The sequence below is a fragment of the uncultured Brevundimonas sp. genome, assembly GCF_963977465.1.
In the GTDB taxonomy this organism is placed as follows: domain Bacteria; phylum Pseudomonadota; class Alphaproteobacteria; order Caulobacterales; family Caulobacteraceae; genus Brevundimonas.
Map to the genome: position 1 here is coordinate 225903 of NZ_CAXBOQ010000003.1, position 112861 is coordinate 338763.

Here is a 112861-nt window from a genome sequence, read left to right on the forward strand (position 1 = left end):
CGCCAGACGCGTAGGCCAATTAGTCTCCAGCTAGCTGCGCCGAGCTTTTTTCCACGCGGCTTAACTCGTCCTTATTGTTGTAAGCGCTGGGTCGATGTGTCCGGCGAAGGCCCGGTAGAGAAATAGCATGACCGTGAAAACGACACTCATCGTTCTGTCCGCAGCTCTGACGCTCGCTGCGACTCCAGCCCTTTCCCAATCATGGGAAACCATCACGTTGGCAAAAGACGATGGAATCGGCGCGAACACCACAAACTCAGAGGGCGCAGACATTCTCATATCGTGCTCTGCGGACGAAATTCCGGCGATCACAGTCGGGCTACCAGTAATGGACTTAACGAGTAACGTTGCCCAAGACTTAGCCTTGTTCGTCGACGGTGAAGAGCTTCAAGGCGTCGCGTGGGGGTTTGAGTTAAATCCCGCCGGATCCGGCATCTGGTTGAACGGCGACGCCAACGCCCAGTGGCACATAGTCCGCGCCATATCCGAGGAGATCATCCAGGGCGGGCAGTTAACAGTAATGATGCCGTCGATTGGATTTGCGACGAATTTCGATCTCGCTGGTGCTCGGCTTGCCATGGCCCCAGTCATAGCGAGCTGCGGGCTGGCATAACTTTCATCGCCTGCGCCTGAGACGTCAGCTTAGCCATGCAGCTCGTAAGGTATCCTACTCTTCCCGGCTGATAGGGTGTCAGCGCCTATAGCCAAAAGCTACCCTGAGAGCGTTCGGCGGCCTAGCCCAGGTCGCAGGGGGCGCTTAGGACCAGGCCGCCTTACAGCGCACGTTACACTGCCGTTCAAAAAGAAACAGGAACGCGGTCCCCGTCAACCCGCGATGCTAGTTCACAGATCAATATATGACCCGTGGAATTTGCTGGGCCAGAGGTTGTGGGTCTGACCAGTTATAGGTGCCTGGAGCTCCGACTACTTTAGCCGGCGTTCGCGTAGGCTGGTGGGCCACTCAAAATTTGTGATCCTCGATATTCCTAGGTCATGATTGGCTGGCAGCAGCCACGCATCCCAGCAGGCGCTATGTATCCTCGATCAGTGCTGAAGTTCAGGCTGTCGTCGGCTTTTACGGCGGGGGGCGGATTCTTTGTGACTCGGTCAGATGGCGTTTGCCGCCTGGTTCCTCAGTTGACACGGCGGGTTTGCCAGTTGGTATCCGGCCAGCCGATTGTTCGTACTTGACGGACTTTTGCCGACATCCTCTAGCAAGCTCCCCAGCGCATATGATTGGCTGACAAAGCAACCGCCACTTTATGGGGGAATTCATTTCGCGTTTATGGTGAGGTGCTGACTGTAATCCACCTTAGGCAAGCGACTCACGGGGTGAGGACAAAAACCTAATGGCCACGCTAAGCGCCGCTGATTTCGAAGGGATCGATTATGGATCAACAAATTTGTCCGCGCTGCGGAGCGCACGTGGCGGAAGCGAAGTGGCAGGCCGACTGGACTTGCACGCTGTGCGGCTACAAATCCCAACCCGTTCTCAGTGATGTCACAAGCGTAGAAGAAAATGCCCGCGCCGCGCTCGCAAAAGGTGACGCGGGACGCGCGATGCAGCTTGTTCAAGCCGGGCTCGAAAACAATCCCGATGACGTCGCATTATCGGCGCTAAAATCACAAATAGATTCACACCTTTCTGCACTACGCGTCGGTAACTCAATATCTTCCGACAGCCCCGAAGCGCTGGCCGAAGCTGAGAACTATGCAATGCAAGCAATGTTTGTGCTGCACCAGGTGCAAGCTAACATTCAGGTGTATGGTAGTAACTCGATGCTAACCGGTGCGAGCCCGGCAAACGTAGATTTGGGCCTTCAGTATATAAATCGGAGCCTCGAACTATTCCCTGACAATCCGATTTATCTAAACACGAAGGCGCTTCTTCTTTCGGACGGGCAGGGGAATAAAGCGGATGCGAAAGTTCTGCTAGAGCGCGCCGCTTCCATTGCTCCGCGCGACATAAACATTCAGAATAATCTAAAGGCCGTTTCTGGGGGTGGATGCTTTATAGCCACGGCTGCTTTTGGCACGCCGTTCTCTGAAGAATTGAATGTGTTGCGGGACTGGCGGGATCAATCACTTAACCAAAGTTCCTACGGCAGGCTGTTTATTCAAGCATATTACGCTACTTCGCCTCGAATTGCTGACTTCATTAGGCGGCACGCAGGAGCGCGGGCGGCGACCCGCATTCTGCTGCGCCCATTGGTCGATTACCTGAAAGGGCGCTCCTCATAGTTTTGTTGACCTGCTCGTCCCTCACTGCCGAGGCCCCTGGGCTGGCAGCAATGCCGGCGATTAAACTAAGTCAGGTCTCGGCGCGGAAAGGGGTTAGTTACCGCAAGGGCTCTAGAGCCCACTCCTAGTTACCGATGTAATAAGCCCCGCATGACCTATTCAGGTCTGCCACCGTAATTCCTGTCTTCATTTGGTTCTGGAACGGTGATGCCCGCACTGGTCGCTACAGCTTCGAAGTAAGATGAACCGATAATCTTATCGCATCGGGGTGGTGCCTAGAGTGCGGCTCGTCGGGCCGGTGGCTCTATCCCTTCGAAGGGGTTGGGGATACGTCCGGTTTTGACGTGCCGGAAGGGCGGTCCGTCTCCGAACGCTCCAGGCCTACAGAGGGTCGAGGCCGTCCATGACGGCGGTCAGGGCGATGACGGTCTGGGCTTCGAGGGCGCTGTGTCCGGCATTGGTCTTGATGAAGGTCCGGGCCGGCGACCCGGCCGCCTCGAGCGCCGCGACCAGCGCGGAGGCCTGCGCCAGCGGTGTGACCTGATCGAAGCGACCGTGGACGATGTGCACGGCGATGCCGGCCAGCCGGCTGACATTCGCCAGGATGTAGCCCGGCTCGATGAAGAGGTCGTTGGCGAAATAGTGGGCCTCGATCTGGGCGAAGCTCAGGGCGAAATCCGCCTCGGCATTCTGACCGGGATCGGCGGCCGGAGGGATCGTGTAGGAGATGGTGCCCTCCCAGACCGACCAGGCCACCGCCGCAGCCTGTTGCGCCGCGCGATCAGCCTCGCCGGTGGCGCGCCGGTCGAAGATCGCCTTGTAGGCCGCCATCATGTCCGAACGATCCCGGGGCGGGATGATTTCCACGAAGGCCTTCCACTCGTCCGGATAGGCGACATAGCTTCCCGGCCGCGTGAGGGCGTACGGATGGTCCGCCCAGGTCCCGGCATTGCCCTGATACATGTAGAGCAGGTCCTCGCGTTCGCCGAGGAAGATGCCCCTGAGGACCAGGGAGGCCACGGCGTCGGGGTGCCGGATGGCGTAGACGAGCGCCAGGGTGCTGCCCCAGCTGCCGCCGAAGAGATGCATCTTGCCGGTGATGTTCAGGGCCTGTCGCAGGCGATTGATGTCGGCGACGAGGTCGTCGGTCGTGTTCTTCAGCAGGGCGACGTCAGGGCCGGTGCCGGCGACGGTCGGACGGCTCTTGCCGCATCCGCGCTGGTCGAACAGGATCACACGGTATCGCGCCGGATCGAAAAATCGCGACAGAACGGGCGAGCAGGTGCCGCCCGGCCCCCCGTGCAGAAACATCACGGGCTCGCCGTCCGGATTGCCGGATTCCTCCCAGTACAGCGTGTGATCCGGCTCGCGATCGACGGGCAGCAGCCCCGAGGCGCGCGCGTCCTGCTGGGGGTAGGACCATTCGTCAGAGACCTTGCTGATCGTCTGAAGTCTGGAGAAATCCATGGCGTCGTCCTCTGAATGGGCGGTCAGACTTCCACGTTATCACCCGTGCGCAGCCTTCGGTATTGATCCTCAAGCGTCGCCATGCGTTGAGGGGCCATGACCAAAACAGCCAAACCTGCCGTCCTCACCATCCGCAACGCCCGCCTGACGGATGTGGCGGCCATCAATGACCTTGTGATCAAGGTCTACAAGGATATTCCGCCCTACACCCAGGGCATGTTGCGTGGCCAGATCGCGGCCTTTCACGACGGCCAGTTCGTGGTCGAGTACGAAGGCGAGATCGTCGGCTATGCGGCCGGGTTCCGCATCGACGAGAAGACGGCGATGGCACCGCACACCTGGAACGAGATTACCGGCGGCGGCTATGCGGCGCGTCACGACCCGGTCGGGGACTGGTTCTATGGCATGGAGGTCTGTGTCGACCCGGACCGGCGGCGGCTGCGCATCGGCCAGCGCCTGTACGACGCGCGGCGTGACCTTTGCGAGGCCCAGAACCTGAAGGGGATCGTGTTCGGCGGGCGGATGCCGGGCCGGTTGCGGCGCAAGGCGACCTATCCGACGGCGGTTGAGTATCTGGACGCGGTGACGGCGCGCAAGCTGAACGACCCGGTGATCGGCTTTCATCTGCGCTCGGGCTTCGAGCCGATCGGGATTCTGGAGGGCTATCTGAAGTCCGACGCCGCCTCGATGGGCACGGCGGCCCACATGGTCTGGCGAAACCCCTATTATACCGAGGCCACCGGCCGGGGTGCGGCCTTTGCCACCAAGGAGACGGTACGGGTGGCCACGGTCCAGCTTCAGGCGCGCAAGGTGACGAGTTTTGAGGAGTTCATTTCCAACGTCGAATATTTCGTCGACGTGACCTCGGACTATCGCTCCGACTTCGTGGTGTTCCCGGAGCTGTTCACCCTGCAACTGCTGTCGCTGGAGCCCAAGAAGCTGACGCCGGCGGAGTCGATCGAACACCTGACCCGCTATACGCCGCGCTTCATCGAGGCGATGCAGAAGTTGGCGGTGGAGTACAACATCAACATCATCGGCGGTTCGCATCCGACCCGGGCCGATGACGACGACATCCAGAACGTCGCCTATGTCTTCCTGCGCGACGGTTCGGTCCACGCGCAGGAGAAGATCCACCCGACCCCGAACGAGCGGCACTGGTGGAACATCAAGGGCGGCGACATGGTGCACGCCATCCCGACCGACTGCGGGCCGATCGGGGTGTTGATCTGCTACGATTCCGAATTCCCGGAACTGGCGCGGCGGCTGGTCGACGAGGGCGCGCGGATGTTGTTCGTGCCGTTCTGCACCGACAACCGGCAGGGCTATCTGCGGGTGCGCTATTGCAGCCAGGCGCGGGCCATCGAGAACCAGTGCTACGTCATCCTGTCGGGCAATGTCGGCAATCTGCCGAACGTCGAGAACATGGACATCCAGTATGCCCAGTCCTGCATCCTGACACCGTGCGACTTCCCGTTCGCGCGGGACGGGGTGGCGGCCGAGGCGAGCGAGAACGTCGAGACGGTGACGGTGGCCGACCTCGACCTGTCGGATCTGGCCTGGGCCAAGTCGCAGGGCACGGTGCGCAACCTGCGCGACCGCCGTTTCGACCTGTACAAGACCGTCTGGACCGACGGCGGCTGAGGCGGCTTCAGGCGTCGGCGGTGCGGGATGCAATCTTGGCCGCCGGTTCAGCCCAGCGTGCCGCCGCCGACAGGCCGCTGGCGATCAGCAGACAGGTCACTGCCGCGATCAGCACCGGCCTGACCATGCCCGCCGTCGGCGCCAGGGGGCGGATCAGCATCAGGACCAGCAGGCCGATCAGGGCCATGGCCGCCGGCAGGTCGATGCCGACGCCGAGGAAGACGAAATGCGCCATGCCGAACAACCAGGCTCCGCCGAGTACGCCGGCCACGGCTGACGCGGCGAGTGCGGCGGGTCGGTCGAGTCCGGGCCCGGAGAAGGCGGTGATCGCCGCCGCCGCTGCCGCCAGCAGACCGGGCCAGACGAAGATCAGCGCCGCCTCGGGGGCGAGGATCTGAACGATCAGGCCGAGGCCGAGCGTCAGGGCTATCAGGCCCAGCCAGCCGCCCCAGACCGTGCGGGAGGCCAGGCCGGGCACCAGGGTGAGGCCGACGGACAGCAGGGCCAGCGCCAGGATCACGATATTGAAGCCGCCGACAACCAGGGTCCCGACCGTGGCCACGGCGACGACCGCCGCCATCACGCGCCGGTCGATCCGGTCGCGGCCCGCCAGCAGTAGCAGACCGACAGCAAGGACGGTCAGGGCTGTGGCGGCCTCCATCCACGGTAGCCGGGCCAGCAGGGTGTAGTAGACATCGGCCGAAGCGGCCCGGGCGGTCATCGGACCGGCGAGAAGACGAACGGCCTGGGCCAGGACGGCGGCGGTGGCCAGGAACCACAGTCCGTCGAGTGCGCCGCGCCCGATGTCAGCGGGGCTGAGGACGCTGCGGCGACTGACACGCCAGGCGGCGAGGCCGCCGAGGCCCGCAGTCAGCAGCAGCAGGAGCCAGCCGGTGGCCGCGCTGTGCATCAGAACAAACCAGCCGAGAATGTCCGAATAGACGACATTGCTGCCGGCGACCGGCAGGGCCGGGGCACGCAGCAGGGCGTCGGCGGTTTCGAGGGCCTGGGAGCCGATGTGCTGGACGCTGCCCTGGTCAAGGGCGGCCGGAACGGAGGCGGCGGAGTGATACTGTTCGGGTCGTCCGATGAAGGCAAAATTGACGCCGGGGATTCCGCGTGCACGCGGGATGGTGAAATCGGTGCCATTGGGCATCTGTTCGTAGACGAAGACCCCAAGCGAACTGCTGGCCGGACCGCCGGTGGCACGGCCGGCGGTGCGGGCGAACAGGGCGATGGTTTCGGCATTGCCGGGTCCGGTCTCGAACATCATGGCCCGGCCGCCACCGCCCCGGGCCTCGAGGTTGACGATCGCACCGATGCGGTCGCGCAGGGGGTGGCCGCCGAAGAAGACGCGAGCTCCGTCCAGACCCAGTTCCTCGGCGTCGGTGAACAGGACCACCAGGGTCCGTTCCGCACCGCCGCGGGCGCGGATGGCGCGGACGGCTTCAAGCACCGAAGCGACCCCGGCGCTGTCGTCGGCCGCTCCCGGCGAACCGGGCACGGTGTCATAGTGGGCCATGATCAGAACGGCCGGAGCGTCCGCGTCGCGGCCGGGCAGGACCCCGACCAGATTGACGACGGTGTAGCCGACACCGGCCGGGTTCTGGCCCTGACGTTCGGAGCGACGAATCGACTGGGGAGACAGCGGCCCCTCGAACGGGGCGGGGGCCAGACCCAGGGCCGTCATGCGATCGAACAGATAGTCACGTACCCGGGCGTGGTCGGTCGAGCCGAGCGGGTGGGGGCGTTGGGCGATCTCGCGCACATCGACCATGGCCCGGGCCGCGGAAAAGTCCGTGGCGGGGGCGTCCGCGCCGACCGGGCGCGGCGTCTGCAGGGTGATGACGGCAAGCAGAAGGGCCAAAGCCAGTGAGCCGGATAGCCAGACGAGGCGCATGGTGGTCCCTCCCGATCGATGGGTCGCACTAGGGCGCAACCGTCCTGTTAGTTCAAGGTCGGGTGCCGTCAGGCGGCGCGGCGCAGGCTGGCCGGGGATTTGACAAACAGACCCTTGCGGCCGTGAACCGGGCGGAAAGCGAGGCTGTCGCCGTCGAGGGTTTCGTCCGGTCCGAGAAACAGGCAGCCGTCGTCGACAAGCTGGCGCTCGAGACCGTCAATGACCTGCCCTCGCCGGGCGGGTTCGATATCGGTCAGGACGTGGCGGCAGACAATGACGTCGAACCGGGCGTCGCCGACCGGTTCGTCCAGCAGGTTGGCGCGGGAGAATTGGACTGCGTTGCGTAGCTCCAGCCGGGCGACCCAGGCCTCGTCGATCAGTTCGAACCAGCGCAGCATGGTGTGGGCCCGCAGGCCCCGCTGGATTTCGAAGCCGGTGTAGGCCCCGCTTCGGGCCTTTTCGAGCGCCTTCTGCGACAGGTCGGTGGCGACGATCTCGACTGAGGCACCGCCCTCGAGGGCGGCCATGGCGAGGGAGTAGGGCTCCTGACCGCTGGCGCAGCCGGCTGACCATAGGCGCACGTGACCACCGGGACGGGCCTTGGTCAGGGCCGGCAGCAACTCGTCGGCGAAGATGTCGAAGGTGGTGCGATCGCGCCGGAACCAGGTCTCGGAATTGAGCAGGGCCTCGATCACGGCCCAGCCGAGCGAGGCCACCGGCTTCTCCCACAGGGCGGCCAGCATGAGAGCCACCGAATCGAAGCCCTCGCGACGAGCGACCGGGCCGAGACGATGCTCGGCCAGATGCAACCGGTCACGGGACAGCCGGAAGCCGGCCCGTGAGGCCATCAGCGACTGCAGGCGTTCGAAGTCGTCCGACGTCATCGCTTCAAACGGCCCCCACCTCGGCGAATTTGGACTGGAGGATCTCGCCATCGAACGGCTTCATCACATAGTCGTCGGCCCCGGCGGACAGCGCTTCGGCGATGCGGGCGGCGCGGGTCTCGATGGTGCAGAACAGCACCTTGGGCGCGGCTCCGCCGGCCATGGCGCGCAGGCGGCGCAGGAATGTCAGCCCGTCCATCACCGGCATGCTCCAGTCCAGCAGGATGACGTCCGGCAGGATGCTGTTGCAGAAGGCGAGGGCCTCGGACCCGTCAGCGGCTTCGTCGACCTCGAAGCCGAGGCCTTCGACGATCCGACGGGCCACCTTGCGGATGATCCGGCTGTCATCGACGATGAGGCAGGTTTTGAGGGGCAAGGCTGGTTTCCAATTGGCGAGACAAGCACCCGCGGTTCGGCTGCATGATCGCCGATGGGCGGTTAACGAGGTGTTGGGAAAGCCCGTTAAGCTTTCTTAGCCATGTGGGTCAGACGGGCATGCGGGCAAGCAGGTGGACACGGCCTTCCTCGAGCTCGACGGCGAGGCTGCCGCCGGCCCCTGTGACAGTCAGCCACAGCCAGTAGGGCTGAATCCACTGGCCGGCCAGACCCTCGCTGAGCCGTTCGCCGGCGAGACCGGTGGTGGCCTCCGGCTTGAGGCGGGCCCGGGTCCCGACGGCGGTGCCGTCCATGATGATGACCTCGCCCTCGCGCCGGACGGTGATCGTGGCCACGCCGCCCGAAGGCAGCGCCCCGACGGTCAGATAGGCAAGGTTGACCAGCGCCCGGGCCTCCGGCTTGCCGAAGTCGCCGTCATCGACCCGCCAGTCCATCGTCGCCCGTCCCCCCTCGATCATTCCGGCCACGAGTTTGTGCAATTCAGGCTCGGAGAAGCGTTCGCTGGTGGTGGCGGCCCCGAAGGCGACGCGCGCAAAATGGACCAGATTGACCAGCTTCTTCGCACTCTGGGCGATCAGGCCCATGGCGTCGTCGCGCATATCCTGGGCCGAGGGGTCGGCCAGCAGATCAAGACCGGAGGCGATGGCCCCCGCCGGGCTGATGAAATCGTGGCACAGCTTGGCCGCAATATAGGTGGCCAGTTCCTGGCCATCGACAGGAAGGTCAGCGGCGGTGTCGTTCACGGTCATCGGTATTCTGCACCAGCAAGGGAAGCGTCGGGACAGGCTGACGTGATTTGCCGGTTCGTGAAACCGGCCGGATCGGCTATCGAGGCCGCACATGACCAAAACACTGCAAGCCGACCTCGCCTCCGGTGCCCTGGCCGAGGCGATCGCTGACATCGCCGAGGACGCGGCCCGTCTGATCCTGCCCTACTGGCGCGCAGACACGGCGGTCGAGACCAAGGCGGACGCCAGTCCGGTGACCGAGGCCGACCGCGCGGCGGAAGCCCTGATCGTCACCCGGCTGGCGGCGCTCTATCCCGGAATCCAGACCGTGGCCGAGGAGGCCGTCGCGACAGCCGGTGCGCCGGATCAGGCCGAGGCGTGGTTCTGGCTGATTGATCCGCTGGACGGGACGCGTGGGTTCGTCGAGGGCCGCGAGAGCTATACCGTCAACATCGCCCTGATCCATGACGGCGCTCCGGTTGCCGGTGTGGTGGTGGCTCCGGCCACGGCGACGACCTGGGTTTCGGCCGCGGGCGAGGGGGCGGGCGTCCTGCGCCGGCGCTTCGGCGAGCCGTGGCAGACCGTGCGGGTGCGCGACCGGCCGACGACGCCGGTGGCGCTGCTGAGCCACAGCATGACCGATGACGAGGCCGGGCGGCTGGCGGCGCGGCACGGCTGCGCGCAATGGCAGGGCATGGATTCGTCCCTGAAATTCTGCCTGATCGCCGAAGGCCGGTTCGACGCCTATCCGCGGACCGGGCCGACCTCGGAATGGGACACGGCGGCGGGGCAGGCGGTGCTGGAGGCGGCCGGCGGACGGGTGCTGGGCGGGGATGGCCAGCCGCTGCGCTACGGCAAGCCGAGTTTTCTCAACGGTCCGTTCGTCGCCCTGGGCGGCTGAGGCGTCGTCAGACCCGGACGGCGCGGCCCGCGATCAGGGCTTCGGCCCGGGCGGCCAGGACGGTCACGCCCAGTTCGCGGGCCGTGGCGGCGGCCTCGACCAGGGACATGTCCAGACCGGCGGTTTCGCGACCGGTCAGGCGACCGAGCGCCAGATTGATCCGGGCGATGGCGATCTGGTCGGCGGCCCAGTCCAGCGGCGAATGTCGGCCGGAATCGTTGCCGAGGCGGCCGCACAGACGGATCCGCAGGTCTGACAGGGTCTTGAGGTCGCCCCCGGCCTCCGCCGCGAGCGTCTCGCGGGCGAACCGGGCTTCCCGCGCCAGGGCCCCGAGGATCAGGCCGCCGCCTTCAGTCAGGGCCTGGGCCTGGGCCAGGGCGATCAGGGGTGAACGGTCGTCGGCCTGGACGATCTGGATCGCGACCCAGTCCAGCGGGCTGTGATCGACGGTGAACTGGTCGGCCGCGGCCTCGAACATGGCCTGGCCCTGGCGCATGATGACGGTATCGCCGGCCATGGTCGCCAGCAGCTTCATGCCCGCCCCGCACAGGGACAGGGCGCGGGCCCGGGTCAGGGGGCGATATTCGGGTGTGGCGTGCTCAACCAGATCGCGCAGGTCGCGGCCGGCCTGATCCAGAAGGCGGGGATCGCACCGGGCAACACCGGCCTCGAGGGCGAGGGCCGCCCGGTCGAGGCGAACCTCGTCAGCGACCGGTCCGGTATCTGGTCCCAGGTCATGCAGGGCCGCGTCGAGCAGGGCGGCGGCATCAAGCAGGGCGGTGGTGTCGGTGGACAGCCGGGCCTGCCGGGCCTTCAGCCGGGCATGGATGACCGCTGCGGCCCGCGCCGTCTCGGGACGGTTGACGCGGCCGAGGGCGTCGATAGCGGCCATGGCGCGGTCCAGTCCGGCTGTGCCACCGCACAGGTCGAATTCCAGCATAAGCACGTGGGCGGTCTCGATCGCCGCCTGCGCAGCCTGATCCCCGCCGGTGGCGGTGCGGACCGCTTCAGCCGCAGCCTTGTGGGCGCGCTCAAGGCTGTCACTGAAACCAGTGCGTCGGGCGTGTTCACGCCACAGGGCCGATGATCGCAGACCGGCCTGGAAGGGATGGGTGCAGGACACACGACCGGCGTCGATCGACTGCTGGCGTGCCTCGGCGCGGACCAGATCAGCCCCGATCAGCTCGACCCAACCCAGATCGTCGCTTTCACGCGCCTGGGCGAACAGCTTTCTCAGATCTCTGCCGAACTCGAACATGCGGCCAATCGCTCCGTCGTCCCGCTTCGGGACTGACACCGGTCCCTCTCGCGTCCTTTGCAAACGCGACGCCGCGAGAGTGGTTCGGCGTGGCCATACCGGTTTCGCTACACAGGACGAGGCGGCGATCTATGGCGGTCGGGCCAGGGCTGCACGCAACGCCTTTGTCAGGGGCTGCCCGGGGTCATATTTGACTTGTATATCGGCGCAGGCTTGGTCTTTGTGCGATGCACCATGCTCATCCGCCGTTTGATCCAGCTCCACCTCGGCCTTGCCCTGTTCGGTGTCTCCCTCGCCCTGATGGTGCGCGCGACCCTGGGTCTTGATCCGTGGAACGTCTTCCAGCAGGGCCTGACGGACCTGACCGGCCTGACGCTGGGACAGGTCTCCATCGCCATCGGCGTGGTGGTCATGCTGGCCTGGATCCCCCTGCGTCAGAAGCCGGGCTATGGCACCATCGCCAACATCTTCGTCATCGGTCTGGTGATCGACGCCGCGCTGGCGGTGCTGCCGGTGTTTGAGGGGCTGGGGCTACGGGCCGCGATGATGGTTTCAGGCGTGGTGCTGAATGCCGTCGCCAGTGCCGCCTATATCGGCGCGGGCATGGGGCCGGGGCCACGCGATGGGCTGATGACCGGCCTGCACCAGCGGCTCGGCTGGTCGATCCGCGTCTCCCGTCTCAGCATCGAGGCCTCGGTGCTGGCCGCCGGATGGCTGCTGGGTGGTGTGGTCGGCGTCGGCACCGTGCTCTACGCCGTGGCGCTGGGGCCGCTGGTGCAGCTGTTCCTGCCGATGTTCACCGTGACGCCGCCGCTGAAGGTCAGCCCCGCTCCTTCGTCTTCGTGAAGGCGACCTTGGGGAATCGCTCACTGACATAGCCGGTTTCCCAGCTCGACTTGGCCAGGAAGACGGGATCGTCGTCGATGTCGCGGGCCATCTGGCCGCGGTATTTGCCCATGAAGTCCTCGAGGTCGGTACTGGTCCCGCCGATCCAGCGGGCCTCGGCCCAGGGCGAGGGTTCGAAGACGACATCGAGGCCGTATTCCTCGCCCAGACGGTCGGCCATGACCTCGAACTGCAGCTGACCGACAGCGCCGACGATGAAGTCTGCGCCCATCTCGGGGCGGAACAGCTGGGTCACGCCCTCCTCGGCCAGACCGTCCAGCGCCTTACGCAGGTGTTTGGCCTTGAGCGGATCCTTGACCCGCACCCGCTGCAGGATCTCGGGGGCGAAATTGGGCAGGCCGGCGAAGCGGATCAGGCCGCTTTCCGACAGGCTGTCGCCGACGCGCAGCACGCCGTGGTTGGGAATGCCGATCACGTCGCCGGCGAAGGCTTCATCGGCCAGCTCGCGGTCCGAGGCGAAGAACATGATCGGGGCGTTGACCGACAGCTGTTTGGCGGTGTTCTGGACCTTCAGCTTCATGCCGCGCTGGAATTTGCCCGAGGCCATGCGGAACATGGCGATGCGGTCGCGGTGGTTGGGGTCCATATTGGCCTGGACCTTGAAGACGAAGCCGGTGACCTCGGGCGCGCCGGGCTCGACGATGGTCTCGACCGGCTCGGGCGCGTTGCGGGCCCCGGCCAGGGCCCCGTATTTGCGGGCCTTCATCGTCTTCGGCGGCGGGGCCCATTCGCCGATGGCGGCGAGCAGCTCGTCGATGCCGAAATGGCGCAAGGCCGAGCCCCACAGCACCGGGGTCATATGGCCCTCGAGGAAGGACTGGCGGTTGAAGGCCGGATAGCCACCGGTGACCAGTTCGGCGGCGTCCAGCATGTCCTGATGCTCGCCGTCCTCGAAATACCGGGCGGCTTCGGTTAGCGGCAGGGCGTCGGGGTGGGGCTCGTCGACCACGGCGCCGGGCACCTTGCGCGCATAGGGCTGGAAACGACCCGTGCCGATCTCGACCATGCCGCGCAACCGGTTGCCGCTCTGAGCCGGCCACCAGATCGGGGCCGGGTCCAGCTGAAGCTTGGAGGCGATCTCGTCCAGCAGGGCCATCGGGTCCTGGGCCTCGCGGTCCAGCTTGTTGATGAAGGTGATGATCGGGATGTCGCGCAGGCGACAGACCTCAAACAGCTTCAAGGTCTGGGGCTCGATGCCCTTGGCGGCGTCCAGCACCATGATGGCGCAGTCGGCGGCGGTCAGCGTGCGGTAGGTATCTTCGGAGAAGTCCTCGTGCCCGGGGGTGTCGAGCAGGTTGAACATCTTGCCATCATGTTCGAACGTCATGACCGAGGCCGAGACGGAAATGCCGCGTTCCTTTTCGATCTTCATCCAGTCGGACTGGGTGCGCCGGTTCTCGCCGCGCGCACGCACGGCACCGGCCGCGCGGATAGCTCCGCCCGCGAGCAGGATATGCTCGGTCAGGGTGGTCTTGCCCGCATCGGGGTGGGCGATGATGGCGAAGGTCCGGCGACGGCCGGCCTCCTCGGCGAGCGTGAATTTCGACATGGCGGCGGGAGGTAGCGCGTCAGGCGACAGAAGTCACTCGCCGGTGTCACGCATCGCTGTCATCGCTCGTCGGGTCAGGTTGATCCGACTCCGGCTCGATCTCGTCGGGATCACCCAGGCTGACGGCCTCGATATCGGACACGTCCAGGGTCCTGTCTCCCGCCCGAATTCTTTCGAGCAAATGCTGGGCAGCGTCGGCAGCACCCCCGCCGTGCGGGGCGTTGGCCAGCGGAACCAGCAGAGCTTCTGCCCGATCCGGATGGCCGGACATTAGCAGGACCTGGGCATAGCCCAGTCGGGTCTGGGCCAGTTGAGGGGCGATCTGGAAGGCGAGTTGCCAGGTCGCCACGTCGTTCTCCGTCGGGCCGTCCGGTCCATAGGACTGCATCTCGCCCAGCATGATGTAGGTCAGGAAATGGGTTTCGTCGGCCCGGAAGGCGCGTCCCAGATAATGGCGGGCGGCATTTTCAAAGGGCAGCGGATCAGCGTCGGTGTCGCGCGCCTTTTGCTTTTCGCGGGACGCCAGCAGGTGGAGCGCCTCGACGTTGTCGGGTTCCCGCTCAAGCAGGCGGGTCAATATGGCCTCGCCCACCTCGGGATCGCCAAAATGCAGCTCGGCGTGACCCAGCTGCAGCTGGGCGAAACTGTCGTCCGGATAGTCCGCTGCGGCACGACGAACGGCCTCGGCGGTGGCGGCCCGCTCGTCCTCGGGGACGCCGACTTTCAGGCGCTGACCCAGCAGGAGCAGGTCGTCGCTGGATCGGGGGAGTACGGTGACGGAAATCTCCGCCCGGGGGAACGCCTGCCGGTATCGCGTCATGGGCACCCGCCCGTTCAAATAGTTCCTCAGGGTCCGGCGTAGCTCCGCCAGGGACTTGCCGGTCGCCCGCTCCATCGCCTCGACCGGATCGCCGCCGTCGCCGACGTCAGCGAGATAGGCGGACAGCATGACGCGGTTCTCGGCGGTACCCATGAACCAGTGGGTCAACAGCCAGGCGACCGGATAGTAGGTGTCCCGGTTATTGCCGCGGCGAACCTCAAAAGGCCGTCTGGACAGCAGTTCTTCCAGCGGAATCCAGTTCGGCGAGGACTGAAGCCAGTACAGGCGGTCTGTATTGTAACCGCCGATGACGACCTGGTCAGGCTTGATCTCCGCCGTCGAAAAATATTCGGCGAAGCCCTCGACCAGCCAGCCCGGATAGCTGCCGGTGGAATACTGGAACATGAAGTGGTGGGCATATTCGTGGAGCAGGACGTCGTCGCCGTCACCCCGGATGGCGACCGCAAAAATATCCTCCTGCGACGGAAAATAGGTGCCGACGACATTCTGCTGGCTGGCGGGATGAACCTTCAGTAGCTCGCGACGGCTGCCAACCAGATAGATTGAGAGCTTGCGGTCCGGCAACCCGTCGGTCGGCAGACCCAGCCGTGTCCTGAGGATGTAGTCGTAGGTTTCCAGTTTCTGGACGTATTCGAGCAGCGCCGCTTCACGGCCTTCCGAATAGACTATGAATTTCGGGCTTTCGGCCCGGCGCCATTCCGCCAGAGCCGATGATCCGCCCGAAAGGGCCAGAATCACGGCGAGCGCAACACGCACGAAAAGGCGGTGAGACACCGGCATGAACAGACCCCCGAGACACTTCTGAGTTGCAGGGTGGCACGCCGGGGCGGGTCTGACTATCGGCGAAATGGCAATCAGGCGGCCATTCGGTTCCAGACGACGCGATCGGCGGCGACGGCATCGAGTTTGCCGCGGGCATCGCGCTGGCTGAGCTGGCGCAGGATGGCCTTGGGCAGGGCGCAAAAGCGTGGCTCGACCAGTTCGGGTGCGCAGTTCTGGACGGGGGCGGCGAACATGGCGGCGTTGACCTCGGGACTGCGGTCGGCGATCAGCCAGGCCAGACGGCGGGCCCGGACCGGATCGTTGCGGTGCAGAAGCGGGTCTTCGGAGAACAGTTCACAGCCGAGCTCCAGGACATAGTCCAGTCCCAGCTTCTCGAAGCGACGCGCATCCCTGGCCGTGACCGGGCAGGTCTCGTCGAGGTCGAATACAGCGTCGTTCAGAAGAAACAGCATAGGGGAAAACTCACCATCACCGGACGTGTTTCCATCCGTTGATCCAACCCTAGACGCGGACCACTTGCGGCCCGGTTCACGAACGCGGTTAAGTCTTTACGACCAAGGCGACCGATCGTTCATGTCTGGTCAGCGACTGTCTCGGTGATGAAGTGGCGGCCGTCGCGATCCTCGATCTCGACCACCCAGAGGTCGCTGTCATAGGCGATCTGACGCTGGATATAGGCGTCCAGTTCGGACTCGACCTCACTGACTACCGGCTGGATCCACAGACGGTCGCCGTCGGGGCCGAACGCTTCAGTATAGAGGCGCGCGCGACGGGTGCGGGTGTCGAAGGCCTTGACCACGACCGTGCCCGCCCGCTCGTCGCCGCGGCGAACCACGGTGGCGAAGGCCCCGCCCAGTTCAGCGCGGCGGATCAGGGCGGAGACCCAGAGGTCGCTCGACAGAAGCAATTTGATAACCCTGCTCGGAAACCAGACCGGAACGCGTTGGGCATAGGGTCGGTCACATGACGATAGGCTTTCAACACCCAACCGCCAAAGTCGCAATGCTGGCGATGGCGCTGGTCGCGATCCCAGGGGCTGCCCTGGCGCAGCCGACGGCCCCCTATTATGAGCGCAGCTTCGTGCTGGCCGCGGATCTGCGTTGCGACCTGTTCCAGCCGGATGTGGCCGCGGCGCTGTCCGCCGCCACACAGCAGGCCCGCAGTGCCGCCCTGCGCGCCGGAACCAGCGAGATCGACCTGAGGGCCGCCGGAGACCGGGCGCTGAGCCGCGCCCGCAGCGTGTCGTGCGCTGATCCGCAATTGGCGACAGTCCGGCAGAGAGTGGAGCATGCGTTCGCGGGTTGGGCCCGATTGCCGCGGATGGAGTTTCCCGGCGTGCGCGCCAGCTGGATCGCCAATCGCGTTCCGGCGACTGGCCCCAGCTGGATTCTGACCCAGGCCTCGGTAACCGGAGCCTCGCCGGTGACCGTGGGCTATACTGCGGGCGAGATCGGCGATCGGCTGACGGCGGTGGTGTCCTTCGTCGGCCGCCCCCGGCCCTATGCGGCGCGGATCGTCATGCGTGATCCCAAGCGTTCGCCCCGGGCCTGGCTGGGCGGGGTGTCTGACCTGCCGCCGACGTCGGTACGCCGCGGGTTCTGGGCCGTATCCTTCGGGAATGCGGATTCGGCCTTGCTGGTCACTGGAAAGTCGGCCGGCGAGGCGTGGCGTTTCCCGACCGAAGCTGCCGAGGCGCTGGAGAAGCTGGACCCGCGCGAGGCCTTTGCCATCGAATTCCTGTTCCGTGACGACAGCGTCGCCAGCGCCATTTTTGAAGCCGGGGACTTTGCGGCCGGTCGGGCCTTCCTGTCGCTGGGGCCGTTGGGCGGACTGGCCGCCTGAGGTCTGGCAACAGCCGATCAGGCTTCGGCGTTGCGCGACGGATCCGCCTCGGTCAGGTTGATGATCTCGGCGCCACCGGGCGGAATTGGCGCACGACCGGCGACGACGACGGGCAGGCGGACGGTTACCGCCGTGCCTTCACCGAGCGTGCTGTCGATCGTCATCCGGCCACCGTGCAGCTCGGCCAGGGCCCGGACGAGTGACAGACCGAGGCCCGTCCCCTGGGCGCGCTGGTCGGCATCGCCGGCCTGTTCGAACGGCCGTCCCAGCCGTTTCAGATCGGCGGGAGCCACGCCGACACCGGTGTCGGAGACGATAATCTCGAGATAGGGGCCGATCGCTTCCAGCGTGACCGTCACCGAGCCCTTGGCCGGCGTGAATTTGATCGCGTTCGACAGCAGGTTGAGCATGATCTGTTTCAGCGCCCGGCGGTCGGCCGAGATTTCGACCGGTTCGTCCGGCAGGACCCCGGCCAGTTCGACGCCTTTGTCGTTGGCCGACAACCGCACGAGGGCGATCCCGGCCGAGACCACGTCGCGGGCATCGAACCGTTCGACCGACAGCGGGTAACGGTGTGCCTCGATCTTGGACACATCCAGCACGTCGTTGATGAGATCGAGCAGGTGGCCGCCGGCCTCATGGATGGAGTCGGCGTATTCGGCGTATTTGTCCGGCAGGGGGCCGAACAGACGCTGGCGCATGATGTCGGAGAAGCCGATCACGGCGTTCAGCGGCGTGCGCAGCTCGTGGCTCATATTGGCCAGGAAGCGGCTCTTGCCGGCGTTCTGGCTCTCGGCCTCGTTGCGCGCTGCTTCCAGCCCCAGTTCGCGGGCGTGTTGATTGGTCGCGTCGAAGGCCTGGACGATCAGGCGGGGGACGGCATCGACGGGACCGGTGTCGGGGTCGTCAAACCGACGCAGGATCAGGGTCACGCGCCGGTCCAGGGCCAGGCGCGGCGCGAACAGGATGGCGGTTTCGGTCCCGGCCAGCGCGCTCTCGATCGCGGACATCACGGTGGGCCGGTCCGGCGCGTGGACGGCGGCGATCAGCCCCTGGGCGAACAGCGGTTCGACGGGCAGGGCGGGCGGAGGGGCGCCATAGGCGGCCAGTACGCGGCCCGACGGCTCCAATACCAGGGTCAGGCCGGGCTGGCGGGACAGCAGGGTCTCGACCCGGCCAACCGCCGTTTCGGCGGCGATCAGGCGTGCCTCACTGGTCCGCCACGACAGGCGCAGACCGAGGGCGGCCGCCCCGGCGACCATCAGGGTCGAGATGGCGGCAACCAGGGGGGTGGGCGTCCAGGGGCCGCCGAATTGGGCGGAGACGGCACCGACCCCGGCGGCCAGGGCGACGCCGATCAGGCCGGTCTGGGCTCGCTGCTCACTGCCGAGGGCGAGGCCGACGGCCAGGGGCATGAAGATGAACCCGGCGAGGGCTCCGGACAGTCCACCCGACAGGGCCGCAGCCACAATACTGGCCAGGCTCCAGACGATGAGCCCGGCGAGTCGTTCGCGCTCGCCGTCGCGGGCCAGCAGGCCGAGGCCGGCGATACCGGGTATGACCATGACCACCACGGCGTAGAAGGCCGATCCGTCCAGTCCGCCGAACCAGCGCCCCGCGAGGGCCAGAAGCGCCGCGGCCACAGCCCAGGCCGCATGCCAGGCGGCCAGGGCCGGCAGGTCCCTCGCGACCGAGGGAACGCGGGGCGATCCGTCATGATGGTCGGGAGGTGTCAAACGGGGTCCGGAATTGAGGGCGGTGGCGCACCGCAGGGTGGAGGCAGGGTCCGACCAGACTAGCCCTCCCGGTGAGTCAGCTAAAGGCCGCTCCCGTTACAGGCGACTGTCCGTCGTGCATGAGCGCAATTGTCTGGGGACCACTGGCAAGGTTGTCGTTAATGTCTCGTCGGCCTATCTGGCGGCGATGACGGACTCCAACCCCACGATCGACGAGACGCTGGCCGAGCTGGTCGAGTCGTTCGACCTGCTCGGCGACTGGGAGAGCCGGATCGGCTATGTCATCGATCTGGGCAAGGACCTCGAACCCCTGCCGGACGCCGACCGGATCGAGGTTAACAAGGTGCCCGGCTGCGCCGCCCAGGTGTGGTTGAGCCAGAAGCGGGTTGACGGTCATCTGGTATTTTACGCCGACTCCGACAGCGCCCTGTCCAAAGGCAATATCGCCCTGCTGCTGCAGCTTTATTCGGGCCGGACGCCGGACCAGATCCTGGCCTTTGACGCCCGCGCGGCGCTGGACCGTCTGGGCCTGCCCCAGGCGTTGACGCGGCAGCGGGCCAACGGGTTGAACAACATGGTCGGCCGGATCCGCGAGGCGGCGCTGGCTGCGACCGCTAGCGACTGACCTGCCCCGCGGGGTTTTCCAGCCCGTAGTGGACGGCCAGGGCCTGGAGGCCCTGTTTCAACAGCGCGCGACCCTGACGACGACGCAGGCCGAGTTCGGCCTCGGCGCATTGCAGACCCAGTTCCCGCACGCAGACACGATCGATCATGGCTCTGACCTGCGGCGCGCAGGCCTGGAGGGCCGCCTCGACCCGCCGTCCGGCGGCGATGGCACGATCCGTGGGCTCGACGCGGGCGGCGCTGCCGCCGCCGGCACGCGGCAGGGCATCCCAACGCATCGTCAGGGACGGACCGCGCAAGGCAATCTCGGCCTCGGCGCGCAGACGCTCGCCGGCGGCGAGTTCGATCGGGGTCAGCCATGGTCGGCCGGTGGCGTCCTTGTGACGGGCCAGCCAGACGAGTGCGGATTCCCCCAGATTTGCGCGGTGTCGGATCAATCGACCGTCCGCCTGCATCACCGCCCGCTCGCCCTCGACCCAGCCCGGTCGACCCGGCGCGGGCCCCGGGGTCGGGTCGACGGCGTGGCGGACGCACCAGCCGCCACCCTGACGCCGGCGCAGGCCGGGGTCGGCGATCAGGGTCCGAAAGTCAGCCTCATCCAGCCGCAGGGTGACGCGGGCCCGTCGGTCATGACCGACGCGCAGGGCATAGACGTCACCCTCGGCGTCCAGCCAGGCTCGGCTACGGAGCAACAGGTGCCGGGCCCGGTCCATTCGCCCGGTCATGTCGGCAATTCGCAGGCCGGGGCGTCGCAAATGTCACGGGCGCAGGCTTCCAGCCGATCGAGCCAGACGTCCAGTGACGCGCGGTCGCGTTCATCCTCGACCCAGCGACAGGCCGCGGACACCGTGGCCCGGTTCAGGCCGAAGGCGTGGCCGACCCGCTCCAGCGGCCAGCCGAACGCGATATGGGCCAGATAGAGGGCCAGCCAGCGAGCGCGACAGGCGCGACTGCCCCGGTGTCTACGGGCGGTTATCCGCTCTGCCGATACACCGGTTGCGGTCGCGATCAGCTGGATCGCCAGGGCCGCCCTGATCCGATCCAGCTCCGCAACCGGCACCCTGTAATCGTTCGTCACCGTCTGTACTCCATTCCGGGTGGTCAAGCTCACCGGCCCGAAGGGGCCTCACCCGCAAATGAGAATATAGTCCTACGCCGCGCCATCTTCGGTCGCAGGTCCGGAACGGGCGGGGATTTGGGCACCGGCGCCCAGCCAGAGCAGTCAGACACTGACGGAAGGTGGCTGGACGAAAAAACTTCGGTCCCTTGACTCGCGGGACCTCGACGCCGATTCGCAAATCAGCCTACGATTCGCCTCAATGGGGTGACGTTAACCCTTCTTAAGGTTTTGGTCGGTTAACTCCCGAACAAGGTTACCGCAACTGCGGGTGCCTGAACCATTATCAAGCTTTGCCTGGAGGGGCACGAATGCGCGTTCTGCTTATCGAAGACGATCACGCAACGGCCCAGAGCATCGAACTGATGCTCAAGTCCGAAGGGTTCAACGTCTACACGACGGACCTCGGCGAAGAGGGCATCGATCTCGGGAAGATCTACGATTACGATCTGATCCTGCTTGACCTCAACCTGCCCGACATGAACGGCCTTGAGGTTCTGCGCCAGTTGCGCGTCGGCAAGGTCAACACGCCGGTGATGATCCTGTCGGGCTCGAGCGAGATCGAAACCAAGGTCAAGACCTTCGGCGGAGGTGCCGACGACTATATGACCAAGCCCTTCCACAAGGACGAGCTGATCGCGCGCACCCACGCCGTGGTCCGTCGTTCCAAGGGTCACGCCCAGGCCATCATCCACACCGGCGAGATCGCCGTGAACCTGGATGGCAAGACGGTCGAGGTGCACGGCCACCGCGTCCACCTGACGGGCAAGGAATACCAGATGCTGGAGCTGCTCTCGCTGCGCAAGGGCACCACCCTGACCAAGGAAATGTTCCTGAACCACCTGTACGGTGGCATGGACGAGCCCGAGCTGAAGATCATCGACGTCTTCATCTGCAAGCTGCGCAAGAAGCTGGCCACGGCCGCCGGCGGCAAACACTATATCGAGACCGTCTGGGGCCGTGGCTACGTCCTGCGCGATCCGTCGGAAAACACGGCTCCGGCTCCGGCTCCGGCCAGCGAAGCCGCCTGAACCCGTCTTTCAGTCCAGATACAAAACGCCCGCCGGATTTCTCCGGCGGGCGTTTTGCTGTGTGGGCCCGGCGAATCTAGCGTGGTGACATATAGGTCATCGGTTCGACGAGGGTTACGCCTTCGGTGCCGACGGTGAATTTCAGCCCTTCGAAGGTCGGCATGGCCATCAGGGGCTGGCCCTTGTTGGAAAAGGCGTAGCCTTCATCCGGCATGCCGGCCGCATCCATGTCGAAACGACCGTTGCCGTTGGCGTCGTGCATGACCATCAGCGCGTACTCACCCGGGGCCACGTCGTGGAAAGTCAGCACCACATCGCCCGAAGTGTTCCCGGGCGCGCTGGCGACATAGTCCGCACCCCGCATGAAGGTGCCGGCGGTGTTGAGGGCGGCGGAAACCTCACCGCCGCGGGCTTCAACGCCCTTGACGGTGACGGTGACATCAGCGGCCAGGGCCGGGACGGCCGTGGCGCACAGGGCAAGGCAGGCGAGAGAGAGGCGGATCATTGGACAGCTCCATTTGAATGCATGAAGTACTTTATAAAATGAAGTAACTTGTTGTCAAGCGATCCCTCCGCCTGATCCGCGCCCGGCCTGTCTAGGTCTGGAAGGCGGCTGCCAGCGCCCGGGCCATCGGGTTCGGCTGACCGTTGGCATCGAACGGCAGGGGGCGGTCCTTGCCGTCGTCCTTGTCGTCGCGTCGATACCAGCTGTCGGTATCGCGCAGACCCCAGGTGGTGAAGGCAAAGCGCTGGGCCGCCGGCAGGCACCTATAGGCCTCGGCCAATTCGGTGACCCGGGCGGTCTGGAGCGACAGCCGATACTGCTGCCCACGCAGGTCCAGCGCGCTGTCGGTGCGCAGGCTCACATCCAGTTCGGAGACATGGATGGGCAGGCCGAACTGGGCCAGCTCATGCATGAAGGCCGCAATCTGCCCGTCAGGGATGTCGATCCACAGGTGCGACTGGGTGCCGAGCCCCTGAATCGGGCAGCCGGATTTCAGCAGGCGTTCGACCAGACGCAGAAATTGGGCCCCCTTGGCCGGGATGCCTTCCAGATTGTACTCGTTCAGGAACAGAACAGCGTCGGGGTCGGCCATCTGAGCCTGTTCGAAGGCGCGCCGGATGTAGCCGTCCTGGCCGTAGCGGCGGCTCCAGTGGCAGTCGCGCAGGCCCGAGCCGTCGTCGAGGATCGGCTCATTGACTACATCCCAGCTCCTGATCTTGCCGCGATAGCGGCCGGCGACCGTGGCGATATAGCCGTCGAAGGCCCGGTCGAAGGCGGCATTGTCCAGGCCGGAAAAGGCGTCCTCCCCCTGCGAATACCAGATCAGGGTGTGGCCATGCAGGGCCATGCCATTGTCGTGGGCGAAGCGGGCGATGTGGTCGGCGCGGTCCAGACGGGGGCGATCCAGACCGTCGGCCAGGATGTACTCCATCTTCATCTCCCACTCGGGCGTGAGCTGGGAGACGTGGGTGCGGGCCAGGTTCAGCCAGGCCGGATCGGTGAGATTGGCGATCTGGACGCAGCTGCCGAAGGCCCCGGGGGTGATGGTCTTTAGCGGGGGAAGAATGGCAGGGGGTGTGCTGGCAACGGCGGAGCGCCGGCAGCCGGCGATCAACGGAGCCAGCGCCAGGGATGTCAGCAGCGCCCGCCGGTTCATATCAACCCGCGCGCCGCCTCAGGCCCAGTTCGTCGAAGGCGGCGGATTCACGCTTTCCGGCGGCGAGGACGGCGTTGAGGCGGGTAGTCTCGGCGACGTGTTCGAACTTTTTCAGCTCTTCAAAGGCACCGGTCAGGGCGTCGCGAGCCCCTTCCTCTTCGAGGTCGAGCGTCTGGACCTCGGTCATCGCGGCACCGCGCCGCATCTTCCAGCCGTTGAGATAGGCCTGCAGCAGCATGGCGGCGTCGGCGTCGCCGCGCGACTGTTCCCGTTCGATCTCGACCTCGGCATCCAGAACGGCGACGCGCATCTCGGCGGAGGCGCGTCGGGCCGTGATCTCGGCCAGCCGTTTTTGCAGGGTCTCGACCTCGTAGTTCGAGATGCGGATCAGCGAATGGGCCCAGGCAGTCATTGGTTTACTCCGGTCACTCAACCATTCCTTGGTTCAGAATAGTTTCCAGACGGTCAAAGGAATCCGACATTCGCATCGTCTCGTCCTTGTCCTGGCCCAAAAAGGCCTCGAGGTCGGGGTTGAGGGCGATGGCGCGGTCAACGATCGGATCGGCCCCGGTGCGATAGGCCCCGATGCGGATCAGCTCTTCCATATTGGCGTACGCACTCAGGCACTGACGGGCGCGCTTGTTCAGTTCGCGCTCGGGCGGGGTCTGGCAGGCGGGCAGGGTCCGGCTGACCGATTTGAGCACGTCGATGGCGGGGAAGCGGCCGCGCTCGGCGATCTTGCGGTCCATGACGATGTGGCCGTCGAGGATACCGCGAACGGCGTCGGCGATCGGCTCGTCATGGTCGCCGCCGTCGACCAGCACAGTGAACATGGCCGTGATCGGAGCGGCCGTGGTGCCGTCGGGCCGGATCGGCCCGGGGCCGGCGCGTTCCAGCAGTTTAGGCAGTTCGGAGAAGACGGTCGGCGTATAGCCCTTGGTCGTCGGCGGCTCGCCAGCGGCCAGACCGATCTCACGCTGGGCCATGGCGAAACGGGTGACCGAGTCCATCAGGCACAGGACCTCGAGGTCCTGGTCGCGCAGGAATTCGGCAATGGCCATGGTCATATAGGCGGCCTGGCGGCGCTTGAGGGCCGGTTCGTCGCTGGTGGCGACGACGACGATGGCGCGACGCAGTCCCTCTTCGCCCAGGGTTTCCTCGATGAACTCGCGCACCTCGCGGCCTCGTTCGCCGATCAGGCCGACGACGACGACATCGCAGCTGGCCTGACGCGCCAGCATCGACAACAGCACCGACTTGCCGACGCCCGAGCCGGCGAAGATGCCGAGACGCTGGCCACGGCAGGTGGTGGTGAAGACGTCCATGGCCCGTACACCGAGGTCGATCCGCTCGCCGACCCGGTCGCGCGAATGGGCTGGCGGCGGTGGAGCACGCAAGGGATAGGCAGCAAGCCCGACGGGCAGGGGGCCCTTGCCGTCGATGGGGGTGCCGAAAGCGTCGATGATCCGACCCAGCCAGGCCGTGGTCGGGCGGACAGAACCAGCCTGGTCGGTGATATAGATGTCGGCCCCGGGGGCCACGCCCTCGACCGGGCCGAACGGCATCAGCAGGGCCTTGGAGTCGCGAAAGCCGACGACCTCGGCGGGCAGGGGCGTCTGACCGCGCCGCCCGATCTCGGCCCGGGCACCGACGGCGAGGCGCGACAGCCCACCCCGGGATTCGATCAGCAGTCCGTTGACGCCCGCGACCTTGCCGGTCACGACCAGCGGGTCGATCGCTTCGATGGCGGCGACAAGATTGCGCAAGAACAGAGACCCCGGATCAGCCCGTTAACGATTGAGCTATCGTGGTTAACGCCGGGTGAATTCTGCGTCCGAGTGGGGTTGCCGCCGCGCTCGAACCGCAGCCAAACCGTTCGGACCGCTCAGTTCATCTAGGGACGCTCGATCATGTCGCGGATCTTTTCGCCGAGTTCGGCCATGATGAACGGCTTGGTCAGGACCTCCATACCCGCGTCAAGGAGGCCGTTTCCGACCGCCGCATTCTCGGCATAGCCTGTCACGAACAGCACCTTGAGGTCGGGTCGGGTCTCGCGGGCCGCGTCGGCGACCTGACGGCCGTTCATGCCGCCCGGCAGACCCACGTCGGTGATCAGCAAATCGATATGGATGTCCGACCGCAGCAGGGCCAGACCCGAGGGGCCGTCGTCGGCCTGTAGGGCGCGATAACCAGCATCTTCCAGCACTTCGACGATGAGCATCCGCACCGTCGGCTCGTCGTCGATGATCAGGACGGTCTCGCCATGGCCTTCCACGCCCGACAGGGATCCATGGGAGATGTCGACGTCATCGGCCGCACCCATGAAGCGCGGCATATACAGGCACATGGTCGTGCCCTTGCCGATCTCGGAGTAGATGCGGACCTGGCCACCCGACTGGCGGACGAAGCCGTGGATCATCGACAGGCCGAGGCCTGTGCCCTGACCCAGCGGCTTGGTGGTGAAAAAGGGATCGAACGCTTGGGAAATCACCTCTGGCGTCATGCCTGAGCCGGTGTCGGTGACGCACAGGGAGACGTACTGACCAGGGGGCAGGTCGCGTTCCCGGGCGGCCCGGTCGTCCAGCCATTTGTTGGCGGTCTCGATGGTCAGGCGGCCGCCTTCGGGGGCCATGGCGTCGCGGCTGTTGATGCACAGGTTCAGCAGGGCGTTCTCGAGCTGGGACGGGTCCATGCGCGTGGCCCATAGTCCGCCGGCCCCCACGACCTCGACCTCAACGGTCGGGCCCACGCTGCGACGGATCAGGTCTTCCATGCCTGCGATCAGGCGGTTCACATCGATGGCCTTCGGATCGAGAGTCTGGCGACGCGAAAAGGCCAGCAGGCGCTGGGTCAGGGCCGCCGCGCGCTGGGCTGCGCCCTGGGCGGCAGTGATGTAGCGGTCGACCCCGTTCAGGCGACCTTCGCCGATGCGCTTTTCCAGCAATTCCAGGCTGCCGCTGATTCCCGCCAGCAGATTGTTGAAGTCGTGGGCGATGCCACCGGTCAGCTGGCCGACGGCCTCCATCTTCTGGGACTGGCGCAGCGCCTCCTGCGCCTGCATCAACTGCTGTTCGCGCGCCTTGTCCTCGGTCAGGTCGCGGCCAACGGCGATGAAATTCTCACCGTCGGGTTCGGGGGCTACGGTCCAGTCGATCGGCGTCCAGGCGCCAGTCTTGGACAGGACCCGGTTCTGGAACCGGGTTGGTCGTCCGGTCTCCTGCATCGTCGTCAGCGCCGCCACTGTGGCCTCGACATCCTCCGGGTTGATGATGTCGGCGTAGGGGTTGGTCAGCAGTTCCTGCTCGGTCCAGCCCAGGGTTTCCGTCCACGCCGGGTTCACCGCCGACAGGCCGCCGTCGTAGTCGGCCCGGGCCAGCATGTCGGTCGACAGGGTCCATAGCTGGTCCCGCTCGGCCGTGGCTCCGGTCAGCAGGTCTGAAAGGATGTCGTTGACCCGCTCGAGCTCCTCGCCTTGCAGGCGGATGTCCTCGATGTCGATGTTGGCTCCGACCCAGCGGGTGATGTCTCCCGTGTCGTCGCGCACGGGCTCGGCATGAACGGCGAAGCGACGCCATTCGCCGTCGGTGCGGCGGATGCGGAACTCGGTGCGGTAGGACTGACCGCTTCCCAGCGACCGGCCCCAGCTTTCGGCCGCGCCGGCCAGGTCGTCGGGATGGACGATCGCGCCCCAGCCATCCGTCCCGTCCAGCGTGCCTTCGGTCGTGCCAGTGTAGAGGTAGACCTGCTCGTTAAACCAATACAGGTGCCCGTCCGGCCGGCTGGCCCAGACATGGTTCGGAACCGCCTGGGCGAAGGCGCGGAACTGGGCCTCGCTCTCGCGCAGGGCGCGCTCGGCCTTCCGGCGTTCGGTCAGATCCTTGAACAGGACAGCGACCTGTCTGCGGCTGGCCGGCTCAATACGGAAGGCGGCCAGCTCCAGAAAGCGGCCGGTGGGTTGGTATTCTTTCTCGAAGCGGACCGAGTTTCCCGTGCGCAGAACCTCGCCGTACAGGTCGATCCAGGGTTGGGCCTCTTCTCCGGCCAGCTCGCGGATGGTGCGGCCCTCGACCTCGGCCAGACCGACCTGCTCGCCCGCCGCCGGGTTGGCTTCGACGTGCATATAGTCGCTGAGGGGGCCGTGCGGCCCATCGATAAACTCGATGAGGCAGAACCCCTCGTCGATCGTCTGGAACAGCGTGCGATACCGGCTTTCGCTGTCCCGCAGCGCAGTGATGTCCTGAGCTATACCCGCCATCCGGACCGGTGTGTCGCCGTCGAACTGCACCTGACCGGTGATCGTCAGCCAGCGCAGGGTCCCGTCGGGCTGGAGGATGCGAATGTCGTGGTTCAGCCGGTGATTCCCTGCCGGGTCGAGCGCGCGGCCCACGGCCTCCGCGTAGGCCGGGCCGTCCTCGGGGTGGATGCTCTGCGCCAGCGCCGTCTGCAGCGTCAGGTGCCCATCCGACGGCAAACCGAACATCGCCATCATCCGCTCATCGGCTTCCGCCAGATCCCGGTCCGGGAACCAGACGAAGGCACCCAGGTTGGCGGCTTCCAGCGCCTGCTGCTGTCGGGCCTGGCTTTCCTGAAGTGCCTGCGTGACGCGTGAGACGTCGGTCACGTCATACCCGCCGACGAAGATGCCGGATATCAAGCCCTTCTCGTCGCGGATCGGTTCGTACAACAGGTCGATTAACCGGTCGCCGTCCTGGCGCTCCAGACGCACCGGCATCCCCCGGGCGACATACCGTTCGCCGCTGGCATAAACCTGATCCAGAAGCTCGAAAAAGCCCTGACCCTCCAGTTCCGGGAAGGCGTCCCGCACGGAGCGACCGATGAAGTCTCGCGGGCCGGAAATCTCGACATAGGCGTCATTGACGTAGTCGAAGGTATGCTCCGGTCCTGACAGCACCGCTGTAAAGCCAGGCATCTGCTGCAACATTGCGCGTTGTCGGGCCTGCTCTGAGGCGACGCGTCTGTCGGCAAGAACCCGATTCGTGGTCTCGGTGCAGGCGCAGAACATGCCCGCCACCTCACCGCTTTCGTCGCGGACCGGGGAGTAGGAGAAGGTGAACCAGGTCTGTTCGTCATGGCCCTTGCGGTTCATGAGCAGCGGCAGGTCCTCGAAATAGGTGGCCTTGCCGTCCATCGCGGCCTCGACCATCGGGAGGATGTCGGCCCAGATCTCTGACCAGATTTCCTCGAATGGCCTTCCCAGCGCCGCCGGGTGCTTCTCGCCGAGGATCGGCACGTAGGCGTCGTTGTACAGAAAGCCCAGGTCTTCGCCCCAGGCGATGAACATCGGAAACTGCGACGCCAGCATCAGTTCGACAACGGTGTGGAGGGATGAGGGCCAACGTTCAGGCGGTCCCAGCGGCGACCGCGACCAGTCGCTGGAGCGGATCAAGTCCGCGAGACGTCCCGAGGCTTTCAGGCCCCCGTAGCCTGCCTCTGCGCGGATGTCGGTCACAGCGAACTGGTCGGCTGTCTTGCCTGACGCATCTTCCAATGACCTGTCCCCGACATTCGCGTGACCGCCCCAAGCGGCCCCGCGTCCCTTCCAACGCACGAAAATCGCAAAGGCTTCAACCGCTGAATTTTGGCAGGATCCATCTGGACAGGCACCGTTGCGCTCTCCGTCCGCGCTTCCTAGATCGGTCTGTCCGGAGCCGAAGAAGCGCGCACCGCGTGCACGCAACCGATCGTCGGATGCCGGAGTCCGCCATGATCGACGCCCCCTACGATCCCTCGCGCCACCTGAAGGCCGGTCGCGGCAAGATATTTCCGTCCATTCTCGACACGATGGGCGACACGCCGCTGGTCGGGCTGCCGCGGCTGTCCGCCGAACTGAAGCCGAAGGCTACGGTATTGGCCAAGCTGGAGTTCTTCAATCCGATCGGATCGGTCAAGGACCGGATCGGAGTGGCCATGATCGATGCCCTGGAACAGGCCGGAAAACTCAAGCCGGACACGGTGCTGATCGAGCCGACCAGCGGCAACACCGGCATCGCCCTGGCCTTTGTGGCCGCGGCCCGGGGCTATCGCCTGATCCTGACCATGCCCGAGAGCATGTCGATCGAACGCCGTAAGATGCTGGCCCTGTTGGGGGCCGAGTTGGTGCTGACGCCGGCCGAGAAGGGCATGAAGGGGGCGATCGCCGCCGCCAATGAACTGCTCGCCGCGACGCCGGGCGCGGTCTCTCCGTCGCAGTTCGAGAACCCGGCCAATCCGGCGATCCACCGCGTCACGACAGCCGAGGAGATCTGGAACGACACGGCGGGAGCGGTCGACATCGTCGTCTCGGGCGTCGGCACCGGCGGCACCATCACCGGCGTCGGTCAGGCCTTGAAGGCCCGCAAGCCGTCGGTCCGGATGATCGCCGTGGAACCGTCCGCCTCTCCGGTCCTGTCGGGGGGTGAGCCGGGCCCGCACAAAATCCAGGGCATTGGAGCCGGCTTCATCCCGACCATCGTCGACCGTTCGGTCATTGACGGGGTTGAGCAGGTCACGAACGAGGATGCGTTTGACATGGCTCGCAAGGTCGCGCGGGTCGAGGGCATTCCGGTCGGCATCAGTTCGGGCGCGGCGCTTGTCGCGGCCTTCCGACTGGCCGCGTTGCCGGAGAATGCCGGCAAGACCGTCGTCGCCATCGTGCCCAGCTTTGCCGAACGCTACCTGTCCACGGCGCTGTTCGAGGGCCTGTAGCGGCCGTCATTCGCGGTTAACCGAACCGCGTCTAGTCTCAGCCTGATATGTCCGATGCTGCGGCCCTTATTGAAGAAGGTGCATACCCCACGGGGTTGCGCGCTCGCCATGCGCTGTTGAAGCGCCTGGCAGATGTCGTGTCGCTGCCGGGCAGCCGTATCAATGCCTTCGAGCGGTCCGTGACCGGTGACCTGCTGGTCGAGATGCTGCGGCTGGCCGCGCCGCTGGAACGCAAGCGGGTGGCGACGCGACTGGCCCCGCTGGCGGAGCTGCCCAATAGCCTGACGCGGATGCTGCTGCGCGACGAGCCCGAGATCGCCGGTCAGTTGATCGAGTTTTGCGGCTCGCTGACCGACGCCGACCTGGTGTCGTGCGCACGCGATGCCGGGCCCGAACATCGGCTTATGATCGCCCACCGGCGAAGCCTGTCCGAAGTCGTGACCGAGACCCTGCTGACCTTCGAGGAGGCGGCGCTCACCGAGGCGGTGCTGCGCAATACGGCGGCCCGACTGAGTCAGACCGCGATCGAAAGTATCGTCAGCCAGAGCCGCCGGATTCCCGACTTCTGCGGCCTGCTGCTGAAGCGACCAGAACTGAGGCCGGCGGGAGCCTATGTGATGTTCTGGTGGTGCGGGTCCGAGGACCGGGGCACCATTCTGCAGCGTTTCGCCGTATCGCGTGAAGTCATGCAGGAGGTCTCCGAAGACGTCTTCGCCATGGCGGCGGCGGAGGGCTGGAACGACCCGGTGTCGCGCAAGGCTCTGCAGTTCATCGAGCGTCGGCAACGCAACCGCTCGGCCATCGACAAGAGCCCCTTTGACAGTCTCGAGCACGCTGTCGCTGTGGCAGAGGCTGACGGGCTAAAGCCGGACACCGCTTCGGAAATCGCCTATCTGGCAGGGATCAAACCGCTGACCGGGGCCAAGATCATCGGTGATGTCGGGGGCGAGCCGCTGGCCATCCTGTGCAAGGCAACCGGCATGGGGCGTACGGATCTTCAATCCCTGTGGCGCTCGATGCGGCGGCCTGAAGTGGGGGCGGACGGTGCTGTGGCTCCAGACTGGGACCGTGTTCAGACGACCTTCGAGATGCTGGCGGTCGATCGGGCCCAGACCGTGCTGCGTTACTGGAACTGGTCGTTGTCGTCGGCCCTGACACCGGCTTTGATGCGCGCGATCCGGGACGGCGAGGATGATGCCATCGACGAATATTCAGCGCCTGAACGTGCTGCCATGATGGCCCTGGCTGAAAACTTCGGACGTTAGGTAACGGTCAGGCCCGATATCCGGGGTTGTGGGGTCGTGCACTTCTACGTACGTATACAGGCTGGATTGCCATTATTGACGAACATCATTATTGAACCCGTGGGCGACGGGTCGATGTTGATCAGTCAAGAACATAATCAAACGGGCGAGGCTGAGCTTATGGAAGAAAATTCCCAACTGTTGGAAATGACCGCAGACATTGTGTCGGCCTATGTCGGCAACAACAACGTCCAGGCTACCGAGCTGCCGTCATTGATCGCGAACATCCACGCAGCCCTGACCCAGGTCTCCGGCGGTGCACCCGAGCCCGAGCCCGAAGTCAAGGAGCCGGCTGTGCCTATTCGCAAGTCGATTACGCCCGACTTCCTGATCTGTCTCGAGGATGGTCGTAAATTCAAGTCGCTGAAGCGGCACCTGCGCACCAAATACAATATCAGCCCGGAAGAGTACCGGGCCAAATGGGGTCTTGCGAAAGACTACCCCATGGTTGCGCCCAACTATGCCAAGGCGCGCTCGGACCTGGCCAAGCAGATGGGCCTGGGTCAGGGCGGCCGCAAGCCGGCCCGGACACCGGCGCGCGCCAAGAAATAGGCGACGGCCCGCGAAGATTGAAAACGCCCGTCTCCGCAAGGAGGCGGGCGTTTTTCATTGCAGGAGTGAGAGTCAGGCGGCCTGGGCGGTGCGACGCATGCGCCAGAAGCGAAGGGTGCGCTGGGTGGCCTCAGTTGTCAGTTCCGCATACATCCGCGCATAGGCATGAGCCTTGCCCATGGCATCGCCATCGTCATTCAGCAGAACAACGGCGTAGGTCAGAAACAGGGCCCGGTCGAGGTCGGCCGAACGGCAGACAACAGCCAGGGCGTCCAGGTCGCGACGTTCCACGATCTGGTTGGCTGTGTGGAAGTCGATGTCGGCGAGTTGCGACAGCGCGATCAGGAAGGACGTCTGGCCACCCGAGCGGAGGAAGCGGGCCAGCACCTGCGGGGTCAACTGTCCGGCGGCCTTGAGTTCCTCGACGTAGGCGAGGCTTTCATTGTAGTCGGCAGGCAGAGCGCCGTCGCCGGTGGCGACGCGGACCCGGCCGGCGGCCAGGGCTGTTTCCAGCAGTGCAGGATCCATCTGTGCATTCTGTTCGAGGATCTGCTGACGCAGCCGCGCCTCGACCACGAAATACATGTCGTTGAGCAGGTCTGCGGGCAGGGCGCTGCGTTCGACCGCGTCCTGGTGCAGGGTCGGGTTGACCTTGGCCCGTTCGACGGCCGCTTCGGAGGCCGCGCGTGACAACTGGGCTCCGTCGTTGCGCAACAGGGTGCCCAGGGTCACGTCGTCTCCCCGCTCGACGATGACGTCGGAAACGGCCTCGGACACGGTCGGCCGGATCGACACGGCACGGAGGTGTTCCTGCCCGTGCGTGCGGACCACGGAAAGCAGATCCTCGTCGGTGAGAACGGGTGAGGCGCGGAGCACCGCCCCGGCCACCGAGGCCTCGTCATTGGCCAGCCGTCGGATCAGGCTGACGGGCGCGTCGGCCACGTCGGCAAAGCGGGCGGCCAGCTCGGCGCGGACCGCGGTCTCCATGTCGACGGTCAGGCTGACGAGCACGGCGTCGTAAAGGCTGTCTTCGGCGGCCGTACGCGTCGGATTGCCGAAGAAACTCTCCGTCAGTTCGCGCAGCAGCTTGCGACGGTTCTCGCTCGAGCCCTCGGCGGCCATGGCGATCAGGTCGGGTAGGCGGGAGGCAGGCGCGGCGTCGCTCATAGCTGATCCGGAGTGGAGGTGTCGGGCATGGCCTGAAGCCGTCCCTGGGCATTGCGGATCAGGGTCGGGGGCTCAGGCGGTGCGGCGAGGTCCTGGGAGGCCAGGGAGGTGGGCAGATCGACAGCGATGGCGTCGACATAGGTTGCGGCCGGCAGCGGCGTCGGGTCCGGCTGGCGATTGTTCTGGCGATGCACCGAATAATAGCGTGCGCCCTGCTCTGCGGGGCCGTTGGTCGAGGCCGCCACCGGGGTGCGCGTCGGCGCGACGGTCGGTGCCTGGAGGCGGGGCTGCGGTGCCGCGGCGGGGGTTGGGTCGGGTGTACCCTGCATGTGGAATATCAGGGCGTCGCGCCGCGGAGCCATTGGATCGGGAGCGGTCAGAGGGACCGGGCCGGTCGCGACGGGCGTGGCCGGCGGCGGGGCCATGGCCGGCGGCGGAGCCGACGGGGCCGGAGGTGTCGGCACCAGAGCCGCAGGGGTCATCCAGGCATTGGCCGGGGTCAGGCCCCCGGAGGGGGCGGACATCGTGCCGGTCGCCGCCTGGGCGGGCGGGGTGCCGTGCGGGATAATCGCGGGCGTCGGACGGCGGGTGGGGGCCGGAACGGGGGCGTTTGTGGCGATGCGGCGCACCGGGGTGGTCGCGGGGCGTTCCGGGGTCGTCCGCGCGGGCGTGGTACGGCCGGGCCAGGTCAGATAGCGCAGACCCAGACTCTGGCCGTCGTTGCTCGCCCGCGCCGGCGGTTGCTGGGCTGCGGCCGGAGTCGCGGCGACGAGGGCTGCGACAGCAAAAAGGGTAATCGACAGGGCACGACGCACAGGCACGACTCCCGCTGCAAGGACTGGAGTCGCACGGTAGTCGGGGCGAGCTTAACCTGCCGCTAACAACCAGGGTTGAATCCGCGAGTCCGGCAGGATGTCAGCCGCGACCTGGCAGATACTGGGTGGTGAAGGCCTCGCGCCAGTTCAGGGGGGCCGGATAGACGCCGGCTTCGGACATGATCTCGAAGAAGGCCCGCCAGCGGTCCTCGGTCATGGTGCCGAGGCCGTAAAGGGCGGCGTCGCCTCCGTCGACGATGCCGTTCTCTTTCAGCGCCTGCCGGGCATGATCGAGCTCGGCCTGGGACATCTGCGGATTGTCGCGGCGGATCAGGAGGTCGGCGGCCCGGGCGTCACCGTGGATATAGTCGCGCCAGCCCTCGGCCGAGGCGGCGATGAAGCTGCGCAGGGCGGTGGCATTGTCACGGGCGAAGGCGTTCGGGGCCAGCACCAGGGCGGCGTAGGACGGATAGTCCTGATCGGCCAGCAGGAAGGAATGGGGCGTGAACCGGGCCGTCTGTTCAATCGCGTAGGCGTCGGCCCCGAGATAGCCCTGTTGCACGGCGCTCGGGTCGGCGATGAAGGCGGCCGGGTCGACATCATACGGGCGCAACTGGTCGTCGCTGAAATCGTAACGGGCCTTGAGCCAGATCCAGAAGGTCGCGGCCGCGGCGTCGGTCAGCAGGAAGGGCCGCCCCTTGAGGTCGGCAATCGACTTCAGCGCGGGATCCGGATGGGCGAGCAGCACCCGGGGATCCTTCTGGAAGAAGGCGGCGACCGCCTTTACCGGGGCACCCTCGGCCACGAGATTCAGTGGCATGAAGCTGTCGGAGCCCATGCCCAGTTCGACCGTGCCGGACGCCAGCAGCTGAGGCACGTCGATGTCGGGTTTACCCTGAATGATCTGGACGTTGAGCCCCCGTCTGGCATAGGCCCCGCCGGCGAGGGCCTGGTAGAAGCCGCCGTGTCCGGCGCGGGCATGCCAGTCTGTGGCGAAGCGCAGGCGCACGCGCCCTTCCTCGTCGACCGGGGCTTCTGCACGTCCGCAGGCCGCCAGTGTCGTGGCCGCAAGGGCCCCCGCGAGGAGGCTGCGACGGCTGGCGAAAGAGGGGCGATTCTGGTCCCGCGACATGGGCGGGAGCCTAGGGCGACGGTGCGGCCTTGGAAAGGCGGACCGGCAGCAATTCGGATGCCGGAATTGAGCGAGGGGACGCACGCCCGGTCGAACCGTTGCTTACGTCCCCTCGCCAAGTCCGGGTTGGGACTTGGCCATTGAGGTTCAGGGCCTTTGCGTCAGCACCAGCGGGCGAACCCGGCGATGGTCAGCGGTTTCCTGGCGACTCCTGGTCTTTGGCGTTCCGTCGGGTTTGACCCCGTCGTCGTCCATCGATCCCGGTCTGGTTCTCCGTCGCCCCGCACCGAAGCGCTAAAGACGGGGAGCCTGGACCCTGCCCGGTCTTTCCATGTCCCCCGAAGAGGTCAGGAACCCTTGGTCAGAGAGCCGGACCGGTTCGCTTGAGCCCCGGGTCTCCCCGGTTTTCCGCGCCGCCGTGTCCCTCGGCCTGATCAAGCTCGCTCCAATCCGCCGATCCCGCAAGCGCCCACGGGCATCCAATTGTGGATGTTTTGGTGGACGAATTTACCAATCTCGCGAACCAATCCGTGGATGATTGGAAAACTTTCACAAGAGACCAAGGGTTTGGACGATCGTGCACAAGCAGATTCCTGGCGGTCGAAATTCGTCCGGTCAGGCGCTTTGCAGGGCCTCGCGCCGGGCCTCAAGCGCGAGCCATTCCTCCTCGGCGGTGACCAGCATGGTGCGGGCGCGGTCGGCGTTGGTGGTGGCGCGGTCAAAGGCCTTGCGGTCGCGGGCGTAGAGGTCGGGGTCGGCCAGGGTGGCCTCGTGGCGGGCGATGTCGGCGGGCAGGGAGGCGAGCAGGCCTTCGAGCTCCTTGAGCCGGTGGGTGTCCTTGAACGACATCTTGGCGGGCTTCTTCGATGGGGCGGGGGCCATGATCGTCGCCGGAGCGGGGCTGGCCGCGGCGCGACGCTGGGCCTCGGCGTCCTGGGGGCGCTGGTGGGTGCCGGGCTTGAGGAAGCCGGGGTTCTGACGGATGAAATCAGTCCAGCCGCCGGGCGTTTCGACGATGTCGCCGCGGCCGTTCATGGCGATGGTCGAGGTGGCGAGACGGTCGACGAAATCACGATCGTGGCTGACCAGGATCAGGGTGCCGTCATAGGTTTCGAGCAGCTCTTCCAGCTTGTCGAGCGTGTCCATGTCGAGGTCGTTGGTCGGTTCGTCGAGGACCAGCATATTGGCCGGCTTGGCCAACGCCCTTGCCAGAAGAAGGCGGTTGCGCTCGCCGCCGGACAGGGTCGAGATCGGCTGGCGGAGCTGGCCTTCCTGAAACAGGAAGTCCTTGGCGTAGGCCGCGACGTGCTTGGACACGCCGCGCACGAGGATGGAGTCGCCGCCGCCCGGGGTCAGGGCGTCCCAAAGCGTCATGTCGCTGCGCAGCCCCTCACGCGACTGGTCGAGATAGACCGGGTCGAGATTGGCTCCCAGCTTGACGGTGCCGTCGTCGGGGGCGAGTTCGCCAAGCAGGATCTTGACCAGGGTGGTCTTGCCCGCGCCGTTGGGGCCGACGATGGCGAGCCGGTCGCCGCGGACAATGCGGGTGGTGAAGGGCTTGATGACGGTGCGCGGGCCAAAGGCCTTGGACACGCCCTTGAGGTCGGCAACCAGCTTGCCGGAGGTCGCGCCGGAATCGACGCCGAGATAGAGCTCGCGAGGGACATCCTTGAGCCGCTCGCTCCGGTCTGCCCGCAGGGCGTCGAGCGAGCGGGCGCGGCCTTCGTTGCGGGTGCGGCGGGCGGTGATGGAGCGGTAGAAGGTCTCAGTCTCACGCTCGATGGTTTTGGTCAGCCGTTGCAGGGACTGGGCCTCTTCCTCGGTGACCTTGGTCGACCATTCGTCGAAGGCGTCGAAACTCTTGTTCAGGCTGCGAACGCGACGGCCCTCCAGCCAGTGACAGGTCTGGGTCACGCGGTTGAGGAAGGCCCGGTCGTGGCTGACCACCAGTACGGCGCAGCGGGCCGAGATGAGTTCTTCCTCGAGGAGCTCGATGGCGAGGATGTCGAGGTGATTGGTCGGCTCGTCGAGGAGCATCAGGTCCGGCTCTTCGGCGAAAGCCTTGGCCAGGGCGGCGCGGCGGATCTCACCGCCCGACAGGTTGACCGCCGGCTTTTCCGGATCAAGGCCGAAGGTGTGGAGCCAGGCCTCGGCGGTCCAGGACTCGGCGTCTCCGGAGACGGCGTAGTCCGCCAACGTCTCGCCGGTGATGACGGGTTCCTGGGGCACATAGGCGAAGCGGACGCCGGACTGGACGGCCCGTTCGCCCGAGTCGGGCTCGACCTGACCCATGATGATCTTCATCAGGGTGGACTTGCCGGCACCGTTGCGGCCGACGAGACAGGCGCGGGTGCGCGGCTCGATGGCGAGATCGACGCCATCGAACAGGGGACGTTGACCGTCCTGGAGACGGACGCCTTTGAGGGCGATGAGGGGGGGACGGGCTGCCATGGGACGCGGCATATAGACTGCGAATGTGCCCGATGCGAGACACAGCGGACCGATCGGCGTAATGAGCCGCCCGATGACCGAGCCGTTCTGGGAAACCAAGACCCTGTCCGAGATGTCCCGCGACGAGTGGGAGAGCCTGTGTGACGGGTGCGGTCTGTGCTGCCTGATCCGGTTCGAGGACGAGGACACGGGGGCGGTCACCCCGACGCGGGTGCATTGCAAGTTGTTCGATACGCACGCCTGCACCTGTATCGACTACGCCAATCGGCGCGAGCAGGTGCCCGATTGCATCAAGCTGACGCCGTGGAATATCGAGGCCCTGAAGTGGATGCCGCTGTCGTGCGGGTATCGCCGGGTGCACGAGGGGCGTGGGCTGGCGGCCTGGCACCCGCTGGTCTCGGGGGATCCCGAGAGCGTCCATGCGGCGGGGGTATCGATTCGCGGGCAGACGGTGTCGGAACTGTCGCTGGCCGAGCCCGAAGACGCCCTGGCCTTCGAGGCCCCGGAGTGGATTCCCGAACGGGGTCGGTGAACTGCGTGCGTCGGCGGTAACGAAGCCTTTCCGTGTCCCTGATAACCGTGGAGGTTCCATCGACCCGGAGACCGTGAATGCGCCGTACGGCCAAACACGCCATCAGCCTGGACAGTCCTTTTGACCGACTGACGGCGCTGTTGTGCAACACTTTCGGTATGCCGTTCGGGCTGGTCTCGGTGCTGGACGGCGACGAGGCGGTGTTTCGCTCGGAAATCGGCCTGGGCGAGGCGTCGATGCCGCGCGACCAGAGCGTGAGCAATGTTCTGGTCGCGATGGGGGCCGGTGCCAGTCTGGTGATCGAGGATACGCTCGAACATTCGAAATTTCGCCACCATCCGATGGTGACCGGGGCTCCGCACATTCGCTTCTTTGCAGGCGCGACAGTGACGACGGCTGACGGCTGTCCGGTCGGCGCGGTCGGCGTCATGGACGTGGAGCCGCATCCGGCCCTGACGGTCGAACAGACCGACACCCTGCAACTGATTGCGCGCCTCGCCGGGGACATGGTGGACCAGACGGCGGCGGCACGGACCCAGGCTGAACATCTGCAATTGCTGGAGATGGCGGAGACGGTGACCGGCATCGGTCACTGGCGCCTGGACCGGACCACGAACCGGGTGGTGTGGTCGGATGAAGTGTACCGGATTTACGGGGTCGACCGGACGACCTTCGATCCGACTCTGGACGACGCGCTGAAGTATTTTCATCCGGATGGTCGGGCCATACTGGAAGGTCTGCTGCAGCGGGCGGCGGAGACCGGCGAGGGGTTCGAGGTCCGACTTCGACTGACACGCGACGATGGCGAGACGCGGAACGTGATCTCGCGCGGAAGCGGGGAGCGTCTGGAGGACGGGAGCATCGGGGCCCTGTTCGGCGTGTTCCAGGATCTGACCGAGGCTGACCGGGCCCACGAGCGACTGGTCCGGAGCGAGGCCCAGTACCGGCTGCTTGCCGACCGCGCGACGGACGTCATCGTCACCTATGACCTTGAGGCGAAATTTACCTATGTCTCGCCGTCGATTGAAACGGTCCTGGGGCATAGGCCGCAGGATCTGATGGGGACACCGATCCTGTCGCTGATCCTGCCTGAGGACATTCCGGACCTGACCACCCGGTTCCGGGCCATGGTGTCCGGAAAGACGGGGGACGAGCAGAATCGCCTGCGCTACCGGGGAATCACCAAGACGGGCGAGATTCGCTGGTTTGAGGCCCGCACCACGATCATCCGTGACGCGGACGGGTTGGCTGTCGAGTTTCAGGATGTGATCCGCGACATCTCCGAGACCAAGCAATTGGAAGATCAGCTGATCAGGGCGCGGGACCGGGCTGAGGCCGGGGCGCAGGCCAAGTCGGAATTCCTGGCCAATATGAGCCATGAACTGAGGACGCCGCTGACCAGTGTGATCGGCTTTTCCGACCTGCTGCAGGCCAGCAAGCGTTTGCCGGCGGTCGAAAGGGGCCATGCCGAACGCATTCACACCGCCAGCGGGGCCCTGTTGAGCGTGATCAACGACATTCTCGACTACTCCAAGCTGGAGGCCGAGGCAGTCGATATGGAGCCACGGGCGTTCGCGCCGCGGGGACTGGCCGAGGGGGCGGCGGCGATCGTCGAGACCCAATGCGAGGACAGGGGTCTGGACCTGGTCGTCGAGATCGATCCAGCCCTGCCGCAAGCCCTGACCGGCGACGAAGGTCGGTTGCGGCAGGTGATGCTGAACTTCCTGTCCAACGCCGTGAAATTCACGCCGCGCGGCCGGGTTCACCTGGCTGTCGGCGGTTGTCCGGCCGGAGATGGGCAATGGATGTTGAAGGTCTCGGTAACCGACACCGGGATCGGTCTGTCCGCGGATCAGGTCGCGACCATGTTCGAGCGGTTCACCCAGGGCGACGCCTCGACGACACGGGTGTACGGCGGCACGGGACTGGGGCTGGCCATCTCGCAGCGGCTGATTGAGTTGATGGGCGGTCAGGTCGGAGTCGACAGTGTGCCGGGAGAGGGTTCGACCTTCTGGCTGGAAGTGGTTCTGCCGACGGCGGATGCGGTCAATCACGCGGACACGGACGACGTGACGATTGCGGGTACGGGCCATCGTATTCTCGTCGCCGATGACGCGGGTGCCAATCGCGAACTGATCGTCGCCATCCTGGCCGGTCTGGGTCTGGAGGCGGACGCGGTCTGTGACGGGGCCGCGGCGGTCGATGCGGTACGGTCCGGCCGCTATGATCTGGTGCTGATGGATATGCAGATGCCGGTGATGGACGGGCTGGCGGCGACGCAGGCCATCCGGGCCATGGACGGGCCGGTGGCGGGCGTGCCGATTCTGGCCCTGAGCGCCAATGTCCAGCGTGAGCAGATCGACCGCTGCCTGGCGGCGGGCATGGATGACCATCTGGGCAAGCCGATCCAGATCCCCGCCTTGGCCGAGGCCCTGGGCCGCTTCTTGCAGCCGGCGGCGACCGACAATCAGGCCGCCTGATCCGGGTGCGCTGAAAAATCCTCCGGATTCTTCAGAAATTGCCCTGCACGAACAACGGGATGAGCTTTTCTAGCGGCTAAATTCCCGCACTGGGGCGCTGCTGGCCTATGATTCAGCCATGCCGGAAAAAAAGGTTCGATACGGGAAGATGAGCCCGCGGGAATTTGCCGACCGGGTGCGGGAGATGCTGGGCGCGACGGGAGACATGCCGCCGGACGAGGTCGAGCAGCGGTCCCGGGCGACGCTGGCCCTGGCCAGGGCCGCCAAGGTGCTGGATGAGGTCGAGCCGGCGGGGGGAGCGTTCGACACTGATGACGATCAACTGGATGCCGCCGGAGAACAGCGGCTCAGGGACGAGCTCCTGCATCGAATCGTTGCGCTCAATGCCGATCTCGAGGCTGAGGAAGGCGCTGGCGAGCCTGAACCAGACTCAGCTGAGGCTGATCGAGAACGACTGGGACGGCTGGTCGCATCGGGCGCAGCAACCGCCCCAGAGTGACTGGGCGACCTGGCTGTTTCTGGGCGGACGCGGCGCGGGCAAGACCCGGGCCGGGGCCGAATGGCTGACGCGGCAGGCGGTGCGGGGTGCGCGGCTGGCGCTGGTCGGCCCGACCCTGCACGATGTGCGCGAGGTGATGATCGAGGGGCCGTCCGGTCTGAGGGGTATCGCGCCCTGGCACCGGCGACCGGTCTATGAGATCAGCCGGCGGCGGCTGGTCTGGCCGAACGGGGCGGTGGCCCATGCCTTTTCGGCCGAGGATCCGGAGAGTCTGAGGGGGCCGCAGTTTCACGCGGGCTGGGCCGATGAATTCTGTGCCTGGAAACGCCCGGGCGATGCGCTGGCAATGTTGCGGCTGGGGATGCGGCTGGGGGCTGATCCGCGGCTGGTGATCACCACGACACCGAAGCCGATGAAGGCCCTGACCCGACTGATGGCTGAGCCGACCACGGTCTCGACCCATGCGCCGACCCGGATCAATGCGCGCAATCTGTCGCGTGGCTTTCTGGCCGGGCTCGAGGCGCTGTACGGCGGGACCCGGCTGGCGGCGCAGGAGGTAGACGGCCGGATCCTGACGTCGGGCGAGGCCCTTTGGACGCAGGAGATGCTGGATCGTTGCCGGGGCGGGACGCCGACGGCGTTTCGCAAGGTGGTGGTCGGGCTGGATCCGACGACGACGGCCGAGGGGGACAGTTGCGGCATCGTCGTCGTGGGGCTGACCGACAAGACGGCCTATGTGCTGGCCGACGAGAGTGTCAGCGGCAAACGGCCCCGCGACTGGGCCCATGCGGTGGCGCAGACCGTGGCCCGGCACGAGGCCGACTGGGTCATCGCCGAGACCAACCAGGGCGGCCAGATGGTCGAGGACCTGTTGCGGGTCGCCAAATGCGGGGCGCGGATCAAGCCGGTGTTCGCCACCCGCTCGAAACGGGCCCGGGCCGAGCCGGTGGCCCTGTTGTACGATCAGGGAAAGGTCATCCACTGCGGCTATTTCGCCCGGCTGGAGGATGAGCTGATGGGGCTGGGTCTGGGGACGGGCGAGGCCAGTCCCGACCGGGCCGACGCCCTGATCTGGGCCGTCAGTCATCTGCTGCTGAACACCCGGGACAGCCCGAGTATCCGGTCCCTCTGACCCTTATCAAGGACGTTGAGACATGAATGGACTGCGCTGGCCCTGGGGCCGTCGCGGGCGCATCGCTGCGCCCGAAACCAAGGACAGCCGGGTCGGGGCCCTGATCGCCATGACCGGCCCGGGTCGTCCGCGCTGGACGCCGCGCGACTATGCGCATCTGGCGCGCGAGGGGTTTGGACGCAATGCGGTGGCCTATCGCTGTGTGCGGATGATCGCCGAGGCGGCGGCCTCGACGCCACTGACGGTGTTTCGCGACGGGGTGCGCGACGATGAGCACCCGCTGGCGCGGCTGCTGGACCGGCCCAATCCGGAACAGTCGGGACCGGAGTGGCTGGAGGGCGTCTATGGCGCGCTGCAGACGGCGGGTAATGCCTATGTCGAGGCGGCCGGCGACGGTGACGGGGACGGCGCGCCGGACGAACTGTGGAGCCTGAGGCCGGACCGGATGGCGGTGGTGCCGGGGCGGCACGGTTGGCCCGAGGCCTATGTCTATGAGGTGGACGGGCGGCGGCTGCGCATCGGGCGAGGGGCCGACGGCTGGATGCCGGTCATGCATCTGAAGCTGTTTCATCCGTTCGACGATCACTATGGTTTTTCGCCGCTGGAGGCTGCGGCGGTGGCCGTCGATGTGCACAATGCCTCGGGGGCCTGGAATAAGGCGCTGCTGGATAACGCGGCCCGGCCCAGCGGGGCGCTGGTCAGCAGCGGGCGCGACGGCGAACGGTTGACGACTGAACAGTTTGAGGCACTGAAGCTGCAGCTGGGTGACGCCTATACGGGGGCCGCCAATGCCGGGCGGCCGCTGTTGCTGGAAGGCGGGCTGGACTGGAAGCCGATCAGCCTGACTCCGGCCGAGATGGACTTTATTGCCGGCAAACACGCGGCGGCGCGCGAGATCGCTTTGGCCTTCGGCGTGCCGCCGCAGCTGCTGGGGATTCCGGGCGACGCCACCTATGCCAACTATCGCGAGGCCAATGCAGCCTTCTGGCGGGCGACGATCGCGCCGCTGGTGCGCAAGACGGCGGGGGCGCTGACCGGCTGGCTGGGGCCGCGCTTTGCCGGGACGCGGATTGCGCCTGATCTGGACGGGGTGCCGGCCCTGCAGCCCGAACGCGATGCCCTGTGGGCGCGACTGGGGGCGGCAAGCTTCCTGACCGATGCCGAGCGGCGGCGCATGGCGGGGGTGGGCGAATGAGCACGCCGGGCTGGAAGGTGCCCGCCGCCCTGGTGGTGGCGCTGGGCGTGCAGACGGTCGGCGGGCTGGTCTGGGCCGGGGGCGCGGCGGCACGGATCGCGGCGCTGGAGGAAAGGGTCGGTGAACAGCGACTGGTGGCCGAACGGCTGGCCCGGCTGGAGGAACAGGGGATTGCGACACGGCAGACGGTGGAACGGATCGAGCGGCGGCTGGAGGCAGGACGGTGAGGGGGACGGGCGGGTGTGACCCCTCACCCGACCGCGCCAGTACGACGGCTGCGCCGCCGTGCGCCGTCTCCCTCTCCCGCAAGGGGCGAGGGAGCGTTGAAATCAGCGGCTATGCCTCGCTGTGGGGTGTGGCCGATCTGGACGGGGATGTGGTGGCGCGCGGGGCCTTCGCCGACAGTCTGGGCCGGACCGGTGCGGCCGGGGTGCGGATGCTGCACCAGCATGAGGCGCGGGCGGTGGTCGGGGTCTGGGACAGGCTGGTCGAGGACGACCGTGGGCTGTTCGTCCGCGGACGGATCATGGACTGGTCGGCCGAGGCGCGCTTCGCCGCCGCCCTGGCCCGGGCCGGGGCGCTGGACGGACTGTCGATCGGGTTCAGGGCGGCCAGGGCAAGGCGCGAGGGGCGGCTGCGGGTGTTGAGTGCGGTTGCGCTGTGGGAGGTGTCGCTGGTGACCTTTCCGATGCTGCCGGGCGCGCGGTTCAGTGTGGTTTGACCCCTACTGCGCCAGGTCGCGGAGCAGGGCGTCCCACTGGCGGACGCCGGGGGCGAGGGTGGCGACGGGCAGGCGTTCGTTGAGACCGTGGGCGAAATTGTCCGAGGGCTTCATGAACACGGAGGAGACCCCGTAGCTCGGCATGCCGAGGGCGCGGAAATGCATGCTGTCGGTGGCGCCCGCCGTCATGGTGGGGACCACGGTCAGGCCGGGCGCGCGGGCGTGGACCACGGCGGTGATGGCCGCCATCAGGTCGGGCCGAAGCGGCGAGGACGGGGCGTCGACGGTGCCGGAGTCCTGATAGGCCACGATGACGCCGGGATCGGCCATGATGCCGGTCAGGGTGGTGCCGATCTGGGCCATGGTCGTGCCGGGGAAGATGCGGCAGTTGATGTTGGCCGTGGCCCGTTGCGGCAGGGCGTTGGGGGCGTGGCCGCCGTTGATCATCGTGGTCAGGCAGGTGGTGCGGATCAGGCCGACATATTCGGGCTCGGCATCGAGCACGGCGATGGCATCGGCGTCGGCGGGATCGACCGCCAGACGACGCAGGGCGACGCCGGTCGGACCGTCCACCTCGGGGCCGGTGGCGGCGATATAGGCGGTGGTGATCGGGCTGTAGGTGACCGGGAATTTGTAGGCGGCCAGCCGGGCCAGGGCGGCGTTGAGCCGGTAGATGGCATTGGTCGGGCCGGGGCGGCTGGAATGGCCGCCGGGATCAGTGACGGTGACGGTGTAGTCGGCATAGGTCTTTTCCGCCGCCTGCAGCTTGTAGACGGTGGGGCTTCCGTCCTCGGCCAGCAGACCGCCGCCGCCGTCGGCGTTGAGGACCATCTCGGCCCCCTGGAGCTGTTCGGCCAACCAGCGACTGGTTGCCATGGCTGTCTCCTCGTCGCCGGACAGGGCCAGGACGATGGAGCGGCGCGGGGTCCAGCCGGACCGGCGCAGCTGGATCAGGGTGGCCACGACGACCGAGAGGTCGGCCTTGTTGTCGAGCGAGCCGCGTCCGTAGACGTAGCCGTTCTCGACCACGGCGGTGAAGGGATCACGGGTCCAGTCGGCGGGGTCGGCCTGGACCACATCCATATGGGCCAGCAGGACAAGCGGTTTGAAGTCAGGGTCGCTGCCGGGCCAGCGGGCGATCAGGGCGGCGGTTTCGCCGATTGGCTGGATCTGCACATCGCTGTCGGCATAGCCGCCGTCGACCAGCAGGCCCTTCAGATACGCCGCATAGGCCGGGACCTGGCCGGCCCCCTCGACGGTGCGGAAACCGATCGAGCGGGTCAGAATGTTCAGGGCATTGTCGGCGGCCGTCGCGGTCTGGGCGGTGGCGCAGGCGGGGGCGAGTAGCAGGGCGAGGGCGGCGGTGCCGCCGGCGAGGGAACGGATCATGGAAGACTCCGGCGCTGGCGGTCAGCGTGACTGAACGGGTGTGACCGTAGCGGTTGCTGTCGGCATGTCCAAACGCGCCGGGAAGACGGTCAGGCTCGGGCGCGGGGGCCGCGGCGGGGTGGTTCGGCAGCGCGGACCGGGGCGGCCATACAGTCGATCCAGTCGAGCGCGGCGGTCATGCCGTTGAGGGTGAAATAGGCCGCCTGCGGACGGCCGGATTCGGTCTGGTAGGTCCAGCGCACGAGGCGCTGACGGCGCAGGCCCGCGACAATGGAACGGGCGGTGATGGGGTCGGTGACTCGGTATTCATTGGTGCCCGGCGAGGTCGGGGTGACGAGCGACGTCAGATCGATCGACTGGCCGGGGAAGGTCAGGGACATCGGCAGGCCGGTGCCCGACGGCATGGGTTCGGCGGCGACGAACTCGACCTGTCGTTCCGCCCCGGCCGACGGGCGGGCCACGCGCAGCTGCTGGGTATAGGCGGCCTGGCCCGACAGATCGGGCAGGGCGACGACGACCGAGCAATAGCCGTCGGGACGACAGGCGGCGAGGACGTCAGTGAAATAGGCCCGGGTCTCGCCGAAGCGGCTGTGGGTCGTGGCACCGCAGCGTTCGGCGGCGGCCGCGCCGCCGGCGGCGAACAGCAGAGCCGTCGCAGCCATCGTCGACATCAGTCTGGTCATCGGTTCGTCCCCACAGGCGCTTGCCGTCAGCGGGATCACGCGGGTCGGTGACTGTCAATCAGATGCGCCCGGGTCGCGAGCGGCCAGGGGAGGCGAGTCTATTGCGGCGCGAGCAACTTGCGCTGCGTCGAGGCCCAGCCCCGAACCACAGAGGCTGCAATGAATGCGAGACAGCCCAATGCCGGAAGCAGGCGCGCCGAGGGTTTGGCGAGCGCCGGATAGAGTCTCTGCCAGACATCAGAACCGGCGAAGCTCAGGAGAAAGAGCAGACCCATGGCCGCCAGTGCCACGGTGACCTCGAGCCCGCGTTCTTCCTGTTCGGGATGCATGCCGATCAGGGTCACGATTCCTCGCATGAGCGGTGGGGGTCTGAGGCCTTCGGTCGGGAGTTCGGACCAGGCTTCGAACCCGTTGGCCGCCTGCGGTGGCGGGTCCAGCTGCAGGGCGTGCAGGGGGGACAGGCGACGGGGACGCCGATTGGCGACGGCACCGACAAGCCACGCCATAAACGCGGCGACGATGATCAATCCGAACAGCGGAAGACCGATCCACGGAACGGTCTCGTGCGGGGTCAGGTGAATCGCCAACGGTACGAAGGGCATCACCCCCGTCAGAATAGCCAGGAAAAGCGACCCGAGCAGTGAGTGCTGGATCGCATCGATGAGTTTTCGGGCGAGGTTTCCCATGCCCGAATTCTAGCCGCGTACCGCGGCCTCTACAACCGGAGATACCATGAAAGAGACCAAACAGGCCCCGGCCACGCCGGGGGCGCGCGCCGCCATGCACGAGATGATGGCGGCGTTCGAGGCGTTCAAAGGGGCCAATGACGCCCGGCTGGACGAGATCGAGAAGAAGGCGTCGGCCGATCCCCTGCTGGAGGCCAAGGTGGCGCGGATCGACCAGGCGGTGGCCAGCGCCCAGGCGCGGCTGGACCGGGTGGTTAGCGAGGGAAGGCGGCCGGAGCTTGGGGGCGGCTCCCCCTCCGACGGCTTCGCCGCCACCTCCCCCGAGAGGGGAGGAGTGGAGGAGACGAAGGCCGCGTTCGACGGCTATCTGAAGACCGGGAATTCGAGCGGGCTGGAGCTGAAGACGGGGCTGTCGTCGGCGACGGATTCGGGGGGCTATGTGGTGCCACCGGAGACTGAGCGAGCCATCGACCGGCGGCTGATGGCGGGGTCGCCGATGCGCGAGATCGCCACGGTGCGCACCATCGGGGCGGGCGTGTTTCGCAAGCCGGTGTCAACGGCCGGGGTGACGGCGGGCTGGGTCGCCGAGACCGCGCCGCGGCCGGAGACGGACCCGGCGACCCTGGCCCTGCTGGAGTTCCCGGCGGCCGATCTGTACGCCTCACCGGCGGCGACCCAGAGCCTGCTGGACGATGCCATGATCAATCTGGACGAATGGCTGGCGGCCGAGGTCGAGGATGCCTTCGCGGCCCAGGAGACCACGGCCTTTGTCAGCGGCGACGGGATCAACAAGCCGAAGGGGTTCCTGAGCTATGACATCGTCGCCGAGGCGGGCCATGGCTGGGGCGAGATCGGCTATGTGGCCTCGGGCGCGGCGGGGGCCTTTGCGGCTTCGAACCCGGGCGACCGGCTGATCGATCTGGTCTATGCGCCCAAGGCCCGCTACCGGCCCAACGGGCGGTTCGTGATGAACCGGCGGACGGTCTCGACCGTGCGTAAATTCAAGGACGCCGACGGCAACTATATCTGGCAGCCGGCGACGCGGGCTGGAGAGACGGCCTCGCTGCTGGGCTATCCGGTGACCGAGATCGAGACCATGCCGGACATCGCTGCCGACAGCGCCGCCATCGCCTTCGGCGACTTCCAGCGCGGCTATCTGATCGTCGACCGGGCCGGGGTGCGGGTGCTGCGCGACCCGTATTCGGCCAAGCCCTATGTGCTGTTCTACACGACCAAGCGCGTCGGCGGCGGGGTGCAGAATTTCGACGCCATCAAGGTGATGAAGTTTGCGGTGAGCTAGCTACGGATCCCTCTCCCCTTGCGGGAGAGGGAGACTGCGCCCGGCCGCGACAGCGGCCGTTCTGGCGCGGTCGGATGAGGGGTCGAACAGACGCCTGACGATCGCTCGGTTTGACCCCTCATCCGACCCGCTTCGCGGGCCACCTTCTCCTGCAAGGGGAGAAGGACAGGAAAAACGGAGACATCCCATGACCGCACCGGTGAGCCTCACCGAGGCGAAACTGTTCCTGCGCGTCGAACATGACGCCGAGGACGGACTGATCCAGACCCTGATCGACGCGGCCCAGGCGCGGGTTGAGGGGGAGGTCGGGGCGCCGCTGGACGACACCTCGGCGGCCCCGCTGAGGCTGGCGGTGCTGATGCTGGTGCTGCGGGCGTATGAGCGGGGCGAGCGCGACATGCCGATCGCCCCGGTCACGGCCTGGATCGCGCCCTATCGCGGGGTGCGGCTGTGAGCGGGCGGCGGCTGGCGGAACTGCTGGCGGCGACCGGGACACAGACGCCGCAGGGCGGGCAGGCCGTCAGTTTCGAACCGCTGGGCTGGGTCTGGCTGCGGTCAGGTGCGCGACGGCGACGTGAGCGCACCGAGGCCGGGATGGCGCGAACGATCGAGACGATGCGGGTCGAGACCCGGGCCGATCCACGGCTGGTCGCGGGTCGGGTGCTGCGCTTTGACGGTGACGACTGGACGGTGGTCGCGGTCGAGGTTGATGCAGACCGGCCGGGCCGGGTGCATCCGGATCTGGAGCGTCGGCCATGAGCGATCATGAGGGCGCGCTGCAGACGGCGCTGATCGCCCATTTGACGGCGGACGCCACCCTGTCGGCCCTGCTGGACGGGCGGGTATGGGACGCGCCGCCGCGCGACGCCGGGTTTCCGCAACTGTTGATCGGGCGCAGCGCCAGTCGGCCAGTGGCGGCGGACGGGTGCGGGATCGAGCACAGACTGTCGCTGACCGTGGCTTCGCGCTTTCACGGCACCGAGGAGGTGCGGGCGATCGTGGCGGCGGTGCGGGCGCGGCTGGAGGGGGCGGTGCTGGAGGCAGAGGGCATCCGCACGGTGTCGCTGGGGGTGACCCTGGCCGATGTGTTCCGCGGCGTGGACGGGGCCCGGACCTGGGCGGTGATCCGGGTGCGGGCGGTAACCGAAGCGATCGGCGGCTGATCTAAACAGAAGGACGACGGACATGGCCGCACAGCGCGGGAAGGACATCTTGCTGAAGATTGAGGACGGGCCGGGGGTGTTCGTCACCGTCGCCGGACTGAGGGCGCGGACGATCTCACTGAATGCGCGGACGGTCGATGCGACCGACGGTGACAGCGCCGGTCGCTGGCGCGAACTGCTGGCCGGGGCCGGGGTGCGGTCGGCGGCGGTGAGCGGTCAGGGCGTGTTTCGCGACGCCGCCTCGGACGCCCTGATCCGCGAGGCCTTCTTCGCCCAGACGGCCCCGGGCTGGCAGCTGATCGTGCCCGATTTCGGGGTGCTGGAAGGGCCGTTCCTGGTGGCGGCGTTGGAATATGCCGGGGAGCATGAGGGCGAGGCCAGTTTCGCGATCAGCCTGGCGAGTGCCGGTGAGATCGGGTTTACGGCGCTGTGACCCGAGCCAATGGTGCGCGCGGTGAGGTGGTGGCGACCCTGGCCGGGGTCGAGCGGCGGCTGTGCCTGACGCTGGGCGCGCTGGCCGAGATCGAGACCGGGCTGGGCGTGAGCGGGATCGCAGCGCTGGGCGAGCGGATGCGGGTGTTGTCGGCGCGGGATCTGCTGGTCGTGCTTGCAGCTCTGTTGCGCGGGGGCGGCGAGGGGAACCTGGCCGATGATCTGCCACGAGCGGCGGTGGATCCGCGTGAGGCGGCAGAAGCTGTCGCCCTGGCATTTGCAGCCGCCGCATGACGCCGTGGGGCGAGATGCTGCGGGTGGCGGCGCGGGCCGGGGTGACGCCTGCGGCCTTCTGGCAACTGTCGCTGAAGGAATGGCGGATGCTGACGGACCGGCCGCAGGGGCTGGTGCCGATGGGGCGGGACGGGTTCGAGCGGATGATGACGGCGTGGCCGGATGAGGCGGGTGGGGAGCATTCCCCTCCACCGCTACGCGGTCCCCCTCCCCATCGCTGCGCGACGGGGAGGAGACAGACGTGACGGAGTCATTTGAGCCCAACGGGCTGGAGGCGGTGCCGGAGCGGGCGGCCGAGGCGGCGGCAGCGCTGGAGGGGTTGCGGGAGCCGGCGGAGCAGGCGGCGAATGCGATTGGTGAGGCCTTTGACCGGGCCGGCGAGAGTCTGGCCCGGTCGCTGGCGCGGGCCGCGTCCGACGGGGAGGTCAGTCTGGCCGAACTGGCGCGGGCGGTGCTGGCGGCCGTCAATTCAGGACTCGGGGCCGGAAGTGCGAAGGGCGGCGGACTGGGCGCGGCCCTGGCGGCGGCGCTGGGCGGGCTGTTCGGCGGCACGCGGGCCGACGGCGGGCCGGTGTCGGCGGGCGCGGCCTATCTGGTCGGGGAGCGGGGCCCGGAGGTGTTCCGACCGGATGGTGGCGGAAGCATCGAACCGGTGACCGGCCCGGGGGTGACCATCAATGTCAGCGTCGACGGCGGGGCCCCGGCCCTGCTGCGGTCCGAGGCCCAGATCGCCGGGATGCTGGCGCGCGCCGTGTCGTTGGGCGCGCGCCGGTTGTGAAGAGCATTCTTGTGGCGCTAACGCGCTTCGCGCTGCTTGAGCGCATTGCTCGTTGCGCTACCGCGCTTCGCGCTGCTTGAGCGCGGGGTCAGCCTGCCGCCTTGGGGTCCGATCCATAGCGGTTGTCACCGTTGGTTCCGGGCGTCAGCCCGATCCACAGCATGAAGCCGAGATTGACCAGGCAAATCACCGCGAACATGCCCATCGCCGGGGCGATCAGGGCGAATATCGCAGCGGGATCTTCATTCTCGAGGGCAGCCGAGTTGGCGATGGCCGAAATGCCGACCGTACCGAAGCCGACGACCAGGGCGACGATGGTCACCACCCAGGGAATGGCCACCAGCCAGCCGCTCTGACCGATGTCGTGCAGACGCTTCACGGCGATGGCGAGGTGAGGCCAGATCAGGGCGAGGAGGATCAGCGGGCCCAGGATCGGAATGTATTTCGCGACGACGCCGGCTCCGAGCAGAATCAGCCAGCCGATCCAGAAATGCTGTCGCCGGATGCGGCCCTGGAATGAAAACAGCAGCACCTTCCAGTCGAAACCCGGAACCTGGGTAGACGTGTCGATGGTCATTTGGCGGCCCTCCAGCGCGATCAGGAGGCGAGGCTGACGGAACATTGCTCTCCGAACAAGTTAAAAGGAGCACACATATGGCCTTCCACGAGGTGAGCCTGCCCGCGCGGCTGGCCTTCGGTTCGACCGGGGGTGTCGAACGGCGGACCGAGGTGGTGACCCTGGGCTCCGGCTTCGAGCGGCGGTCGACACCCTGGGCCCAGGGGCGGCGGCGCTATCTGATCGGGGCCAACCTGAGGTCGCTGGACGACATGGCGACCCTGACCGCCTTCTTCGAGGCGCGACGGGGACGGCTGTACGGGTTCCGGTTTCGCGATTTCGCCGATTTCAAATCGTGTGCGCCGGGAGGAGTGGTGACGGCGACAGACCAGCCATTGGGCACCGGCGACGGGACGACCACGATGTTTGCTCTGGGCAAGGTCGATGGCGATCAGGTTCGGGACATCACCAAACCGGTGGCGGGGTCGGTGCGGGTGGCGGTGGATGGCGTTGAGCTGGACGGGACAGCGTTCGGCGTCGAGGTGCCGACCGGGCGGGTGACCCTGGCGATGCCGCCGGACCCGGGGGCAGCGGTGACGGCGGGCTTCGACTTCGACACGCCGGTGCGGTTCGACGCCGACCGGATCGAGGTGACGCTGGAAACCTTCGGCGCGGGCCGGATGGTGGCCATGCCGCTGATCGAAATCAGGGTCTGAACCCATGCGCGACATGCCCGAGGAGATGGCCACCCGTATCGAGAGCGGGGCGGCAACCCTGTGCCATGTCTGGCGGCTGAGCCGGAACGACGGAGTCGAACTGGGCTTCACCGATCACGACCGCGACCTGACCGTCGACGGGGTGGTGTGCAAGGCGGCGAGCGGCTGGACGGCGGGTGCGGGCGAGAGCGCCGTCGGTCCGCCGGCCGGGAGTTTCGTCGCCAGCGGCGGGCTGGACGATGACGCCCTGACCGAGGCCGATATTCGCGCCGGCCTGTATGACGGCGCCCGGGTTGAGCTGTGGCGAGTCGACTGGAGCGAGCCGACACTGGCGGTGCGGTTGTGGACCGCGACCCTGACCCGACTGCGGCGCGAGGGTGAGCACTTCGTCGCCGAGATGGACGGGCCGCTGGCCGCGCTGGAGCGGGTGGTCGGGCGGACCTATGGTCGTGACTGTGACGCGGTGCTGGGGGACGTGCGGTGTCGGGTCGATACGGCGGCCTATCCCGGACAGACCTGCGACAAACGCTGGGCGACCTGTACCGGGGTGTTCGGCAACGGGCTCAACTTCCAGGGCTTTCCCGACATTCCCGGCGACGACTTCCTGACGGCCCATCCGGCCGGGGGTGGTCGCCATGACGGCGGGAGCCGGCGATGAGGCGGGCGGCGGTGACCGCAGCGCGCGGATGGCTGAGCACGCCCTATCGGCATCAGGCCAGTGTGAAGGGCGAGGGGGCCGACTGTCTGGGACTGGTGCGCGGCATCTGGCGTGAGCTGTACGGGACAGAGCCGGAGGCCGCCCCGCCCTACAGTGCCGACTGGGCTGAAGTCGGGGGTGAGGAGACCCTGCTGGCGGCGGCGCGACGCTGGTTGATCGAGATCCCGACCGGGCAGGCGGAACCGGGGGATGTGCTGCTGTTCCGCATGAGTGCCGGGGCCCCGGCCAAACACTGTGCGGTGCTGAGCGATGTCGCGGGGGCCGAGCCGCGGATGATCCATGCCTATTGGGGCCGGTCGGTGGTCGAGAGCTGGATGGGCTCGTGGTGGCGGCGGCGGCTGGTCGCGGCCTTCACCTGGCCGGATGTGACGGACGGAGGCAGCTGAATGGCGCAGGTGGTGCTGGGCGGGATCGGCGCGGTGGTCGGCGGCGGCGTCGGTCAGGCGATCGGGGCGGCGCTGGGCGGGATGGTCGATCGCAGTCTGGTGGCGTCGCTGTCACCCGCGCGGCAGCGAGGCCCGCGGCTGGAGTCGCTGAAGATCCAGTCGTCGGCCGACGGTGCGCCGATGGCCTGTGTGTTCGGTCGGGCGCGGGTGACCGGTCAGGTGATCTGGGCGGCACGGTTCCAGGAGCGACGGACCACGTCGTCGGGCGGCAAGGGCGGGCCTAAGATTGTCGATTACGACTATTCGCTGAGCTTTGCCGTGGCCCTGTGTGAGGGGCCGATCGACGGGGTCGGCCGGGTCTGGGCTGACGGGCAGCCGATGGATCTGACCGGGGTGACCATGCGGGTCTATCGCGGCACCGAAGAGCAGACGCCCGACCCGCTGATCGAGGTGGTCGAGGGGACGGCGCCAGCCTATCGCGGCACAGCCTATGTGGTGTTCGAGGACTTGGCGCTGACGCCCTATGGCGACCGGCCGCCGCAGCTGGCCTTTGAGGTGTTCCGGCGGGCGCGGGGCAGCGAACCGCGGCTGGAGGACCGGCTGGAGGGGGTCTGTCTGATCCCCGGGGCCGGGGAGTTCGTGCTGGCCACGGAGGCGGTTCTGCGGCGTGAGGGTTTGACCCGAACGGCGGCCGAGAATGTCAGCAACGGCCAGGGGCACCCCGATCTGCTGGTGTCGCTGGATCAGTTGCTGGTGCAGTGCCCGAACCTGAAGCGGGTCAGTCTGGTGATCGGCTGGTTCGGCGATGACCTGCGCGCCGGGGTCTGTACCATCAGGCCGGGGGTCGAACGGCGCGACAAGCCGACCGCACCGATGGACTGGTCGGTGGCGGGGCTGGACCGGGGCGGGGCGCATCTGATTTCACAGGCGGGCGGTGGACCGGCCTATGGCGGCACGCCGTCGGACGAGACCGTGCGGCAGGCGGTGGCGGCACTGCAGGCGCGCGGGCTGGCAGTGACCCTGTATCCGTTCGTGTTCATGGACATTCCGGCCGACAATGGCCTGCCCGACCCCTATGGCGGGGCGCGGCAGGCGGCCTATCCGTGGCGCGGGCGGATTCGCGGCACGGATGGGGCCGGGGCGGCGGCCGAGGTGGAGAGTCTGTTCGGGGCGGCCAATGGCTGGGGCTTGCGGCGACTGGCGCTGCATTATGCCGGGCTGGCGGCCCAAACCGGGGCGGACGGGTTGCTGATCGGCTCGGAGATGCGGGCCCTGACCTGGACGCGGGACGCGGACGGCGGCCATCCGGCGGTGGCGCAGCTGCGGGCGCTGGCGGCCGAGTGCCGGGCCGTGGTGGGGCCGGAAGTCGCCCTGTCCTATGCCGCCGACTGGTCGGAGTATTTTGGTCACCATGATGGCGACCACGTGATCTTTCATCTGGATCCGCTGTGGGCCGACGCCAACATCGATTTCGTCGGCATCGACTGGTATCCGCCGCTGGGCGACTGGCGCGGAGGCGACGGCGGCGTCGATGCTGTGAACCATTCGGGGCCGGACGAGCCGGCCTATCTGGCCGGTCAGATCGCCGGAGGCGAGGGGTTCGACTGGTTCTACGCCGATGCGGCGGACCGGGCGGTTCAGCTGCGGACGCCGATCCAGGACTTGGCCCACGGCGAGGACTGGGTGTTCCGGCCCAAGGATCTGAGCGGTTGGTGGTCGAACCTGCATCATGACCGGCCGGGCGGGGTGCGGGCGGTTAGTCCGACGGCCTGGGTGCCGGGGATGAAGCCGGTCCGCCTGACCGAGTTTGGCTGTGCGGCGGTGGACCGCGGCGGCAATGCGCCAAACCTGTTCCAGGACCCCAAGAGCACGGAGAGCGGCCTGCCGCCGTCCTCGACCGGGGTTCGCGATGACCGGATGCAGCGCCGTGCGCTGGAGGCGGTGCTGGGACATTTCGGCGATCCCGCGCGCAATCCGGTGTCGCCGGTCTATGGCGGAGCGATGCTGGGCGGGGCTGATGCCTGGTGCTGGGACGCGCGGCCCTGGCCGGAGTTTCCGGCTCGGCTGGAGCGCTGGGCCGATGCCGCCGCCTGGCGGGCGGGGCACTGGCTGAACGGGCGGATGGGCGGAGACACGACCGACCTGCTGGCCGCAATTCTGGAGCGGGGCGGGGTGATCGCGGACGGGTACACGATCGGACCTGTGACGGGAACGGCAGCGGGCTACGTCATCGACCGGCCGATGCGCACGCGGGACGCGCTGGAGCCGCTGCTGACTGCTCTGGACCTGATTGTTGCCGAACGGGACGGGCGGATCGCGATCCAGGGCGCGCCGGAGGCTATCCTGACCCTGGGTCCCACCGAGCTGGCGCTGGGCGATGAGGGAGCGGGCTGGACCGAGAGCCGCGATCTGGAGCCGCGGCCGAGCGTGGTGCGGGTGCGGTTCATCGATGCCGACGGCGATTATCAGACCGGATCGGTGACGGTGCGGTCGGACGGTGACGGCGGTGGGGTGGATCTGGACCTGCCCGCCGTGTGCGGCACGGGGCTGGCGCGGGCCACGGCCGGTCGACTGATCGACGGGGACGAGGTGGAGACCCTGATCCTGCGGCCGGGGCCGTTGGCGGCCTTGCGGCTGGAACCGGGCGACGGGGTCAGTCTGGCGGGCGTGCCGGGTCTGTGGCGGGTAGCCCGGGTGTCCCAAGATGAAAACCCGACAGTGGAGGTGCGGCGTTACCACAGCCCTGCAGCTGCTGCGGAGGACGCCGCCGTGCGGACCGGGGACGCGGCGGTGGTGATCGGCGCACCGCTGTTGCGGATGCTGGACCTGCCAGCCCTGCCGGGGCGGGAGGCCGACGGGCGGCCGGTGGCGGTGGTGGCAGCCGAGCCGTGGTGGCCGATGGCCGTGCACGTGGGACCGACGGCTGAGGCGCTGACGCCAAGGGTCGTGATCGATAGACCGGCCACGGTTGGCAGTCTGGTCGCGGACCTAATGCCCGGTGTTCGCCATCGCTGGGACGCGGTCAACAGCCTGACGGTCCGGGTCGAGGGAGGAGCCCTGCAGAGCCGGACAGGGGCAGCGGTGCTGGGCGTTGGCAATCTGGTAGCGGTCGAGAGCGCCGGCGGATGGGAGCTGATCCAGTTCCGCAGCGCCACCCTGATCGGGGGCGAGGCCTGGCGGCTGGAGGGCTTGCTGCGCGGACAACAGGGTACGGAGCGGGAAATGGCTGCCGGAGCCGGGATCGGGTCGCTGGTGGTGTTTCTCGACGACAGTCCCGGGCGGGCCGATATCGGACCGGGGGAGCGGGGGTTGGCGCTGCACTGCCGGGCCGGGCCCGTGGGTATGCCGCCGGGCGGGGCGGGGTTCAGCGCAACGGATTTCACCTTCGAGGGCTTGATCGACCGCCCGTGGAGCCCGGCGCATCTGCGCGTGGGGGCGGATGGGGCAGGCGGGCTGAGGATCGACTGGATCCCGCGGGTCAGGCTGTACGGGGATCGCTGGGACAGGGAACCGGTACCGGTGGATGCGGCACGCTTCCGGCTGCGGGTCCTGGAGGCGGGGGTCGAGCGGCGGGTGATCGAGACGGAGGCGGCGGAGGCTGTCTATCCGGCGGCGGCGCTGATGGAGGATTTTCCCGGTGGACCCGGAGCGGGGGCCGTCATGGCTGTGTGCCAGTGGAACCCGGCTTTCGGCTGGGGGACAGAGGCCATGGTTTCGATCCCGGCGGCGTGACGGATTTGCATCGCCCCTTTGCGTGGCCCGGTGCATGGCTTAACTGACGCTCTGGCACTGGATGGAGCGAAGAGCGAACGTGGCTGGCGATCCCTACAAGGAACTTGGCGTATCCAGGGGCGCGAGCGCGGACGAGATCAAGAAGGCTTTCCGCAAGCTCGCCAAGGAACTCCATCCCGACAAGAATCCCGGCAACACCACCGCCGACGAGCGTTTCAAGCGCATCACCGCTGCCTTTGACCTGCTGGGCGACGCCGAGAAGCGGGCCAAATTCGACCGCGGCGAGATTGATGCCGACGGCCGTGAGCAGTTCCGCGGCGGTGGCGGACGCAGTGGCCCCGGCGGATTCGGTGGGGGTTCGCCTGGGGCCGGCGGTGCCGGTGGTGCCGGATTCGAGAACATCGACCTCGACGAACTGTTCGGCATGTTCGGCGGGCGACCGGGTGGCCGTCCCGGGGGGCGATCCGGCCCGGTACGGGGGCAGGATATTCGCGCGACCCTGGAGATCAGTCTCGAGGATTCGATCGCGGGGGCCACGCGCCGCATCCAGTTTTCCGACGGACGCACCCTGGACGTAACCATTCCCAAGGGGGCGGCAGACGGCCAGGTGATCCGGCTGCGCGGACAGGGCGCGCCAGGGCGGGGCGGGGCGGCCGGTGACGCCCTGATCGAGCTGAAGATCGCACCGCATCCCGTCTACAGCCGCGACGGGGGTGACCTGACCATGGACCTGCCGGTCTCGGTGCCTGACGCGGTACTGGGCGGCAAGATTCCGGTTCGGACCCCGGAGGGCACGGTCAGCATGACCATTCCCAAGGGATCGAACTCGGGACAGGTGCTGCGACTGAAGGGACGGGGAGCCTTTGCCGCCGGCAAACGCGGTGACCTGTTGGCCCGTCTGGTCGTGACCCTGCCGGAAAAGCCGGACGACCCTTTGGTCAAATTCGCCACCGAATGGCGCAACAAGCGTCCGTACCGGCCGGGGAAATAGGATGCCGATCCGACCGACGGTGAAACCCGCACGACCGTGGTTTTCGGCCGGTCCGACAGCCAAGCGACCGGGCTGGACGTCACAGGGCCTTTCGCACGCGCTGCTGGGCCGGGGCATCCGCGCGCCCGAGGTGGTGGCGCGCTTTGCCCATGGGCTGAAGTTGACGCGCGCGGTGCTGCGTCCGCCGGAGGACTGGGTGCTGGTCTATACGCCCGGATCGGACACCGGCGCGGTTGAGGCGGCGATGTGGTCGATACTGGGTCAGCGACCCGTGCAGGTTCTGGCCTTCGAGAATTTCGGTCAGCAGTGGGCGATTGACGCGCGCGATCACCTGAAGCTGGAGCCGGAGGTGCTGGAGGCCCCGTGGGGGGAACTGCCGGATCTGTCGCGCGTCGATCCCGCCAAGGATCTGGTGTTCCCATGGAACGGCACGACCTCGGGCGTGCGCATGCCAAACGGGGATTTTATCGCCCCTGACCGCGAGGGGTTGGTGATCTGTGACGCCACCTCGGCGGCCTTCGCCATGGCCCTGCCGTGGGATCGGCTGGATGTGGTGACCTTCTCGTTCCAGAAAGCGCTGGGCGGTGAGGCGGGTATCGGCATTGCGGCCCTGTCGCCGCGGGCGGTGGCGCGGCTGGATGCGTTCGTGCCGCCGCGACCGGTGCCCAAGGTGCTGAGGCTGCGTGACGGCAAGGGCTTTGACCGGTCGCTGGCGTCCGGATCGATGATCAATACGTTTTCGGTCTGGACCATCGAGGACTGGATCGACGGTCTGGAGTGGGCGACCGCAGTCGGGGGACTGGATGCCCTGATCGCCCGCACGGACGCCAATGCCGCCGCGCTCGGAGCCTGGGTCGAACGCACGGACTGGATCGACTATCTGGCCACGGACCCGGCGAGCCGGTCGACCACCTCGGTTTGTCTGAAGATCGTCGATGCGCGGGTCACGGCGCTGGACGAGGCCGGGCGGCAGGCCTTCGTCAAGCGCATGAAGGCACTGCTGGAAGCCGAGGGCGCGGCCTTCGATGTGGAATCGCATCGTAATGCGCCGGCAGGGCTGCGGCTGTGGTGCGGCTGCACGGTCGAAACGGCTGATATCGTGGCGGCCACGCCGTGGCTGGATTGGGCGTTTGCGCGCGCCGTTGCCGAACTGACCGGATGAGAATTCGTCCAATGGGACGACATCAGGTGATTCCCCGGCTATAGGCTGCGCCCGCATTCCCCAAACCCGGACAGCGGAGAACGATCTTGGCAAATGTCGCAGTAGTCGGTGCCCAGTGGGGCGACGAGGGCAAGGGCAAGATTGTCGACTGGTTGTCAAACCGGGCCGATGTCGTGGTCCGCTTTCAGGGCGGGCATAACGCCGGTCATACGCTGGTCGTTGGAAACACAACCTACAAGCTGAGCCTGCTGCCGTCCGGGGTGGTGCAGGGCAAACCATCGGTCATCGGCAACGGCGTGGTGGTGGATCCATGGGCATTGATGGACGAGATCGGCCGGATCGAGGCGCAGGGTGTGAAGATCACCCCGGATGTGCTGACGCTGGCGGACAATGCCTGTCTGATCCTGCCGCTTCACCGTGATCTGGATCAGGCGCGCGAGGCCCAGGCGGGGGTAACCAAGATCGGAACCACCGGGCGCGGTATCGGTCCGGCCTATGAAGACAAGGCGGGACGGCGGGCGATCCGGGTCGGCGATCTGTCCGACCCGGAGGCGCTGGATGCCAAGATCGAGCGGCTGCTGGCCCACCACAATGCCCTGCGCAAGGGACTGGACCTCGCCGAGGTTGACGTGGCCGGGCTGAAGGCGGCTCTGCTGGAGATCGCCCCCAAGGTCCTGCCCTTCGCCAGCCAGCCGGTCTGGCGGATGCTGGACCAGGCCTATCGTGATGGAAAACGTATCCTGTTCGAGGGGGCCCAGGGCGCGCTGCTGGACGTCGACCACGGCACCTATCCCTATGTCACCTCGTCCAACACCGTGGCCGGGCAGGCGGCGGCGGGCTCCGGCCTCGGGCCGCGCTCGGTCGGCTATGTGCTGGGAATCGTCAAGGCCTATACGACGCGGGTCGGCGAGGGGCCGTTCCCGACCGAACTGTTCGATGCCGACGGTGAGCGGATTGCCGAGCGCGGGCGTGAATTCGGCACGGTGACGGGCCGCGCGCGGCGTTGTGGCTGGTTCGACGCGGTGCTGGTCCGCCAGTCGATCGCCATCAACGGCATTCACGGCATCGCCCTGACCAAGCTGGACGTCCTGGACGGCTTCGACGAACTGAAGATCTGCACCGGCTACCGGATCGGCGACCGGGTTCTGGACTATCTGCCGGCGGGTATGAAGGATCAGGCGGCAGCGGAACCGATCTATGAATCGATCGAAGGTTGGTCCGAGAGCACCCAGGGCGCGCGGTCCTGGAAGGATCTGCCCGCCAATGCCATCAAATATGTGCGTCGGATCGAGGAATTGATCGCCGCGCCGGTGGCGTTGCTGTCGACCAGCCCCGAACGGGACGACACGATTCTGATGCACGACCCCTTCCAAGGCTAGATCGAAATCGGCCGGGTCGGACGCAGTCCAAGCCGGCTCAGATTTCGTTCCAGCTTGATGCTGGACCATTTTTTGGTTTCGGGTCGATTCGACCCGAAACCAAAATGATCTGGCGAGCACGTTCAACGCGTCTTAACCGACGTCTGCTATCCGGAGCTTTGTTCTGGAGAGCGTTCCGTGTTCGCAGCCGATACTCGCAAGTTGGCCCGTCTTGAGCCGACCGTCAGGCGTACCCTGATCGTTGAGCCCAATCTGCATGCCGCGCGCCTGCTGGTTGACATCATCAAGGGCCTGGGTGCGCGCGAGATTCATGTCGAGCAGACCGATGCGAAGGCCATGATCATGGCCCGTGAGCTGGAGCCGGGCCTGATTTTTACCGAACGGGGCGGTGCTGCGCTCGACGGCGAGGCCTTTGTGCGTCAGTTGCGTCGGTCGCATCTGGGCTGCAGGAACGCACCGGTCATCATGGTGACCGCCGACGCTACCGCCAATACGATCAAGGGCGCGCGCGACGTCGGCGTGCACGAATTCCTGCGCAAGCCCTTTACCTCTGCGGACCTGCTTAAACGGGTCGAGAACGTGGCCCTGAAGCCACGGGACTGGATCGAGGGCATCGCCTATGTCGGTCCGGACCGGCGGCGGTTCAACTCCGGCGAATACGCCGGTCCCCAGAAGCGAAAGAATGATCGGCCAACCGGTGCGATTGCCGTTGCGGCGGCCGTCAAGGATCAGGCCCTGCGTATCCTCGCAGCGGCGCTGGATCAGTTCGACACGGATCCGGTCCAGGCCGCCCGCGCCGCGCGGCAACAGGCGGTAACCCTGAAGCAGCTGGCGATGAAAACGTCCGACGCCCGAATGGCTGTGGCGGTGTCTGCCCTCGACGTGGCCCTGTCTGGGACGACGACATCCAAGGCCAGCCTGGCCGGCCCGATCGGCGGCCTGCTGGCCCTTGCCGATCCCGCTGACCCGGCCGCCACGCGGAAGACCGGCTGAGGCCCTTCCGCGTCAGGCGTCGACGAGGTTGCGCTCTTCCGCTGCCGCCCGCATCGCCTTCTGCAGCTTCTCGAAGGCGCGGACCTCGATCTGGCGCACGCGCTCGCGACTGACGCCATACTGGCCGGCCAGCTGTTCCAGGGTGACGGGGTCATCCTTGAGCCGGCGTTCGGTCAGGATGTGCTTCTCGCGGTCGGTCAGCTCTTCCATGGCTTCCTGAAGCAGGCCCATGCGCAAGGATTTTTCCTCGCTCTCGGCCAGGGCGGTTTCCTGGGAGACGGCGGTGTCGTCCGAGAGCCAGTCCTGCCATTCACTTTCCCCGTCCGAGCGCAGCGGTGCGTTCAGCGAGGCGTCGCCGTTGAGGCGACGGTTCATATTGGTGACCTCCTGCTCGGACACGCCCAGCTTGGTGGCGATGGCCGACAGATGTTCCGGGTGCAGGTCACCTTCCTCGAAGGCCGAGATCTGGCTCTTGGCCTTGCGCAGGTTGAAGAACAGCTTCTTCTGCGCGGCGGTGGTGCCCATCTTCACGAGCGACCAGCTACGCAGGATGTATTCCTGGATCGAGGCGCGAATCCACCACATGGCGTAGGTGGCCAGGCGGAAGCCCTTGTCCGGATCGAATTTCTTGACCGCCTGCATCAGGCCGACATTGCCCTCGGAGATCACTTCACCGATCGGCAGGCCGTAGCCGCGATAGCCCATGGCGATCTTGGCCACGAGGCGCAGGTGGGAGGTGACGAGGCGGTGAGCGCTCTCGGAATCTTGATGCTCGCTCCAGCGCTTGGCCAGCATGAATTCCTCATCCTTGGTCAGCATGGGGAATTTGCGGATTTCAGTCAGGTATCGCGACAGTCCCTGTTCAGGCGACATCACCGCGAGAGATTTAACAGCAGCCATATTCGTGGTCCCTCCGACCCAGATGCGAGCGGGTCCTTCGGTTCCGGCCACATTGCGTGCACCGGTTCCTCACCCCTCAACGAAACAAGTAGCGACGGGTTTCCGCCATTGTTAGAGGCGGATCGTCACAGGCTCTCGCGAGCGTGGCCGTGGCGCCACGGGTTCGTCTGAAGACAGCTATACCCGAGAGTAAGTCCTTTTTCAAGACGCACTGTCGGCGAGCCCAAGACTCGTGCGGTATTGGCGATGAAGGACGTCGGCCTCCTCAGGGTGTTTCTGGAAGAAGGCGGCGAAGAAGGGGCAGACGGGCAGGATCAGCAGCTGCCGGGCCCGGGCGTCGGCGATGACGTGGCGCGCCATACGGCTGGCGATGCCCTGTCCTTCCAGCGCCTGGGGCACCAGCGTCTCGGTAATCATCAGGTTCGGCGGGGACAGGTTGTAAACGACAACCGCGATCTGATCGTCGATCGGCAACTCGTAGCGGTGGGCATCAACGTTGTCGCGAATGTCCGCAGCGTCGGTCATCGGTTTCTCCCGGAATATCGGACCGCAACGTCTATCAGATTTGGGAAAGAAGGTCTGCCAGCCGGGCCATGTCGTCCGGGAGCGGCGTCTCGAAGCGGAGCGCCTCGCCGGTGACCGGGTGGACGAAGCCCAGTACTGCGGCGTGCAGAGCCTGACGGGTCAGGCCGGCCTCGGCGATCAGGGCCCTCACGACCGCGGCCGGGCTGCCGGAGCCATAGACGGGGTCGCCGAGCAGCGGCGAGCCCCTGGACGCCAGATGGACCCGGATCTGGTGGGTACGTCCGGTATGCAGGGTGCAGGCGACGCGGGCGGCCAGCGGCGCTGCCCCGGCCCTGGCTGGGACGCCGAAGCGGGTCTGGACCCGGTAGTCGGTGATGGCGTCGCGCCCGCCGCTCTTCAGCACCGCCATCTTCTTGCGGTCGGCCGAAGAGCGGCCGATGCGGGTCTCGATGCGTCCCCACTCCGGCGACGGGGCCCCGCGGGTCAGGGCGATATAGGTGCGTTCGATGTCGTGAGTGGCGAACAGGGTCGACAGGCCGGCGTGGGCCCGGTCGGTCTTGGCCGCAACCATGACGCCCGAGGTGTCCTTGTCGAGCCGGTGAACGATGCCGGGGCGGGCCACGCCGCCGATGCCGGACAGGGAGGCCCCGCAATGGGCCAGCAGGGCGTTGACCAGGGTGCCGGTCTCGCAGCCCGGGGCCGGATGGGCGGCCATGCCGGCGGGCTTGTCGATGACGATCAGCTCAGCGTCCTCGTACAGGACGGTCAGGGGGATGGCCTCGGGTCGGGGCTCGGCGGCGATCACGGCGGGCGGGGTGATGCGGTACAGGCCGGTGCGGGCCTTGGCCGAGCCGTCGCGCACGACTTCCCCTTCGAACGAGACCTCGCCCTGGGCCATCAGGGCCTGGAGGCGCGCGCGCGACATGCCGGGCAGGGCGGCAGCCAGGGCCTTGTCCAGCCGTTCGCCGGGCGCGTCGACATGGGCTTCCAGCGCCTCGGGCCGGTCGTCATCTTCGGACAAAATGGGTTCGTCGGACACAGGGCGCTCCGCCGCGGGCGAGCGGTCGCCCCTTGTCTAGCATGGCGGCGCGGGGCCGTGCCAATGACCCAAGCTTGGCCGTGAGGGCGTCTTGGCCTACACTGCGGGTCTCTCGGGGGAGACCGAACCATGCGCAATCTGATCATTATCGCTGCTGCGACGGCGTCCGTCCTGATGCTGGGCAGTTGCGCCACCATGAGCGAGGACCAGTGCCTGGCCGGGGACTGGGGCAATCAGGGCTATGCCGACGGGCGGTCCGGACAGCCGGTCAGCCGTCTGGAATCCCACACGGAGGCCTGTGCCAAATACGGGGTCGTCCCCGATGCCCCAAGCTATTATTCGGCCCGTGAGGACGGGCTGCGCGAATACTGTACCCCGGCGCGCGGCTTTCAGGTCGGACGCGAGGGCAGCGGCTATGCCGATGTCTGTCCGCCGCAGCTGGAGGCGGATTTCCTGCCTGCCTATCGCGACGGGCAGATCGTCTATGCGGCGGAGCAGGCCCTGTCGTCGGCGCGATCCAGCGTTTCGAGCCTGGGGTCGCGGGCCGAAGATCTGGATGACAAGATCCGCGCCAAGCGCGCCGAGATGCGCGCCGATGGCCTGACCGATGAGCAGCGGGAGCAGATCCGCAACCGTATCGGCGAAATCCGGCGCGAGCGCGAAGGCGTGCTGCGGGACTGGCGACGGGCCCAGGACGAGGTCGACGACGCTGAACGGCGCGTGCGCGACGTTCACTATCGCTTCGTCGATCACTACGGTCGCTGGTAGGGCGAACAGGCGGCGGTCATGACCGCCGCCCGATGGCTCAGGAGGCCGCGCGCAGCTGCTGGCCGAAATGCGGGTCCAGTTCACCCGAGGCGTAGCGTTTGGCCATCTGGGCGACGGCCAGCGGCTTGATCTTCGACGCCTGACCTTCGCAGCCGAACTGTACGAACCGTTCCTGGCAGAGCTTACGCATCGCCTCCTTGGCGGGCTTGAGATAGGCGCGCGGGTCGAACTCGCCCGGCTTCTCGGCCAGCACCTTCCGGATCGCGCCGGTCATGGCCATGCGGTTGTCGGTGTCGATGTTGATCTTGCGCACGCCGTTCTTGATGCCGCGCTGGATCTCGGCGACCGGCACGCCCCAGGTCTGGGGCATCTTGCCGCCGTATTCGTTGATGATGTCCTGCAGGTCCTGCGGCACCGAGGATGAGCCGTGCATGACCAGATGGGTGTCGGGCAGGCGGCGGTGGATTTCCTCGATCACGTTCATGGCCAGGACGGCTCCGTCCGGCTTGCGGCTGAACTTGTAGGCCCCGTGGCTGGTGCCCATTGCGATGGCCAGCGCGTCGACCTTGGTCTCGCGCACGAAGTCCACGGCCTGGTCCGGATCCGTCAGCAGGGCGGAATGGTCCAGCTTGCCCTCGAAGCCGTGGCCGTCCTCGGCCTCGCCCATGCCGGTCTCCAGCGAACCCAGTACGCCCAGTTCGCCCTCGACCGAAACGCCGCAGCTGTGCGCCATCTGAACCACCCGCCGGGTAACGTCGACGTTGTACTCGTAACTGGCCGGGGTCTTGGCGTCCTCTTCCAGCGAGCCGTCCATCATCACCGAGGTGAAGCCGTACTGGATGGCGGTCGCGCAGGTCGCCGGGCCGTTGCCGTGGTCCTGGTGCATACAGACCGGGATGTGCGGATATAGTTCGGCCAGGGCGTCGATCAGCTTGGCCAGAACGATGTCATTGGCATAGCTGCGGGCGCCGCGGCTGGCCTGGATGATGACCGGCGCGTTGACGGCCTCGGCCGCCTCCATGATCGCCAGGCCCTGCTCCATATTGTTGATGTTGTAGGCGGGCAGGCCGTAGTCGTTTTCAGCGGCGTGATCGAGCAGTTGTCGCAGGGTGATGCGGGCCATGGGGGAACTCCTGAAGCGCATGACATATTGCCGAAGGTCTAGCCTCGACGCGCCGCGAAGTCACGCAATGTAACGGCTTGTCCGACCTTGTCGCGACCGCGGATCAGGCGCGACGCAACGCCTCGACACCGGGCAGGGGCTTGCCCTCCATCCACTCAAGGAAGGCCCCGCCGGCGGTGGAGACGAAGGTCATGTCGTCGACCACGCCTGCATGATTCAGCGCCGCGACGGTATCGCCGCCACCGGCCACGGCGACCAGGGCTCCGGCCTTGGCCAGCTTGGCCGCGGCCTGGGCCGCCTTGACCGTGGCGGCGTCGAACGGCGGCACCTCGAACACGCCCAGCGGGCCGTTCCAGATCAGGGTGCGCGACAGGGCCATGGCCTTGATCAGCTTCTCGACCGTCAGCGGCCCGGCATCGAGGATCTTCTCGTCGTCACCGATCGGCTCTCGGGCCAGGACGGTACGGGTTTCGGCCCCCGGCTTCACCTCGGTGGCAATGACCACATCGATCGGCAGCAGGATCTCGCAGCCTTTTTCGGCCGCCTCGGCCAGGATGGCGCGGGCGGTGTCGGCCAGGTCCTTCTCGCACAGCGATCCCCCCACATCGACGCCCTGGGCGTGCAGGAAGGTGTTGGCCATGCCACCGCCGATGGCCAGCCGGTCCAGCTTGCTGACGAGGTTCTGCAACAGGTCCAGCTTGGACGAGACCTTGGAGCCGCCGACGATGCCCAACACCGGCTTCTGCGGATTGCCGAGGGCGGCATCCAGCGCGTTCAGCTCGCGCCGCATCGATTCCCCGGCATAGGCGGGCAGCAGGCGCGCCAGCCCCTCGGTCGAGGCGTGGGCGCGGTGCGCCGCCGAGAAGGCGTCGTTGACATAGAGGTCGCCCAGTTCGGCCAGCTGTGCGGCAAAGGCCGGGTCGTTGGCCTCCTCACCGGCATGGAACCGGACATTTTCCAGCAGGATGACGCCGCCGATATCGAGGTCGGCGATCATGGCTTTCGCCTCATCCCCCACGCAGTCAGGTGCGAACCGGACCGGCCCACCCAGGATGATCTCCAGATCATCGACGACCGGCTGCAGGCTCATCGACGGCACGACCTTGCCTTTCGGCCGGTCGAAATGGGCCAGCAACGCAACCTTGGCCCCGGCGTCTCGCAGCCGCTGAATCGTCGGCACCGCCACGCGCAGCCGGGTATCGTCGGTGACCTTGCCGTTCTCCATCGGCACGTTGAAGTCCACGCGAACCAGCGCGGTCTTGCCGGCGAGGCCACCGTTGGCCTTTGCGGCGTCGTCGAGGGTGCGGAAGGTCATGGGCGGCTCCGGTAGAAGGGGGTCGGCTGTTGTTATCCCTTCTCCCCTCGTGGGAGAAGGTGGCTCGCGCAGCGAGACGGATGAGGGGGATGGCAGGCCAGCCCAATCGTTTGAGAGCGACGATGACCTTCGCCGAGATGGCGATGTGGGCGTTGCTGCGTCGGCGCGGCTTTGAAGGCTGGAAATTCCGTCGCCAGACCCGCATCGGCCCGTGGATCGCCGACTTCTGCTGCTACGATCTGAAACTGGTCATCGAGCTGGACGGCGGCGTGCATCGCCTGCGCGAGGCCGAGGACAGGGCGCGTGACGCCGATCTGGCCCGGAGAGGTTTTACTGTTCTGAGGTTTGGTAATGAGGCGATCCTGACCAATCCGAACCTGATGCTGGAGGCCATCCGCCGCCATGCTGCGGACCGACCACCCCCTCATCCGTCAGGCTCCGCCTGACACCTTCTCCCACGAGGGGAGAAGGGACGGTTTAGATGACCGTGCCGCCCTGCAACGGCGCGTTGAAGCCCACGCGGACCAGGGCGGTCTTGCAGGCGAGGTCATTGGCATCGTCGAGGGTGCGGAAGGTTATGGAATCAGATTCCAACATCAAAGCCGGCGATTACACCGATCCAAAACAAACTGTAGCCGACGACCCAGATGAATGCGGCTTTTCCAACCTGCATGGCGACCTCGTGGTGCCGCATCCCTTTTGCATCGCCTGAAACGGAGGCTGACCTCCATCGATGCCCGATGAAGACTATTGCCAACGCACCTGCCGCCAGCAACGTTGCCACCATGGCAGGGCCGAACGGCGGCCAGGCACCAAAGCCCATGACGTAAGCCCAACCCAGCAACGTCAGGCCAGCCGCAATCCTAATCATCAAATCAGCTTGCTCATCACCAGCGCCGTGTCCGCCATCCGCGAGGCGAAGCCCCACTCGTTGTCGTACCAGGTCAGGACGCGGGCCAGTTTGCCGTCGACGACCTGGGTCTGGGGCAGGGCGGCGGTGGACGAGGCGGCGATGTGGTTCAGGTCGCTGGAGACCAGGGCTTCGTCGGTGGTGAACAGCACCCCCTTCATCGGACCGTCGGCGGCGGCCTGCAGGGCGGCGTTGATCTCCTCGACCGTGACTTCGCGACCGGCGACGACCTTCAGGTCAACGACCGAGACGTTCGGCGTCGGGACGCGGATCGACGAGCCGTCCAGCTTGCCCTTCAGTTCCGGCAGCACCAGACCCAGGGCCTTGGCGGCGCCGGTCGAGGTCGGGATCATCGACAGGGCGGCGGCGCGGCCGCGGTACAGGTCCTTGTGCATCGTATCCAGCGTCGGCTGGTCGCCGGTGTAGGCGTGGATGGTGGTCATATAGCCGCGCTCGATGCCGAACAGGTCGTTCAGCACCTTGGCCACCGGGGCCAGGGCGTTGGTGGTGCAGCTACCGTTGGAGACGACAATGTCCTCGGCGGTCAGGGTCTCGTGGTTGACCTTGTAGACGATGGTCTTGTCGGCACCGTCACCGGGGGCCGAGATCAGCACCCGCTTGGCCCCGGCCTTGAGGTGGGCCGCGGCCTTGTCGCGCGCCGTGAAGATGCCGGTGCACTCAAAGGCGATGTCGACGTTGAGTTCCTTGTGCGGAAGGTTGGCCGGATCGCGCTCGGCCGTGACCCTGATCTTGCCGAGGCCGACGTCGATCCAGTCCTCACCGCTCTCGATGGTGCCGGGGAAGCGACCGTGGACCGAGTCATACTTCAGCAGGTGGGCGTTGGTGGACACCGGGCCCAGATCGTTGATCGCCACCACCTCGATGTCGCGACGGCCGTGCTCGACGATCGAACGCAGAACAAGACGGCCGATACGGCCGAAACCATTGATGGCGACGCGGACGGTCATGGGCGGGGCTCCTGAAGCGGTGTGTGTGATTGGCGCTTCAATGCGACCGACGGGCGCGCGGATCAACCCCGGGCCGCATAACAAGGGGTGGCGGAGTGTAACGCTTCAGGCCAGCGGTAGGGTCAGCCGGGCCGTCAGCCCGCCGCCCGGCCGGGCTTCCAGAACCACGTCGCCGCCGTGCGCCCGGGCCGCCTGACGGGCGACGCTGAGGCCGAGGCCGGCCCCGCCCGTCTCGCGGTTGCGCGAGCGTTCACCGCGATAGAAGGGCTCGAACACCGCCTCCAGCTCGGATTCAGCCAGACCGGGGCCGTCATCTTCGACCGTGATCACGGCGGTGCCGTCGATGGTCGCGGCGTCGACGCAGGCCCCGCCGCCGAATTTGACGGCATTGGCGATCAGATTGGCCAGGGCCCGGCGCAGGGCGGCCGGATCAGCGACGACCGGCAGGGGCGAAATGCCGCGGAAGATCACGCTGGCCCCGGTCTCGCTGAAACCGGTGGCGCAGTCCGCCCCCAGCGCGGCCAGATCGAAGGGTTCGCTGCGGTCCGGTGCCACCTCGCCACGCACATAGGCCATGGCCGTCGCGATCATGGCGTCCATCTCCTCGATGTCGGCGGCCATGCGGTCACGCACATTGTCAGGGGCCTGTTCGGCCCGGAAACGCAGCCGGGTCAGGGGCGTGCGCAGGTCATGGGCGATGGCGGCGACGGTCTGGCTACGGCGGCGCATATGGTCGCGCAGCGCGGCCTGCATGTCGTTGAAGGCGTGGATGGCGGTGCGGACTTCGGTGGGGCCCGAGGCGACCATGGGTTCGGCATCGGGGTCGGCCCCCAGCCGTTCGGCCGCCTCGGCGAAGACCCGGATCGGCCGGGTCAGCCGCCGCGCCATGAACCAGACGAGCGGCGCGAGCAGCAGCAGGGAGATGCCCAGGGCGATCAGGATCCGCACCTGCCACGGCGACAGCAGGCCGTGCGGCGGGGTGACCGAGGCCCAGCGTCCGTCCGGCAACCGCAGGGCCGCGCTGAACGGGGCGAAGGTCAATTTGTCGGTGACCACGGTGAACTGATGGGTGGTGGTGTCGATCGTGATGGCCTCGGCCCCGGCCGGGGCCACGCGGCGCATGTGCACCTCGGCCCGGACCTCGCGGGTGGGCCTGTCGGGGTCGACCGTCTCGTCGGGACCGGCGCGTTGGTTCCAGTGCAGCGACGCCCCGTCGGGGGAGGCGGGCTCCGGGCCTCCGGGGCGGACGAAGACGAACTCGGTGCGCCTGTCTCCCGATTGGGGCGGAGGCGGCTGACGTTCGGGGCCCGGGCCATGGCTGACCGTGACCCGCAGGGCGTCGGGCGCAACCTGAAGGCGCTGGGCCAGTCCGGCGCTGATGGCCAGGGCCAGCGACTCGCGCGGATTACCCGCCAGTTGCGGGGCCTCGTCCGACAGATGGCGTTTCAGCGCGCGCCCGTCTGAGGTCTGGGCCGGACGCCCCTGCAGGGCCTCGGCAGCGGCCTCGATGCTGAAGCCCGCGGGGCGGGGCTCGGGGGCCAGCAGCACCACGCCGAAGGCCACGGCCTGGGACATGACCACGGCCAGGGTCGCCAGGGCGGCGACCTGGATAAGGACGGGCAGGGCGGTGGGCGATCTCATCGGCGCTCGACCTTCGCGTCGAACATATAGCCCTCGCCGCGCAGGGTCTGGATCAGCTCCAGGCCCGAGCCGTCGTCCAGCTTGCGCCGCAGCCGGCTGATCTGCACGTCCATTGCCCGGTCGAATACATCGGAGTCCGCCCCCCGCGCCCGTTCCAGCAGCTGGTCGCGGGTCAGCACCCGGCCCGGGCTGTCGACGAAGGCTCGCAGCAGGGCGAACTCGCCCGCCGACAGGGTGGCGACCTCGCCGTCCGGACGCGTCAGTTCCCGCCGCATCAGGTCCAGACGCCAGCCGGCAAAGACCAGCGCGGCCCCGTCGTCCGGGCCGTCCTCGCGCGGGCGGCGCAGCACGGCGCGGATACGGGCCAGCAGTTCCCGGGGATTGCAGGGCTTGGCCAGATAGTCGTCGGCTCCCAGCTCGAGGCCGATGATCCGGTCGGTGTCGCCGCCCATGGCGCTGAGCATGACGATCGGCGGCCCCTTACCGGACAGGCGGCGGCAGACGGACAGGCCGTCCTCGCCCGGCATCATCAGGTCCAGCACGATCAGGTCCGGGGCTCGCGTGGCCACGACCCGGTCCATCTCGGCGGCGGTCGCCGCGCCGGTGGCCTCATAGCCGTGCTGAACCAGATAGTCGCACAGCACCTCGCGGATGCCGGGGTCATCGTCGACGACCAGAATGCGGGGGGCGGAGGGCGGGTTCATCCCGGCCATAGTGACGGGGTCCGGCGTCGGCGTCATTTCAGCACTGAAACAATTCTCTCTGTCCCTGCAACATGGCGGCAAGGACGCCGTGGTCCAAAGGGGGTCATAGCTTCACTGCAGAGAGATACGCCATGCTGACCCTACTGAACCTCGCCGCCGTCCTGACCATGCAAACGTCGCCGGCCCCGCCCCCGCCGCCGCACATGCGCACCGAGACCCGAGTCGTTGTCATGGGCGACCATGACGGCCCCGGCGGTCTGGACAAGGACGGCGACGGCCAGCTGACCCGCGAGGAATTCGCCGGACCGATGAATGACGCCTTCGCCCGGATGGATGCCGACGGCAACGGTCGTTTGTCGTCCGAGGAACTCCGCGCCGGTCACGGCCAGGGCGGCGATCACGAGATGATCTTTCGCCGTGGGCCTGACGGCGGGCCGGGCGAACGGCACGAGGAACGCATCATGGTGATTACCGATGGCGCACGGGGCGACGGGGGCGGCGAGCGCAATGTCTTCGTGCATCGTACAGGCCCCGGGGATGGCCCGATGACCTGGCACGACGCGGAGGGCGGCAGCCGCATCGAGATTGAACGGACCGGCGGCGATGATCTCGACACCGACGGCAACGGCAGCATCTCTGAAGCTGAGTTTCTCGCCCCGATGCGGGCGGCCTTTGCCCGGATGGACGCCGACCACTCAGGGGCCCTCGAGGCTTCGGAAAATGGCGGCGAACGTCAGGTTCGGGTCATCACTCGCCACCGCGAAGGTCCGGGCGGCCAATAGATCAAGGTCGGGCGCGATCGGGTCGAGAGCCGCACCCGCTCGCACGACGTGAGAATTAGGGGGGCTGCGCCGGACGGTGCAGCCCCCTTTTTTGTCTAGCCCGCGACGACCCGAACGCGTGAGGCCGCCTCGCGCGCCCGTTCGCGGGCCTGTTCCACCGTCTCGCCGCGCGCCGTGGCCACGCCCATGCGGCGGCGCTCGTAGCTCTCGGGTTTGCCAAACAGGCGCAGGTCGGCGGTCGGCACCACCAGGGCCTCGGCCACGCCCTCGAAGGCGATACCGACGGCGTCCATGCCGCCATAGATGACGGCGCTGGCCCCAATGTCGCGCTGGCTGACGTCGACGGGCAGGCCGAGGATGGCGCGTGCGTGCAGCGCGAACTCACTCATCGTCTGGGTGGCCAAGGTGACCAGCCCGGTGTCGTGCGGGCGCGGTGACACCTCCGAGAACCAGACCTGATCGCCCTTGACGAACAGTTCGACCCCGAACACGCCGAGGCCACCCAGCGCATCCGTGACCTTGCCGGCGATGTCCTGGGCATTGGCCAGGGCGGCGGGCGTCATCGCCTGCGGCTGCCAACTCTCGACATAGTCGCCCTTGACCTGACGGTGGCCGATCGGGGCGCAGAAGTCGGTGCGCACGGTTCCATCGCGCATCGACCGAACCGTTAGCAGGGTGATCTCATAGTCGAAATCGATGCGGCCCTCGACGATGACCCGGGTCGTCTCGACCCGGCCGCTGGACTGGGCCCAGGCCCAGGCGTTGCCCGCATCCTCCAGCGCCTCGATGAAGGACTGGCCCTTGCCGGACGACGACATCACCGGCTTGACGAACACCGGCAGGCCGATCCGGTGCGCGGCCTCGGCCAGCTCGGCCGCCGAACTGACGAAGGCATAGGGACTGGTCGGCAGGCCCAGCTCTTCGGCGGCCAGACAGCGGATGCCCTCACGGTTCATGGTCAGTTGCGTCGCCCGTGCGGTGGGGATGACCACCGCATGACCCGCCGCCTCGATCTCGGCCAGGACGTCGGTGGCGATGGCCTCGATCTCGGGCACGATGATGTGCGGCATCTCGGCGGCGATGACCCCGACCAGCACCTGCGGATCGGTCATCGGGATCACATGGCTGCGATGCGCCACCTGCATGGCCGGGGCGTTGGCATAGCGATCGACGGCGATTACCTCGACCCCCAGCCGCTGAAGTTCGATGGCCAGTTCCTTGCCCAGTTCCCCGGCCCCCAGCAGCATCACGCGGGTGGCGGAGTCGGACAGGGGGGTGCCGATACGGGTCATGGGGTCAGTCCTCGTTGCGGGCCGGTTCGATCAGGTCCCAGGCATTGCCGTACAGATCCTCGAACACCACCACCTTGCCATAGGGTTCGTGGCGCGGAACCTCGCGGAAATGAACCCCGGCCGCTGACCACGCCGCATGGTCACGCAACAGGTCGTCCGTCTCGAGGAACAGCCAGACCCGGCCGCCGGCCTGGTCGCCGACGCGGGCCAGCTGCTCCGGCGTCGCGGCCCGGGCCAGCAACAGGGAGGTCTGGCCGCCTTTCGGTGTCACCCGCACCCAGCGTTTGCCGCCGCCCATGTCGGTGTCTTCGCTGAGGTCGAACCCCAGCGTGCCGACATAGAAGGCGATGGCGGCGTCATAGTCGCGGACGAGGAGCGAGACGGCCCCCAGGTGCGCCACGGTCTAGAGCCGGACCTTGACCGCCGCCACCACCGCCTCGGCGGTGATGCCGAACTCGCGGTACAGGACCTCGGCCGGGGCAGAGGCCCCGAACGACGACATGCCGACGAAGGCGCCGTCCTCGCCGATGAACCGTTCCCAGCCCTGTTTGATGCCGGCCTCGACGGCGACCCGCACCGTGCCGCGACCGATGACCGAGGCCTGGTATTTGGCGTCCTGCTGTTCGAACAGTTCGAAACAGGGCGCCGAGACGACCCGGGTCGGGGTGCCTTCGGCCTCCAGGGCGTCGGCGGCGGCCAGGGCCAGGGCCAGCTCGGTGCCGGTGCCGAACAGGGTCACCTTCGCCGTGCTGGAGGCGGAGCGGATCTCATAGGCCCCGCGGCTCGACAGGTTTTCCGACGCGGCGACGGTGCGCACCGCCGGGGTTTTCTGGCGCGACAGGGCCAGGGCCGAAGGGCTGGTGCGATGCTCAAGCGCCAGTTTCCAGCACTCCATAGCCTCGATCGTATCGGCCGGGCGGAACACCAGCAGGTTGGGAATGGCGCGCAGGGCGGCCAGATGCTCGACCGGCTGGTGGGTCGGCCCGTCCTCGCCCAGGCCGACGGAGTCGTGGGTCAGCACATGCACGACCCGGATACCCATCAACGCGGCCAGACGGATGGCCGGACGGCTGTAGTCCGAGAACACCATGAAGGTGCCACCGTAGGGGATGACTCCGCCGTGCAGGGCCATGCCGTTCATGGCCGAGGCCATGCCGTGCTCGCGGATGCCCCAGTTGACGTAGCGACCGTCATAGGTCGGCGCGTCGAGGATGGCGGTACCCTTGACGAAGGTGTTGTTGGAGCCGGTCAGGTCGGCCGAGCCGCCGATCAGCTCGGGGATGGCCCCGAACAGCTGGTCCAGCGCCGCACCGGACGACTGGCGCGTGGCTTGGGCCGGCTTGGTCTCGACCAGACCGGCGATGGCGGCCTCCAGCGCATCGAACGCTCCGGCGGGCAGGTCACCGGCCATGGCCCGGGTGAATTCGGTGGCCTGGGCCGAGGCGGAGAGGCGGGCCTCCCAGGCCTTGCGGTGTTTCGCGCCATGCTTGCCGACCTTGAGCCAGGCCTTGCTGATCGCTTCTGGCACCTCGAACGGACCCGCGGTCCAGTGCAGCGCCTTGCGGGTCGCCTCGATCTCGGTGGCCCCCAGCGCGGCCCCGTGGGTCTTGTGGCTGCCTTCCATCGTGGCCGCGCCACGGCCGATCTTCGTCTTGCAGGCGATCAGGGTCGGCTTCGACTGTTTCGTCGCCCAGGCGAGCGCCTTCTTGATCTCGCCCATGTCGTGACCGTCGATGGTCTTCACGGCCCAGCCGCTGGCCTTGAAGCGCGCCTGCTGGTCGGTCGTGTCTGACAGGGCCACGGCTCCGTCGATGGTGATCGAATTGTCGTCCCACAGCACTGTCAGTTTGTTCAGCTTGTAGCGACCGGCCAGGGCGATGGCTTCCTGCGACACGCCCTCCATCAGACAACCGTCGCCGGCGATGACCCAGGTGCGGTGGTCGACCAGCTCATCGCCGAAGCGTGAGGCCATATGGCGCTCGGCCATGGCGAAACCGACCGAATTGGCCAGACCCTGTCCCAGCGGGCCGGTCGTGGTCTCGACGCCGGGCATGTGACCGTATTCCGGGTGACCGGCCGTCTTCGACCCGAATTGGCGGAAATTCTCAAGCTCGGCGCGGGTCGCGGCCTTGTAGCCGGTCAGGTGCAGCAAGCTGTAGATCAGCATCGAGCCGTGGCCGGCCGACAGGATGAAGCGATCCCGATCCGCCCAGTCGGGCTGGCTTGCATCAAACTTCAGAAATTTGGAAAACAGCACCGTGGCCACGTCGGCCATACCCATCGGCATGCCGGGGTGACCGCTCTTGGCCTTCTCGACGCCGTCCATGGCCAGGACGCGGATGGCGTCGGCCATCTGCTTGTGGGACGCCTTTTCGGGTGCGGGGGAGGAATTGCTCACGGCGCTGACCTTTCGGCGAGTCGAGGGAAATGGAGGCGGGACGCTTTACCGCGACGCGCTGGCGGGTTCTATACGAAATCTGGAGGATGCGACCCGATGGCTGATGCGACCACCACCGCTAAGGACCGGATCGACCGTGCGCTCGCGACGCTGGAGCGCAAGGTGCTGGAGCTGAAGGCCCGCCCGGCGACGGCCCCGGCGGTCGGCGACGACGATCTGTTCGCCCCGCGCGCCGGCCTGCCCGAGGACGCCGAACGCATTGCCGCGCTGGAGACGGCCGGTCGCGACGCGGCCGGGGCCCTGGCCCTCGCCGCCGACACGGTGCGCGATATTCTGGATCAACAAGCACGGGACGGGCAGGGCTGATGGCTACGGTCACGGTCGAAATCAACGGACGCCCCTATGCCGTGGGCTGCGCCGACGGTCAGGAGGACCGCGTGCGCATCCTCGGCAAGCAGTTCGACACCAGCGTGCGTCAGGTAGCCGGCGATGTCGGCCATGTCGGCGACGTGCGCCTGTTCCTGATGGCCGCCCTGATGCTGGCCGATGAGCTGCACGAGGCCCGGCTGGCCCTGCAAAATGGTACCGGAGCAGCGACACCGGCCCCGGCCGCTCCTGGTGGAGACGGCGTGGCCGAGGCGCTGAACGCCGTGGCCGCCCGCATCGAGAAGATCACCCTGGGTCTGTGAAGACGGGCCATTGTCCGGACACAGGCGAACGCCTATATTCTATCCCGGCGGGTCTTGCTGCGGCCCTCGTCGAAGGCAACATTCCTCGCGACCTTAATTCACTCAAAGGGATCTGTCCCTGTCCGGGCTCGAGGGCCTGGGCATATGGAGCCCACCTGGCTACCCAGGTCTGAGAGGATTTCAACGCTCTTCACGGTTCTTGCGGCGCCGCCAACCCATTCTTCCGAGCGCGCTCCCGTTCGCCGCGCGGCAGCCCTTCGTTCGAGCGCGCCTTTATGACCGACAAGAGCGAACTCCGGGCCGCGATGCGCGCCACCCGCAAGCAGCTGGCGGCGCTGGATCCCAAGGCAGCGCACAGCGTCGCCGGGTACGCGGATGATATTCCGGGCGTGGTGGTCCACGCCCTCTACTGGCCGATCGGCTCGGAACTCGATCCCACGCCACTGGCATGGAGACTGGCCTATGAAGGCTATGATCTCTGTCTCCCGGTCGTCATCGCGCTGGACGAACCGATGATTTTTCGTCTCTGGAGACCGGGCGATCCGCTGGAGCCGGATGCGGCGGGGGTGCCGGCACCCCTTCCTCTGGCGAAGGTGGTGGAACCGGAACTGATCCTGACCCCCTTGCTGGCGTTCGACGCCGTGGGTGGTCGGTTGGGGCAGGGCGGCGGCCACTACGATCGCACCTTCGCCGCGCTTCCCGATGCCCTCCGTATCGGCCTCGCCTATGAAGGGCAGCGCGTCGATCGCGTCCCGATGGAAGCCCATGATCAGGTCTTGCAAGGTGTTTTGACCGAGGTCGGCTATACCCGCATCCGTGGGCCGCACGGCTATGAGGACTGAGTATGCGTTTGGCGTTTTTTGGCGATGTGGTGGGCAAGTCCGGCCGTGATGGCCTCTCTGACCACCTGCCCGGCCTGAAGCGGGACCTGAAGCTCGATTTCGTCGTGGTCAATGCCGAAAACGCCGCCGGCGGCTTCGGCATCACCGAGAATACGGCCAAGGAACTGTTCATGGCCGGGGCCGACTGCCTGACGCTGGGCAACCACAGCTGGGACCAGCGCGAGGCCCTGACCTATATCGTGCGCGAACCGCGCATGATCCGCCCGGCCAACTATCCGCGCCTGATGGATGCGCCGGGGGCCGGGGCCAATCTGTTCGAGACGCCCAGCGGCAAGACCGTACTGGTGATGAACGTGCTGGGCCGTATCCACATGGACCCGATGGACTGCCCGTTCGGCGCGGTTGAACGCGAACTGGCCGCCTGCCCGATGGGCATGGCCGCCGATGCGATCATCGTCGACATGCATTGCGAAGCCACCTCCGAGAAGATGGCCATGGGCCATTTCTGCGACGGCCGCGCCAGCCTGGTGGTCGGCACCCACACCCATGTCCCGACCGCCGACTGCCAGATCCTGCCCGGCGGCACCGCCTACCAGACCGACGCCGGCGGCTGCTGTGACTATGACAGCGTCATCGGCAACGAGAAGGAAGAGCCGCTGCGGCGCTTCACCACCCGGCTGTCCGGCGGGCGCTACAGTCCCGCGTCAGGCCCGGCCACCGTCTGCGGCGTCTATGTCGAGACCGACGACAAGACCGGCCTCGCCACCCGTGTCGAGCCGATCCGTGTCGGCGGCCGTCTGAGCCAGGCGGTGCCGGTCGTCGCCTGACGAACCGTCACCGTCTCTCCGCCACCGACATCAGTCGGTCGCGGGCATCCAGGCCTGCATTTCAGCGATCTCGCGCGTCTGCCGGTCCTTGATGGTCCGGGCCATGCGGCGGACGGCCGGGTCGGACGACTGCGCCAGGGCGGCCTCGGCCATGGCCACGCCCGCCTGCTGGTGTGTAATCATCCGGGCCGCGAACGCCTGATCGGCCTGCGAGGGGGCGGGGCGGTCCATGTCTCGTGTCGCCGTGGTCGCTGCCCCATCCTTGACCGCCGCCGCCTGATGGGCGGCGGAAGCTTCACGCAGGGCTTGCTGAACGGGGTCGCCCCCGCCGTCGCACGCCGTCAGCACAACGGCGCAGGCGAGGAGCAGACAGCCGGCGCCCGTCCGCGCGGAGTTCCGCACGGATCAGCCCTCGATCCAGTTCGGCATCCAGCCCTCATGGATCTCGCGCAAATGCGTCAGCGGAATGCTGAACAGCTCGGTCGAGGCGAAGGCGTCGCCCCCGGCCTTGCCGACGACTGAGGCGTGCAGACCGGCTTCGCGCGCGGCGGCGATGATGGTGTCCGGATCGGGCACGGCGACCAGATAGCGGGCCTGATCCTCGCCGAACAGGAAGATGTGGGCGTGGGTGTCGCTGGTCGCGTCCAGCGTCACGCCGATGTCTGAGGCCAGGGCCAGGTCGGCGGCCGCGCCGATCAGCCCGCCGTCCGACAGGTCATGGACGCAGGTCAGGCCACCGGTCACGATCAGCTCGCGCACAAAGTCACCGGTCTTGCGTTCCAGTGCCAGATCGACCGGCGGCGGCGCGCCGTCCTCGCGGCCCAGCACCTCGCGCAGATAGATCGAGGCCCCCAGTTCGCCGACGGTCTCGCCGATCAGCACCAGGGTCTCGCCTTCGGTCATGCCGCCGAAGCCGGTGACCACGTCATAGTTGGTCAGCAGGCCGACCGCCCCGACCGTCGGGGTCGGCGGGATCGCTGCGCCATTGGTCTCGTTGTAGAGGCTGACGTTGCCGCTCACGACCGGGAAGTCCAGCACCCGGCAGGCCTCGGCCATGCCGTCGATGGCACGGACGATCTGGCCCATGATCTCGGGCCGCTGCGGATTGCCGAAATTGAGGTTGTCGGTGATGGCGATGGGCAGGCTGCCGACGGCGGTCAGGTTGCGCCAGGCCTCGGCGACCGCCTGTTTGCCACCTTCATAGGGGTCGTTCTGGACATAGCGGGGCGTACAGTCGCTGGTCACGGCCAGACCCTTGTCGGTGCCGTGCACCCGCACCACGCCAGCGTCGGCGCCGGTCGCGGAATCCTGCAGCGTGTCGGCCATCACGTGCCGGTCATACTGTTCCCAGATCCAGCGCTTCGAGGCCATATCGGGACAGGCGATGACCTTGAGCACCGCGTCCTCCCAGTTGGCAGGGGCGGGCACGTCGGCCGGGGCCAGACGGGGGTGCAGTTCGGGCTGGACCCATGGGCGTTCGTACAGGGGGGCGTCGTCGAACAGCGGGGCCAGCGGCACGTCGCACACGACCTTGCCGTGGTGGTTCAGGATCAGCCGACCGGTGTCGGTGGTCTTGCCGATCACGGCGGCGTCCAGACCCCATTTTTCGAAGATGCGGTGGCCGTCAGCCTCGCGGCCCGGCTTCAGCACCGCCAGCATCCGCTCCTGGCTTTCCGACAGCATCATCTCATAGGCGGTCATGCCCTCTTCGCGCTGGGGCACCATGTCCATGTTCAGCTCGACGCCGACGCCGCCCTTGCCGGCCATCTCGACCGAGGAACTGGTCAGGCCCGCCGCGCCCATGTCCTGAATCGCTGCCACCGCGCCCGAGGCCATCAGCTCCAGCGTCGCCTCGATCAGCAGCTTCTCGGCGAACGGGTCGCCGACCTGCACGGTCGGGCGCTTGTCGTCAGAGTCCTCGTCGAACTCGGCGCTGGCCATGGTCGCGCCGTGGATGCCGTCACGCCCGGTCTTGGAGCCGAAATAGACCACCGACATGCCCGCGCCCGGGGCGGCAGAGTAAAAGATGCTGTCGGCCCTGGCCACGCCCACACACATGGCGTTGACCAGGATGTTGCCGTTGTAGCCACGATGGAAATTGGTCTCGCCGCCCACGGTCGGCACGCCGACGCAGTTGCCGTAGCCGCCGATCCCCGAGACCACGCCCTTGACCAGACGTTTGGTCTTCTCGTGCGACGGATCGCCGAAACGCAGGGCATTCAGCAGGGCCACGGGCCGTGCGCCCATGGTGAAGACGTCGCGCATGATGCCGCCCACGCCCGTGGCCGCGCCCTGATAGGGCTCGATGTAGCTGGGGTGGTTGTGGCTTTCCATCTTGAAGATGCAGGCGTCGCCGTCGTCGATGTCGATGACCCCGGCGTTCTCGCCCGGCCCGCAGATCACCCGCGGTCCGGTGGTCGGGAATTTGGAGAGATGGATCTTCGACGACTTGTACGAGCAGTGCTCGCTCCACATCACCGAGAACACGCCCAGTTCGACGTCATTGGGCTCGCGCCCCAGACGGTCGAGGACGACCTGGTATTCGGCGGGGGACAGGCCGTATTCGGCGGCCAGTTCGGCGGTGGTCTTTTGCGGAGCGCTCATGGAGCGCGCTTCTAGCGACTCGGGGCCGATGTGTCAGCCTTCACGTGGTCGGGGGCGGCGCGAACGCGGGGGGCGAGGCGAAATACCAGGATGACGGCCCCGATCAGGACCGCGATGGCCGCGGCAAGGGCGGTGAAGGCCAGCACGGCATTGCGTGGCTGTTCGGCCGAGAACACACCGATCAACCCCCACGCCACCGGCAGGGCAAAGGCCGGGGTCCGCAGCCGGGCCGTCACCCCCAGCGCGAGCGCGGCGACGACTGCCACGGCCAGAATGGCCCAACCGGTCGGTGGCAGGGCCGCCGGCAGGTCGCCGTTGCCGGTCACCACGGTCAGCAGATTGACCGGGGCGGCGATGCTGAGCCACCCGGCCAGCAGCGCCAGCGGCCACACGGTCATCCAGCGATCAGGGTCGCCGCGCGGCAGGGCCCGGATCGCCGCGGCCTTGGCCAGCAACGGAATCAGCAGGACCAGCAGGGCCCCGAAGATCAGCACGATGGTGCCGGTCTCCCAGTCAAGGGCCGCGGCCACGATCCACCAGCCGATGGCCAGAAGGGCGGCGATCGACGGCCATCCCAGAACCTTCAGCAACGGCGACTCGACGGTCGCGGGAAGGGTCTGGCGCACCGCATAGACCAGCAGCCACGCATAGATGATGCCCCAGATGGCGAAGGCGAAACCGGCTACCCGCAGGGTCGCGTCGCTGTCGGCGGCGAACTCGGCCGGGCTCTGGCCCCAGCCCATGAAGATCTGGGCCTGGCCGATGATCACCGCGAACAGGGTGCTGGCGAGGACCAGCAACCGGCGCGTGGTCGTGGCCGATGTGGGGACGGGGGAAGTCACGGTCATCTCCGGGGACGGTGCTGGGGACGGAGCAGATACGTATGGAAACGGCAAAGGTTTCAGCGGCGGCCCTCACTGGACGCCGGTCGGGAACTCCAGGCCGGTCGCACGGTTAGACTCCTGTAGTTCAGGAGACCCGACCATGGCCGATGAAAAACCCGTATTCGAGACCGACGACGTCGCTGCCAGCCGCGTACGTGAGCAGGGACTGGGCATCGGGGCCCGCGAACTGGCGGCCCAGCGCGATCCCGGCGACGTTCAGTCGCGCGATGATGAGGATGTGCACGTCGAACCCGACGACGAGGCGCTGAAGACCGACGACGACGCCTGACGGTTCAGGCGGCGTCCATCACGCTGCGGAACAGGATGGCCCCGTCGGCGGAACCCAGTTCGGCCTCGAAGGCCCGGTCCGGGTGCGGCATCATGCCCAGCACATTGCCGCGCGCGTTCTGGATGCCGGCGATGTCGGCCATCGAGCCGTTGGGATTGTCGACATAGCGGAACACGACCTGTCCATCGCCTTCGATCCGGGCGAGGGTTTCGGCGTCGGCGAAGAAGTTTCCGTCGCCATTGCCCTGGGTCATCACCACCTCGCGCTGGCCCTGAAAGCCGGCGGTGAACCGCGTCTGGGCATTGGTCACGGTCAGGCTGACCGGCTTGCACACATATTTCAGCCCGGCGTTGCGCAGCAGGGCCCCCGGCAGCATCCCGGCCTCGCACAGGATCTGGAAGCCGTTGCAGATGCCGACCACGGCCACGCCGTCGTCGGCGGCCTTCTTCACGGCCTGCATGATCGGCGACTGGGCTGCCATGGCCCCGCAGCGCAGATAGTCGCCATAGGAAAAGCCGCCCGGCAGGACGATCAGGTCCAGCCCGTCGGGCAGGGTGGTGTCCTGGTGCCAGACCATCTCGACCTTTTCGCCGGTCGAGCGTTCGATCGCGACCTTGCAGTCGCGGTCACAGTTGGAACCCGGGAAGACAATGACAGCTGCGCTCATGGCGCGGCCACTTAGCAGGCTTCGGCGGCCTTGTCAGGGGCGGGTGTCAGCCCCGGCCGGTGTTCTCGTAAATCGCAGTAAGGGACGCCTTCGCCAGCGTATGGAAATGCAGGTTGAAGCCGTACACCGCCCCGGAGTTGTCGGGCGTGACGTCCAGCTGCGGCACGTCGACGGCGAACACTGTGAAGATATAGCGGTGCGGCCCGTGTCCCGGGGGCGGGGCGGCCCCGCCGAAGCCGGGTGCTCCGAAATCCGTGCGTCCCTCGACCGCGCCTCTCGGCAGACCGCCGGATGAGGCGTCCTCCAGCAGTTCGGTGACATCCGCGGGAATGTTGGCCACGGTCCAGTGCCAGAAGCCTGATCCGGTCGGCGCATCGGGATCGAAACAGGTGACGGCATAGCTCCTGGTGCCGTCGGGCGCGCCGGACCATCGCAGGTGGGGCGAGACATTGCCCTTCGCCTGAACCTGGGCGTCGGGCAGGGTGTCGCCGTCGCGAAAACTGTTGGAGGTCAGGGTGAAGGTCATGCTCGGCTCCGGGTTGGCTGCGGCGCACCGCGATGGGGACCCGGCTTGCGGCGCGCGACGACGCGTCTAGGTTAGGGTGAGTGGCAGAGGACGCAAGCCCATGCTCAAGGCCCTGGCGGATCGGGTGTTCACCTCGCGCGCCGTGCACATCCGCGTGGCGGGAACGGGATTCACCGCCGGTCCGGGCGAACCGGAGCTGACGGTCCATCTGGCCGACGCCGCCACCGCCATGGCCGTCGCGGTCAATCCCGAACTGGCGGTCGGCGAGGCCTTTATGGACGGGCGGCTGACGATTGAGGACGGCGACATCTATGATTTTCTGCAGCTGGTGGCCTCGCAGCTGGCGGTCCGGCCGATGCCGCGAGGCCCGCTGTGGCGCTGGAAGCGACGACTGGCCCAGACCAACGACCGGCTGCGGGCGCGGCGTAATGTGCATCACCACTATGACCTGACGCTGGAATTCTATCGCCTCTTCCTCGACGACGACCTGCAGTATTCCTGCGCCCTGTTCGAGACCCCCGACGCCACCCTGGAGCAGGCCCAGGCCGCCAAGAAGCGGCGGCTGATCGACAAGCTGGTCCTGCGGCCGGGCCACAGCGTGCTCGACATCGGCTGCGGCTGGGGCGGGCTGGGGCTGTCACTGGCCCGGGCCGGCGGACAGGTCACCGGCGTGACCCTGTCGACCGAACAGCATGCGACCGCACAGGCCCGCGCCACGGAGTCAGGCCTGGCGGATCGGGCCGACTTCCGCCTGCAGGACTATCGCGATCTGGACGGGACCTTCGATCGCATCATTTCGGTCGGCATGTTCGAACACGTCGGCCTGCCCAACTACCAGACCTATTTCGATGCGGTGGCGCGGCTGTTGAATGAGGACGGCGTGGCGGTGATTCACGCCATCGGCCGCCGCAAACCGCCCAGTCGGACCCAGCCGTGGATCGCCAAACACATCTTTCCCGGCGGCTATATCCCGTCCCTGTCCGAGGTGTTCCCGGCGATCGAGCGCGCGGGCCTGTGGGTCACGGACATGGAGATCCTGCGCCTGCACTATGCCGAGACCCTGCGGCTGTGGCGCGAACGGTTCCTGGCCCGACGTGACGAGGCTGTCGCCCTGTATGACGAGCGCTTCTGCCTGATGTGGGAATTCTATCTCGCGTCCAGCGAGGTCGGCTTCCGCGACCTGGGCCATATGGTCTTCCAGATCCAGCTGTCGAAACGTCAGGACGCGGTGCCGCTGACGCGGGCCTATCTGTGCGACTGAGCCCCTGCCGGATCAGCCGGTGCCGCGGCAGGATGCGCCCCGACGGTGAAGGCATCGCTGTCCATCAGGCCGCCGGCCAGGGCCACAACGAAGATCAGCACGCCGACCAGCACGAAGGCCGCGATCGAGAAGCGGATCAGCCGTTTCACGCGATTTCTATGCGGTAGCTTTCGATCACGGTGTTGGCCAGCAGCGTGTCGCACATCGACTTCACCTCGGCTTCCGCGTCCTTCGCGTCGGCCAGATCGAATTCGATCAGCTTGCCGACCCGGGCGTTGCTCGCGCCGGTCCAGCCGAGCCCGTGCAGCGCGCCCTCAACGGCCTTGCCCTGGACATCCAGCACCCCGGGCTTGAGGAACACGTGAACCTTGACCTTCGCCATCAGTGCAGACCTCCCTGAATCACGGTGGGCATATCCTTCATGATGCCCAGCCGCTTGGCCACTTCGGTATAGCTTTCAATGACATTGCCCAGGTCGCGACGGAAGCGATCCTTGTCCAGCTTCTCGCCGGTGGCGGTATCCCACAGACGGCAGGAGTCGGGGCTGATCTCGTCGGCCAGGATGACCCGGGCGAAATCATTCTCCCAGACGCGACCGAACTCGATCTTGAAGTCGATCAGGGTGATGCCGACCGCGCCGAACATGCCCGACAGATAGTCGTTGACCCGCACGGTCATGGCCAGGATGTCGTCCAACTCCTGGGTCGTGGCCCAATTGAAGGCGGTGATGTGCTCTTCGGTGACCATCGGGTCGTTGAGCTCATCCTTCTTGTAGTAGAATTCGATGATCGAGCGGGGCAGGGGCGTACCCTCCTCGATGCCGAGGCGCTGGCTCATCGAGCCGGCCACGATGTTGCGGCACACGACTTCCAGCGGAATGATCTCGACTTCGCGGATCAGCTGCTCGCGCAGGTTCAGCCGCTTGATGAAATGGTTGGTGACGCCGATTCCGTTCAGCCGGCTCATGATGAACTCGCTGATGCGGTTGTTGATCACGCCCTTGCCTTCAAGCTGCGCCTTCTTCTCGCCGTTGAAGGCGGTGGCGTCGTCCTTGAAATACTGGATCAGCGTGCCCGGCTCGGGCCCCTCGTAGAGGATCTTGGCCTTGCCCTCGTAGATTTTCTTGCGCTTGGAATTCATGGTCGTGTCCCGGCGGGGGAGAGATAAAAACCTGTCCGGAAACAAAAATCGCGCGGCCAGAACCTCGGTCTGGGCGGCGCGACAGCGGAATCCGGCGGGCGGGGAGATAAGGCGCGCGGACACTAGCGGAACGCGGACTGTGATACAAACGACAGTCCCGGTCGTAGCGGCGCAGGAACCGCCCTGCTCGCGGTTGCGTTCAGCGTGGAGCGGTCTATAGACCTCCGCGACTGCGGGCCTGCTGATGTCCGCGACTGGAGCTTCTGAACGCGTATGACGACCTTTGACGAACGGGAATCCGGATTCGAGTCCAAGTTCGCGCTCGATCAGGATCAGGAATTCAAGGCCATGGCCCGCCGCAACAAGCTCTTGGGCCTGTGGGCGGCCGACAAGATGGGCCTGTCCGCGGAAAGCGGCGAACAGTATTCCAATGCCGTCGTGCGGGCGGACTTCGACCAGCCGGGCGAAGAGGACGTGTTCCGCAAGATCGCCGGTGACTTCAAGGGATCCGGCATGACCGTCTCCGAGGGCGAGATCCGCTCCAAGATGGACGAACTGGCCTCCATCGCCCGCGACCAGATTCGCGCGGGCGACTAATATCCGGACGGGCAACGCCCGCGCCCTATGATTACCGTGACATCAAAAGGGCCGCTCCAGCAATGGAGCGGCCCTTTTTGCCGGATGACGACGGGGCAGTCCGTCCTCCGGTGTCCAGCGTGCCCGTCGGGCACCCGGAAAGGCTTGGAGCGAAATCGGTTGAGTTGGACGCAGTCCAACTCGGCGCAGATTTCGCTCCAGTTTGAGTTGGGACCATTTTTTGGATTCAGGTCGATTCGACCTGAAACAAGAATGGTCTACGGCATCAGAACCGTGTCGATCACATGGACCATGCCGTTCGACTGGGCGACGTCGGCCTGGGTGATGGTCGAGGTGCCACCCTTGGCGTCGGTGATGATCCAGGTGCCGTTGGGGCCGGCCGACACCTTGAGCGACTCGCCCTGTACCGTGGTCAGGGTCGCCGTACCGCCGTTGGCCGAGGCCTGGGCCGCGATGTCCGCGGCGGTCAGACGGCCGGGCACCACATGATAGGTCAGAATCTTGGTCAGGTCGGCCTTGCCGGCGGGGGCCATCAGACCGTCAACCGTGGCGGACGGAAGCTTCTGGAAGGCCGCATTGTCCGGCGCGAACACCGTGTAGGGGCCCGGTCCGTTGAGGGTCTCAACCAGGCCGGCGGTCTGGACCGCGCTGACGAGGGTCGTCAGGTTTGAGGCCTTGCTGGCGTTGGTGACGATGGTGGCGGTGGGGCTCATCGAGGCACCGCCGACCATGGGTTCAGCGGCGGCAGGGGCCATGGTGTCCGCCGGCGGGGTGTCTTGGACTGGGGTTTCGTTGTTGTTGCAGGCGGTCAGGGCCAGCAGGGCGGCCAGTGAAACGCCGGCGAGAATGGTGGGGCGTGTGAATGTCATCGGGTCTCTCCTGTAAAGCCGCGCAACGGCGACGTTACCGACAGCTACTGTCGCGGGCCGAAATGGATGCATCGGGGCCTGGCTATGGGGCGCGACATTCTGGCGCACCCACTGTCGGGCCGCCGGTGAATTCGCCCAGCACGGCCCAGGCCCGGGCCTTCTGCGCAAGCGGTCGCGCATGGGCCGGACTGGAGGACGGCAGGTCGATCAGGGCCAACTCACCCGTGCTCGCGGCCAGCGCCCGCCGCCCGGCCCGGGCCGCCGTCGCGCCGTTGAAGGCCACTGCCCGCAGTTTGGGCAGGGTCGCCACCAGACCGCTCAGGTCGGCGAACTCCGGGTCGCGGATCGCTGTGTCCAGACTGCCGGCTCGGTGCGCGGTGGTGATCACGTCCCACAGGCCGATCCCGGCGGCCTTCAGCGCCGCCAGCCGCTGCGGATAGGCCAGGTCGACCAGATCACGCCCGATCAGCCCGCCGGTCAGTCGCCAGAAGCCGTTACGCGGATGGGCATAGTATTGCTCGGCGGCCAGCGACGCGTCGCCCGGCAGGCTGCCCAGGATCAGCAGCCGCGTGTGCGCGTCGACGACGGGGGCAAAACCGACCCGCCGTTGCGCCGCCGGCTCAGCGGGCGGCGGAACCGGCATCCCTCAGCCAGCCGACAACCGACAGCCGCGTGCCCTTGGCATAGGCGGCGACCGGTGCGACCGAATGCAGCTGCGGCACCCGGAACAGGGTCAAGGCGTTCCAGCGCGGGGCGTGGCCGCGGGTCACGTCACCGGCCTCGTCATGAAACAGCAACTGGCCGCCCCAGTCAGGTCGCCACTCGCGGGTCAGACCCAGCGTATAGGCGGTCAACCGGTCGCTGACCTCGGTGCCCACGTCATTGTGCAGACCGATGAAGTCGCCGGGCCGATAGCGGGTCGCCTGACCGTCGGCCTTGACCACCTGGGGCTGGCCGGTGACTGCGGCACCGAAGCGGACGAACTCCTGGTTCAGCCATTCGGTCAGGCCGTGGATCGCATGGCCGGGGTCGCGACCGGCCAGATAGGCGCTGATCAGCGGATAGCTCAGATACATGAAGCCATACTGGCCACCGGCGCGCGCCAGCATGGCCTTCAGCCGCTCGCGCAGCACCGGTTCACCCACCGCCGCGATCTGGGCCCGGGTCAGAACGGCGGGACGGCCGTCCTCACCCTCGAAGGCCAGATCCCAGTCCAGCGCCGTCTCCAGCAGGCTGGCCAGCGATTCCGCGATCGCCGGCTCGAACACATCGGGAATCTGGACAAAACCGTCCCGGGCATAGGCACGGGCGGCGGCCTCGAAATCGATCGCCGGATTGAGCCGCAGCGCCAGCCCGGTCATCAGCTGGCTCCGAACACCCGCGCGAACACCGTGTCCACGTGTTTGGTGTGATAGCCGATGTCGAACAGGGCCTCGAGCTGGGCCTCCGGCAGGGTCACCCGCGCGTCGGCCTTGAGGAAGTCGAGGAACCGGCCCTCGCCACGCCACACCTTCATAGCGTTCTCCTGCACCGCGGCATAGGCATCCTCGCGCGATACGCCCGCCTGGGTCAGAGCCAGCATGACCCGTTGCGAATGTACCAGGCCGCCCAGCAGGTTGAGGTTCTTCTCCATATTGGCCGGATAGACGTTCAGCCGCTCGACCACGCCGGCCAGACGATGCAGGGCAAAGTCCAGATGGATGGTGGCGTCGGGCCCGATGCCGCGCTCCACCGACGAATGGCTGATATCCCGCTCGTGCCAAAGGGCGACGTTTTCCATCGCAGGCACCACGGCCGAGCGCACCAGCCGGGCCAGGCCGGTCAGGTTCTCGGTCAGGATCGGGTTGCGCTTGTGCGGCATGGCCGACGAGCCCTTCTGGCCCTTGTCGAAAAATTCCTCGGCCTCCAGCACCTCGGTGCGCTGCAGGTGACGGATCTCGACGGCCAGCCGTTCGACCGAACTGGCCACCACGCCCAGCGCCGCGAAGAAGGCGGCGTGGCGGTCGCGCGGGATCACCTGGGTCGAGACCGGCTCGACGGCAAGGCCCATCTTCTCGGCGACATAGACCTCAACCGCCGGATCGACATTGGCGAAGGTGCCCACGGCGCCGGAGATGGCGCAGGTGGCGATCTCTTCTTTCGCCGTCAGCAGGCGGCGTCTGGCCCGCTGGAACTCGGCGTGATAGCCGGCCAGCTTCAGCCCGAAGGTCACCGGCTCGGCGTGGATGCCGTGGCTGCGACCGACGCAGGCGGTCAGCTTGTGTTCGCGGGCGCGCTTCTCCAGCGCCGCCAGCACCCGGTCGATGCCCTCGACCAGCAGGTCCGAGGCCCGCGCCAGCTGCACCGAGAAACAGGTGTCCAGCACGTCGGATGAGGTCATGCCCTGGTGCAGGAAACGCGCCTCCTCGCCGACGATCTCCGACACATGGGTCAGGAAGGCGATGACGTCATGTTTGGTGGTGCGTTCGATCTCGTCGATGCGGTCGGCGTCGAACACGACGTCCTTGCCCTTGGCCCAGATGGCCTCGGCGGCGCTGGTCGGGATGGTGCCCAGCTCGGCCATCCGCGTAGCGGCATGGGCCTCGATCTCGAACCAGATCCGGTATTTGGTCTCTTGCGACCAGATGGCGACGGCTTCGGGGCGGGAATAACGAATGATCATGGGCGCGGGGTGTCGGTCCAAGACCCCCGTGAGTCAAGGCGTTGCCGGGTCACACGCTTGCATCGGAACCGGGCCCGGCTCAGGAAAGAGGCGTCCACGACAGGAGAGACCGGCTTGGAACTGATCATCGGCCCGCGGCTGTATTCGACCTGGTCACTGCGCCCCTGGCTGGTGCTCGAGCGCTGCGGCGCAGACTTCACTGTGCGCGAGATCAACATCTATGCCTCCGAGGGTCAGGCCGAGCTGGCGCGCATCTCGCCATCGCGACTGGTGCCGCTGCTCAAGGTCGAGGGCGAGACCATCTGGGATTCCATGGCCATCTCGGTCTGGTGCGCCGAACGTTATCCCGAGGCGAAGCTGTGGCCCGCTGACGCCCACGCCCGCTGGCTGGCCCGCTCGGCCGCCTGCGAGATGCATGGTGGCTTCATGGCCCTGCGGACCGAATGCGGCATGGGACCGGACCATACGATGGTCGGGCCTGACCGCTCACCCGCCCCGACCGGCGAGGCCGTGGCCCGCGACCTGCGCCGCCTCGTCAATCTGTGGTCGGGAATGCGCAGCCGTTTCGGCGCGTCCGGTCCGTATCTGTTCGGAGACTGGTCGGTGCCGGACGCCTTCTTCACCCCGGTGGCGACCCGAATTCGGCACTATCAGATCGACCTGTCCGAGCATGGCGACACCGACGGCGTCGCCCGCGCCTATGTCGAGACCCTGCTCGCCCAACCCGACCTCGCGACCTGGACGGCCGAGGCGCTTAAGTCGGGTTAACCGCGCGTACGAACCCGGACTTAACCGAACGACGTTAGCTTTATGCCTGCGCTCGAAACCGCTTGCGCAGGAGTCGACCATGGCTGTCCCGCACGCCCAGCATCCGGCCATCGCCCAACGCCCGGGCCTGCGGGTCTATGGTCTGCTGATCCTGGTGGCCGGCTGCCTGCCCGCCCTGCTGATCGCCAGCCTCATCTGATGGCCTAGCGCCCGCCGTCGACCGACGGTGCCTGGGCAATTTCCAGCGGAACCGGCGGCGGCGCGACATAGTCCAGACTGATCGGCACCAGGGTCGCGCCCGAGGCGATGGCATCCAGGGTATTGAGCGGCGCGCCCAGCATCCGCTGATAGATCCAGTAGGCGGAGACCACCTTCTCCACATAGTCCCGCGCCTGCGGCACATCGATCGTCTCGATCAGCAACAGCGGATCGGCGTCCTGACCCAGTTTGCGGATCGCACCCAGCATCGGGCCCGGCCCGGCGTTGTATGAGGCCGCAGCGCGCAACAGGTCGCCCTGCAACGCCGACATCTGCAGCATCCGGTTGATATAGGCCTGACCCAGCTTCAGGTTCACCGCCGGCTGCAGCAACCGCTGTGGATCGCTGACGAAGCCGCGGTCGCCGGCCAGTTCGGCGGCGGTGGTCGGCATCACCTGCATCATGCCATAGGCCCCGGCGCTTGAGCGCGCCTGCGAGTTGAAGCCGGTCTCCTTGCGCGCGATCGCATAGACCAGCGCCCGCTCGATGGTGAACCCACCCTCCGGCTCCAGCACCGGCATCGGATAGCGCCGCGCGTCGATCCGCTCGGCCTCGTCGTTCGATCCGGTGACGCGCGGGCCCAGTGCCCGGGCCAGCCCGACCCAAAGGCGGCGGGCCGCATCGCCCACGGCACCGTGCAGGCCGCTGCGCAGTTCGTTCTGGGCGTCCGAACGGCGGCCGATCTCGAAATAGGCCACGGTACGGCGCGCCCGATCGTCTGAACGGATGAAATCGTCCAGCTCGTCGACCTCGACCCCGATCGGCTCGTCGTTGCGGCTCAGCGCGGGCTGCAACGTCGCCTCATAGGCACGGGGGCCCATGTTCTCGATCTCAGGCTCCTCGCCCAGCTGGCGCAGGGCGATCTGACCATAGAAGGTCGCGGGCCAACGGCTCGCCAGTCGCAGGAAATGCTGCACCCGGTCCTGCTGACCGGCCTGAGCGGCGGACTTGGCGCTCCAGACGGCGGCCCCGGCGCGCACCCAGGCGTCTTCGGTCGGATCATTGGCGACGCGTTCAAAGGCGCGCAGCGATCGGCCGAACTCGGCCTGGCGATAGGTCGCCAGCCCGACGACCCACCAGTCGCCGATCTGCTCGCCGAGGGTGATCGCGCCGGGCAGGTCGTTGGCGTTATAGGCGATCCGGGCCGCCTTCATCGGGTCGCCGGCGGCCGGGCCGCCGTCCGCGGTGGTGATGCTGTCCCAACTGCGTTCGCTGACGCCCGGCGGGCGTTTCGGCTCGGGTGCGCCGTCGGGGCGGCGTCGCAGGGCCAGGTCATAGGCGCGCGGCGCGTCCGGCAGGTCGCTGAATTCCTCGAGCCAAGCGTACAGATCGTCATAGGTGGCGACATAGTCGCGGTGGAAAAGCCGCTCGAACTCGACCTGTCCGACCAGCACATGGTCGTTCGCCTGACGCGCCGAGGCGCGGGCCAGCTCGAGATCACCCCGACGCAGGGCGTCAAAGGCGGTGGTGTAGCTGAGGCGGTCGGCCGAGCTCAGGGTGCTGGGGGTGTTGCGGGTGTTGCGGGGTTCATCGGGCTCCGCGTTCGCGCTCGCGGCGACAGCCGCAAGGGCCAGAACCAGCACGGGCGCAATGAGTGCACGGCAGAAACGATACATGTCTGGCGGCCCCCCTGGCGGTCGTGGTGCGGTGCGTCTCGAAACGGACCCGTGACACACCCGTGTTCGGTGATCAGGCAACATCGGTGCCAGACCCTGCATCCGGTTCCAACGTGTTCGCCTTTTGGGGCGATATTGAGTCAGTCAGTCGAGGAATGTCCGTCCAGCCGGGCCGTCAGGGCCAGCAGATCGGCCCAGACCTGCCGCTTGGCCTGGGGCTGCCGCAGCAGGAAGGCCGGGTGCAAGGTCGGCATGACCGGAACGGCAAAGCCGCCTTCGGGCAGGTGCCAATCCTTCCACTGGCCGCGCAGCCGCATGATGCCCTCGTCGAGGCCCAGCACCGAGCGCGCCGCTGCCGCCCCGACCAGCAGCACGACCTTTGGCCGCATCAGGTCGCAGACCCGGTCGACGAACGGGGCGCACACGGCCTGTTCCTGCGGCGTGGGGCTGCGGTTGCCGGGCGGTTTCCAGTAGACGGTGTTGGTGATGAAGACCCGGTCCGTCAGGCCGGCGGCCTCCAGCATCCGGTCCAGCAGTCGTCCCGCCTGGCCGACGAAGGGCGCGCCCCGGGCGTCCTCCTCGGTGCCCGGTCCCTCGCCGATAATCAGCACCGGCGCGGCGGGGTCGCCACGGGCGAATACCGACTGGGTCGCGCCCTGGCCACTCAGCGGGCAGCCCTCGAAACCGGCGACGGCCTTGGCCAGATCTTCCATGGTTTCGGCGGCCGCCGCCAGCTGGCGGGCATCGGTCTTGGCCGCGTCAGTATCGGGCCGGGCCACGACCGCGGCCGTCGCCCGCGCCACGGCCTTCAGGGCCGGTGGGGGCTGGACATGGGTGCGGTCGACCGGGGCATCCTCGAAACAGGCGTCGACCCCCGCATCGCGCCAGAAGGCGAGCAGGCTTTCGGTCGCAGCGGTGTCGGTGGGCGCGTGGGTCATCAGTGCCGACAGGGATAAGCCTTGACCGCCCCCACGTCACGTTCCGATAAGACGGGGTTCACACAAACCATCGGGAATGAAGCGGTATGGCCGAGCAAGCGATCGAGGGCGGTGCCGTCAACACGGCGCAGGAAGCCATCATCGACAACCTGCCCCCGCTGGAGGCCCTGGCCGGCGTCGAGCGTGAGGTGATGGAGTATGACGTGGTCATCGTCGGCGGTGGCCCCGCCGGCCTGTCCGCCGCCATCCGCCTGAAGCAGCGGGCGGCAAAGGACGGCAAGGAGATCTCCGTCGCCGTTCTGGAAAAGAGCGCCGAGATCGGCGGCCACATCCTGTCCGGCGCGGTCATCGACCCCAGGGCCCTGAACGAGCTGTTCCCCGACTGGAAGGACCGCGGTGCGCCGCTGGAGACCCCGGTCACCAAAGACCGCTTCATGGTGCTGAGCCCCAAGGGCCAGATGAGCCTGCCGATGTTTGCCCTGCCGCCGATGATGCACAACGACGGCTGTTACATCGCCTCGCTCGGCAATGTGTCGCGCTGGCTGGCCGAGCAGGCCGAGGCGCTGGGCGTCGAGGTCTATCCCGGCATGGCCGCCAGCCACGTCGTCTGGGACGAGCCGACTGGCCGGGTCAAGGGCGTCGTCGCCGGCGTGTTCGGCATCGACCGCGAGGGCAAGCCGACCGACGACTTTCAGCCCGGCATCGAACTGCATGGCAAATACGTCTTCATCGCCGAGGGCGTGCGCGGCTCGCTGGCCAAGACCATCATGGCCCGCCACCAGCTGGCCGCCGACTGCCAGCCGCAGAAATACGGCATCGGCCTCAAGGAACTGTGGCAGGTCCCGGCCGACAAGCACCAGCCCGGCCTGGCCCAGCACACCACCGGCTGGCCCCTGGACGAGCACACCGGCGGTGGCAGCTTCATGTACCATTTCGGCGATCGCTATGTGGCCATCGGCTATGTCGTTCACCTGAACTACAAGAACCCCTTCCTGTCGCCGTTCGACGAATTTCAGCGATTCAAGCATCACCCGGCCATTGCCGCCCATCTGGAGGGCGGCACCCGCATTTCCTACGGTGCGCGGGCCATCACCGAGGGCGGTTTCCAGTCGGTACCGAAACTGGCCTTCCCGGGCGGGGCGCTGATCGGCTGCTCGGCCGGGTTCGTCAACGTGCCCCGTATCAAGGGCAGCCATAACGCCATGAAGACCGGCATGCTGGCCGCCGACGCCGCCTATGACGCCGTCATCGCGGGCCGGGCGGGCGATACCCTGGTCGAATACCAGACCGCCTATGACAACAGCTGGGTCCACAAGGAGCTGAAAGCGGTCCGTAACGCCAAGCCCCTGTTGTCGAAATACGGCACCACCATCGGCGGCGCGCTCGGTGTGTTCGACATGTGGTGCGGGGCCCTGTTCGGCGGATTCTCGCTGTTCGGCACCCAGGCCCACGGCAAGACCGACGCCGCCTCGACCGAACTGGCGTCGAAGCATTCGCCGATCGCCTATCCCAAGCCGGACGGAAAGCTCAGCTTCGACAAGCTCAGCTCGGTGTTCATCTCCAACACCAACCATGCCGAGGAACAGCCGGCCCATCTGAAGTTGCTGGACCCGTCGATCCCCATCGCCGTCAACCTGCCCAAATACGGCGAACCGGCCCGGCTCTACTGCCCGGCCGGGGTCTATGAGGTGCTGTACGACGAGGACGGCAAGTCCAATCCGCGCTTCCAGATCAATGCCCAGAACTGCGTCCACTGCAAAACCTGCGACATCAAGGATCCGTCGCAAAATATCGTCTGGACCACGCCCGAAGGCGGTGGCGGCCCCAATTATCCCAATATGTAGGCCCTAAGGGGAGAGGCCCCTTGCGGCGGGCAGGCAAAGCGTCAAGGTTTCGACCCATGAATATCCTCCGCTTTCGTCTCGCCCTCCTGTCCTTTGTTGCCGTCGGAGCCCTTGCGGGGGCCGCCGCGGCCCAGGACCGGCCTCCGGTTGATCCGGCCGTCGTCGTCGAACCCGGTGCGGCCGTTGAACCAGTCGATGCGGAGCCCGTCGACGGCGACATTGACGACATTGATGAGGCCGTTGAGGCGGTCGAGCCGGAGATCACGCCGATCCCGACCGTCTGGGCCCCGGTCCCGCGGGACGCCCAGGGGCGATCGGCCTACGGCCTGTATCTGGCCGGGCGGCTGGCCCTGTCGCGGGGACTGGGCGAGACCGGTGCTGCCCTGTTGGCCGATGTCGCGGCCCTGACGCCGGAGCAGCCCTCGGTGCGGTTGCAGACCTTCACCGCCGCCCTGCTGGCCGGCGACCTCGACCTGGCTGCCCGCCTGCGTCCGTCGGGCGAGGGCGTGCCGCCGGTGATCAGCGAGGCCGGACGACTGGTCGCCGTGGTCCAGGCCTTCGTGCACGACGATCCGGACGCCGCCCTGGCTGAACTCCGCGTCGCCCCGATCGGCCAGCCGCACGCCCGCGCCGGCCTCTATGTCGAGCCGTGGATCGCCGCCGCCGCCGGCAACTGGGATCTGGCCCTGCGTCAACCGTCGCCCACCGCGACCGATCCGACCTCGCTGTTTATTCGTCACAACCGTGCCCTGCTGCTGGAAAATCACCGCCAGTATGCCGAGGCCGACGCCGCCTTCGCCGCCCTCACAGCCAGCCCACTCGGCGGGCAGCTTTTCCGTCGCTCCTATGCCGAATATCTCGAGCGCCGCGGCCGCCGGGCCGAGGCCCTAGCCGTCTATGACGCCGCCATCGCCGGTGGCAGCACCGATCCGACTGTCGCCCGTGGGCGGGCGCGTCTTATGGCGCGGGGCCGTGCCCCCGCCGCCCCGACCCTGCGCCCCGGGGCCGCCGACATCCTGACCATCGCCGCCATCCAGGCCTCGACCGAGGGCGGGGCCGAGGTCGCCGCCGTTTATCTGCGTCTGGCCCTGAACCTCGATCCCACCGACCTGACCCGGTTCCGTCTCGGCCAGGCCCTGGCCGCCGCCGGCCGCGAGGTCGATGCCCGTGACGCCCTGGCGCGTGTCGCCGACTCCGACCCGGCGCTCTATGCCCAGGCGCGGATGGAGATGGGCCGCAGCTTCCAGCGCGGGGAAGATTCCAAGGCCGCCCTGGCCGAGTTCAGCCGGGCGGCGGCTGTCGAGCCGGACGAGGCCGAGATCGCCTATGTCCTGGCCTCGCAGCTGATCCAGTTGAACCGCTATGACGAGGCCCTGGTTCTCCTGAACGGGCCCCTGCTCAACACCGCAGACCAGCCCTTCGAGATTCATTTCGTGCGCGGCGTCGTCTACGAATCTCTGGAGCGGGTCGACGAGGCCGAGGCCGAGCTGTGGGCCGCGCTCCAGGCCCGGCCGGACGATGCGACCGTGCTCAACTATCTCGGCTACCTCTGGGTCGACAGTGGCAAGCGCGTCAGCCAGGGCGCGGAGATGATCGCCCGGGCTCATGAAGCCGAGCCTACCAACGGTAATATCCAGGACTCGCTCGGCTGGGCCCAGTACCGCCAGGGCCAGTACGAGGTTGCGGTGGACACACTCGAGGCGGCTGTGGCCAAGGAGCCGGCCAATGCCGAGATTAACGACCACCTCGGCGACGCCTACTGGCAGGTCGGTCGGCAGCGCGAGGCCGGCTTCCAGTGGGAGCGGGTCCTGACCCTGACCCCTGATGCGTCGCGACAGGCCGAGGTCGAGCGCAAGCTGGCCGAGGGGCTGGCCCCCGCCGTCCCGGTGTCGGGCACCGGAGCCTAGACCCCCGTGCGCCGCGACGCCCTGGCCTCGGCCAAGGTCAATCTGTTTCTGCACGTCGGCCCGGTCGAGGCGGACGGTTTTCATCCCCTCGCCAGTCTGGTCGCCTTCGCCGACCTCGGTGACCGGCTGAGCGTGGCACGCGCCGACCGGCTGACACTGGACGTCACCGGACCCTTTGCGGCAGGCTTGGCCGGGCAGGACGACAATCTGGTCCTGGGTGCCTTGCGGGCCCTGGGACTCGCAGCCGGCACGGGCGACCTGCCCCTCGGGATCACCCTGGACAAGCAACTGCCGATCGCCGCCGGCCTGGGCGGTGGTTCGGCCGACGCCGGCGCGGCGCTGAAGCTGGCGCGCGAGGCTCTGGACCTGCCGTTTGATGACGAGGCGCTGGCCCGGATCGCCCGTATCATCGGGGCCGACGGCCCCATGTGCCTGCACGCCCGCTCCGCCTGGGCCACCGGTTACGGCGAGCGCCTGACGTTCGAGCGCGGCCTGCCACCGCTCCCGGCGCTGCTGGTTAATCCGGGCGTGCCGTCGTCGACCGGCGCGGTCTACCGGGCCTATGACGCTGCACCCGCAAATGGCGCAGACTGCCCAGCCCCGCCGCCGGACTGGTCCCGCGCCACGGTGATCGACTGGCTGGCGGAACAGAGGAACGACCTTCAGGCCGCCGCCGTTGCGCTGCAGCCTGCTATCGGCGACACCCTGACCGCGGTCGCGCGCCTGCCGGGGGCCCGGCTGACGCGGATGTCCGGCTCCGGGGCCACGGTCTTTGCCCTGTTCGACACGCGCGACGCCGCGGACGCCGCCGGGCATATCCTGCTGCAGCGGCACCCCGACTGGTGGGTCCGGGCCACGACCCTCGGCGGCTGACGCGATCAGCGCCGGTTTAACGGTCGGAAAACCTGTGTGCGCTAGAGTTTCGGGCATGGAAACGCTGTCGTCCGCCCAGAAAACCGCCTTTGAAGCCGTCCTGGCCCGCGTGCCGGTCGGTGACCGCGCCCGGCTCCACGCGCTCAAGGATGCCGCCGCCGCCGCCGCCGCCGCCTCGGCCCCGCACTGGGATTTCGAACAGCCGGGCCAGCGCGCGGACGACGCCCTGCAGGCTGCTTTCGGCCCTGCGCTGACCGACGACCATCGCCGCGCCCTGGTCGCCCTGTGGGCCCTAGAAATGCCGGCCCGGGTCCGGGCCGCCGACCTGCCGCAGGCCTCGCTCGAGCTCTTCCCCGAGTGGAACCAGCGTCTCGCCGACTTCCTGACCGCCGCCGCCGATCCCTATGAGCGCGACTTCTGGTGCAAGGACGTGCGCCTGTCGCTGGTGCTCAGCGTGCCTGGCGCGCGCACCCAGATGATCGACCTGTCCTCGCCGATGGGGCCCGGTCAGGTGGTGCGCCACGCCCGCGAGGGCTGGGGCTGGTCGGTGATCCCCGCCTATGCCGCCGCCCAGGCCTGGAAGCCGTGGCTGGAGGTTCATACCGAGAGCCGCGAACTGTCCGACTTCAACGAGGCCGGCTGGGACCGCGCCTGGGCCACCGCCGCCGAGATCCTCAAGCGTCGTCCCGACATGGCCGGCATGCTGGGCTCCAGCTGGTTCTACGACCCGCCGCTGGAACAGATCAGCCCACGCCTCGCCTATCTGCGCCTCAACCTGCTGAAACATGGTGCCTTCATGGTGCATCAGGGCCCCGGCGAGATTCACACCGAACGCGCCGCCACCCGGTCGACGACCCGCGCCGCCCTGATCGAGTCCGGCGAATACACCGCCCGCTCGTGGATCGTCGCCTTCCCGCGCGCCGCCCTGATCAAATGGGCCGACGCGCGCGCCGCCGGGCTGATGCGCGAAGCGGCGTAGCGTTTCCGCTACTGCGCGACCCTGGCCCACGCCGCCCCGACCGGCAGCACCTCCAGCCCCGCCGCCTTCGCCAGCCGCAGTACCCGGTCCAGATCCTCCGCCGTGCAGCCATAGTCGGTCGGCCGGTCCGACACGTCGTGGCCATAGGCCGTCAGCCAGCCCTTCGCCGCCGCCGACGCGGCCATGAGCGCCTCGAGGTCGTAGTCCGGCAACCGCCGGCTCTCCAGCCCGATACTCTTGATCAGCCCCCGGTCCTCGCGCCCGACGTTGACGCCGTCGCGCACGCCACGACCCAGCGCGAACCGTTCGCGCACGATCCGCTTGGCCCCCACGGTCGCGTCCCCGAACGGCCAGGCGAAGGTCGTCATCCGATACCCGTCCAGCCGTTCCGCCACCCAGGCTGCATTGGCGTCCAGACTCAGCCGCAGGGCTTCGCTGCTCATGCGCAGGGCGCTGGTGTGACCGAAGGTATGACAGCCGACCTCATGGCCCGCCGCGTGCAGGGCCTGCAGGTGTTCGACCCGGTACTGGTCGCGGTCCATATTGACCGCGCCCGCCAGCCCGCCACAGACATAATAGGTGGCCTTGATCCCGTGCCCGGCGAGGATCGGCCCGGCCTCGGTCCAGGCGCTGGCCGGGATGTCGTCGAAGCTCAGTGAGAACACGCCGCGCGGCGGCGCGATGGTCACCGCTGCGGTATCGAGATAGCGCGCGGCGCGCCGGCGCATCTGGTCGATCAGCTTCATGACCGCAATCATAGCGCGGTGCCGCTTAACGAAGGGTATGGCGGGGCTTCGTCTTGCCCGCAAACCACCGCCCGTCTAGGGTCCGCGCCTCTCATATTGCGACTGCGAATAGCCCCCCGTGACCCCTGAACCTCTCGCCTTCCAGGACCTGATCCTGACGCTTCAGAAATACTGGGGCGACCAGGGCTGTGCCCTGCTTCAGCCCTATGACATCGAGGTCGGGGCCGGCACCCTGCACCCCGCCACCGTGCTGCGCGCGCTGGGCCCGCGCCCGTGGAAGGCCGCCTATGTCCAGCCCAGCCGCCGCCCCGGTGACGGCCGCTATGGCGAAAATCCCAACCGCCTCCAGCACTATTACCAATTCCAGGTGATCCTGAAGCCCAACCCCGATAACCTTCAGGACCTCTATCTCGGCTCGCTGGCGGCCATCGGCATCGATCCGAAACTGCACGACATCCGCTTCGTCGAGGACGACTGGGAGAACCCCACCGTCGGGGCCTGGGGGCTGGGCTGGGAAGTCTGGTGCGACGGCATGGAGGTGACCCAGTTCACCTATTTCCAGGGCGTCGGCGGCATCGAGGTCGACGTCGTCTCGGGCGAACTGACCTACGGGCTGGAGCGTCTGGCCATGTATGTCCAGGGCGTCGACAGCGTTTACGATCTCGTCTTCGCCAAGGGCATGAACGGGGAAAAGCCGGTCACCTACGGCGAGGTCTTCCTCGAGAACGAACGCCAGCAGTCCGAGGCCAATTTCCACGGCTATGACGTCGACGGCCTCAAGCGCCGCTTCGAGGACATGGTCGCCGAGGTCGAACGCTTCCTGGCGATGAAGGGCCCGCAGGACCAGGCCCTGGTCCTGCCCGCCTACGATCAGGTGCTCAAGGCCAGCCACCTGTTCAACCTGATGGACGCCCGCGGCGCCATCGCCGTCGCCGAACGCCAGAGCTACATCGGCCGCATCCGGGACCTGTGTAAGGCCTGTGCGACGGCTTACGTCGAGCAAGAGCGAGCGAGCGCGTGAACATCGACGGTCGCCATAGCGCCCCCTTCCCCCTGGAGGGGGGAAGGGCCGGGGATGGGGGTGGCGCCGGTTCCGCCGCCGCCCGGCCGACCCGGATCGCGCCCGGTGGTACCGCCCGCGCCCGCCGCCTGCGTCGCGAACAGACCCTCGCCGAACGCCTGCTGTGGGAAGCACTGCGGAAGCGGAAGATGAATTTCCGCCGGCAGGCTCCGATTGGCCGCTTCATCGCCGACTTCGCCCACCTTGCCTCTCGGCTGGTGATCGAAGTCGATGGCCCATTCCACGATCTGCCGGATCGTCAGATCTCCGACGCCGCGCGCACCCGCTGGCTCAATGACAATGGCTACCGTGTCGTCCGCTTCCCGGAGAAGCAGGTCCGCGACGAGCTGATGGCCGTGGTCGAACAGATCGTCGCGGCGACGACACCACCCCCATCCCCAGCCCTTCCCCCCTCCAGGGGGAAGGGAGCACCACGGTACGACGTCCGGTAATGCCCCAACTCCTCATCGAACTCTTCTCCGAAGAAATCCCCGCCCGGATGCAGGCCGGGGCGGCGCGTGATCTCGAACGCATGGCCGCCGACCGCCTCAAGGCCGCCGGCCTGACCTGGGACGCCCTGACCACCTTCGCCGGACCGCGTCGCCTGACCCTGGTGGTCGAGGGCCTGCCGACGGCGACGCCGGACCGCGAGGAAGAGCTCAAGGGTCCCCGCACCTCGGCCCCGGACCAGGCGCTGGACGGCTTCCTGCGCAAGACCGGCCTGAGCAAGGATCAACTGACCGACCGCGACGGTGTCTGGTTCGCCGTGATCGCCTCAAAGGGCGTGCGCACCACCGATGTTGTCGCCGGCATGGTCGACCAGATCGTGCGCGGCTTTCCGTGGCCCAAATCGATGCGCTGGGGCTCCGGCACCCTGCGCTGGGTCCGGCCGCTGAAGCGGATCGTCGCCCTGTTCGACGGCCATGTGGTGCCGTTCGAGATCGACGGCATCCAGAGCGACAACGTCACCGAGGGCCACCGCTTTATGGGCGGGGCCAAGCCGTTCGCGGTGCGCGACTTCGCCGACTATCGCCACAAGCTGCGCGACCATTTCGTCATCCTCGACGCCGCCGAACGCCGTCTGCATATCCTCGAGGCGGCGAAAGCCACCTGCCACGCCCGCGGGCTGGAACTGGTCGACGACGACGGCCTGCTGGACGAGGTCGCCGGCCTGGCCGAATGGCCGACCCCGATCCTCGGCGACATGGACCCCGCCTTCCTCAGCCTGCCGCCGGAGGTGGTCCGGCTGTCGATGAAGGTGCACCAGAAATATTTCGCCGTCCGCCGGACCGCGGACCTTCAGGTCCGCGACGCCGCGCCGGCCGCACAGGCGGACCTGAAGGTCCGCGCTCCATTGGCTCCCCATTTCCTCGTCGTCGCCAATGTCGAGGCGACCGACGGCGGCAGCGCCCTGGCCGCCGGCAACAGCCGCGTCCTGTCGGCCCGTCTCGACGACGCCCGCTTCTTCTGGGACGAGGACCTGAAGACCGGCTTCGACGTCTGGGCCAGGAAACTGGAAGGCGTCACCTTCCACGCCAAGCTCGGCACGCTGGCCGAGCGCGTCGAGCGCATCGCCGCCCTCGCCCGCGAGATCGCCCCGCTGGTCGGGGCTGACCCGGATCAGGCCGAGCAGGCCGCGCGACTGGCCAAGGCCGATCTGGCCAGCGCCATGGTCGGGGAATTCCCCGAACTGCAGGGCGTGATGGGGGGGTATTATGCAAGAGCCCTTCCCCTCGAGGGGGAAGGGAGACGAAACGCCATCGCCGACGCCGTCCGCGACCACTACAAGCCCCAGGGCCCCGCCGACTCCGTGCCGACCGCCCCCCTGACGGTGGCCGTGGCCCTGGCCGACAAGCTCGACACCCTGGTCGGCTTCTTCGCCATCGACGAAAAGCCGACGGGTTCGAAGGACCCGTTCGCCCTGCGCCGCGCGGCTCTGGGATTTCTCAGACTGGTCTTTGAGTCCGGTGTGCGTCTGAACTTTATGGAGGTGGCGATGAACGCCTGTGAGCGCGTAAGGCCCGCTACCGACGTCGACCCCCAGGACGTGGCCAACGATCTGAACTATTTCGTTTCCGATCGCCTGAAAGTGATGTTCCGGGATGAAGGGCGACGCCATGACGTCGCGGCGGCCGTGATCGCCTACGGGGTCAACGACTACGTTGCCAGTCGCGCCCTGATCGAGGCGCTGGACGTCTTCCTCGCCACCGACGACGGGGCCAATCTGCTGGCCGGCAACAAGCGCGCCGCCAACATCCTGCGCGCCGAAGAAAAGAAGGGCCCGCTGCCGACCGGCGAACGTCAGGCCGGACTGGCCGGTGAGCCCGCCGCCGAAACCGCCCTGGCCTATGCCGTCATCGCCGCCCGCGCCGATGTCGACACCGCCCTCGCGGCCGAGGATTTCGCCGCCGCCATGACCGCCCTGTCGCGCCTGCGCGGCCCGGTCGACACCTTCTTCACCGACGTGATGGTCAATTCCGACGTGCCCGAGGAACGCGCTAACCGCCTGAAACTGCTCGGCCAGGTCCGCGACGTCATGGGTCGCGTCGCCGACTTCGGGATGATCGCGGGGTAGCCCCGTCTTCCTTCTCCCCTTGCGGGAGAAGGTGCCCCGAAGGGGCGGATGAGGGGTCACACCGGCGGCCCCGGGGAAGGGACAGCTCCGGCCGCTCACTCTCGCCGTCCGGGAAACCCCTCATCCGTCAGCCTTCGGCTGCCACCTTCTCCCGCAAGGGGAGAAGGACGCAGGGACTGGTCAAGCGTCGCTCCTGCGCCCAATCTCCGGACTGGTATCGGTTCAGTCAGAGGAAGATCGTCGATGGGTATGGGCATGGTCGCACTGGCCCTGATCGTCATCGCCGGGGCGTGGATCTACTATCGCCTGGCGCTGGGCCGGTCCGAGACCGCGGCGCTGTGGCCCCGCGTGACCGGCACGATCACCGCCTCGCGCTATCAGGAAAGCCCGGCCACGACCACGGACGGGGACGAGCACATCCGCTATTTCGCCAATGTCGCCTATCGCTATGTCGTCGACGGCAGGCCCTACAACTGCGAGCGCATCGCCTTTCACGGCATCGATCCGCACACCCGGCTGCTGGCGGTCCAGGCCATCGTTGACCGCTATCCGACCGGGGCGACGGTGCGGGTCCGCTACAATCCCGACGACCCTGGCGATGCGGTGCTTGAGGTGCGGCGACCGTCGCGGATCACGCCGCTGATCATCACCGCGATCGGCCTGGCGTTGCTGGTCGCCGGGGTCTGGGTGACGGCCCACTGACACCCCGGCCGGCGACCGGTTTCAGAACGGGAAGAACAGCGGGATGGTGGCGACGCCGGCGATCCAGGTGACGATGTTCAGCGGCACCCCAACCTTGACGAAATCCATGTATTTGTACTTGCCGACCTGGAAGACGAGCACATTGGTCTGATAGCCGAACGGCGTGGCGAAGGCGGCGCTGGCGGCCATCATCACCCCGATCAGGAACGGCCGCGGATCAACGCCCAGGCTCTCGGCCAGCGCCACCGCCACCGGGGTGATCAGCACGGCCACCGCGGCGTTGGACAGCAGTTCGGTGGCGAACAGCGTCACCCCGTACAGGATGGCCAGGGCGGCCCACGGGCCCAGCGGCCGGATGAAGTCGATCAGCAATTCGGTGCCCGCGGCGGCCAGACCGGTGACCTCGATCGCCAGGCCGACGACCACCATGCCGGCGATCAGCAGCAGCACCTCGGGGCGCAGGCCGGCATAGGCCTCCTCGGGTGTGATGATCCGCATCAGGATCAGGATCACCGCCCCGGCGAAGGCCGAGGCGGCGATCGGGGCGATACCCAGGGCGGCGGCACCGATCACCGCGACGAACACCCCCATGGCGACCATGGCCTGGCGGGGCCGGAACGGCCGGTCGACGGCGAACAGCTTCAGATCGCCCAGCATGCCGTCACCGGTCTGCTCGTGCGGACCCTCGCCCTCGCCGTCGTCGACCCCGTCGGCCAGCAGCCGGCTGCCGAAGAAAAACAGATAGGCCCCGCCGACCGCGGCGATGATCAGCGCCACCGGGGTGATCTCGAACATGCCGAACACCGGCTGGCCGGCGTTGCGGGCCATGTCGTTGACCAGCAGGTTGGTCGAGGTGCCGATCAGCGTACAGGCCCCGCCCATGATGGCGATGTAGCTGAGCGGAATCAGGAACCGCTTGGGCGACAGACTCAGCGAGGTGGCGACATCGCGCACCACCGGCGCGGCCAGCACCACGATCGGGGTGTTGTTGAGAAAGGCCGAGGCTGCGCCGCACAGGATGATGACCAGCCACAGACCCAGCTTGCCCATCTTGGCGCACAGGACGGTGGCCTGCCGGATCAGCAGCCCCATCAGGCCGGTCAGCTCGATGGCGTAGGCCAGGACGAACAGACAGGCGAGGGCGATGACGGCGGGACTGGCGAAGGCCCCCTGCACCTCGACCGGGCGGATCACGCCCAGCAGCAACAGGGCCGCGGCCGCCGACAGGGCGGCGACGTCAGAACGCACCTTGCCGTGGATCAGGACCCCGACCACCGCTACCAGGACGACAAGCGCCGCGATCTGATCGAAACTCATAACCTGTGCAGACCCCCCCGGGCGGCTGGCGTCAACCTTTTCGGCCGATGTCGTCACCGCGATAGCGTTTTTGTGTTATGGCCGATCCATGCCTCGTCTGAATGTGTCTCCGCTTCATCGTCGCAAGCTCGGCGTCGTTGTCACCGCGATCGCCGCGGGCCTGCTGCTGGCCCAGTGTGGCCCCAAGGAAAAGCCGGCCGAGACACCCCCGGCCGAGGTGCCCGAGACACCGGTTGTCGTGACGCCGACCCTGCCGGCCGGGGCACCACCGCTGACCCGCGCCGACATTCTGGCGGCCGCCGCCCGCGCCGCCTCGACCTATGCCGCCGGCGAAACGCCGTCCGGCAGCGATCCGCTGGTTGGTCGCCCCTTTGCCGTCCGCATGGCCTTCGGCTGCGGCGGTCCCCTGGCCGTGCCCGCGTCCGCCGCCGAGATCGACGGCCTGCCCCGGGCGACCTGGGGCCCGGATCACAAATCCATCCAGCTGAGCCTGACCCCCGGGGAATGGCTCGATTCAGCCCTGATCGCCGGGGCCGGGGCCGAGGCTGCCTGGGAAACCGTCGAGGGCTTCTGGGCCCCGCGTCCGTGGCTGGCGACCGACGCCTGCCCGGCCGTGCGTCGTGATCCGCTGCAGGGCACCAGCGCCGCGCCGTCGGCCCAGACCGTCGGCCTCGCCGCCGTGTTCGCCAAAGGCAGTTCCCGTCTGGCCCAGCGCAACGGCCGGGCCTATCGCTATACGGTGCGGGCCGAGGGTGACCGGCCGCTGGTCGCGCCCGAAGACGGCTATCGTCTGGTGCTGGAAGGCCGCGTCGTCGGCTTCCCCGGTGGTCGCGCTATCGGTTGCCGCGCCTCCGGTCCGGACCAACGCCCGGTCTGCATTGCTGCCGTCCAGCTGGACCGGGTCGCCTTTGAAAGCGCCACCGGCACGGCTCTCGGCGAGTGGCGCAAGGGCTGATCCGCACCGCCCGTCCGACCTCAATCCGGGAACGACACGCGGGCTCACGCTTTGTTACGACCCCGGCCTCGCCTTCGCGGTCGCAGCACGCTAGTCAGGCCGGGACGGGCGGGCCTTCCGGTTCCGCCTCAGACAGACCACGGCTCAGGGGCTGGATATGACTCAGTGGGTGTACGGTTTCGGTGGCGGTTCCGCCGACGGGGCCTCATCGTTGAAGAACCTTCTCGGCGGCAAGGGGGCCAACCTCGCCGAGATGTCCTCGCTGGGCCTGCCGGTCCCGCCCGGCTTCACCATCACCACCGAGGCCTGCGTCCACTATTTCAGCAAGGGGCAGACCTATCCCGACGCCTTGGCCGGTCAGGTCAGGGCCGGGCTGGAGAAGGTCGAAAAGATCACCGGCAAGCGCTTCGGTGACGCCGCCAACCCGCTGCTGGTCAGCGTCCGCTCCGGGGCCCGCGCCTCGATGCCGGGGATGATGGACACGGTCCTGAATCTGGGCCTCAACGACGAAACCGTCGAGGGCCTGGCCACCCTGTCCGGCGACCGCCGCTTCGCCTTCGACAGCTACCGCCGCTTCATCACCATGTATTCGAACGTCGTCCTCGGCCTCAGCCACGACGATTTTGAAGAGGTGCTGGACGACCACAAGCAGCGTCTCGGCGTCACCGTCGACACCGATCTGAGTGCCGACGACTGGGAAAAGGTCGTCACCGAATACAAGGCCGTGGTCGAGGACCGTCTGGGCCAGCCCTTCCCGCAGGATCCACAGGACCAGCTGTGGGGCGCGGTCTCGGCCGTGTTCGACAGCTGGATGAACGAACGCGCCAAATTCTATCGCCGCATGCACGACATCCCCGAGAGCTGGGGCACGGCGGTCACCGTCCAGTCGATGGTGTTCGGCAATATGGGCCAGACCTCGGCCACCGGCGTGGCCTTCACCCGCAACCCGTCGACCGGTGAAGCCCGGCTGTACGGCGAATTCCTGATCAACGCCCAGGGCGAGGACGTCGTGGCCGGCATCCGCACGCCCCAGTCGCTGACCAAGGCCGGGCGCGAGGAAATGGGCGAGACGGCCCTGTCGATGGAAGAGGCGATGCCGGCGGTGTTCGCCGAATTCGTCGAGGTCATCGGCAAGCTCGAAACCCACTATCGCGACATGCAGGATATCGAGTTCACGGTCGAACAGGGCCGGCTGTGGATGCTGCAGACCCGCAACGGCAAGCGCACCGGCAAGTCGGCCCTGAAGATCGCCGTCGACCTGGCCGCCGAAGGCGTCATCAGCCGCGACGAGGCCATCAGCCGGGTCGATCCCTCCGCCCTCGACCAGCTTCTGCACCCGGCGCTGGACCCGAACGGCGTCCGCCATGTGGTCGCCACCGGCCTGCCGGCCTCACCCGGGGCCGCCACCGGCAAGATCGTGTTCGACGCCGACGAGGCCGAGCGCATGTCCCAGCTGGGCGACGCCGTCATCCTCGTGCGCGAGGAAACCAGCCCCGAGGACATCCGCGGCATGCACGCGGCTCGGGGCATCGTCACCGCCCGGGGCGGCATGACCAGCCACGCCGCCGTGGTGGCGCGCGGCATGGGCCGCCCCTGCGTCTCGGGGGCCGGGGAAATCGCCATCGACGAACGCGGCGGCACCTTCACCGCCCGCGGCCGCACCTTCAAGGCGGGTGAGGTCATCACCATCGACGGCTCGAAGGGTGAGGTTCTCGATGGTGCGGTAGACATGATCGAGCCCGAGCTGACCGGGGACTTCCAGACCCTGATGGGCTGGGCCGACGCGGTTCGCCGCCTGAAGGTCCGTGCCAACGCCGAGACGCCGCTGGACGCCCGCACCGCCCGCGGCTTCGGGGCCGAGGGCATAGGCCTTTGTCGTACCGAACATATGTTCTTCGACGACGCCCGCATCGCCGCCGTGCGCGAGATGATCCTGGCCGACGATGAACAGGGCCGCCGCCTCGCCCTCGCCAAGATCGCCCCGTTCCAGAAGGCCGATTTCGTCGAGCTGTTCGAAATCATGGCGGGCCTGCCGGTCACCGTTCGCCTGCTGGACCCGCCCCTGCACGAATTCATTCCGCACAATGACGCGGATATCGACGCCCTCGCCGCGACCTCGGGCCTCGACGCCGCCAAGCTGAAGCGGCGGGCCCGCGAGCTGCACGAGACCAACCCCATGCTGGGCCATCGCGGCTGCCGGCTGGGCGTGGCCTATCCCGAGATCTACGAGATGCAGGTGCGCGCCATTCTCGAGGCCGCCCTGCAGGTGAAGAAGACCGCAGCCGAGGCCCCGATCCCCGAGATCATGCATCCGCTGGTCGCCATGGGTCTGGAGATGAAATATCTGCGCGAGCTGACCGATCGCACCGCCGAGGCTGTGTTCGCCGAGGCCGGCGACCGGGTCGACTATCTGGTCGGCACCATGATCGAGTTGCCGCGCGCCGCGCTGCGCGCCGGCGACCTGGCAGAATACGCCGAATTCTTCTCGTTCGGCACCAACGACCTGACCCAGACCACCTTCGGCATCAGCCGTGACGATTCCGCCAACTTCCTGCAGGCCTATATGGACAAGGGCATCTTCGAGGCCGACCCGTTTGTGCGGCTCGATCAGGAAGGCGTCGGTGACCTGATCCGCATCGCCGGCGAACGCGGTCGCGCCGTCAGCCCTGACATCAAGATCGGCATCTGTGGCGAACACGGGGGCGATCCTGCCTCCATCGCCTTCTGTGAAACCCTGGGCCTCGACTACGTCAGCTGTTCGCCCTACCGCGTGCCGATCGCCCGGCTGGCCGCGGCCCAGGCGGCCCTGGTTTCGCGCGGCGAAGAGGCGCGCGAAACCGACCGTTAGACCCCGCACCGGCGGCCGCCTGCCGCGCGGGGCCGTGGCGCGCACCGGCTGGGGGTGTCTGCCTTTCCGTTAACCTGGATGACGTCCAAGTAATCGTTGGTCAAATTAAAGTCATGGTTGGCGTATCGCCGTCTGTGTCCTTTATTCCACGGTTAAGCTTCCGTAATAAAACGGCCTTGGAACTGCCGCGGATGCTACCCATTTGAGCTTTCGCTGGATGGGGGCGGTGATCAATCGGGTCACCACATCTAGGAAAGACAGATACATGCGTAACATCCTCCTCGCTTCCGCCGCCCTGGCCCTGCTGGCCGCGCCGGCCATGGCCCAGAGCGTTTCCTCGCCGAGCTACTACGGTACCCTGGGCTACAGCCAACTGCAGGGCGACAACGTCGACCTCGGTGCTGTCACCGGTCGTTTCGGGGCCAAATTCACGCCCTACCTCGGTGCCGAGGCTGAAGCCTCGTTCGGCGTCGACAGCGACACCTATTCGGTCGGTGCCACCAACGTGAAGGTCAAGGAAAACTATGACATCGCCGCTTATGGCGTTGCCACCCTGCCGATCAACCCGAACTTCGATCTGTTCGCCCGCGCCGGCTTCGGCACGACCGAGCTGAAGGCCTCGAGCGGCGGCGTCAGCGTCACCGACAGCAACGAGAGCTGGAACTACGGCGTCGGTGCCAACTACTACCTCGACGCCCAGAACGGCGTCCGCGCCGACTGGACCCGTCGTGACTTCACCAACGACGGTGGTGAAGCCGACGTCTATTCGGTCAGCTACGTTCGTCGCTTCTAGGTTTCAGAAGCCGACAGGAAAAAGGCGCGCCCTGCGAGGGGCGCGCCTTTTTTCATGGCAGTGGTGGTCGCGTCAGGCGATACCCGGAGCCAGGGCCCAGCGCATCGAGCTTTCGCCGAACGGCTTGAAGAACAGGTCGCGGTAACGTTCGAACACTTCGACGATCATCACGGCCAGATCCTGGGTGATGACCTCACCCCGCTGGCGCTTCATCGCCGCGACGCAATCGACGACCACCGTCTGATGGGCCGACCCGCCCATGCTTCTGAGCACGGTGGCAACATCCTGGGCGAGAGGTTCCAGCCTGGGTTCCCAGGGATTGGCGGTCTGGGTCATACGGATGGATCTCCCTTCTTCACACAGCAAACGCCTCGCAAAATCTCGCCATCGGTGCAAGCGTGAGCGCGGATTCGTGATCGGGGCGAGTCGCGCACATGACAAGGATTTAACCTGACAGGTCGCCGGGGGCCGCGTCATCTGTTCCGCAAACGGGGGGAAGACCATGACGACATTCGATCCGGCCGCTGCGACGGCGCAATGGATGGCGACCTTGTCGCCCGAGGATACGGCTCGGGCCGTGGCCTATACCCAGGGGGGTCACTGGCTACTGCTTTGGGGACTGATTGTTGCGATCGTTGTGGCTTGGATCATCATAAGGACCGGCTGGCTGACGGCGATCCGTGACCGGCTGGAACGGCGCAAGCCGCGGCCGAAACTGGTCTCACTGGTGGTCGGCGTTGTCTATCTGCTGATGAGCTTCGTCCTGACCCTGCCATGGTCGATCTACCAGAACTGGTGGCGGGAGAAGACCTATGGCCTGACGGAACAGCCTTTCACCGGCTGGTTGACCGAGGCGCTGATGGGGACAGGAATTTCAGTCGTGTTCGGCGGGCTGCTGATCGTCGCCCTCTATTTCCTGATCCGCCGCACCGGCCGGGCCTGGTGGATCTGGGGTGGGGGGCTGGCCGGCGTGGCTGTCATCTTCATGCTGCTGGTCGCTCCGATCTTCATCGAACCGCTGTTCAACACCTATACTCCGGCACCCGATGGCGCGATGCGGGACGCCGTGGTCGAGCTGGCGCATAAGACCGGCACGCCCGACGACAAGATCTACATCTACAACGGCTCGAAACAGTCGGATCGCTATACCGCCAATGTCTCGGGCCTGTTCGGTTCGGCCCGGGTCGCGATGAGCGACGTTATGTTTGCCAAGGGCGCGGACTTGGCCGAGGTACGCGGCGTCGTCGGTCATGAGATGGGCCACTACGTCCACCTGCATTCGCTGTGGCTGACCGGGGTCATGGTCATCCTGGCGATGATCAGCTTCTTTCTGGCAGACCGGCTCTACCCGCTGGCGCGGCGTCTGCTGGGGGCCGGTCGTGTCGGTGACATCGCCGATCCCGCTGGCCTACCGGTCCTGGCGGCCGTCCTGGCTGTCGTGGGGTTGCTGGCGACGCCGGTAACCAACACCCTGATCCGCACGATCGAGGAAGACGCCGACCATTTTTCACTGGTCCAGGCCAATGAGCCGGACGGTTTGGCCAAGGCGCTGATCAAGACCGCCGAATACCGGGCCCCGTCCCCGTCGGCGCTGGAGGAGTTCCTGTTCTACGATCATCCGTCTGTCGAGAACCGGGTGCGTCGTGCCATGGAATGGAAGGCGTCGCATCCGCCGGAGGAACCGGCCCTTGATGCGGTCGAGGCTCCGGCTACGCCCGTTTCCTGACGAAGACGGTGCCGGCCGAATAGCCGGCACCGAAACTGCAGATCAGGCCGATGTCGCCGCCGGCCATGTCCTGCTGGCGCAGGTGGAAGGCGATGATCGAACCGGCCGAGGAAGTGTTGGCATACTCGTCGAGGACGATGACGTTCTCCTCGGGCGTCGGTTCGCGGCCCAGCACCTTGCGACCGATGAACTGGTTCATGTTGATGTTGGCCTGGTGCAGCCACATGCGCTTCAGCGCCTGCGGATCGAGGCCGAGATCGGCGGCATGGTCGACGATCATCTGCGAGACCAGCGGCACCACGTCCTTGAACACCTTGCGGCCCTGCTGGATGAACAGCTTGTCGGGCGCGCCGATGCCCTCGGGCGCGGCATTGTTCAGGAAGCCGAAATTGTTGCGGATATTGTTGGAGAACACGGTCTTCAGGCGCGTGCCCAGCACATCCCAGCCGCCGGGGCCCGCACGGTCCGAGGACTCGACGATGACCGCCGTGGCCACGTCGCCGAAGATGAAATGGCTGTCGCGATCCTTGAAGTTCAGATGGGCCGAGCAGATTTCCGGATTGATCATCAACACCGCCCCGACCGAGCCGGAGGCGATGAAGTCCGCCGCCGTCTTGATGCCGAAGGTGGCCGAGGAACAGGCCACATTCATGTCGAAGGCAAACCCGTCGATGCCCAGCGCCTGCTGCACCTCAACCGCCAGGGCCGGATAGGGGCGCGGCATGTTCGAGGCGGCGCAGATCACCGCCCCGATCTCGCTGACCGGCTTGCCCCACGCAGCGATCGCCTCACGCGCGGCGGCGACCGACATTTCGGCCATCAGTGACAGCTCGTCATTGGCGCGTTCGGGCAGGTTGGGAGCCATGCGGGCCGGATCGACGATCCCGGCCTTGTCCATAACGAACCGGCTCTTGATACCGGACGCCTTCTCGATGAACTCGACCGAGGACGGTGTCAGGGCCTCGATATCACCGGCGGCGATATCGGCGGCATGCTCGGCGTTCCAGCCGTGGGCCCAGGTATTGTAGGCCGCGACAAGCTCGGCGTTCGAGATGGACTGTTCCGGCGTAAACAGGCCGGTGGCGGCGATAACGGCATGGGTCACTGGGCAGGTCCGTTGCATTGACGAACGCCCTCAATAGGCCGGTGGCGGCGTGCGGTCGAGGCTCGCCGTCAGTCCGG

At 67.2% G+C, this 112861-nt stretch carries 115 protein-coding genes (2 of these 115 only partly in view); 58 read left to right on the top strand and 57 right to left on the bottom strand.

The annotated features are described in order from the left end of the window. From cas1 to AAC067_RS08060, 3 genes are all read left to right on the top strand, one after another. On the top strand, window positions 1-34 hold the 3' end of the coding sequence (gene cas1, locus AAC067_RS08050) for a CRISPR-associated endonuclease Cas1 (protein WP_339931309.1). It extends 911 nt beyond the left edge of the window; the window shows 34 of its 945 coding nt (coding positions 912-945); its start codon lies beyond the left edge, outside the window; it ends in the stop codon at window positions 32-34. A 93-nt stretch (window positions 35-127) separates the two neighbouring features. Beyond that, entirely contained in the window at window positions 128-613 is a 486-nt protein-coding gene (locus AAC067_RS08055; RefSeq protein WP_339931311.1) for a hypothetical protein, read from the top strand. 776 nt (window positions 614-1389) lie between these two features. Next, a complete protein-coding gene (locus tag AAC067_RS08060) occupies window positions 1390-2241 on the top strand; it encodes a CFI-box-CTERM domain-containing protein (protein ID WP_339931313.1) in 852 nt (283 codons plus the stop codon). Window positions 2242-2622: 381 nt separating this feature from the next. Here the strand turns inward: AAC067_RS08060 and pip are convergent, their stop codons facing one another. Further along, window positions 2623-3708, bottom strand: a complete 1086-nt coding sequence (pip, locus tag AAC067_RS08065; protein WP_339931315.1) for a prolyl aminopeptidase — start codon at window positions 3706-3708, stop codon at window positions 2623-2625. A 96-nt stretch (window positions 3709-3804) separates the two neighbouring features. On the opposite strand from pip, the gene AAC067_RS08070 reads away from it, so the two are divergent. Beyond that, window positions 3805-5352, top strand: coding sequence for a GNAT family N-acetyltransferase (locus tag AAC067_RS08070; RefSeq protein WP_339931317.1), 1548 nt, complete (start codon window positions 3805-3807; stop codon window positions 5350-5352). 7 nt (window positions 5353-5359) lie between these two features. Here the strand turns inward: AAC067_RS08070 and AAC067_RS08075 are convergent, their stop codons facing one another. The 4 genes from AAC067_RS08075 to AAC067_RS08090 all read right to left on the bottom strand — a co-directional run bounded on the left by AAC067_RS08075 (window position 5360) and on the right by AAC067_RS08090 (window position 9281). Further along, window positions 5360-7252, bottom strand: coding sequence for a M20/M25/M40 family metallo-hydrolase (locus AAC067_RS08075; RefSeq protein ID WP_339931319.1), 1893 nt, complete (start codon window positions 7250-7252; stop codon window positions 5360-5362). A 68-nt stretch (window positions 7253-7320) separates the two neighbouring features. Beyond that, window positions 7321-8136, bottom strand: a complete 816-nt coding sequence (locus tag AAC067_RS08080) for a protein-glutamate O-methyltransferase CheR (protein ID WP_339931321.1) — start codon at window positions 8134-8136, stop codon at window positions 7321-7323. A gap of 4 nt (window positions 8137-8140) precedes the next feature. Beyond that, complete coding sequence (locus AAC067_RS08085) at window positions 8141-8512, bottom strand: response regulator (protein WP_339931323.1); 372 nt, start codon at window positions 8510-8512, stop codon at window positions 8141-8143. 109 nt (window positions 8513-8621) lie between these two features. Beyond that, window positions 8622-9281, bottom strand: a complete 660-nt coding sequence (locus AAC067_RS08090; RefSeq protein WP_339931325.1) for a histidine phosphotransferase family protein — start codon at window positions 9279-9281, stop codon at window positions 8622-8624. A gap of 91 nt (window positions 9282-9372) precedes the next feature. Between AAC067_RS08090 and cysQ the strand changes: the two genes are divergently transcribed. Continuing rightward, the gene (gene cysQ, locus AAC067_RS08095; protein WP_339931327.1) at window positions 9373-10161 is read left to right on the top strand and encodes a 3'(2'),5'-bisphosphate nucleotidase CysQ; all 789 of its coding nucleotides are present in this window, start codon (window positions 9373-9375) and stop codon (window positions 10159-10161) included. Between the two features lie 7 nt (window positions 10162-10168). On the opposite strand, the gene AAC067_RS08100 is transcribed toward cysQ, so the two are convergent. Beyond that, window positions 10169-11419 (bottom strand): hypothetical protein, encoded by a 1251-nt coding sequence (locus AAC067_RS08100; protein ID WP_339931329.1) that lies wholly within the window; start codon window positions 11417-11419, stop codon window positions 10169-10171. Window positions 11420-11653: 234 nt separating this feature from the next. On the opposite strand from AAC067_RS08100, the gene AAC067_RS08105 reads away from it, so the two are divergent. Then, window positions 11654-12265: a hypothetical protein gene (locus tag AAC067_RS08105; RefSeq protein WP_339931331.1), complete on the top strand. Its 612-nt coding sequence runs from the start codon at window positions 11654-11656 to the stop codon at window positions 12263-12265. Here AAC067_RS08105 and AAC067_RS08110 read toward each other — a convergent pair. From AAC067_RS08110 to AAC067_RS08125, 4 genes are all read right to left on the bottom strand, one after another. Continuing rightward, a complete protein-coding gene (locus AAC067_RS08110) occupies window positions 12240-13874 on the bottom strand; it encodes a peptide chain release factor 3 (RefSeq protein WP_339931333.1) in 1635 nt (544 codons plus the stop codon). The genes AAC067_RS08105 and AAC067_RS08110 overlap by 26 nt on opposite strands. Window positions 13875-13920: 46 nt before the next feature. Further along, window positions 13921-15495, bottom strand: coding sequence for a hypothetical protein (locus AAC067_RS08115; RefSeq protein ID WP_339931335.1), 1575 nt, complete (start codon window positions 15493-15495; stop codon window positions 13921-13923). Between the two features lie 74 nt (window positions 15496-15569). Next, complete coding sequence (locus AAC067_RS08120) at window positions 15570-15950, bottom strand: hypothetical protein (protein WP_339931337.1); 381 nt, start codon at window positions 15948-15950, stop codon at window positions 15570-15572. Between the two features lie 119 nt (window positions 15951-16069). Next, a complete protein-coding gene (locus AAC067_RS08125; RefSeq protein ID WP_339931339.1) occupies window positions 16070-16405 on the bottom strand; it encodes a DUF1491 family protein in 336 nt (111 codons plus the stop codon). 56 nt (window positions 16406-16461) lie between these two features. Between AAC067_RS08125 and AAC067_RS08130 the strand changes: the two genes are divergently transcribed. After that, the gene (locus AAC067_RS08130; RefSeq protein ID WP_339931341.1) at window positions 16462-17340 is read left to right on the top strand and encodes a hypothetical protein; all 879 of its coding nucleotides are present in this window, start codon (window positions 16462-16464) and stop codon (window positions 17338-17340) included. A 17-nt stretch (window positions 17341-17357) separates the two neighbouring features. On the opposite strand, the gene AAC067_RS08135 is transcribed toward AAC067_RS08130, so the two are convergent. Then, entirely contained in the window at window positions 17358-19076 is a 1719-nt protein-coding gene (locus tag AAC067_RS08135; RefSeq protein WP_339931343.1) for an ATP-binding protein, read from the bottom strand. Window positions 19077-19263: 187 nt separating this feature from the next. On the opposite strand from AAC067_RS08135, the gene AAC067_RS08140 reads away from it, so the two are divergent. Continuing rightward, the gene (locus AAC067_RS08140) at window positions 19264-19701 is read left to right on the top strand and encodes a SufE family protein (RefSeq protein ID WP_339931721.1); all 438 of its coding nucleotides are present in this window, start codon (window positions 19264-19266) and stop codon (window positions 19699-19701) included. Here the strand turns inward: AAC067_RS08140 and AAC067_RS08145 are convergent. Next, window positions 19691-20425 carry a DUF6456 domain-containing protein gene (locus AAC067_RS08145; protein WP_339931345.1) on the bottom strand — a complete coding sequence of 245 codons (735 nt, stop codon included), beginning with the start codon at window positions 20423-20425 and terminating at the stop codon, window positions 19691-19693. The two genes, AAC067_RS08140 and AAC067_RS08145, sit on opposite strands and share 11 nt — an antisense overlap. Next, entirely contained in the window at window positions 20422-20778 is a 357-nt protein-coding gene (locus AAC067_RS08150) for a helix-turn-helix domain-containing protein (RefSeq protein ID WP_339931347.1), read from the bottom strand. Before AAC067_RS08150 ends, AAC067_RS08145 begins: the two co-directional genes overlap by 4 nt. A gap of 350 nt (window positions 20779-21128) precedes the next feature. On the opposite strand from AAC067_RS08150, the gene AAC067_RS08155 reads away from it, so the two are divergent. After that, on the top strand, window positions 21129-21848 hold the full coding sequence (locus AAC067_RS08155; RefSeq protein ID WP_339931349.1) for a response regulator transcription factor: 720 nt from the start codon (window positions 21129-21131) through the stop codon (window positions 21846-21848). Between the two features lie 76 nt (window positions 21849-21924). Here the strand turns inward: AAC067_RS08155 and AAC067_RS08160 are convergent, their stop codons facing one another. From AAC067_RS08160 to AAC067_RS08180, 5 genes are all read right to left on the bottom strand, one after another. Next, entirely contained in the window at window positions 21925-22353 is a 429-nt protein-coding gene (locus AAC067_RS08160; protein WP_339931351.1) for a DUF2141 domain-containing protein, read from the bottom strand. Between the two features lie 91 nt (window positions 22354-22444). Continuing rightward, the gene (locus tag AAC067_RS08165) at window positions 22445-23509 is read right to left on the bottom strand and encodes an endo-1,4-beta-xylanase (protein WP_339931353.1); all 1065 of its coding nucleotides are present in this window, start codon (window positions 23507-23509) and stop codon (window positions 22445-22447) included. A 1-nt stretch (window position 23510) separates the two neighbouring features. Further along, window positions 23511-23921: a flagellar FliJ family protein gene (locus AAC067_RS08170; protein WP_339931355.1), complete on the bottom strand. Its 411-nt coding sequence runs from the start codon at window positions 23919-23921 to the stop codon at window positions 23511-23513. 13 nt (window positions 23922-23934) lie between these two features. After that, entirely contained in the window at window positions 23935-25275 is a 1341-nt protein-coding gene (fliI, locus tag AAC067_RS08175) for a flagellar protein export ATPase FliI (protein ID WP_339931357.1), read from the bottom strand. Window positions 25276-25403: 128 nt separating this feature from the next. Further along, complete coding sequence (locus AAC067_RS08180) at window positions 25404-29018, bottom strand: PAS domain S-box protein (protein ID WP_339931359.1); 3615 nt, start codon at window positions 29016-29018, stop codon at window positions 25404-25406. Between the two features lie 215 nt (window positions 29019-29233). Here AAC067_RS08180 and cysK point away from each other — a divergent pair, with 215 nt between their 5' ends. From cysK to AAC067_RS08195, 3 genes are all read left to right on the top strand, one after another. Then, window positions 29234-30214: a cysteine synthase A gene (gene cysK, locus AAC067_RS08185; RefSeq protein WP_339931361.1), complete on the top strand. Its 981-nt coding sequence runs from the start codon at window positions 29234-29236 to the stop codon at window positions 30212-30214. A gap of 47 nt (window positions 30215-30261) precedes the next feature. Beyond that, the gene (locus tag AAC067_RS08190; protein WP_339931362.1) at window positions 30262-31479 is read left to right on the top strand and encodes a DUF2336 domain-containing protein; all 1218 of its coding nucleotides are present in this window, start codon (window positions 30262-30264) and stop codon (window positions 31477-31479) included. 159 nt (window positions 31480-31638) lie between these two features. Then, window positions 31639-32070, top strand: a complete 432-nt coding sequence (locus AAC067_RS08195) for a MucR family transcriptional regulator (protein WP_339931723.1) — start codon at window positions 31639-31641, stop codon at window positions 32068-32070. A 72-nt stretch (window positions 32071-32142) separates the two neighbouring features. Here AAC067_RS08195 and AAC067_RS08200 read toward each other — a convergent pair whose 3' ends face one another. The 4 genes from AAC067_RS08200 to AAC067_RS08215 form a co-directional block, all read right to left on the bottom strand. Beyond that, a complete protein-coding gene (locus tag AAC067_RS08200) occupies window positions 32143-33237 on the bottom strand; it encodes a DUF2336 domain-containing protein (protein ID WP_339931364.1) in 1095 nt (364 codons plus the stop codon). After that, complete coding sequence (locus AAC067_RS08205; protein ID WP_339931366.1) at window positions 33234-34058, bottom strand: hypothetical protein; 825 nt, start codon at window positions 34056-34058, stop codon at window positions 33234-33236. The genes AAC067_RS08200 and AAC067_RS08205 overlap by 4 nt, the downstream gene beginning before the upstream one ends. 94 nt (window positions 34059-34152) lie before the next feature. After that, entirely contained in the window at window positions 34153-35184 is a 1032-nt protein-coding gene (locus AAC067_RS08210) for an ABC transporter substrate-binding protein (protein ID WP_339931368.1), read from the bottom strand. A 615-nt stretch (window positions 35185-35799) separates the two neighbouring features. After that, window positions 35800-37635, bottom strand: coding sequence for an ABC-F family ATP-binding cassette domain-containing protein (locus AAC067_RS08215; RefSeq protein ID WP_339931370.1), 1836 nt, complete (start codon window positions 37633-37635; stop codon window positions 35800-35802). A 73-nt stretch (window positions 37636-37708) separates the two neighbouring features. Between AAC067_RS08215 and AAC067_RS08220 the strand changes: the two genes are divergently transcribed. The 7 genes from AAC067_RS08220 (at window position 37709) to AAC067_RS08250 (ending at window position 44194) form a co-directional block, all read left to right on the top strand. Further along, complete coding sequence (locus tag AAC067_RS08220) at window positions 37709-38167, top strand: YcgN family cysteine cluster protein (protein ID WP_339931372.1); 459 nt, start codon at window positions 37709-37711, stop codon at window positions 38165-38167. A gap of 77 nt (window positions 38168-38244) precedes the next feature. Continuing rightward, window positions 38245-40647: a PAS domain-containing protein gene (locus AAC067_RS08225; RefSeq protein WP_339931374.1), complete on the top strand. Its 2403-nt coding sequence runs from the start codon at window positions 38245-38247 to the stop codon at window positions 40645-40647. A gap of 118 nt (window positions 40648-40765) precedes the next feature. Continuing rightward, window positions 40766-41146, top strand: a complete 381-nt coding sequence (locus tag AAC067_RS08230) for a hypothetical protein (protein WP_339931376.1) — start codon at window positions 40766-40768, stop codon at window positions 41144-41146. Then, on the top strand, window positions 41031-42278 hold the full coding sequence (locus tag AAC067_RS08235) for a terminase family protein (RefSeq protein WP_339931378.1): 1248 nt from the start codon (window positions 41031-41033) through the stop codon (window positions 42276-42278). Before AAC067_RS08230 ends, AAC067_RS08235 begins: the two co-directional genes overlap by 116 nt. A gap of 22 nt (window positions 42279-42300) precedes the next feature. Then, window positions 42301-43473 (top strand): phage portal protein, encoded by a 1173-nt coding sequence (locus tag AAC067_RS08240; protein ID WP_339931380.1) that lies wholly within the window; start codon window positions 42301-42303, stop codon window positions 43471-43473. Then, entirely contained in the window at window positions 43470-43700 is a 231-nt protein-coding gene (locus tag AAC067_RS08245) for a hypothetical protein (RefSeq protein ID WP_339931382.1), read from the top strand. Before AAC067_RS08240 ends, AAC067_RS08245 begins: the two co-directional genes overlap by 4 nt. Before the next feature lie 101 nt (window positions 43701-43801). Further along, window positions 43802-44194: an HK97 family phage prohead protease gene (locus AAC067_RS08250; protein WP_339931724.1), complete on the top strand. Its 393-nt coding sequence runs from the start codon at window positions 43802-43804 to the stop codon at window positions 44192-44194. Window positions 44195-44197: 3 nt separating this feature from the next. Here the strand turns inward: AAC067_RS08250 and AAC067_RS08255 are convergent, their stop codons facing one another. The 3 genes from AAC067_RS08255 to AAC067_RS08265 form a co-directional block, all read right to left on the bottom strand. Next, a complete protein-coding gene (locus tag AAC067_RS08255) occupies window positions 44198-45583 on the bottom strand; it encodes a M20/M25/M40 family metallo-hydrolase (RefSeq protein ID WP_339931384.1) in 1386 nt (461 codons plus the stop codon). An 89-nt stretch (window positions 45584-45672) separates the two neighbouring features. Continuing rightward, window positions 45673-46266: a hypothetical protein gene (locus AAC067_RS08260; RefSeq protein ID WP_339931386.1), complete on the bottom strand. Its 594-nt coding sequence runs from the start codon at window positions 46264-46266 to the stop codon at window positions 45673-45675. A gap of 98 nt (window positions 46267-46364) precedes the next feature. Beyond that, on the bottom strand, window positions 46365-46952 hold the full coding sequence (locus AAC067_RS08265) for a hypothetical protein (protein WP_339931388.1): 588 nt from the start codon (window positions 46950-46952) through the stop codon (window positions 46365-46367). A 46-nt stretch (window positions 46953-46998) separates the two neighbouring features. Here AAC067_RS08265 and AAC067_RS08270 point away from each other — a divergent pair, with 46 nt between their 5' ends. The 8 genes from AAC067_RS08270 (at window position 46999) to AAC067_RS08305 (ending at window position 50919) form a co-directional block, all read left to right on the top strand. Next, window positions 46999-48252 (top strand): phage major capsid protein, encoded by a 1254-nt coding sequence (locus AAC067_RS08270; RefSeq protein WP_339931390.1) that lies wholly within the window; start codon window positions 46999-47001, stop codon window positions 48250-48252. A 187-nt stretch (window positions 48253-48439) separates the two neighbouring features. After that, window positions 48440-48706, top strand: coding sequence for a head-tail connector protein (locus tag AAC067_RS08275; protein WP_339931392.1), 267 nt, complete (start codon window positions 48440-48442; stop codon window positions 48704-48706). Further along, window positions 48703-49011, top strand: a complete 309-nt coding sequence (locus AAC067_RS08280) for a head-tail adaptor protein (protein ID WP_339931393.1) — start codon at window positions 48703-48705, stop codon at window positions 49009-49011. Before AAC067_RS08275 ends, AAC067_RS08280 begins: the two co-directional genes overlap by 4 nt. Further along, the gene (locus AAC067_RS08285) at window positions 49008-49415 is read left to right on the top strand and encodes a DUF3168 domain-containing protein (protein WP_339931395.1); all 408 of its coding nucleotides are present in this window, start codon (window positions 49008-49010) and stop codon (window positions 49413-49415) included. Before AAC067_RS08280 ends, AAC067_RS08285 begins: the two co-directional genes overlap by 4 nt. A gap of 22 nt (window positions 49416-49437) precedes the next feature. After that, window positions 49438-49848: a phage major tail protein, TP901-1 family gene (locus AAC067_RS08290; RefSeq protein ID WP_339913289.1), complete on the top strand. Its 411-nt coding sequence runs from the start codon at window positions 49438-49440 to the stop codon at window positions 49846-49848. Continuing rightward, entirely contained in the window at window positions 49845-50141 is a 297-nt protein-coding gene (locus AAC067_RS08295) for a GTA-gp10 family protein (protein ID WP_339931397.1), read from the top strand. The genes AAC067_RS08290 and AAC067_RS08295 overlap by 4 nt, the downstream gene beginning before the upstream one ends. Next, window positions 50138-50386, top strand: coding sequence for a phage tail assembly chaperone (locus AAC067_RS08300; protein ID WP_339931399.1), 249 nt, complete (start codon window positions 50138-50140; stop codon window positions 50384-50386). The genes AAC067_RS08295 and AAC067_RS08300 overlap by 4 nt, the downstream gene beginning before the upstream one ends. Then, complete coding sequence (locus tag AAC067_RS08305) at window positions 50383-50919, top strand: phage tail tape measure protein (protein ID WP_339931401.1); 537 nt, start codon at window positions 50383-50385, stop codon at window positions 50917-50919. Before AAC067_RS08300 ends, AAC067_RS08305 begins: the two co-directional genes overlap by 4 nt. 88 nt (window positions 50920-51007) lie before the next feature. On the opposite strand, the gene AAC067_RS08310 is transcribed toward AAC067_RS08305, so the two are convergent. Beyond that, complete coding sequence (locus AAC067_RS08310) at window positions 51008-51496, bottom strand: DUF805 domain-containing protein (RefSeq protein WP_339931403.1); 489 nt, start codon at window positions 51494-51496, stop codon at window positions 51008-51010. 77 nt (window positions 51497-51573) lie between these two features. Between AAC067_RS08310 and AAC067_RS08315 the strand changes: the two genes are divergently transcribed. The 8 genes from AAC067_RS08315 to AAC067_RS08350 all read left to right on the top strand — a co-directional run bounded on the left by AAC067_RS08315 (window position 51574) and on the right by AAC067_RS08350 (window position 61552). Beyond that, window positions 51574-52191, top strand: coding sequence for a DUF2460 domain-containing protein (locus AAC067_RS08315; RefSeq protein ID WP_339931405.1), 618 nt, complete (start codon window positions 51574-51576; stop codon window positions 52189-52191). Between the two features lie 4 nt (window positions 52192-52195). Beyond that, window positions 52196-52849, top strand: coding sequence for a DUF2163 domain-containing protein (locus AAC067_RS08320; protein ID WP_339931407.1), 654 nt, complete (start codon window positions 52196-52198; stop codon window positions 52847-52849). 11 nt (window positions 52850-52860) lie between these two features. After that, window positions 52861-53295, top strand: coding sequence for an NlpC/P60 family protein (locus tag AAC067_RS08325; protein WP_339931409.1), 435 nt, complete (start codon window positions 52861-52863; stop codon window positions 53293-53295). Further along, window positions 53296-57027: a glycoside hydrolase/phage tail family protein gene (locus tag AAC067_RS08330; protein ID WP_339931411.1), complete on the top strand. Its 3732-nt coding sequence runs from the start codon at window positions 53296-53298 to the stop codon at window positions 57025-57027. 79 nt (window positions 57028-57106) lie between these two features. Then, on the top strand, window positions 57107-58018 hold the full coding sequence (locus tag AAC067_RS08335; RefSeq protein WP_339931413.1) for a DnaJ C-terminal domain-containing protein: 912 nt from the start codon (window positions 57107-57109) through the stop codon (window positions 58016-58018). A gap of 1 nt (window position 58019) precedes the next feature. Then, window positions 58020-59180: a phosphoserine transaminase gene (locus AAC067_RS08340; RefSeq protein ID WP_339931415.1), complete on the top strand. Its 1161-nt coding sequence runs from the start codon at window positions 58020-58022 to the stop codon at window positions 59178-59180. A gap of 86 nt (window positions 59181-59266) precedes the next feature. Further along, on the top strand, window positions 59267-60559 hold the full coding sequence (locus AAC067_RS08345; protein ID WP_339931417.1) for an adenylosuccinate synthase: 1293 nt from the start codon (window positions 59267-59269) through the stop codon (window positions 60557-60559). Between the two features lie 177 nt (window positions 60560-60736). Beyond that, window positions 60737-61552: a response regulator gene (locus tag AAC067_RS08350; protein WP_339931419.1), complete on the top strand. Its 816-nt coding sequence runs from the start codon at window positions 60737-60739 to the stop codon at window positions 61550-61552. Between the two features lie 12 nt (window positions 61553-61564). Here AAC067_RS08350 and rpoH read toward each other — a convergent pair whose 3' ends face one another. From rpoH to AAC067_RS08365, 3 genes are all read right to left on the bottom strand, one after another. Next, window positions 61565-62452, bottom strand: a complete 888-nt coding sequence (gene rpoH / locus AAC067_RS08355) for an RNA polymerase sigma factor RpoH (RefSeq protein ID WP_339931421.1) — start codon at window positions 62450-62452, stop codon at window positions 61565-61567. Window positions 62453-62653: 201 nt separating this feature from the next. Next, window positions 62654-62977: a GNAT family N-acetyltransferase gene (locus AAC067_RS08360; RefSeq protein WP_339931423.1), complete on the bottom strand. Its 324-nt coding sequence runs from the start codon at window positions 62975-62977 to the stop codon at window positions 62654-62656. A gap of 34 nt (window positions 62978-63011) precedes the next feature. Next, entirely contained in the window at window positions 63012-63998 is a 987-nt protein-coding gene (locus tag AAC067_RS08365) for an RluA family pseudouridine synthase (RefSeq protein WP_339931726.1), read from the bottom strand. Between the two features lie 147 nt (window positions 63999-64145). Here AAC067_RS08365 and AAC067_RS08370 point away from each other — a divergent pair, with 147 nt between their 5' ends. Then, window positions 64146-64784, top strand: coding sequence for a DUF2799 domain-containing protein (locus tag AAC067_RS08370; protein WP_339931425.1), 639 nt, complete (start codon window positions 64146-64148; stop codon window positions 64782-64784). Window positions 64785-64821: 37 nt separating this feature from the next. Here AAC067_RS08370 and fba read toward each other — a convergent pair whose 3' ends face one another. Both fba and AAC067_RS08380 read right to left on the bottom strand, forming a co-directional pair. Next, window positions 64822-65907, bottom strand: a complete 1086-nt coding sequence (gene fba / locus AAC067_RS08375) for a class II fructose-bisphosphate aldolase (RefSeq protein ID WP_339931427.1) — start codon at window positions 65905-65907, stop codon at window positions 64822-64824. A gap of 103 nt (window positions 65908-66010) precedes the next feature. Beyond that, a complete protein-coding gene (locus tag AAC067_RS08380; RefSeq protein WP_339931429.1) occupies window positions 66011-67222 on the bottom strand; it encodes a phosphoglycerate kinase in 1212 nt (403 codons plus the stop codon). Between the two features lie 89 nt (window positions 67223-67311). Here AAC067_RS08380 and AAC067_RS08385 point away from each other — a divergent pair, with 89 nt between their 5' ends. Then, entirely contained in the window at window positions 67312-67668 is a 357-nt protein-coding gene (locus tag AAC067_RS08385) for a DUF559 domain-containing protein (RefSeq protein ID WP_339931431.1), read from the top strand. A gap of 137 nt (window positions 67669-67805) precedes the next feature. On the opposite strand, the gene AAC067_RS08390 is transcribed toward AAC067_RS08385, so the two are convergent. The 4 genes from AAC067_RS08390 to AAC067_RS08405 form a co-directional block, all read right to left on the bottom strand. Next, complete coding sequence (locus AAC067_RS08390; protein WP_339931433.1) at window positions 67806-68096, bottom strand: hypothetical protein; 291 nt, start codon at window positions 68094-68096, stop codon at window positions 67806-67808. Then, complete coding sequence (gene gap / locus AAC067_RS08395; RefSeq protein WP_339931435.1) at window positions 68093-69100, bottom strand: type I glyceraldehyde-3-phosphate dehydrogenase; 1008 nt, start codon at window positions 69098-69100, stop codon at window positions 68093-68095. Before gap ends, AAC067_RS08390 begins: the two co-directional genes overlap by 4 nt. Before the next feature lie 105 nt (window positions 69101-69205). Next, on the bottom strand, window positions 69206-70741 hold the full coding sequence (locus AAC067_RS08400) for an ATP-binding protein (RefSeq protein WP_339931437.1): 1536 nt from the start codon (window positions 70739-70741) through the stop codon (window positions 69206-69208). Next, window positions 70738-71481 (bottom strand): response regulator, encoded by a 744-nt coding sequence (locus AAC067_RS08405; RefSeq protein ID WP_339931439.1) that lies wholly within the window; start codon window positions 71479-71481, stop codon window positions 70738-70740. Before AAC067_RS08405 ends, AAC067_RS08400 begins: the two co-directional genes overlap by 4 nt. Before the next feature lie 95 nt (window positions 71482-71576). Here AAC067_RS08405 and AAC067_RS08410 point away from each other — a divergent pair, with 95 nt between their 5' ends. After that, on the top strand, window positions 71577-72227 hold the full coding sequence (locus AAC067_RS08410) for a hypothetical protein (RefSeq protein WP_339931441.1): 651 nt from the start codon (window positions 71577-71579) through the stop codon (window positions 72225-72227). Between the two features lie 95 nt (window positions 72228-72322). Here AAC067_RS08410 and purT read toward each other — a convergent pair whose 3' ends face one another. From purT to tkt, 3 genes are read right to left on the bottom strand one after another with little or no spacing between them, the layout of a single operon-like run. Then, window positions 72323-73519, bottom strand: a complete 1197-nt coding sequence (gene purT / locus AAC067_RS08415) for a formate-dependent phosphoribosylglycinamide formyltransferase (RefSeq protein WP_339931443.1) — start codon at window positions 73517-73519, stop codon at window positions 72323-72325. Between the two features lie 4 nt (window positions 73520-73523). Further along, the gene (locus AAC067_RS08420; RefSeq protein ID WP_339931445.1) at window positions 73524-73919 is read right to left on the bottom strand and encodes a VOC family protein; all 396 of its coding nucleotides are present in this window, start codon (window positions 73917-73919) and stop codon (window positions 73524-73526) included. A gap of 3 nt (window positions 73920-73922) precedes the next feature. Then, the gene (gene tkt, locus AAC067_RS08425; protein ID WP_339931728.1) at window positions 73923-75872 is read right to left on the bottom strand and encodes a transketolase; all 1950 of its coding nucleotides are present in this window, start codon (window positions 75870-75872) and stop codon (window positions 73923-73925) included. A gap of 141 nt (window positions 75873-76013) precedes the next feature. Here tkt and AAC067_RS08430 point away from each other — a divergent pair, with 141 nt between their 5' ends. The 4 genes from AAC067_RS08430 (at window position 76014) to AAC067_RS08445 (ending at window position 78275) form a co-directional block, all read left to right on the top strand. Continuing rightward, window positions 76014-76283, top strand: coding sequence for a hypothetical protein (locus AAC067_RS08430; RefSeq protein WP_339931447.1), 270 nt, complete (start codon window positions 76014-76016; stop codon window positions 76281-76283). Further along, window positions 76283-76606: a cell division protein ZapA gene (locus AAC067_RS08435; RefSeq protein WP_339931449.1), complete on the top strand. Its 324-nt coding sequence runs from the start codon at window positions 76283-76285 to the stop codon at window positions 76604-76606. The genes AAC067_RS08430 and AAC067_RS08435 overlap by 1 nt, the downstream gene beginning before the upstream one ends. Before the next feature lie 275 nt (window positions 76607-76881). Then, window positions 76882-77448, top strand: coding sequence for a 5-formyltetrahydrofolate cyclo-ligase (locus tag AAC067_RS08440; RefSeq protein WP_339931451.1), 567 nt, complete (start codon window positions 76882-76884; stop codon window positions 77446-77448). 2 nt (window positions 77449-77450) lie between these two features. After that, window positions 77451-78275: a TIGR00282 family metallophosphoesterase gene (locus AAC067_RS08445; RefSeq protein WP_339931453.1), complete on the top strand. Its 825-nt coding sequence runs from the start codon at window positions 77451-77453 to the stop codon at window positions 78273-78275. 30 nt (window positions 78276-78305) lie between these two features. Here AAC067_RS08445 and AAC067_RS08450 read toward each other — a convergent pair whose 3' ends face one another. The 3 genes from AAC067_RS08450 to AAC067_RS08460 are packed head-to-tail and all read right to left on the bottom strand — an operon-like array spanning window position 78306 to window position 81721. Then, on the bottom strand, window positions 78306-78677 hold the full coding sequence (locus tag AAC067_RS08450; RefSeq protein WP_339931455.1) for a DUF305 domain-containing protein: 372 nt from the start codon (window positions 78675-78677) through the stop codon (window positions 78306-78308). A 3-nt stretch (window positions 78678-78680) separates the two neighbouring features. Then, on the bottom strand, window positions 78681-80879 hold the full coding sequence (gene purL, locus AAC067_RS08455; protein ID WP_339931457.1) for a phosphoribosylformylglycinamidine synthase subunit PurL: 2199 nt from the start codon (window positions 80877-80879) through the stop codon (window positions 78681-78683). 11 nt (window positions 80880-80890) lie between these two features. Beyond that, complete coding sequence (locus AAC067_RS08460; RefSeq protein WP_339931459.1) at window positions 80891-81721, bottom strand: hypothetical protein; 831 nt, start codon at window positions 81719-81721, stop codon at window positions 80891-80893. 142 nt (window positions 81722-81863) lie between these two features. Here AAC067_RS08460 and AAC067_RS08465 point away from each other — a divergent pair, with 142 nt between their 5' ends. Next, the gene (locus AAC067_RS08465; RefSeq protein ID WP_339931461.1) at window positions 81864-82052 is read left to right on the top strand and encodes a hypothetical protein; all 189 of its coding nucleotides are present in this window, start codon (window positions 81864-81866) and stop codon (window positions 82050-82052) included. 4 nt (window positions 82053-82056) lie between these two features. Here AAC067_RS08465 and purQ read toward each other — a convergent pair whose 3' ends face one another. Both purQ and AAC067_RS08475 read right to left on the bottom strand, forming a co-directional pair. Then, a complete protein-coding gene (gene purQ / locus AAC067_RS08470) occupies window positions 82057-82719 on the bottom strand; it encodes a phosphoribosylformylglycinamidine synthase subunit PurQ (protein WP_339931463.1) in 663 nt (220 codons plus the stop codon). Window positions 82720-82765: 46 nt separating this feature from the next. Then, on the bottom strand, window positions 82766-83245 hold the full coding sequence (locus tag AAC067_RS08475) for a YbhB/YbcL family Raf kinase inhibitor-like protein (RefSeq protein WP_339931465.1): 480 nt from the start codon (window positions 83243-83245) through the stop codon (window positions 82766-82768). Between the two features lie 100 nt (window positions 83246-83345). Between AAC067_RS08475 and AAC067_RS08480 the strand changes: the two genes are divergently transcribed. After that, complete coding sequence (locus AAC067_RS08480) at window positions 83346-84506, top strand: cyclopropane-fatty-acyl-phospholipid synthase family protein (protein ID WP_339931467.1); 1161 nt, start codon at window positions 83346-83348, stop codon at window positions 84504-84506. On the opposite strand, the gene AAC067_RS08485 is transcribed toward AAC067_RS08480, so the two are convergent. The 3 genes from AAC067_RS08485 to purC are packed head-to-tail and all read right to left on the bottom strand — an operon-like array spanning window position 84491 to window position 85646. Then, entirely contained in the window at window positions 84491-84655 is a 165-nt protein-coding gene (locus tag AAC067_RS08485) for a hypothetical protein (protein ID WP_339931469.1), read from the bottom strand. The genes AAC067_RS08480 and AAC067_RS08485 overlap by 16 nt on opposite strands. After that, window positions 84652-84888, bottom strand: a complete 237-nt coding sequence (gene purS, locus AAC067_RS08490) for a phosphoribosylformylglycinamidine synthase subunit PurS (protein WP_339931471.1) — start codon at window positions 84886-84888, stop codon at window positions 84652-84654. The genes AAC067_RS08485 and purS overlap by 4 nt, the downstream gene beginning before the upstream one ends. Continuing rightward, window positions 84888-85646 carry a phosphoribosylaminoimidazolesuccinocarboxamide synthase gene (gene purC, locus AAC067_RS08495; RefSeq protein ID WP_300445642.1) on the bottom strand — a complete coding sequence of 253 codons (759 nt, stop codon included), beginning with the start codon at window positions 85644-85646 and terminating at the stop codon, window positions 84888-84890. The genes purS and purC overlap by 1 nt, the downstream gene beginning before the upstream one ends. Window positions 85647-85919: 273 nt before the next feature. Between purC and AAC067_RS08500 the strand changes: the two genes are divergently transcribed. Further along, window positions 85920-86243, top strand: coding sequence for a DUF1476 domain-containing protein (locus AAC067_RS08500; RefSeq protein WP_339931475.1), 324 nt, complete (start codon window positions 85920-85922; stop codon window positions 86241-86243). Window positions 86244-86500: 257 nt separating this feature from the next. On the opposite strand, the gene AAC067_RS08505 is transcribed toward AAC067_RS08500, so the two are convergent. The 4 genes from AAC067_RS08505 to purB all read right to left on the bottom strand — a co-directional run bounded on the left by AAC067_RS08505 (window position 86501) and on the right by purB (window position 89774). Further along, a complete protein-coding gene (locus tag AAC067_RS08505; RefSeq protein WP_339931477.1) occupies window positions 86501-87112 on the bottom strand; it encodes a fasciclin domain-containing protein in 612 nt (203 codons plus the stop codon). An 82-nt stretch (window positions 87113-87194) separates the two neighbouring features. Continuing rightward, window positions 87195-87755 (bottom strand): DNA-deoxyinosine glycosylase, encoded by a 561-nt coding sequence (locus AAC067_RS08510; protein WP_339931479.1) that lies wholly within the window; start codon window positions 87753-87755, stop codon window positions 87195-87197. Continuing rightward, complete coding sequence (locus AAC067_RS08515; protein WP_339931481.1) at window positions 87733-88473, bottom strand: 2OG-Fe(II) oxygenase family protein; 741 nt, start codon at window positions 88471-88473, stop codon at window positions 87733-87735. The genes AAC067_RS08510 and AAC067_RS08515 overlap by 23 nt, the downstream gene beginning before the upstream one ends. Beyond that, entirely contained in the window at window positions 88473-89774 is a 1302-nt protein-coding gene (purB, locus tag AAC067_RS08520; protein ID WP_339931483.1) for an adenylosuccinate lyase, read from the bottom strand. The genes AAC067_RS08515 and purB overlap by 1 nt, the downstream gene beginning before the upstream one ends. Window positions 89775-89888: 114 nt before the next feature. On the opposite strand from purB, the gene AAC067_RS08525 reads away from it, so the two are divergent. Further along, the gene (locus tag AAC067_RS08525; protein WP_339931485.1) at window positions 89889-90542 is read left to right on the top strand and encodes a glutathione S-transferase; all 654 of its coding nucleotides are present in this window, start codon (window positions 89889-89891) and stop codon (window positions 90540-90542) included. Between the two features lie 203 nt (window positions 90543-90745). Here the strand turns inward: AAC067_RS08525 and AAC067_RS08530 are convergent, their stop codons facing one another. Then, a complete protein-coding gene (locus AAC067_RS08530; RefSeq protein ID WP_339931487.1) occupies window positions 90746-92416 on the bottom strand; it encodes a lytic transglycosylase domain-containing protein in 1671 nt (556 codons plus the stop codon). 140 nt (window positions 92417-92556) lie between these two features. After that, window positions 92557-93354, bottom strand: coding sequence for a uracil-DNA glycosylase (locus AAC067_RS08535; RefSeq protein WP_339931489.1), 798 nt, complete (start codon window positions 93352-93354; stop codon window positions 92557-92559). Window positions 93355-93545: 191 nt separating this feature from the next. On the opposite strand from AAC067_RS08535, the gene AAC067_RS08540 reads away from it, so the two are divergent. Genes AAC067_RS08540 through AAC067_RS08555 form a run of 4 tightly spaced genes read left to right on the top strand, consistent with a single transcriptional unit; the run spans window position 93546 to window position 98957 of the window. Next, entirely contained in the window at window positions 93546-95198 is a 1653-nt protein-coding gene (locus AAC067_RS08540; RefSeq protein ID WP_339931730.1) for an electron transfer flavoprotein-ubiquinone oxidoreductase, read from the top strand. Window positions 95199-95254: 56 nt separating this feature from the next. Further along, a complete protein-coding gene (locus tag AAC067_RS08545) occupies window positions 95255-97105 on the top strand; it encodes a tetratricopeptide repeat protein (protein WP_339931491.1) in 1851 nt (616 codons plus the stop codon). A 6-nt stretch (window positions 97106-97111) separates the two neighbouring features. Beyond that, window positions 97112-97978 (top strand): 4-(cytidine 5'-diphospho)-2-C-methyl-D-erythritol kinase, encoded by an 867-nt coding sequence (locus tag AAC067_RS08550; protein WP_339931492.1) that lies wholly within the window; start codon window positions 97112-97114, stop codon window positions 97976-97978. A gap of 55 nt (window positions 97979-98033) precedes the next feature. Beyond that, window positions 98034-98957, top strand: a complete 924-nt coding sequence (locus AAC067_RS08555; protein ID WP_339931494.1) for a hypothetical protein — start codon at window positions 98034-98036, stop codon at window positions 98955-98957. An 8-nt stretch (window positions 98958-98965) separates the two neighbouring features. On the opposite strand, the gene AAC067_RS08560 is transcribed toward AAC067_RS08555, so the two are convergent. Then, window positions 98966-99703, bottom strand: a complete 738-nt coding sequence (locus tag AAC067_RS08560) for a polysaccharide deacetylase family protein (RefSeq protein ID WP_339931496.1) — start codon at window positions 99701-99703, stop codon at window positions 98966-98968. A gap of 118 nt (window positions 99704-99821) precedes the next feature. Between AAC067_RS08560 and AAC067_RS08565 the strand changes: the two genes are divergently transcribed. From AAC067_RS08565 to AAC067_RS08580, 4 genes are all read left to right on the top strand, one after another. Then, window positions 99822-100724 carry a glycine--tRNA ligase subunit alpha gene (locus tag AAC067_RS08565; RefSeq protein ID WP_339931497.1) on the top strand — a complete coding sequence of 301 codons (903 nt, stop codon included), beginning with the start codon at window positions 99822-99824 and terminating at the stop codon, window positions 100722-100724. After that, entirely contained in the window at window positions 100721-101215 is a 495-nt protein-coding gene (locus AAC067_RS08570; RefSeq protein WP_339931499.1) for an endonuclease domain-containing protein, read from the top strand. The genes AAC067_RS08565 and AAC067_RS08570 overlap by 4 nt, the downstream gene beginning before the upstream one ends. Beyond that, the gene (glyS, locus tag AAC067_RS08575) at window positions 101215-103338 is read left to right on the top strand and encodes a glycine--tRNA ligase subunit beta (protein ID WP_339931501.1); all 2124 of its coding nucleotides are present in this window, start codon (window positions 101215-101217) and stop codon (window positions 103336-103338) included. The genes AAC067_RS08570 and glyS overlap by 1 nt, the downstream gene beginning before the upstream one ends. A gap of 243 nt (window positions 103339-103581) precedes the next feature. After that, a complete protein-coding gene (locus AAC067_RS08580; protein ID WP_339931502.1) occupies window positions 103582-104040 on the top strand; it encodes a DUF3592 domain-containing protein in 459 nt (152 codons plus the stop codon). Window positions 104041-104061: 21 nt separating this feature from the next. Here the strand turns inward: AAC067_RS08580 and AAC067_RS08585 are convergent, their stop codons facing one another. Then, the gene (locus AAC067_RS08585) at window positions 104062-105357 is read right to left on the bottom strand and encodes an SLC13 family permease (protein WP_339931504.1); all 1296 of its coding nucleotides are present in this window, start codon (window positions 105355-105357) and stop codon (window positions 104062-104064) included. A gap of 88 nt (window positions 105358-105445) precedes the next feature. Here AAC067_RS08585 and AAC067_RS08590 point away from each other — a divergent pair, with 88 nt between their 5' ends. The 3 genes from AAC067_RS08590 to AAC067_RS08600 all read left to right on the top strand — a co-directional run bounded on the left by AAC067_RS08590 (window position 105446) and on the right by AAC067_RS08600 (window position 109953). Then, window positions 105446-106312, top strand: coding sequence for a hypothetical protein (locus AAC067_RS08590; RefSeq protein ID WP_339931506.1), 867 nt, complete (start codon window positions 105446-105448; stop codon window positions 106310-106312). Between the two features lie 157 nt (window positions 106313-106469). Next, window positions 106470-109160 carry a pyruvate, phosphate dikinase gene (ppdK, locus tag AAC067_RS08595; RefSeq protein ID WP_339931508.1) on the top strand — a complete coding sequence of 897 codons (2691 nt, stop codon included), beginning with the start codon at window positions 106470-106472 and terminating at the stop codon, window positions 109158-109160. A gap of 265 nt (window positions 109161-109425) precedes the next feature. Continuing rightward, window positions 109426-109953 (top strand): porin family protein, encoded by a 528-nt coding sequence (locus tag AAC067_RS08600; protein WP_339931510.1) that lies wholly within the window; start codon window positions 109426-109428, stop codon window positions 109951-109953. Between the two features lie 72 nt (window positions 109954-110025). Here AAC067_RS08600 and AAC067_RS08605 read toward each other — a convergent pair whose 3' ends face one another. Beyond that, the gene (locus tag AAC067_RS08605) at window positions 110026-110289 is read right to left on the bottom strand and encodes a hypothetical protein (protein ID WP_339931512.1); all 264 of its coding nucleotides are present in this window, start codon (window positions 110287-110289) and stop codon (window positions 110026-110028) included. A gap of 166 nt (window positions 110290-110455) precedes the next feature. Between AAC067_RS08605 and AAC067_RS08610 the strand changes: the two genes are divergently transcribed. Continuing rightward, the gene (locus AAC067_RS08610) at window positions 110456-111679 is read left to right on the top strand and encodes a M48 family metallopeptidase (RefSeq protein WP_339931513.1); all 1224 of its coding nucleotides are present in this window, start codon (window positions 110456-110458) and stop codon (window positions 111677-111679) included. On the opposite strand, the gene AAC067_RS08615 is transcribed toward AAC067_RS08610, so the two are convergent. Together AAC067_RS08615 and AAC067_RS08620 are read right to left on the bottom strand one after the other, a co-directional pair. Further along, window positions 111663-112802 carry a beta-ketoacyl-ACP synthase III gene (locus AAC067_RS08615; protein ID WP_339931515.1) on the bottom strand — a complete coding sequence of 380 codons (1140 nt, stop codon included), beginning with the start codon at window positions 112800-112802 and terminating at the stop codon, window positions 111663-111665. The two genes, AAC067_RS08610 and AAC067_RS08615, sit on opposite strands and share 17 nt — an antisense overlap. Before the next feature lie 12 nt (window positions 112803-112814). Then, window positions 112815-112861, bottom strand: partial view of a capsular polysaccharide biosynthesis protein gene (locus AAC067_RS08620; protein ID WP_339931517.1) — the final stretch only. 1996 nt of this gene lie beyond the right edge of the window; only the last 47 of its 2043 coding nucleotides appear in the window; the start codon falls outside the window, past its right edge — the gene reads right to left on this strand; the stop codon is at window positions 112815-112817.

Coding starts and splice junctions, on each gene's coding strand:
- AAC067_RS08430 (WP_339931447.1), top strand. CDS start 76,014: ATGGCTGATGCGACCACCACCGCTAAGGACCGGATCGACCGTGCGCTC.
- rpoH (WP_339931421.1), bottom strand. CDS start 62,452: ATGGCTGCTGTTAAATCTCTCGCGGTGATGTCGCCTGAACAGGGACTG.
- purS (WP_339931471.1), bottom strand. CDS start 84,888: ATGGCGAAGGTCAAGGTTCACGTGTTCCTCAAGCCCGGGGTGCTGGAT.
- AAC067_RS08535 (WP_339931489.1), bottom strand. CDS start 93,354: ATGACCCACGCGCCCACCGACACCGCTGCGACCGAAAGCCTGCTCGCC.
- AAC067_RS08100 (WP_339931329.1), bottom strand. CDS start 11,419: ATGTTCGAGTTCGGCAGAGATCTGAGAAAGCTGTTCGCCCAGGCGCGT.
- AAC067_RS08555 (WP_339931494.1), top strand. CDS start 98,034: ATGGAAACGCTGTCGTCCGCCCAGAAAACCGCCTTTGAAGCCGTCCTG.
- AAC067_RS08590 (WP_339931506.1), top strand. CDS start 105,446: ATGCCTCGTCTGAATGTGTCTCCGCTTCATCGTCGCAAGCTCGGCGTC.
- AAC067_RS08600 (WP_339931510.1), top strand. CDS start 109,426: ATGCGTAACATCCTCCTCGCTTCCGCCGCCCTGGCCCTGCTGGCCGCG.
- AAC067_RS08560 (WP_339931496.1), bottom strand. CDS start 99,703: ATGAAGCTGATCGACCAGATGCGCCGGCGCGCCGCGCGCTATCTCGAT.
- AAC067_RS08480 (WP_339931467.1), top strand. CDS start 83,346: ATGCTCAAGGCCCTGGCGGATCGGGTGTTCACCTCGCGCGCCGTGCAC.
- AAC067_RS08545 (WP_339931491.1), top strand. CDS start 95,255: ATGAATATCCTCCGCTTTCGTCTCGCCCTCCTGTCCTTTGTTGCCGTC.
- AAC067_RS08605 (WP_339931512.1), bottom strand. CDS start 110,289: ATGACCCAGACCGCCAATCCCTGGGAACCCAGGCTGGAACCTCTCGCC.
- AAC067_RS08515 (WP_339931481.1), bottom strand. CDS start 88,473: ATGACCGGGCTGGCGCTGCGGCTCAATCCGGCGATCGATTTCGAGGCC.
- purT (WP_339931443.1), bottom strand. CDS start 73,519: ATGACCCGTATCGGCACCCCCCTGTCCGACTCCGCCACCCGCGTGATG.
- AAC067_RS08290 (WP_339913289.1), top strand. CDS start 49,438: ATGGCCGCACAGCGCGGGAAGGACATCTTGCTGAAGATTGAGGACGGG.
- AAC067_RS08385 (WP_339931431.1), top strand. CDS start 67,312: ATGGCAGGCCAGCCCAATCGTTTGAGAGCGACGATGACCTTCGCCGAG.
- AAC067_RS08315 (WP_339931405.1), top strand. CDS start 51,574: ATGGCCTTCCACGAGGTGAGCCTGCCCGCGCGGCTGGCCTTCGGTTCG.
- AAC067_RS08405 (WP_339931439.1), bottom strand. CDS start 71,481: ATGACGCCGACGCCGGACCCCGTCACTATGGCCGGGATGAACCCGCCC.
- AAC067_RS08435 (WP_339931449.1), top strand. CDS start 76,283: ATGGCTACGGTCACGGTCGAAATCAACGGACGCCCCTATGCCGTGGGC.
- gap (WP_339931435.1), bottom strand. CDS start 69,100: ATGACCGTCCGCGTCGCCATCAATGGTTTCGGCCGTATCGGCCGTCTT.
- AAC067_RS08380 (WP_339931429.1), bottom strand. CDS start 67,222: ATGACCTTCCGCACCCTCGACGACGCCGCAAAGGCCAACGGTGGCCTC.
- AAC067_RS08220 (WP_339931372.1), top strand. CDS start 37,709: ATGACCGAGCCGTTCTGGGAAACCAAGACCCTGTCCGAGATGTCCCGC.
- AAC067_RS08270 (WP_339931390.1), top strand. CDS start 46,999: ATGAAAGAGACCAAACAGGCCCCGGCCACGCCGGGGGCGCGCGCCGCC.
- AAC067_RS08060 (WP_339931313.1), top strand. CDS start 1,390: ATGGATCAACAAATTTGTCCGCGCTGCGGAGCGCACGTGGCGGAAGCG.
- AAC067_RS08255 (WP_339931384.1), bottom strand. CDS start 45,583: ATGATCCGTTCCCTCGCCGGCGGCACCGCCGCCCTCGCCCTGCTACTC.
- AAC067_RS08235 (WP_339931378.1), top strand. CDS start 41,031: ATGCCGATCTCGAGGCTGAGGAAGGCGCTGGCGAGCCTGAACCAGACT.
- AAC067_RS08165 (WP_339931353.1), bottom strand. CDS start 23,509: ATGAACCGGCGGGCGCTGCTGACATCCCTGGCGCTGGCTCCGTTGATC.
- purC (WP_300445642.1), bottom strand. CDS start 85,646: ATGAATTCCAAGCGCAAGAAAATCTACGAGGGCAAGGCCAAGATCCTC.
- AAC067_RS08080 (WP_339931321.1), bottom strand. CDS start 8,136: ATGACGTCGGACGACTTCGAACGCCTGCAGTCGCTGATGGCCTCACGG.
- AAC067_RS08230 (WP_339931376.1), top strand. CDS start 40,766: ATGCCGGAAAAAAAGGTTCGATACGGGAAGATGAGCCCGCGGGAATTT.
- AAC067_RS08110 (WP_339931333.1), bottom strand. CDS start 13,874: ATGTCGAAATTCACGCTCGCCGAGGAGGCCGGCCGTCGCCGGACCTTC.
- cysK (WP_339931361.1), top strand. CDS start 29,234: ATGATCGACGCCCCCTACGATCCCTCGCGCCACCTGAAGGCCGGTCGC.
- AAC067_RS08210 (WP_339931368.1), bottom strand. CDS start 35,184: ATGTCGCGGGACCAGAATCGCCCCTCTTTCGCCAGCCGTCGCAGCCTC.
- tkt (WP_339931728.1), bottom strand. CDS start 75,872: ATGGCCGACGCCATCCGCGTCCTGGCCATGGACGGCGTCGAGAAGGCC.
- purL (WP_339931457.1), bottom strand. CDS start 80,879: ATGAGCGCTCCGCAAAAGACCACCGCCGAACTGGCCGCCGAATACGGC.
- purQ (WP_339931463.1), bottom strand. CDS start 82,719: ATGAGCGCAGCTGTCATTGTCTTCCCGGGTTCCAACTGTGACCGCGAC.
- AAC067_RS08200 (WP_339931364.1), bottom strand. CDS start 33,237: ATGAGCGACGCCGCGCCTGCCTCCCGCCTACCCGACCTGATCGCCATG.
- AAC067_RS08225 (WP_339931374.1), top strand. CDS start 38,245: ATGCGCCGTACGGCCAAACACGCCATCAGCCTGGACAGTCCTTTTGAC.
- AAC067_RS08070 (WP_339931317.1), top strand. CDS start 3,805: ATGACCAAAACAGCCAAACCTGCCGTCCTCACCATCCGCAACGCCCGC.
- AAC067_RS08500 (WP_339931475.1), top strand. CDS start 85,920: ATGACGACCTTTGACGAACGGGAATCCGGATTCGAGTCCAAGTTCGCG.
- AAC067_RS08310 (WP_339931403.1), bottom strand. CDS start 51,496: ATGACCATCGACACGTCTACCCAGGTTCCGGGTTTCGACTGGAAGGTG.
- AAC067_RS08115 (WP_339931335.1), bottom strand. CDS start 15,495: ATGCCGGTGTCTCACCGCCTTTTCGTGCGTGTTGCGCTCGCCGTGATT.
- AAC067_RS08170 (WP_339931355.1), bottom strand. CDS start 23,921: ATGACTGCCTGGGCCCATTCGCTGATCCGCATCTCGAACTACGAGGTC.
- AAC067_RS08465 (WP_339931461.1), top strand. CDS start 81,864: ATGGCCGATGAAAAACCCGTATTCGAGACCGACGACGTCGCTGCCAGC.
- ppdK (WP_339931508.1), top strand. CDS start 106,470: ATGACTCAGTGGGTGTACGGTTTCGGTGGCGGTTCCGCCGACGGGGCC.
- purB (WP_339931483.1), bottom strand. CDS start 89,774: ATGATCATTCGTTATTCCCGCCCCGAAGCCGTCGCCATCTGGTCGCAA.
- pip (WP_339931315.1), bottom strand. CDS start 3,708: ATGGATTTCTCCAGACTTCAGACGATCAGCAAGGTCTCTGACGAATGG.
- AAC067_RS08055 (WP_339931311.1), top strand. CDS start 128: ATGACCGTGAAAACGACACTCATCGTTCTGTCCGCAGCTCTGACGCTC.
- AAC067_RS08285 (WP_339931395.1), top strand. CDS start 49,008: ATGAGCGATCATGAGGGCGCGCTGCAGACGGCGCTGATCGCCCATTTG.
- AAC067_RS08330 (WP_339931411.1), top strand. CDS start 53,296: ATGGCGCAGGTGGTGCTGGGCGGGATCGGCGCGGTGGTCGGCGGCGGC.
- AAC067_RS08320 (WP_339931407.1), top strand. CDS start 52,196: ATGCGCGACATGCCCGAGGAGATGGCCACCCGTATCGAGAGCGGGGCG.
- AAC067_RS08215 (WP_339931370.1), bottom strand. CDS start 37,635: ATGGCAGCCCGTCCCCCCCTCATCGCCCTCAAAGGCGTCCGTCTCCAG.
- AAC067_RS08265 (WP_339931388.1), bottom strand. CDS start 46,952: ATGGGAAACCTCGCCCGAAAACTCATCGATGCGATCCAGCACTCACTG.
- glyS (WP_339931501.1), top strand. CDS start 101,215: ATGCCCCAACTCCTCATCGAACTCTTCTCCGAAGAAATCCCCGCCCGG.
- AAC067_RS08505 (WP_339931477.1), bottom strand. CDS start 87,112: ATGACATTCACACGCCCCACCATTCTCGCCGGCGTTTCACTGGCCGCC.
- AAC067_RS08410 (WP_339931441.1), top strand. CDS start 71,577: ATGCTGACCCTACTGAACCTCGCCGCCGTCCTGACCATGCAAACGTCG.
- AAC067_RS08245 (WP_339931382.1), top strand. CDS start 43,470: ATGAGCACGCCGGGCTGGAAGGTGCCCGCCGCCCTGGTGGTGGCGCTG.
- AAC067_RS08340 (WP_339931415.1), top strand. CDS start 58,020: ATGCCGATCCGACCGACGGTGAAACCCGCACGACCGTGGTTTTCGGCC.
- AAC067_RS08530 (WP_339931487.1), bottom strand. CDS start 92,416: ATGTATCGTTTCTGCCGTGCACTCATTGCGCCCGTGCTGGTTCTGGCC.
- AAC067_RS08195 (WP_339931723.1), top strand. CDS start 31,639: ATGGAAGAAAATTCCCAACTGTTGGAAATGACCGCAGACATTGTGTCG.
- AAC067_RS08190 (WP_339931362.1), top strand. CDS start 30,262: ATGTCCGATGCTGCGGCCCTTATTGAAGAAGGTGCATACCCCACGGGG.
- AAC067_RS08610 (WP_339931513.1), top strand. CDS start 110,456: ATGACGACATTCGATCCGGCCGCTGCGACGGCGCAATGGATGGCGACC.
- AAC067_RS08240 (WP_339931380.1), top strand. CDS start 42,301: ATGAATGGACTGCGCTGGCCCTGGGGCCGTCGCGGGCGCATCGCTGCG.
- AAC067_RS08300 (WP_339931399.1), top strand. CDS start 50,138: ATGACGCCGTGGGGCGAGATGCTGCGGGTGGCGGCGCGGGCCGGGGTG.
- AAC067_RS08075 (WP_339931319.1), bottom strand. CDS start 7,252: ATGCGCCTCGTCTGGCTATCCGGCTCACTGGCTTTGGCCCTTCTGCTT.
- cysQ (WP_339931327.1), top strand. CDS start 9,373: ATGACCAAAACACTGCAAGCCGACCTCGCCTCCGGTGCCCTGGCCGAG.
- AAC067_RS08160 (WP_339931351.1), bottom strand. CDS start 22,353: ATGATCCGCCTCTCTCTCGCCTGCCTTGCCCTGTGCGCCACGGCCGTC.
- AAC067_RS08475 (WP_339931465.1), bottom strand. CDS start 83,245: ATGACCTTCACCCTGACCTCCAACAGTTTTCGCGACGGCGACACCCTG.
- AAC067_RS08275 (WP_339931392.1), top strand. CDS start 48,440: ATGACCGCACCGGTGAGCCTCACCGAGGCGAAACTGTTCCTGCGCGTC.
- AAC067_RS08445 (WP_339931453.1), top strand. CDS start 77,451: ATGCGTTTGGCGTTTTTTGGCGATGTGGTGGGCAAGTCCGGCCGTGAT.
- AAC067_RS08540 (WP_339931730.1), top strand. CDS start 93,546: ATGGAGTATGACGTGGTCATCGTCGGCGGTGGCCCCGCCGGCCTGTCC.
- AAC067_RS08120 (WP_339931337.1), bottom strand. CDS start 15,950: ATGCTGTTTCTTCTGAACGACGCTGTATTCGACCTCGACGAGACCTGC.
- AAC067_RS08130 (WP_339931341.1), top strand. CDS start 16,462: ATGACGATAGGCTTTCAACACCCAACCGCCAAAGTCGCAATGCTGGCG.
- AAC067_RS08510 (WP_339931479.1), bottom strand. CDS start 87,755: ATGCCGGTTCCGCCGCCCGCTGAGCCGGCGGCGCAACGGCGGGTCGGT.
- AAC067_RS08105 (WP_339931331.1), top strand. CDS start 11,654: ATGCTCATCCGCCGTTTGATCCAGCTCCACCTCGGCCTTGCCCTGTTC.
- AAC067_RS08580 (WP_339931502.1), top strand. CDS start 103,582: ATGGGTATGGGCATGGTCGCACTGGCCCTGATCGTCATCGCCGGGGCG.
- AAC067_RS08145 (WP_339931345.1), bottom strand. CDS start 20,425: ATGACCGGGCGAATGGACCGGGCCCGGCACCTGTTGCTCCGTAGCCGA.
- AAC067_RS08370 (WP_339931425.1), top strand. CDS start 64,146: ATGCGCAATCTGATCATTATCGCTGCTGCGACGGCGTCCGTCCTGATG.
- AAC067_RS08090 (WP_339931325.1), bottom strand. CDS start 9,281: ATGACCGTGAACGACACCGCCGCTGACCTTCCTGTCGATGGCCAGGAA.
- AAC067_RS08360 (WP_339931423.1), bottom strand. CDS start 62,977: ATGACCGACGCTGCGGACATTCGCGACAACGTTGATGCCCACCGCTAC.
- AAC067_RS08140 (WP_339931721.1), top strand. CDS start 19,264: ATGACGGACTCCAACCCCACGATCGACGAGACGCTGGCCGAGCTGGTC.
- AAC067_RS08155 (WP_339931349.1), top strand. CDS start 21,129: ATGCGCGTTCTGCTTATCGAAGACGATCACGCAACGGCCCAGAGCATC.
- AAC067_RS08440 (WP_339931451.1), top strand. CDS start 76,882: ATGACCGACAAGAGCGAACTCCGGGCCGCGATGCGCGCCACCCGCAAG.
- AAC067_RS08615 (WP_339931515.1), bottom strand. CDS start 112,802: ATGCAACGGACCTGCCCAGTGACCCATGCCGTTATCGCCGCCACCGGC.
- AAC067_RS08585 (WP_339931504.1), bottom strand. CDS start 105,357: ATGAGTTTCGATCAGATCGCGGCGCTTGTCGTCCTGGTAGCGGTGGTC.
- fba (WP_339931427.1), bottom strand. CDS start 65,907: ATGGCCCGCATCACCCTGCGACAACTGCTCGATCACGCCGCTGAAAAC.
- AAC067_RS08260 (WP_339931386.1), bottom strand. CDS start 46,266: ATGACCAGACTGATGTCGACGATGGCTGCGACGGCTCTGCTGTTCGCC.
- AAC067_RS08400 (WP_339931437.1), bottom strand. CDS start 70,741: ATGAGATCGCCCACCGCCCTGCCCGTCCTTATCCAGGTCGCCGCCCTG.